81 protein-coding genes and 1 pseudogene (1 of these 82 cut by a window edge) are annotated in these 90,159 nt (G+C 71.0%); 30 read left to right on the top strand and 52 right to left on the bottom strand.

Annotation, left to right across the window (positions count from 1 at the left end; translation table 11 throughout):
* Nucleotides 1–249 precede the first annotated feature (249 nt).
* The 5 genes from ACPYN5_RS13235 to ACPYN5_RS13215 all read left to right on the top strand — a co-directional run bounded on the left by ACPYN5_RS13235 (nucleotide 250) and on the right by ACPYN5_RS13215 (nucleotide 5,987).
* Nucleotides 250–1,299 carry an amino acid ABC transporter permease gene (locus tag ACPYN5_RS13235; protein ID WP_424449449.1) on the top strand — a complete coding sequence of 350 codons (1,050 nt, stop codon included), beginning with the start codon at nucleotides 250–252 and terminating at the stop codon, nucleotides 1,297–1,299.
* Nucleotides 1,296–2,120: an amino acid ABC transporter ATP-binding protein gene (locus tag ACPYN5_RS13230; protein ID WP_424449448.1), complete on the top strand. Its 825-nt coding sequence runs from the start codon at nucleotides 1,296–1,298 to the stop codon at nucleotides 2,118–2,120. The genes ACPYN5_RS13235 and ACPYN5_RS13230 overlap by 4 nt, the downstream gene beginning before the upstream one ends.
* 50 nt (nucleotides 2,121–2,170) lie before the next feature.
* Nucleotides 2,171–3,163, top strand: coding sequence for an ABC transporter substrate-binding protein (locus ACPYN5_RS13225; protein ID WP_424449447.1), 993 nt, complete (start codon nucleotides 2,171–2,173; stop codon nucleotides 3,161–3,163).
* Nucleotides 3,164–3,192: 29 nt separating this feature from the next.
* A complete protein-coding gene (locus ACPYN5_RS13220) occupies nucleotides 3,193–4,269 on the top strand; it encodes a GNAT family N-acetyltransferase (RefSeq protein WP_424449446.1) in 1,077 nt (358 codons plus the stop codon).
* 110 nt (nucleotides 4,270–4,379) lie between these two features.
* On the top strand, nucleotides 4,380–5,987 hold the full coding sequence (locus ACPYN5_RS13215; RefSeq protein WP_424449445.1) for a molybdopterin-dependent oxidoreductase: 1,608 nt from the start codon (nucleotides 4,380–4,382) through the stop codon (nucleotides 5,985–5,987).
* Nucleotides 5,988–5,993: 6 nt separating this feature from the next.
* Here ACPYN5_RS13215 and ACPYN5_RS13210 read toward each other — a convergent pair whose 3' ends face one another.
* The 11 genes from ACPYN5_RS13210 to ACPYN5_RS13160 all read right to left on the bottom strand — a co-directional run bounded on the left by ACPYN5_RS13210 (nucleotide 5,994) and on the right by ACPYN5_RS13160 (nucleotide 20,345).
* On the bottom strand, nucleotides 5,994–7,670 hold the full coding sequence (locus ACPYN5_RS13210) for a dipeptide ABC transporter ATP-binding protein (RefSeq protein WP_424449444.1): 1,677 nt from the start codon (nucleotides 7,668–7,670) through the stop codon (nucleotides 5,994–5,996).
* The gene (locus tag ACPYN5_RS13205; RefSeq protein WP_424449443.1) at nucleotides 7,667–8,590 is read right to left on the bottom strand and encodes an ABC transporter permease; all 924 of its coding nucleotides are present in this window, start codon (nucleotides 8,588–8,590) and stop codon (nucleotides 7,667–7,669) included. The genes ACPYN5_RS13210 and ACPYN5_RS13205 overlap by 4 nt, the downstream gene beginning before the upstream one ends.
* 13 nt (nucleotides 8,591–8,603) lie before the next feature.
* Nucleotides 8,604–9,560: an ABC transporter permease gene (locus tag ACPYN5_RS13200; RefSeq protein WP_424449442.1), complete on the bottom strand. Its 957-nt coding sequence runs from the start codon at nucleotides 9,558–9,560 to the stop codon at nucleotides 8,604–8,606.
* A gap of 2 nt (nucleotides 9,561–9,562) precedes the next feature.
* On the bottom strand, nucleotides 9,563–11,179 hold the full coding sequence (locus tag ACPYN5_RS13195) for an ABC transporter substrate-binding protein (protein ID WP_424449441.1): 1,617 nt from the start codon (nucleotides 11,177–11,179) through the stop codon (nucleotides 9,563–9,565).
* Between the two features lie 101 nt (nucleotides 11,180–11,280).
* Nucleotides 11,281–13,170, bottom strand: coding sequence for an FAD/NAD(P)-binding protein (locus ACPYN5_RS13190; RefSeq protein WP_424449440.1), 1,890 nt, complete (start codon nucleotides 13,168–13,170; stop codon nucleotides 11,281–11,283).
* Nucleotides 13,167–14,486 (bottom strand): NtaA/DmoA family FMN-dependent monooxygenase, encoded by a 1,320-nt coding sequence (locus ACPYN5_RS13185; protein ID WP_424449439.1) that lies wholly within the window; start codon nucleotides 14,484–14,486, stop codon nucleotides 13,167–13,169. Before ACPYN5_RS13185 ends, ACPYN5_RS13190 begins: the two co-directional genes overlap by 4 nt.
* Nucleotides 14,483–15,685, bottom strand: coding sequence for an LLM class flavin-dependent oxidoreductase (locus ACPYN5_RS13180; RefSeq protein ID WP_424449438.1), 1,203 nt, complete (start codon nucleotides 15,683–15,685; stop codon nucleotides 14,483–14,485). Before ACPYN5_RS13180 ends, ACPYN5_RS13185 begins: the two co-directional genes overlap by 4 nt.
* A 92-nt stretch (nucleotides 15,686–15,777) precedes the next feature.
* The gene (locus tag ACPYN5_RS13175; protein ID WP_424449461.1) at nucleotides 15,778–16,341 is read right to left on the bottom strand and encodes a dihydrofolate reductase family protein; all 564 of its coding nucleotides are present in this window, start codon (nucleotides 16,339–16,341) and stop codon (nucleotides 15,778–15,780) included.
* A gap of 1,418 nt (nucleotides 16,342–17,759) precedes the next feature.
* Nucleotides 17,760–18,779, bottom strand: a complete 1,020-nt coding sequence (locus ACPYN5_RS13170) for an LLM class flavin-dependent oxidoreductase (protein ID WP_424449437.1) — start codon at nucleotides 18,777–18,779, stop codon at nucleotides 17,760–17,762.
* A gap of 82 nt (nucleotides 18,780–18,861) precedes the next feature.
* Entirely contained in the window at nucleotides 18,862–19,851 is a 990-nt protein-coding gene (locus tag ACPYN5_RS13165; protein WP_424449436.1) for a cation diffusion facilitator family transporter, read from the bottom strand.
* Nucleotides 19,848–20,345 carry a transporter substrate-binding domain-containing protein gene (locus tag ACPYN5_RS13160; RefSeq protein WP_424449435.1) on the bottom strand — a complete coding sequence of 166 codons (498 nt, stop codon included), beginning with the start codon at nucleotides 20,343–20,345 and terminating at the stop codon, nucleotides 19,848–19,850. The genes ACPYN5_RS13165 and ACPYN5_RS13160 overlap by 4 nt, the downstream gene beginning before the upstream one ends.
* 184 nt (nucleotides 20,346–20,529) lie before the next feature.
* Between ACPYN5_RS13160 and ACPYN5_RS13155 the strand changes: the two genes are divergently transcribed.
* Together ACPYN5_RS13155 and ACPYN5_RS13150 are read left to right on the top strand one after the other, a co-directional pair.
* Nucleotides 20,530–21,816, top strand: a complete 1,287-nt coding sequence (locus ACPYN5_RS13155) for an adenylosuccinate synthase (RefSeq protein WP_424449434.1) — start codon at nucleotides 20,530–20,532, stop codon at nucleotides 21,814–21,816.
* A gap of 1 nt (nucleotide 21,817) precedes the next feature.
* On the top strand, nucleotides 21,818–22,993 hold the full coding sequence (locus ACPYN5_RS13150) for a lactonase family protein (protein WP_424449433.1): 1,176 nt from the start codon (nucleotides 21,818–21,820) through the stop codon (nucleotides 22,991–22,993).
* 22 nt (nucleotides 22,994–23,015) lie between these two features.
* Here ACPYN5_RS13150 and ACPYN5_RS13145 read toward each other — a convergent pair whose 3' ends face one another.
* On the bottom strand, nucleotides 23,016–24,161 hold the full coding sequence (locus tag ACPYN5_RS13145) for an AI-2E family transporter (RefSeq protein WP_424449432.1): 1,146 nt from the start codon (nucleotides 24,159–24,161) through the stop codon (nucleotides 23,016–23,018).
* Nucleotides 24,162–24,252: 91 nt separating this feature from the next.
* On the opposite strand from ACPYN5_RS13145, the gene ACPYN5_RS13140 reads away from it, so the two are divergent.
* The 4 genes from ACPYN5_RS13140 (at nucleotide 24,253) to ACPYN5_RS13125 (ending at nucleotide 28,110) form a co-directional block, all read left to right on the top strand.
* Nucleotides 24,253–24,549 (top strand): chorismate mutase, encoded by a 297-nt coding sequence (locus tag ACPYN5_RS13140; protein WP_424449431.1) that lies wholly within the window; start codon nucleotides 24,253–24,255, stop codon nucleotides 24,547–24,549.
* Nucleotides 24,550–24,878: 329 nt separating this feature from the next.
* Nucleotides 24,879–26,204 carry a quaternary amine ABC transporter ATP-binding protein gene (locus ACPYN5_RS13135; protein WP_424449430.1) on the top strand — a complete coding sequence of 442 codons (1,326 nt, stop codon included), beginning with the start codon at nucleotides 24,879–24,881 and terminating at the stop codon, nucleotides 26,202–26,204.
* A complete protein-coding gene (locus ACPYN5_RS13130) occupies nucleotides 26,204–27,127 on the top strand; it encodes an ABC transporter permease (protein WP_424449429.1) in 924 nt (307 codons plus the stop codon). The genes ACPYN5_RS13135 and ACPYN5_RS13130 overlap by 1 nt, the downstream gene beginning before the upstream one ends.
* A 71-nt stretch (nucleotides 27,128–27,198) precedes the next feature.
* Nucleotides 27,199–28,110 (top strand): glycine betaine ABC transporter substrate-binding protein, encoded by a 912-nt coding sequence (locus ACPYN5_RS13125; protein WP_424449428.1) that lies wholly within the window; start codon nucleotides 27,199–27,201, stop codon nucleotides 28,108–28,110.
* A 96-nt stretch (nucleotides 28,111–28,206) separates the two neighbouring features.
* Here the strand turns inward: ACPYN5_RS13125 and ACPYN5_RS13120 are convergent, their stop codons facing one another.
* From ACPYN5_RS13120 to ACPYN5_RS13100, 5 genes are all read right to left on the bottom strand, one after another.
* Nucleotides 28,207–28,971 (bottom strand): efflux RND transporter periplasmic adaptor subunit, encoded by a 765-nt coding sequence (locus ACPYN5_RS13120; RefSeq protein WP_424449427.1) that lies wholly within the window; start codon nucleotides 28,969–28,971, stop codon nucleotides 28,207–28,209.
* Between the two features lie 27 nt (nucleotides 28,972–28,998).
* A complete protein-coding gene (locus tag ACPYN5_RS13115; protein ID WP_424449426.1) occupies nucleotides 28,999–29,844 on the bottom strand; it encodes an efflux RND transporter periplasmic adaptor subunit in 846 nt (281 codons plus the stop codon).
* A gap of 150 nt (nucleotides 29,845–29,994) precedes the next feature.
* Nucleotides 29,995–30,174, bottom strand: a complete 180-nt coding sequence (locus tag ACPYN5_RS13110; protein ID WP_424449425.1) for a hypothetical protein — start codon at nucleotides 30,172–30,174, stop codon at nucleotides 29,995–29,997.
* Between the two features lie 7 nt (nucleotides 30,175–30,181).
* A complete protein-coding gene (purL, locus tag ACPYN5_RS13105) occupies nucleotides 30,182–32,503 on the bottom strand; it encodes a phosphoribosylformylglycinamidine synthase subunit PurL (RefSeq protein WP_424449424.1) in 2,322 nt (773 codons plus the stop codon).
* 67 nt (nucleotides 32,504–32,570) lie between these two features.
* Nucleotides 32,571–34,379 (bottom strand): alkaline phosphatase family protein, encoded by a 1,809-nt coding sequence (locus tag ACPYN5_RS13100; protein WP_424449423.1) that lies wholly within the window; start codon nucleotides 34,377–34,379, stop codon nucleotides 32,571–32,573.
* A gap of 69 nt (nucleotides 34,380–34,448) precedes the next feature.
* Here ACPYN5_RS13100 and ACPYN5_RS13095 point away from each other — a divergent pair, with 69 nt between their 5' ends.
* Complete coding sequence (locus tag ACPYN5_RS13095) at nucleotides 34,449–35,096, top strand: hypothetical protein (RefSeq protein ID WP_424449422.1); 648 nt, start codon at nucleotides 34,449–34,451, stop codon at nucleotides 35,094–35,096.
* Here ACPYN5_RS13095 and ACPYN5_RS13090 read toward each other — a convergent pair.
* From ACPYN5_RS13090 to ACPYN5_RS13025, 14 genes and pseudogenes are all read right to left on the bottom strand, one after another.
* A complete protein-coding gene (locus tag ACPYN5_RS13090) occupies nucleotides 35,032–35,619 on the bottom strand; it encodes a DUF1349 domain-containing protein (RefSeq protein WP_424449421.1) in 588 nt (195 codons plus the stop codon). The genes ACPYN5_RS13095 and ACPYN5_RS13090 overlap by 65 nt on opposite strands.
* 54 nt (nucleotides 35,620–35,673) lie before the next feature.
* Nucleotides 35,674–36,066, bottom strand: a complete 393-nt coding sequence (locus ACPYN5_RS13085) for an ester cyclase (RefSeq protein WP_424449420.1) — start codon at nucleotides 36,064–36,066, stop codon at nucleotides 35,674–35,676.
* 53 nt (nucleotides 36,067–36,119) lie between these two features.
* Nucleotides 36,120–37,481: an ABC transporter substrate-binding protein gene (locus ACPYN5_RS13080; RefSeq protein ID WP_424449419.1), complete on the bottom strand. Its 1,362-nt coding sequence runs from the start codon at nucleotides 37,479–37,481 to the stop codon at nucleotides 36,120–36,122.
* Between the two features lie 37 nt (nucleotides 37,482–37,518).
* Nucleotides 37,519–38,472 (bottom strand): carbohydrate ABC transporter permease, encoded by a 954-nt coding sequence (locus ACPYN5_RS13075; protein ID WP_424449418.1) that lies wholly within the window; start codon nucleotides 38,470–38,472, stop codon nucleotides 37,519–37,521.
* Nucleotides 38,472–39,374, bottom strand: coding sequence for a carbohydrate ABC transporter permease (locus ACPYN5_RS13070; protein ID WP_424449460.1), 903 nt, complete (start codon nucleotides 39,372–39,374; stop codon nucleotides 38,472–38,474). Before ACPYN5_RS13070 ends, ACPYN5_RS13075 begins: the two co-directional genes overlap by 1 nt.
* 288 nt (nucleotides 39,375–39,662) lie before the next feature.
* Complete coding sequence (locus ACPYN5_RS13065) at nucleotides 39,663–40,079, bottom strand: VOC family protein (protein ID WP_424449459.1); 417 nt, start codon at nucleotides 40,077–40,079, stop codon at nucleotides 39,663–39,665.
* Nucleotides 40,080–40,193: 114 nt separating this feature from the next.
* Nucleotides 40,194–40,604: pseudogene (locus tag ACPYN5_RS13060) on the bottom strand (GNAT family N-acetyltransferase); the annotation flags it as partial.
* 23 nt (nucleotides 40,605–40,627) lie between these two features.
* Nucleotides 40,628–41,302 carry a response regulator gene (locus tag ACPYN5_RS13055; protein ID WP_424449417.1) on the bottom strand — a complete coding sequence of 225 codons (675 nt, stop codon included), beginning with the start codon at nucleotides 41,300–41,302 and terminating at the stop codon, nucleotides 40,628–40,630.
* On the bottom strand, nucleotides 41,299–43,818 hold the full coding sequence (locus ACPYN5_RS13050) for a sensor histidine kinase (protein WP_424449416.1): 2,520 nt from the start codon (nucleotides 43,816–43,818) through the stop codon (nucleotides 41,299–41,301). The genes ACPYN5_RS13055 and ACPYN5_RS13050 overlap by 4 nt, the downstream gene beginning before the upstream one ends.
* A 184-nt stretch (nucleotides 43,819–44,002) precedes the next feature.
* A complete protein-coding gene (gene kdpC, locus ACPYN5_RS13045) occupies nucleotides 44,003–44,611 on the bottom strand; it encodes a potassium-transporting ATPase subunit KdpC (RefSeq protein ID WP_424449415.1) in 609 nt (202 codons plus the stop codon).
* A gap of 20 nt (nucleotides 44,612–44,631) precedes the next feature.
* Entirely contained in the window at nucleotides 44,632–46,830 is a 2,199-nt protein-coding gene (gene kdpB, locus ACPYN5_RS13040; protein ID WP_424449414.1) for a potassium-transporting ATPase subunit KdpB, read from the bottom strand.
* Nucleotides 46,830–48,512: a potassium-transporting ATPase subunit KdpA gene (kdpA, locus tag ACPYN5_RS13035; protein WP_424449413.1), complete on the bottom strand. Its 1,683-nt coding sequence runs from the start codon at nucleotides 48,510–48,512 to the stop codon at nucleotides 46,830–46,832. The genes kdpB and kdpA overlap by 1 nt, the downstream gene beginning before the upstream one ends.
* A gap of 1 nt (nucleotide 48,513) precedes the next feature.
* Entirely contained in the window at nucleotides 48,514–48,600 is an 87-nt protein-coding gene (locus ACPYN5_RS13030) for a potassium-transporting ATPase subunit F (protein WP_424449458.1), read from the bottom strand.
* 343 nt (nucleotides 48,601–48,943) lie between these two features.
* Nucleotides 48,944–49,159: a hypothetical protein gene (locus tag ACPYN5_RS13025; RefSeq protein ID WP_424449412.1), complete on the bottom strand. Its 216-nt coding sequence runs from the start codon at nucleotides 49,157–49,159 to the stop codon at nucleotides 48,944–48,946.
* A 119-nt stretch (nucleotides 49,160–49,278) separates the two neighbouring features.
* Between ACPYN5_RS13025 and ACPYN5_RS13020 the strand changes: the two genes are divergently transcribed.
* The 5 genes from ACPYN5_RS13020 to ACPYN5_RS13000 all read left to right on the top strand — a co-directional run bounded on the left by ACPYN5_RS13020 (nucleotide 49,279) and on the right by ACPYN5_RS13000 (nucleotide 52,683).
* Complete coding sequence (locus tag ACPYN5_RS13020) at nucleotides 49,279–49,668, top strand: hypothetical protein (RefSeq protein WP_424449411.1); 390 nt, start codon at nucleotides 49,279–49,281, stop codon at nucleotides 49,666–49,668.
* 9 nt (nucleotides 49,669–49,677) lie between these two features.
* Nucleotides 49,678–50,013, top strand: a complete 336-nt coding sequence (locus ACPYN5_RS13015) for a TraR/DksA family transcriptional regulator (protein WP_424449410.1) — start codon at nucleotides 49,678–49,680, stop codon at nucleotides 50,011–50,013.
* Between the two features lie 175 nt (nucleotides 50,014–50,188).
* A complete protein-coding gene (locus ACPYN5_RS13010; protein ID WP_424449409.1) occupies nucleotides 50,189–50,554 on the top strand; it encodes an ArsR/SmtB family transcription factor in 366 nt (121 codons plus the stop codon).
* Between the two features lie 53 nt (nucleotides 50,555–50,607).
* Nucleotides 50,608–51,585, top strand: a complete 978-nt coding sequence (locus ACPYN5_RS13005; protein WP_424449408.1) for an SRPBCC family protein — start codon at nucleotides 50,608–50,610, stop codon at nucleotides 51,583–51,585.
* Between the two features lie 63 nt (nucleotides 51,586–51,648).
* On the top strand, nucleotides 51,649–52,683 hold the full coding sequence (locus ACPYN5_RS13000; protein WP_424449407.1) for a DUF1266 domain-containing protein: 1,035 nt from the start codon (nucleotides 51,649–51,651) through the stop codon (nucleotides 52,681–52,683).
* Nucleotides 52,684–52,730: 47 nt separating this feature from the next.
* Here the strand turns inward: ACPYN5_RS13000 and sufU are convergent, their stop codons facing one another.
* Together sufU and ACPYN5_RS12990 are read right to left on the bottom strand one after the other, a co-directional pair.
* A complete protein-coding gene (gene sufU, locus ACPYN5_RS12995; protein WP_424449406.1) occupies nucleotides 52,731–53,189 on the bottom strand; it encodes a Fe-S cluster assembly sulfur transfer protein SufU in 459 nt (152 codons plus the stop codon).
* Nucleotides 53,186–54,514: a SufS family cysteine desulfurase gene (locus ACPYN5_RS12990; RefSeq protein WP_424449405.1), complete on the bottom strand. Its 1,329-nt coding sequence runs from the start codon at nucleotides 54,512–54,514 to the stop codon at nucleotides 53,186–53,188. The genes sufU and ACPYN5_RS12990 overlap by 4 nt, the downstream gene beginning before the upstream one ends.
* 160 nt (nucleotides 54,515–54,674) lie before the next feature.
* Here ACPYN5_RS12990 and ACPYN5_RS12985 point away from each other — a divergent pair, with 160 nt between their 5' ends.
* Nucleotides 54,675–55,616, top strand: a complete 942-nt coding sequence (locus tag ACPYN5_RS12985; RefSeq protein WP_424449404.1) for a hypothetical protein — start codon at nucleotides 54,675–54,677, stop codon at nucleotides 55,614–55,616.
* Between the two features lie 118 nt (nucleotides 55,617–55,734).
* Here the strand turns inward: ACPYN5_RS12985 and ACPYN5_RS12980 are convergent, their stop codons facing one another.
* From ACPYN5_RS12980 to ACPYN5_RS12965, 4 genes are all read right to left on the bottom strand, one after another.
* A complete protein-coding gene (locus tag ACPYN5_RS12980; RefSeq protein WP_424449403.1) occupies nucleotides 55,735–57,798 on the bottom strand; it encodes an APC family permease in 2,064 nt (687 codons plus the stop codon).
* 186 nt (nucleotides 57,799–57,984) lie between these two features.
* Entirely contained in the window at nucleotides 57,985–58,974 is a 990-nt protein-coding gene (locus ACPYN5_RS12975) for a hypothetical protein (RefSeq protein WP_424449402.1), read from the bottom strand.
* Nucleotides 58,971–60,185, bottom strand: a complete 1,215-nt coding sequence (locus ACPYN5_RS12970) for an amidohydrolase (RefSeq protein WP_424449401.1) — start codon at nucleotides 60,183–60,185, stop codon at nucleotides 58,971–58,973. The genes ACPYN5_RS12975 and ACPYN5_RS12970 overlap by 4 nt, the downstream gene beginning before the upstream one ends.
* Nucleotides 60,186–60,294: 109 nt before the next feature.
* Nucleotides 60,295–61,386, bottom strand: coding sequence for a zinc-binding dehydrogenase (locus tag ACPYN5_RS12965; protein WP_424449400.1), 1,092 nt, complete (start codon nucleotides 61,384–61,386; stop codon nucleotides 60,295–60,297).
* Nucleotides 61,387–61,510: 124 nt separating this feature from the next.
* On the opposite strand from ACPYN5_RS12965, the gene ACPYN5_RS12960 reads away from it, so the two are divergent.
* On the top strand, nucleotides 61,511–62,161 hold the full coding sequence (locus ACPYN5_RS12960) for a TetR/AcrR family transcriptional regulator (RefSeq protein WP_424449399.1): 651 nt from the start codon (nucleotides 61,511–61,513) through the stop codon (nucleotides 62,159–62,161).
* Between the two features lie 3 nt (nucleotides 62,162–62,164).
* Here ACPYN5_RS12960 and ACPYN5_RS12955 read toward each other — a convergent pair whose 3' ends face one another.
* The gene (locus tag ACPYN5_RS12955) at nucleotides 62,165–63,175 is read right to left on the bottom strand and encodes a LacI family DNA-binding transcriptional regulator (RefSeq protein ID WP_424449398.1); all 1,011 of its coding nucleotides are present in this window, start codon (nucleotides 63,173–63,175) and stop codon (nucleotides 62,165–62,167) included.
* A 15-nt stretch (nucleotides 63,176–63,190) separates the two neighbouring features.
* The gene (locus tag ACPYN5_RS12950) at nucleotides 63,191–64,894 is read right to left on the bottom strand and encodes a glycoside hydrolase family 13 protein (RefSeq protein WP_424449397.1); all 1,704 of its coding nucleotides are present in this window, start codon (nucleotides 64,892–64,894) and stop codon (nucleotides 63,191–63,193) included.
* Nucleotides 64,895–64,972: 78 nt separating this feature from the next.
* On the opposite strand from ACPYN5_RS12950, the gene ACPYN5_RS12945 reads away from it, so the two are divergent.
* Nucleotides 64,973–65,491, top strand: a complete 519-nt coding sequence (locus ACPYN5_RS12945; protein WP_424449396.1) for an adenine phosphoribosyltransferase — start codon at nucleotides 64,973–64,975, stop codon at nucleotides 65,489–65,491.
* A gap of 30 nt (nucleotides 65,492–65,521) precedes the next feature.
* On the opposite strand, the gene hpxO is transcribed toward ACPYN5_RS12945, so the two are convergent.
* The 6 genes from hpxO to uraD form a co-directional block, all read right to left on the bottom strand.
* On the bottom strand, nucleotides 65,522–66,700 hold the full coding sequence (gene hpxO / locus ACPYN5_RS12940) for an FAD-dependent urate hydroxylase HpxO (RefSeq protein ID WP_424449395.1): 1,179 nt from the start codon (nucleotides 66,698–66,700) through the stop codon (nucleotides 65,522–65,524).
* Nucleotides 66,697–67,518: an ABC transporter ATP-binding protein gene (locus ACPYN5_RS12935; protein WP_424449394.1), complete on the bottom strand. Its 822-nt coding sequence runs from the start codon at nucleotides 67,516–67,518 to the stop codon at nucleotides 66,697–66,699. Before ACPYN5_RS12935 ends, hpxO begins: the two co-directional genes overlap by 4 nt.
* Before the next feature lie 11 nt (nucleotides 67,519–67,529).
* Nucleotides 67,530–68,441 (bottom strand): ABC transporter permease, encoded by a 912-nt coding sequence (locus ACPYN5_RS12930; RefSeq protein WP_424449393.1) that lies wholly within the window; start codon nucleotides 68,439–68,441, stop codon nucleotides 67,530–67,532.
* Nucleotides 68,442–68,459: 18 nt separating this feature from the next.
* Nucleotides 68,460–69,413: an ABC transporter substrate-binding protein gene (locus ACPYN5_RS12925; RefSeq protein ID WP_424449392.1), complete on the bottom strand. Its 954-nt coding sequence runs from the start codon at nucleotides 69,411–69,413 to the stop codon at nucleotides 68,460–68,462.
* A 132-nt stretch (nucleotides 69,414–69,545) separates the two neighbouring features.
* Entirely contained in the window at nucleotides 69,546–69,872 is a 327-nt protein-coding gene (gene uraH / locus ACPYN5_RS12920) for a hydroxyisourate hydrolase (protein ID WP_424449457.1), read from the bottom strand.
* Nucleotides 69,863–70,372: a 2-oxo-4-hydroxy-4-carboxy-5-ureidoimidazoline decarboxylase gene (uraD, locus tag ACPYN5_RS12915; RefSeq protein WP_424449391.1), complete on the bottom strand. Its 510-nt coding sequence runs from the start codon at nucleotides 70,370–70,372 to the stop codon at nucleotides 69,863–69,865. Before uraD ends, uraH begins: the two co-directional genes overlap by 10 nt.
* Nucleotides 70,373–70,424: 52 nt before the next feature.
* Between uraD and ACPYN5_RS12910 the strand changes: the two genes are divergently transcribed.
* The 8 genes from ACPYN5_RS12910 to ACPYN5_RS12875 all read left to right on the top strand — a co-directional run bounded on the left by ACPYN5_RS12910 (nucleotide 70,425) and on the right by ACPYN5_RS12875 (nucleotide 80,662).
* Nucleotides 70,425–71,078, top strand: coding sequence for a helix-turn-helix domain-containing protein (locus ACPYN5_RS12910; protein ID WP_424449390.1), 654 nt, complete (start codon nucleotides 70,425–70,427; stop codon nucleotides 71,076–71,078).
* Between the two features lie 107 nt (nucleotides 71,079–71,185).
* The gene (locus tag ACPYN5_RS12905; RefSeq protein ID WP_424449389.1) at nucleotides 71,186–72,754 is read left to right on the top strand and encodes an NCS1 family nucleobase:cation symporter-1; all 1,569 of its coding nucleotides are present in this window, start codon (nucleotides 71,186–71,188) and stop codon (nucleotides 72,752–72,754) included.
* A complete protein-coding gene (locus ACPYN5_RS12900) occupies nucleotides 72,751–73,461 on the top strand; it encodes an aspartate/glutamate racemase family protein (RefSeq protein WP_424449388.1) in 711 nt (236 codons plus the stop codon). Before ACPYN5_RS12905 ends, ACPYN5_RS12900 begins: the two co-directional genes overlap by 4 nt.
* A 162-nt stretch (nucleotides 73,462–73,623) precedes the next feature.
* Nucleotides 73,624–75,015: an allantoinase AllB gene (gene allB / locus ACPYN5_RS12895; RefSeq protein WP_424449387.1), complete on the top strand. Its 1,392-nt coding sequence runs from the start codon at nucleotides 73,624–73,626 to the stop codon at nucleotides 75,013–75,015.
* Nucleotides 75,012–76,646, top strand: a complete 1,635-nt coding sequence (locus tag ACPYN5_RS12890; protein WP_424449386.1) for an AtzH-like domain-containing protein — start codon at nucleotides 75,012–75,014, stop codon at nucleotides 76,644–76,646. Before allB ends, ACPYN5_RS12890 begins: the two co-directional genes overlap by 4 nt.
* On the top strand, nucleotides 76,643–77,881 hold the full coding sequence (locus ACPYN5_RS12885) for a pyridoxal-phosphate-dependent aminotransferase family protein (RefSeq protein ID WP_424449385.1): 1,239 nt from the start codon (nucleotides 76,643–76,645) through the stop codon (nucleotides 77,879–77,881). The genes ACPYN5_RS12890 and ACPYN5_RS12885 overlap by 4 nt, the downstream gene beginning before the upstream one ends.
* Before the next feature lie 3 nt (nucleotides 77,882–77,884).
* A complete protein-coding gene (locus tag ACPYN5_RS12880; protein ID WP_424449384.1) occupies nucleotides 77,885–79,216 on the top strand; it encodes a Zn-dependent hydrolase in 1,332 nt (443 codons plus the stop codon).
* 66 nt (nucleotides 79,217–79,282) lie between these two features.
* Nucleotides 79,283–80,662 (top strand): amidohydrolase family protein, encoded by a 1,380-nt coding sequence (locus tag ACPYN5_RS12875; RefSeq protein ID WP_424449383.1) that lies wholly within the window; start codon nucleotides 79,283–79,285, stop codon nucleotides 80,660–80,662.
* A gap of 149 nt (nucleotides 80,663–80,811) precedes the next feature.
* Here the strand turns inward: ACPYN5_RS12875 and ACPYN5_RS12870 are convergent, their stop codons facing one another.
* The 6 genes from ACPYN5_RS12870 to ACPYN5_RS12845 form a co-directional block, all read right to left on the bottom strand.
* Nucleotides 80,812–81,615, bottom strand: coding sequence for an ABC transporter permease (locus tag ACPYN5_RS12870; RefSeq protein WP_424449382.1), 804 nt, complete (start codon nucleotides 81,613–81,615; stop codon nucleotides 80,812–80,814).
* A complete protein-coding gene (locus ACPYN5_RS12865) occupies nucleotides 81,612–82,418 on the bottom strand; it encodes an ABC transporter permease (RefSeq protein WP_424449381.1) in 807 nt (268 codons plus the stop codon). Before ACPYN5_RS12865 ends, ACPYN5_RS12870 begins: the two co-directional genes overlap by 4 nt.
* Nucleotides 82,418–83,239 (bottom strand): ABC transporter ATP-binding protein, encoded by an 822-nt coding sequence (locus tag ACPYN5_RS12860; protein WP_424449380.1) that lies wholly within the window; start codon nucleotides 83,237–83,239, stop codon nucleotides 82,418–82,420. The genes ACPYN5_RS12865 and ACPYN5_RS12860 overlap by 1 nt, the downstream gene beginning before the upstream one ends.
* A 23-nt stretch (nucleotides 83,240–83,262) precedes the next feature.
* Nucleotides 83,263–84,372 (bottom strand): ABC transporter substrate-binding protein, encoded by a 1,110-nt coding sequence (locus ACPYN5_RS12855; protein ID WP_424449379.1) that lies wholly within the window; start codon nucleotides 84,370–84,372, stop codon nucleotides 83,263–83,265.
* A 152-nt stretch (nucleotides 84,373–84,524) separates the two neighbouring features.
* A complete protein-coding gene (locus tag ACPYN5_RS12850) occupies nucleotides 84,525–87,260 on the bottom strand; it encodes a molybdopterin-dependent oxidoreductase (protein WP_424449456.1) in 2,736 nt (911 codons plus the stop codon).
* Nucleotides 87,261–87,271: 11 nt separating this feature from the next.
* Nucleotides 87,272–88,120 carry an FAD binding domain-containing protein gene (locus tag ACPYN5_RS12845; protein WP_424449378.1) on the bottom strand — a complete coding sequence of 283 codons (849 nt, stop codon included), beginning with the start codon at nucleotides 88,118–88,120 and terminating at the stop codon, nucleotides 87,272–87,274.
* A gap of 148 nt (nucleotides 88,121–88,268) precedes the next feature.
* Between ACPYN5_RS12845 and ACPYN5_RS12840 the strand changes: the two genes are divergently transcribed.
* Nucleotides 88,269–89,387 carry an XdhC family protein gene (locus tag ACPYN5_RS12840; protein WP_424449377.1) on the top strand — a complete coding sequence of 373 codons (1,119 nt, stop codon included), beginning with the start codon at nucleotides 88,269–88,271 and terminating at the stop codon, nucleotides 89,385–89,387.
* Nucleotides 89,388–89,435: 48 nt separating this feature from the next.
* Nucleotides 89,436–90,014, top strand: a complete 579-nt coding sequence (locus tag ACPYN5_RS12835; RefSeq protein ID WP_424449376.1) for a nucleotidyltransferase family protein — start codon at nucleotides 89,436–89,438, stop codon at nucleotides 90,012–90,014.
* 39 nt (nucleotides 90,015–90,053) lie between these two features.
* Here ACPYN5_RS12835 and ACPYN5_RS12830 read toward each other — a convergent pair whose 3' ends face one another.
* Nucleotides 90,054–90,159: the final stretch of a 2-hydroxyacid dehydrogenase gene (locus ACPYN5_RS12830; RefSeq protein ID WP_424449375.1), read on the bottom strand. It continues 824 nt past the right edge of the window; only the last 106 of its 930 coding nucleotides appear in the window; its start codon lies off the right edge, out of view; it ends in the stop codon at nucleotides 90,054–90,056.

The raw sequence follows: 90,159 nt of genomic DNA, 5'->3' as shown, positions 1-90,159 counted from the left end.
CTACGCTCGGGAGTGCACCCATCGAATGGAAACCGACGACTCACAGATCGCCTGGACCTAACGAAGGGGGCGGCCCACCCGCTTTGCGCGGTGCCTGCGAGGCGTATGCGGGTCTGTGTTACGCCATATCTCCGTGCGTGTCGTCGTGTGAGGAGACGCCACGACACCGGACTCTCCGAGGGCCTACTGTCGTGCGATCTGCACCACCCGCAGCAGCCGCTGCATCCGTGACGTTCCGAGGAGATCCGCATGACCGACACCGTCTCGCGCGTCGACCACGCCGGCGGCGGCCCTGCGCCAGCCCTGCAGCGCGTCGACCTCGGCGACATCCCCGTCGTCCGCACTCGGCACTGGTTCCGGTGGGCCCTCGCGGCGATAGTGGTCTTCCTCGTGGCCCAGTTCCTGTGGTCGCTCGTGACGAACGAGAACTACGAGTGGGACTACTTCGCGCAGTACTTCTTCTCGGACCCCGTGCTGCAGGGTCTCGGCCTCACGCTCGTCTACACCGCGGTGTCGGCGACGATCGGATTCCTGCTCGGAACGGTGCTCGCCCTCGCGCGCCTCGCGAAGTCGCCGCTGCTGAACGCCGCCGCATGGAGCTTCATCTGGTTCTTCCGCTCCGTGCCCCTCGTCGTGCAGCTAGTGGTCTGGTACAACCTCGGTTACCTCTACCCGACCCTGGGTCTCGGCACCCCGTTCACGACCGATTTCTGGATCGTGGAGTTCCCCACGGTGCAGCTGATCAGCGCCTTCGCGGCCGGCGTCCTGGGCCTGAGCCTGCATCAGGCGGCCTACTCCGCAGAGATCATCCGCGGCGGACTGCTTTCGGTCGACCAGGGCCAGCTCGAGGCCGCCGCAGCGCTCGGCATCCCACCGCGCCGCCGCCTCGGCCGCATCGTGCTGCCGCAGGCCATGCGCTCCATCATCCCGAACGCGACCAACGAGGTGATCGGTCTCGTGAAAGGCACCTCGGTGCTCTTCGTGATCGCGATCCCGGAGCTCTTCTACGCGGTGCAGGTCATCTACAACCGCAACAGCCGCGTCATCCCGCTGCTGCTCGTCGCGGTGGTCTGGTACACGATCATCACAACGGTGCTGAGCATCCTGCAGTACTACATCGAACGTCACTACGCGCGCGGCTCGGTACGCGTGCTGCCCCCGACACCCCTGCAGCGAGCACGCCATTGGATCGCCGTGCAGTGGGCCCGGCTCGGCGACGACGCGCCCGCACCCCGCCGGCTCCCGCGAGCGGATGCCCCGCCGGTCGGTAACCGCCTTTCCCCCGGAGGAGAGTCATGACCGCCGCAACGAATGCCGCGACGGATGCCGCAACGGATGCCGCCACGGATGCCGCCACCCGTGGGCTCGTCGAGATCCACAACGTCCACAAGAGCTACGGCAGCGTCGAGGTCTTGGGTGGCATCGACCTGACGGTCGCGCCCGGCGAGGTCGTCGCGATCCTCGGTGCCAGCGGTTCGGGCAAGTCGACCCTGCTGCGCACCATCAACCACCTCGAGACCGTCGACCGCGGGTCGGTCACGGTCGACGGCGAGCTCATCGGTTACGAACGGCGGAACGGCAAGCTTTACGAGCTGCGCGAGAAGGCGGTGCTCGAACGCCGCACACAGATCGGGATCGTGTTCCAGAACTTCAACCTGTTCCCGCACCTCACCGCGCTCGAGAACGTCACCGAGGCGCCGATCGCCCTCGGCCGGCTGTCGAAGGACGACGCCCGCGAGCTCGCGCTCGGACTGCTCGACCGCGTCGGGCTCGGCGACAAGGCCGGTCACTATCCGCGCCAGCTCTCCGGCGGGCAGCAGCAGCGCGTCGCCATCGCACGCGCCCTGGCGCTCAAACCGAAGGTCATCCTCTTCGACGAGCCCACGAGCGCTCTCGACCCCGAGCTCGTCGGCGAGGTCCTCGACGTCATCCGCGACCTCGCACAGCTGGGCACGACGCTCATCATCGTGACCCACGAGGTCGGCTTCGCCCGCGAGGTCGCCGACCGCGTCGTCTTCCTCGACGGCGGCCGCATCATCGAGCAAGGTCCGCCCAGCGAGGTCCTCGTCGCGCCGAAGCATCCGCGCGTGCGGGAGTTCCTCGCCAAAGTGCTCGCCTGAGACTCCCGCTCGCACCGCTACCCCTCCACCTGAGACAAGGACACTCCAGCATGGCCATCAGCAAGAAGCAGGGCATCGCCGCCGGACTCGGCGTCGCGGCGATCGCCGCGGTCGTCGGCGGCATCGTCACCGCGGTCAACCTCAACCGCCCGGCCGAGGCCGAGGCCGCCGCGCCGGCACCCACCACCGCGAACGTCGCCACCGACGACATCCATTGGGTGCACCTCGACGAGCCCGTCGCCGAGGCGGTCGCGGCCCTTGAGGCGAGCGGCTTCACGCCGGTCGAGGAGGGCAAGCTCACGGTCGCCCACTCGGCCTACCTGCCGCCCCTCGGCTACATCCCCGAGGGCGAGACCGAGGCCGCCGGCACCGAGCCGAACATCGGCTCCCTGGTCGCCGAGGCTCTCGGGCTCGAGTACAACCCGGTGGTCGTCGCGTGGGCCGACTGGCCCCTCGGCATCCAGTCGGGCAAGTACGACCTCATCACCTCGAACGTCACCGTGACCGAGGAGCGCAAGGAGCTCTACGACTTCGCGAGCTACCGGGAGGACCTTCTCGGCTTCTACGTCCGGTCCGACAGCGACATCGACAAGATCGAAAAAGCTGACGACATCTCGGGCCTGAAGATCGTCGTGGGGTCGGGCACGAACCAGGAGCAGGTGCTCCTGGCGTGGAACGCCGAGCTCGAAGCCGCGGGCGAGGCGCCGGCCGAGCTGCAGTACTACGACGACAACGCCGCCGCCGTGCTCGCCCTCCAGTCGGGTCGGGTCGACGCCACCTTCGGACCGAACGCCACGTCGGCATGGTCGGCCCGCGAGACCGGCGACACGAAGCTGGTCGGCCTGGTTCCGGGCGGATGGCCGCAGACGGCGAACATCGCCGCCGCGACGGCCAAGGGCAACAACCTCATCGAGCCCGTCTCGATCGCGCTCAACGCCATCATCGAGGGCGGTCAATACGACGAGGTCCTCGAGACGTGGGGACTGGAGTCCGAGCGCATCGAGGAGAGCGCGATCAACCCGCCCGGACTGCCCGCATCCTGATCCGACCCGGCGAGAGGTAGCGTCACAGCGTGACATCGACCGCGACAGCGCTCACCATCCGGCTCGTCCGCACCGAGGAGTTCGCTCGGGCGGGCGAGCTGACCGCCCGCGCCTACCAGCACAGCTACGGCGACCTGTCCGAGGGGTACCTGGCTTCGCTGCGGGATGTCGCCGGCCGCGTCCGTGCCGGAGACGTCTGGGTCGCCGTCGATAGCGGGTCCGGGGGTTCCGGGACCGATGAGCTGCTCGGCTCCGTGTGGATCGCGCGACCCAACCGTCCGCTCGCCGGTGTCGCGCGCCCGGGTGAGACGGACTTCCGGCAGCTCGCCGTCGCACCCGAGGCCCGGGGACGCGGTGTCGGCGAAGCGCTCGCCCGCCATGTCATCGACCTGGCGCGAGAACGTGGCTCGCATCGCGTGGTCATGAACAGCGGGCCGGAGATGACAGCCGCCCACGCGCTGTACGCCAAGCTCGGCTTCCGCCGTCTCCCCGAACGCGAGGGCCGCGTCGAGGTGGAGCCCGGCCGCTTCATCGAGCTGCTCGCATTCGGATACGACCTCGAGCCGGCCGACGATGCCGTTGCGCCGGGGCACCTCGCGGTTCCCGCCGCGCGGCCCTGGCTGCTCGAGCACGTCGACTACGACGACCCGCGCGCCGTCGCCCTCCGCGCCGAGATGGATCGCGAGGTCGGCCCTCGGTACGCCGACCGCTTCGATGACGACGACCCGGAGGCGGCCGCGCGGTCCGCTCGCGCCTTCGCCGTCGACCCGGCGACGATCGTGGCGACGGTGCTCGTGACGGATGCCGTGGGCACGGCTGTCGGCCACGGCGCGCTGCGCGACCTCGCGCACGACAGCATCCGCGATCTCGAGATCAAGCGCGTCTTCGTGCATCCCCGGGCGCGCGGGCTCGGCGCCAGCCGGGCGCTGCTCGACGAACTCGAACGCATCGCCCGCGCCCGTGGCGCCGCCCGGGTCATCCTGCAGACGGGCGACCGTCAGCACGACGCCGTCGTGCTCTACGAACGGCTCGGTTACACGCCGATCCCGATCTACCAGCCCTACACCGAGTACGCCTTCTCACGCTGCTTCGCGAAGACCCTCTGAGCAGCTCGCCTCTCGGCTCAGCATCCCGGCCGGATTTCCATCCGTTGCGGCCTCGGCGACGAACACACTAGGCACGGTAGGAGTGATCTGCCGATCGAGAGGCGACAGCGATGGCGAAATCAACCGCACCAGCGAACCGGACGAAGACGCGTCGTTGGGTCTGGGGGCTGTGGAGCGCGCTCGCCGGCATCGTCAGCGCCGCCGCCTTCCTCGCCGTCGCCGAGCTGATCGCCCTGTTGGTCGCCCGCGAGAGCAGCCCGATCCTCGCGGTCGGGGCCTTCGTCATCGACATCGTGCCGCAGCCGCTCAAGGAGTTCGCCATCGCGACCTTCGGCTCGGCCGACAAGATCTTGCTGCTGGGCAGCCTCGGGCTCGCGGTCATCATCGCCGCTGCGATCGCCGGCATCCTGCAGTTCTTCGCGCGCCCCTTCGGCCTCATCGTCATCGGCCTCGCCGGCGTGCTGTCGACGGCCGCGATCATCACCCGCACCGGCGCGAGCCCGCTCGCGTTCGTGCCTCCCGTCGTCGGCACGCTCGTCGGGGCGTTCGTCCTGGTCTTCCTCATCACCCGGCTCCGACGGTGGGCCGGTGAACCGGGTGCCGCCGACGCCGACACCCCCGCCACCCCGGCGGCCGAGCAGCGCCGCGTCGGTCGCCGAGCGTTCCTCGTCGCGACCGGAAGCGTCGGCCTCGCGGCCGTCATCGCCGGTGTCGGCGCACGGTTGCTGAACGCGACGACCGCATCCGTCGACGCGCTTCGCCGTGAGCTGCGCATCCCGGAGCCGCGCTCGACCGTCACGATTCCGGACGGGGCCGAGCTCGACGTCGAGGGGATCTCGCCCCTCATCACCCCGAACGCCGACTTCTACCGCGTCGACACGGCGCTCACCGTCCCCTCGGTCGACCCCACCACGTGGCGCCTCGTCATCGACGGCATGGTCGATCAGCGCATCGAGCTGAGCTTCGACGACCTCGTCGGCATGGGTCTCGACGAGTACGCGGTCACCCTGACGTGCGTGTCCAACGAGGTCGGCGGCGGCCTGGTCGGCAATGCGATCTGGCAGGGCGTCCCGATCCGAGACATCCTGCGGATGGCGGGGCCGCAGTCGGGCGCGGACATGGTGCTGTCCACGAGCGTCGACGGGTACACGGCATCCACCCCGCTCGACGCGCTCACCGACGACGCACGCGACGCGATCTTCGCCGTCGCGATGAACGGCGAGCCGCTGCCGCTCGAGCACGGCTTCCCGGTGCGCATGGTCGTGCCCGGTCTGTACGGATACGTCTCCGCGACCAAGTGGGTCACCGAGCTCAAGGTCACGACGTTCGAGGCCGACGAGGCGTACTGGACGCCCCGCGGCTACGCGGCGGAGGCGCCCATCAAGTTCTCGTCGCGCATCGACACCCCGCGGACCGGCACCCCGGTCGCCGCCGGAACCGTCGCCGTCGCCGGAATGGCCTGGGCCCAGACGGTCGGCATCGACCGTGTCGAGGTGCGCATCGACGACGGCGACTGGCAGGCCGCGACGCTGTCGACCCCCATCAACGCCGACACGTGGGTGCAGTGGGTGCTCGAGTGGCAGGCCGAGGCGGGGACGCACTACGTCGAGGTGCGCGCCGTCAACAAGAACGGCGACACGCAGACCGAGGAGCGCGCGGCGATCGCGCCCGACGGATCGAGCGGCTGGCAGCGCGTCCTCGTCACCGTCAGCGCCTGACCTCGCTCATGCGATTGCCTCACGGGCGCGCCCGGGAATGGCGTCGATGAGGCGGCGCGTGTACTCCTCGCGTGGGCGCGTCAGCACGTCGCCGGTCGCGCCCTGCTCGACCACGCGGCCCTCCTGCATGACCGCGACGCGGTCGGAGATCTCGCGGACGACGGCGAGGTCGTGGCTGATGAACAGGTACGACACGTCGAGCTCGCGCTGCAGCTCGACGAGCAGGTCGAGGATCTGCGCCTGCACCGAGACGTCGAGCGCCGAGACCGCCTCGTCGAGCACGACGAGATCGGGACCGGTGGCGAGGGCCCGGGCGATCGCGACCCGCTGACGTTGCCCGCCCGACAGCTCGGCGGGTCGGCGGCGCGCGGTGTCGGCGGGCAACGCGACGCGATCGAGCAGGTCGCGGACGCGGGCAGCTCGCGCGGTCCGGTCACCGACGCCGAACGCGCGCAGCGGCTCGTCGACGACGTCCGCGATCGTGAAACGCGGGTCGAGCGACGCGTACGGGCTCTGGTAGACGAGCTGGAACCGGCGTCGAAGCGACCGCAGCTGCTCTCGCCCGGCGGCTACGAGATCGACCCCGTCGAACCGGATGCTGCCGGCCGTGGGCTGCTCGAGCCGCAGCGCGAGCCGCGCCGTCGTGCTCTTGCCCGACCCCGACTCGCCCACGACCGCGAGGGTCTCGCCCCGACCGACCGTGAACGACACGTCGTCGACCGCGACGAGTCGGCGGCGGCCGGGGAGCGCGAACTCCTTGCGCAGCCCGGCGACCTCGAGCAGCGGCGCGAGGGGCTCGTCGGCCCGCACTCTCGTCTCCCGCGGCTCTGTCGCCCGCGGATCCGCCGCCCGCGGATGCGTCGCCGCCCGAGGATGCGTCGTCGCCCGCAGCCCCGGCGCCGCCGCGATGAGCGCGCGGGTGTAGGGATGCTGCGGGTCTGCGAGCACGGCGCTCGCCGGTCCCTGCTCGACGATGCGTCCGCGCTGCATCACGATGATGCGGTCGGCGCGGTCGGCGGCCACGCCGAGGTCATGCGTGATGAGCAGCACTGCTGTGCCGAGGGTGTCGGTGAGCGTGCCGATGTGGTCGAGGATCTGCTTCTGCACCGTCACGTCGAGGGCGCTCGTCGGCTCATCGGCGATCACGAGCTGCGGCTCGGCCGCGAGCGCCGCGGCGATGAGCGCGCGCTGCCGCATCCCGCCCGAGAACTGGTGCGGGAACTGATGCGCCCGCGCCTCGGGCTCGGGGATGCCGGCGAGCCCGAGCAGCTCGACCGCCTGCCGGTCGGCGCCGCGGCGCGACGCGAGCCCGTGGATCACGAGCGGCTCGCCGACCTGCCGGCCCACGCGCTTCACCGGGTTCAGGCTCGTCCCCGGGTCCTGCGGGATGAGTCCGATCTTCCGACCGCGCACCTCGCGCCAGGCCCGGGACGACAGCCCGGTGAGGTCTTCGCCGTCGAGGCGGATGGTGCCGGCATCGACGTGGGCGTTGCGTGCCAGCAGATGGATGACGGCGTGCGCGGTCGTGCTCTTGCCCGACCCGGACTCGCCGACGATGGCGACGACCTCGCCGCGGTCGACTGAGAACGAGACATCCGTCACCGCGGTGCGCGTCTCGCCGTCGACCGTGTACGAGACGGCGAGACCGTCGACCTCGAGCAGCGGCGTGTGCGGGGCGGTCATCGGGTTCCTCCGTTGCGTTCGAGAGCGCGTGAGATGCGGCCACCCGAGAGCACGACCGCGACGATCACGAGCCCGGGAAGCGTCGTGAGCCACCAGGCCACCGCGAGGTAGTCGCGGCCACCCGACACGAGCGACCCCCACTCGGGCGTCGGCGGCGGTGCGCCGAATCCCAGGAACGACAGCGACGAGATCGCCAGCACCATGACGCCGAACTCGAGGGCGGCGAGGGCGACGACCGGTCCCGACGCGTTCGGCAGCACGTGGCGGGCGAGGATCGTGTACCACCGCACCCCCGAGACGCGGGCGGCCTCGACGTACACCGCCGTCGCGACCTGCAGCACCTCGGCGCGCATCACCCGCGAGAACGACGCGACGCTCGCGAGTCCGACCGCGACCGCGACGTTGATCGTCCCGAAGCCCAGCGCAGTGATCAACGCCAACGAGAGCAGCAGGCTCGGGATCGCGAGGAGCACGTCCATGAAGCGCATGATCGCGTCGTCGACGATGCCGCGCAGGAAACCCGCGAGCAGTCCGAACACCGAACCCACCGTGAGCCCGACGACGACGGCGACGCTCGTCGCGGCGAGCGACGTGGCCGAGCCGTGCACGACCCGCGCAAACAGGTCGCGCCCGAGGTTGTCGGTGCCGAAGAGGTGCTCGGCCGACGGCGGCTGCAGCCGGTCGCTCGCCACCCCCTCGATCGGATCCCACGAGGTGAACCAGGTCGGCGCGAGGGCCCACAGCCCGACCATGACGAGAACGGCGACGGCGAGCACCAGGGTGGGCTGTCGGAAGAACGAGCGGATGCGGCGCGCGGCGCGCCGGCGTTCGCTGCCGTCCCGGCCGGCCGTCGCGCCGTGGGACGGCCCGGGTCCGGCCGGCTCTGTGGCATGGGCGGGGGCGTCGATGATGATGGCCATGGGTTCCTCCGGCTCAGGCGGCGACGAACGCCGTGCGTGCAAGCGTGATGCGGCGGTCGATGAGCGGGTAGACGAGGTCGACGAGCAGGTTCGCGACGACGAAGACGAGGGCGGCGAACACGACGACGATCTGCACGACCGGCACGTCGCGGTTGTTCACGGCGGTGACCACCAGGCGGCCGATCCCGAGACGCGAGAAGACGGTCTCGGTCACGACGGCCCCCGACAGCAGCCCGCCCACGAGCACGCCGCCCATCGTGAGGGTCGGGATGACGGCGTTGCGCAGCGCGTGTCCGAACTGCACCCGGGCTTCGCCCGCGCCCTTCGCGCGGACGACCTCGATGTAGGGCTGAGCGAGGGTCGAGCGCAGGCTGCGCGAGAGCAGCTGTGCGATGAAAGCCCCCGAGGGGATCGCGATCGTCACGGCGGGCAGCACGAGACTGACGAATCCGTCGTCGCGCATCGCCGGGAACAGTCGCAGTTGGAACGAGAACGCCTGCAGCAGGAGCAGCCCGATCCAGAAGACGGGAACCGAGACCCCGATCGGCGGGAGCGAGAACAGCAGGTTCCGCAGCCACGGCGTGCGCGTGAGCGAGGCCGCCAGTGCCAGGACCACGCCGAAGACGACCGACAGGACGAACGCGAATCCCGTCAAGGCGAGCGTCGGAGGCAGCGCCTCGCCGAGCAGGTCGGTCGCCGCGCGGCCGGTCTGGGTCGAGGTGCCGAAGTCGCCGACGAGTGCCCGCCCGAGCGCCGTGAGGTACTGCTCCCACAGCGGCCGGTCGAGCCCGAGCTCGGCGCGCAGCCGCGCCACGAGCTCGGGGTCGACCGCCTCCTGGTCGGCGCCGCCCGCGAAGAGCGCCGCGGCGTCACCGGGCAGCAGGTACAGGACGAGGAACGAGATCGTGTAGGCCGCCCAGAGCACCACCAGCCCCTGCCCGACGCGGCGTGCGATGTATGTCAGCCACATGGCTACTCGGCGATCCAGGCGTCGTAGAAGTCGAGCCGGCTCGACGCCTCGAACGTCAGCCCCTGCACCTTCGAGGCGGCGGTGATGGTGGTCGAGAGCTCGTAGATCGGGATCGTGACGCCCTCGGTGACGAGCGCCCGCGCCGCCTCGTCGACGACGCCCTGACGCGTAGCGGCATCCGTGATCGCCGCCTGCTCGTCGAGCAGGTCGTCGACCGCGGTGCGCGTGGTGCGCCGGGTGTTGCCGGTCGGGTTGTCGGCCGTGAAGACCGTGCGAAGCACATCCGGGTCGGACCGCGTGAGGTTGCCGTAGACGAAGTCGTAGGTGCCGTCGGCGGACGCCGCCTGCGAGTCGGCGAAGCTGACGAACTTCAGCTGCAGGTCGACACCGACCTCGCGCAGCTGCTGCTGGACGAGCTCGAGCACCTCCTTGGGCGCCTGCCAGTACGTGACGAGGAAGCTGAGCTTCTCGCCGTCCTTCTCACGGATGCCGTCGGCGCCGAGGGTCCATCCGGCGTCGTCGAGCAGTGCGCCTGCGGCATCCGGGTCGTACTCGAGCACGTCGCTCAGGTCGGTGAAGTACGGCGTCGACGAGGCGAGCGGCGAGACGGCCGGCTTGTCGTCGGGTCCGAGCAGGGTCGCCGTGATCTCCTCGCGGTCGATGGCCTTCTGAATCGCCAGGCGCACGTCGGGGTCGGCGAGCTTGGGTGTCGACTGGTTGGCGTAGAGGTTGTAGACGACGCCCGGGTTCGCCCGGTTCTCGCTCCAGAACCCGTCGGTCTCGAAGAGCACGGCGTCGGTCGCCGAGATGCCGGTCGTGGCGTCGATCTGCCCCGACTGCAGGCTTCCGGTGCGGTTGCCGGCCTCGGGCACCACGACGAACTCGATGGAGTCGAGGTAGGCCTCGCCGGAGTGCTCGTTGGTCGCGGGCCCCCAGTCGTAGCCCTCGCGGCGCACGAGGGTCGCGCCCTGGTTGGGCGTGTAGCTCTCGACCGAGAAGGGTCCCGACCCGACGTAGTCGCCGAGGCAGCGGTCGGCCTGACTCACCGCTGCGGTCGCCGGGGAGAGGAGGCCGAGGCTGAACGTCGACGTGGCCTGCAGGAACTGCGCGCTCGGACGTGAGAAGGCGATCGTCACGGTGCGGTCGTCGACCACGTCGATGCTCGCGAGGTCGGCGAGGTAGGACGAACCGAGCGGGGCCTTCGCGCCGAGCGCCTGGATCGCCTCGAAGTTCGTCTTGACCGAGGCGGCGTCGATGGGTGCGCCGTCGGCGTAGGTCGCGCCGTTGCGAAGGGTGAACGTGAAGCTCGTCGCGTCGGCGTTCACCTCGTAGTCCTCGGCGAGCCAGGGGAGGATCTCACCGGTCTCGGCATCCTGCGTCGTGAGCGATGCGACGGTCTGGCGAGCGATCGCGATCGCGTCGTTGTTGGCGACCTGCTGCGGGTCGATGCACTGGCTGTCGACCGAGATCGCGAAGGTGAGAGTGCCGCCCGAGACGGGTTCGCCGGACGGCGCCGGAGCCGAGCCGCCGGTCGTGGAGCTGCACGAGGCGAGGAGGAGGGCCGCGCCGCCGGCGGCGACGCTCGCGAGAACGCGGGAACGGATACGGAGAAGAGGCATGCGTCCCAGGCTCGCGAGAACCGGCGTGACCGGCGCGCGGCCCCGTCATACAGCGGAAGACCTCGACGCTCCGGTTCACATTGCGTCACGCGGCGTCATCCTCAACCCAGGGCGGCGGCGTCGACGGACTCGAGGGCCAGCGCCGCAACGATCGCCCCGGCCGTGCGGTCGGTCTGACGCAGCGACAGCGCATTCGACCCCGGACGGGTGAACGCGCCGCCCTCGGGGAGCGAGGTGAACGGGCCGAGCGCGAACACGGATGCCGCAGGCTCGCCGTGCTCGGACAGCACGCGGCCGTCGGCGTCGGTGAGTACCCGCAGGTCCGAGCTCTGGTGTCGTGCCAGTTCGCGCAGCACCGGGTTGTCGCTCGACGCCGCCCCCGCCCCGGGCAGCCAGGCGTCGACAAGGCTCCGGGCGACGGTCTCGCCGGGTACGCGCGGGCTCGACGCGACGAAGCCGCGCTGAGGGTCGACGCGCACCTCGACCTCCGGCCCGAGGAAGCGGAGGATGCCGGCATCCGCGAGCGCGAGGAACTCCTCGAGGCGGTGCGCCGGCGGGCCGCTCGCGACGTAGCTGAAGAAGGTGTGCCATCGCACCGGCAGCGATTCGGTGCGCGAGCGCTCGTTCCACCGATCGGCCGGGATCTCGGCGAGGGCGAGGAACGACAGCAGCGCGGCCAGGAAGACGCCCTGCGCGGCACTGCGCTCCGGGGTGGTGCGCAGGTGTAGGTCGGTCACGATGTGCTCTCGCACGCGACGGTGCGCGTCGTCGCGATCGGCGAAGGTCGCGCCGGCGAACGGTCGGTCGAGCGATGCGACGTCGAACCGGTCGAGCGGGTCGGGGACCACCGCGGCGATCGCGTCGAGCAGGGCCGGGTCGTCCCAGGCGTGCGACTGCAGCAGCGCGCGGAACGTCGGCCAGTCGCCGTGCACCCGGTCGGGGTGTCCCGTGACGAGTTCGCGGTAGTGGCCGTGCAACAGCTCTCCGGCGATGAGCGGCCACACGTCCGCCTCGAAGTCGATGGAACCCGGACGGTCGAGCAGGGCGGCGATCGCCGACGGCGTCAGCACCTCGCGCTCGGGCGCCTCTCCCCGGAGCGTCGACGACACCTTCGAGCGATAGGGCACGCCGCGCCGCGACCCGAGGTGCAGTCGTGGTTCACGGCCCGAGGGGATGTACCTCAGCCGATCGCCGAGCTCGACGAACCGGCCGCCGCGTCCCTGCGTGAGGAGCACGACGAGATCGACGGCCGCGAGGCCCATCCCGCGCACGATCACGTCGTCGCCCGCGCCGAGCTGCGTGAGGTCGGCGTCGGCGGTGAAGGCCGGCGGCACGTACTGAAGCCGTTCGCGCCGAGCGGCGGCGATCAGCGCCGCCGTGGCGGCATCCGGCTCACGTCCGTTGTGCCCGAGGGCGTAGACGACCGCATCGGCCTCGAGCTCGACCCCGCTCGCAAGCGTCACGCGGTTCGCCTCGCTCACCCGCGTCACCGTGTCCGGACGCCACCGGACGGTGACGCCCGACGGGGCCTCGGCGACCGTGCGGCGGTAGAACCACTCGAGGTAGTAGCTGTGCAGGCGGCGGGTCGGAAAGCTGTCGCCGCGCAGTCCGCGCGCCTCCGCCGCGGCCACCTCGTCGTCGATCTCGATGCTCCGGCCGCCCGCGGCGAGCTCGCCGCTGCGCCACATCTCGGCCCATTCGATGAGCGAGGGCCCCGGACGTATCGGTCCCTCGATCGTGCAGCTGTCGTCGGTGAAGACGGTCACGTCGCGCGCCATCGAGTTGAGCTTCAGCAGCGGCGACTGCGCTCGCCGCCAGATGCGGCCGGCGCCGGGCGGGTGCGGGTCGATCAGCTCGACATGCAGACGCGGGGCACCCACCTCGCGCGCATCCGCCGATCCCGCCGCCTCGCCGAACCGCGCGACGATCCGCTCGAGGAGCATGACCGCACGCGGGCCGGCGCCGACGAAGACGAGCCGGTGGACGCTCACGCCGGTACGGAGGTGGGGACCACCGCCGGCAGTCCGAGCAGGTCGCGCAGCGTCGCTCCCTCGTCGTACGAGTCGCGGTACGACCCGCGCTCCTGCAGCAGCGGCACGACGCGGGTCGCGAACTCGTCGAGGCCGTGAGGGGTGAGGTGTCCCACGACCGTGAAGCCGTCGGTCGCCCGCTCCTGCACGTAGCGGTCGATCTCGGCAGCGATGTCCTCGGGCGTGCCGACGAAGGTGTGCTTGGCGGTCAGCCGGATGACGAGCTCCCGCACGCTCAGGCCCTCGGCCTGCGACAGCTCGCGGAGCGAAGCGATACGCGCCTGCACCGCGCGGTGCCGGTTCGCCCAGCCGCGCGCGGTCTCCGAGCCGGTGTCGGGTTCGACGTCGGGCAGCGGCCCGTCGGGGTCGTAGGCGCTGAGGTCGCGCCCCCACACCTGCTCGAGGTAGGTCAGCGCCTGCTCGGGGCGCACCTGCTGAAGTGCGATCTCACGGGAACGCTCGCGCGCCTCGGCATCCGTGTCGCCGATGACGAACGTCGCGGCCGGCAGGATCTTCAGCGAGTCCTCGTCGCGTCCCCACGCCGCGAGCCGCCCCTTGACGTCGTCGTAGAACACGCGGGCGGCGTCGAAGTCCTGGTGCAGCGAGAAGATCACCTCGGCGTGCTCGGCACCGAAGTCGCGTCCGTCGGCGGAATCGCCGGCCTGCACGATGACGGGGCGGCCCTGCGGCGACCTCGGCACATCGAACAGTGCGTCGACGTCGAACTGCGGACCGGTGTGACGGATGCCGCGCGGCAGCGTCTCGCTCTCATCCCACGAGTCCCACAGCTTCTTCGACAGCGCGACGAACTCCTTCGCTCGCTCGTACCGGTCGGCGTGGGCCAGGAACCCGCCGCGGCGGAAGTTCGCGCCGTGGAAGGCATCCGAACTCGTCACGGCGTTCCATCCCGCGCGGCCGCCGGAGAGGTGGTCGAGGGTCGCGAGCTGGCGGGCGAGCTCGTAGGGCTCGTTGAACGTCGTGCTGAGCGTCCCGACGAGACCGACGTGATCGGTCACCGCGCTCAGCGCAGCCAGGATCGCGAGGGTGTTCGGGCGACCCAGCACGTCGAGCTCGTGTACGCGACCCTTGTGCTCTCGCAGCCGCAGACCTTCGGCGAGGAACACGTAGTCGAAGAATCCGCGCTCGGCGGTGCGGGCGAAGTACTCGAAAGCGGCGAAGTCGATCTGGCTGCCCGACGTGGGATCGGTCCAGACCGTCGTGCTGTTGACGCCGGGGAAGTGGGCGGCCAGGTGGATCTGGCGGGGCGAACGGCTCACGGGGCGACCTTCTCTCGTGCCGGGGTGGAGCTCTGCGATGTGTCGGTGTACCGGCGGGCGTACCGGCTGTCGGGGCGGCTGAGTCCCAGCCGGCCGCGCAGGGTGGCGGCGTCGTCTTCGCGCAGCACGCGTGTCGCGCGCAGCAACGGGGCCAGCCGCTCGGCGATGGCCGCGACGTCATCCGGTTGGCGGGCGGGCCGCAGTCGCACCCCGTCGACACCGGTCTCGGCCAGAGCGCGAAGGTGCTCGGCCACCTCGGTGAGCGTCCCCGCCACGAGCGGGGCATCGGAGCGGAACTCCGACTCCGCGAGCTCGTCGAGCCGCGCGAGCGCGTCGCGCGCTTTCGCGGGCGTCTCCTCGATGAGCACGACGACGTCGGCGAACACCCGCAGCCCTTCGCTCGAGCGCCGCAGCTCGGCGGCTGCCCCGTCGAGTTCCGCGAGGATTCCGGTCGCTGCGGCCGCATCCTGAGGCGTGACGAACACGACGTCGGCGTGCTCGGCGGCGAGGCGGAACGGCACGGTCTGGTGCGCCAGCACGGCGATGATCGCGCGGCCCTGCGGTGAGCGGGGCACGATCGAGGCGCCGGTGATCGAGAAGAATTCGCCGGTGAAGTCGATGTTGTGGATCCGGTCGGCGTCGACGAAGCGGCCGCTCGCGGCATCCCGGATGATCGCGTCGTCCTGCCACGAATCCCACAGGCGGCCGAGGACGTCGGCGACGTCGCCCGCCTCGCGGAACCCGGTCTCGAGGTCGATCTCGTCGCGCCGTCCGAAGTTCGCACGCTCCGCGGCCGACCCGCCGACGACCAGGCGCACGCCCGCGCGACCGCGGCTGGCGACGTCGAGGGTCTGGATGCCGGTCGCGACGTGGAACGGCTCGGTGTGGGTCGTCGTGACGGTCGGGATCAGACCGATCCGGTGCGTGAGCGGCGCGAGAGCTGACGCCAGCAGCACCGCGTCGAGACGCCCGTGCAGTCGGTCTGGGTTCGGGGCGCCGGCATCCTCGAAACGATCGGCGAGGGCCAGGGCATCCTCGATCGTCGCGAACGTCACGCCCGCCCGATCGAGGACGCGCACCTGATCGGACCAGTGACGCGGGTTCGTGAATGCGTGCGGCGACAGGCCGGACGCCCGCCAGGCCGCGGGGTGCCAGCCGGCGCGCTCGAGGGCGACGGCGAGGTGGATGCGGTGTGACATGTGCCCACTGTCGACCTCGCCCGCCGTGGCGCCAAGGCCGCACGTCATCCGGCGACACCTGTCGTAACAGGAGTTCGCGTCGCGTGTTCAGGTCACCGGCTGCGGGGCCGGTATCGCGTCGCCACGGCGCCGGATCGGAACTCCGTCCGGTGCACCGCTTCGAGATCGAGCTGCCGCCGCACTCCCGCGAGCAGCGTCGGACCGCGGCCGGCGACGACAGGATGCACGAGGAACTCGTACTCGTCGATCAGGCCGAGTTCCGCCAGCGCAGTAGGCAGCGTCACGCCACCGACCCACAGCCCGGCGCCCGGCTCGGCCTTCAGCGCTCGAACCGTCGCCTCCAGGTTGCCCGAGATCGGTTCGGCGTTCCAGTCGGGATGCCGCAGGGTCGACGACACGACGTACTTCCGGGCGCTGTCGATGGCCTCTGCGAAACGGACGTCCGCGTCGTCCATCCACGCCGGCCACTCGCCCTCCGGAGGTCGTCGCCAGGCGGCCTCCATCATCTCGTACGTCACGCGGCCCAGCAGCAGCGCGTCGACGCCGGCCATCTGCGCCGTCCAGAAGTCCATCGACTCCTCATCCGGCGGCAGCCCCGCCTCATGGTGGCAGCAGCCGTCGAGGGTCACGTTGATCGAGTACCGGAGAGGTCTCATGTGCCGTCCCGCCCGCGGGGATGTCGCCGCCACGCCAGTCTGGTCGTCGCCGGCCGGATCCGCGAGAGGGCATCGCGCGTCGAGAGGTCCGCGCCTGCGCGTCGGCTCGGCTCGGGGAGAGCCTGCAGTACCGCGAAGAGGACCCGGCTCACCAGCAGAACGCCCCAGATCGCCTTCGGCAGACGACGCGTGCGTCGCCGCCAGGAACGCGAGTCCCGGACCGGCGACGGCGCCGTAGGCGATGAAGAGCGCGGGGAGCCCGACCGAGGTCGAGACCGCGACCTTCCGGTAGGCGTAGACGACGCCGGCCCACGGCTCGATGAGCAGCTGCGCGGCCATCATCGCGGCGACCACCCAACCGAGGTTGCCGAAGACCGGGAGCGCCAGCCGCGAGAGCACGAGCACGAGAGCCGCCGCGGCGAGCAGGATGAAGCAGTTCGCCTGGACCGTCGACAACCGCATCGCGTCGGCGCGGCCGCGCTCGGCGATGACGAACCGTGCGCCGACGACGCCGAACTGCTTCAGGGGCACGATGACCGACCTCATCACGGCCACCGAGAGCGCCATGGCCGCGCCGTCCGCGGGAGAGTGCGCGGTCGCCGTGGCGACGGCCGCCGTGAACGTGACCATGAACACCAGACCGTCGATCGACGCTGCCGCGCGCTCGCCGAGCGAGCGGACGACTGCCACGGGATGCGCACAAGCCGCGCGTCCGCCCGCGGCGAGCATCCGCCACGACATCATGTCGGCGCGGACCAGTTGAGACCCGCGGTACACCGTCCCCAGGATCGACGCGACGGACGTGACGGCGCCGACAGCCGCGACCGCGGGAACCGGCGCGACGCCGAGGACCACGACGGCCGCCGCGACCGCAGCTTTTACCACGGTGCCCGTGACCGCGGTGACCAGATTCGTGCCGTCGCGCTGCATCGCCTGGAACGCCCCGTTGAAGACGAATCCGATCGGGGTGAGGACGGTGGCGGGTATCGAGGCGATCCAGTAGACGGCGAAGAACGCGCCCGCGTCGGAACGGGAGATGGCCGGACTCATCGCGACGATCGCCACCGAGGCGAGCAGGAGGAGCGCGGCTGCGCCGATCGCCGCGGTCAGTTCCGCCTGCAGCGCTCGCTGCATCCCGCCCGTGCCCTCACCGACCCGCCCTCGCGCCGAAGCGAACGCGCGGATCGTGGTGACGACGAAACCGGAGGCCACGACGGTGACGATCGCCGCCGTCGAGCCGCCCAGGCCGATCGCCGCCTGCGCCTCGTCGGGGTAGGCGGTTCCCATGATCAGGAGGACGACGACGCTGCCGATCCCGGGCAGGAACATCGCGGATGCCGCCACCGCGGCGCGTCCGACGTAGTCGCGCCTCACGCGGATGGTCATGTCGGCGAACTCATCGAGTGAACCTCGAATGGTCAGGACTTCGCGGTCCAGCCGAGCGCGGGGCCGATGCTCGTCGCGAGCTCGCGCACGATGTGACGCTGGTCCTCGGCGCTGAACGAGAACGGCAATTCGAGAAGAAGCTCGTCGACCGCCGTGAACGCCGCGTCGCCGGCGATCGTGTCGACGATCTCGGCCGTGGAGCCGATCACATCGCGGGCGATGAGGGTGCGGCCGGGGCCCTGCGGCGCGAGGGTCCGGGGCGTGCGCGTCTCGACGTAGGCGGCGAAGCGCTCGCGCTGCTCGGGGGTCGCGTTGTCAGTCGGCAGGATGACGTGACCCTTGCCCACCGTCGCGGCGTCGCCGAGGGGATGCCTCGAGCGGAAGAGATCGATCTGCTGCCGCTGCACCTCGGAGAAGACCTCGGAGTCCTCCGCCGTCGAGATGTTGCTGACGAGCAGGTTCAGTCCTGCTCGCCCGGCCCACTCGGCCGACCGCAGCGACCCGCCGCCATACCAGAGGCGCGCGGCGAGTCCGGGGCTGTGCGGTTCGACGCGATCGGAGGAGAGCTCGGTGACCCCGCCGAGCCCGATCTCGCGCTCCCGATCGACGGCATCGCCGCGGATGAACCCGAGGATCCGTTCGATGCGGCCGTAGCTGACGTCGTCGTCGCGCCAGCGGTCGCCGAGGACCCGCTCGGCGACCTCCTCGGGAAGCCGGGGCGCCCCGACGCTGAGACCGGGCTGCAGGCGCCCACCCGAGAGCAGGTCGGCCGTCGCGAGGTCCTCGGCCAGCCGCAGCGGCGACTCGTAGACCGTCGGGATCACCGCGACGCCCAGATCGATGCGCGTCGTGCGCTGTGCCGCCGCCGCGAGGAACACCGCCGAAGACGGCACGCCGTACTGCAAGTGCCTCGTCCGGATCCAGCCGCCGTCGAGACCGAGCTCCTCGCCGTATGAGAAGAGCTGCAACGCCTCCTCGAGTCCGGTCGCCGGATCGTCCCGCCGGAACGGGACGATGTGGAGGAACCCCAGCTTGCGCAGTCGACCGGTCACACCATCACGCTAATCAGATGCATCCCGGCTGGCGGCGCGGCCGGTTCACACGCCGACACAGTTCCACGCGTCCTGCTCGTCCCTACCCCGGCGACTCCGCGACGGGCACGACGATCGGCAGCTCGCGAACCGGGACGAGCACGATGTCCTGCACCTTCCAGTCGAGCTCGACGCAGCCCTCGCGCGCCGCCTCCAGCTCGTCGAGGGTCGGCATCCGGCCGTCGCGCGGCACGATGAACGACTCGACGTGGAACACGTGCCCCTCGTCGCGGACCCGGCTGCCGACGGCAGCGACCCAGGGCAGGCCGACGAGATAGGCGTCGATCCGTCCGGCGAGCGGATGCGGTTCGGCGTCGTCGAAGGTCGTGGCCCGGGCATCCATGAGGTCGATGATCGCGGCCCGCAGATTCTTCAGCCCGTCGCGGAGGATGCCCGACGCGATGAAGAGCGCCGCCGCGGAGTCGAGCCACCACAGGCCGAGCCCGATGCCCGTGACGCCGACGATCGACCCGACCGCCGTCATCCAATCGGCCTTGTTCATGTCGGCGTCGGCGTAGAGCACCTTGTCGTGCAGCTCGCGGGCCAGCTTGATCTTCGCGTGCCCGAGCAGCACCGGCGGCACGGCCGTCAGCGCCATGACCCCGATCATGAGCCATCCGAGCCAGATCGATGCGCCGAACAGCTCGACCGTTCCGATCGTCGGGTGCTCGCCGCTCAGCAGCCCGATGCCCGACTCGACGATCAGGTAGGTGCCCATCGTCGACAGGGCGACAGCGGCGACGAGGTGCCCGACCCCGACCGAACGGTGGTAGCCGTACGGATGCTGCAGAGTCGGACGTCGCCGGTTGACGCGGATCGCGATGAGGAAGGCGAGCGGCGGGATGAACGACAGCAGGTCTTCGATCCAGGCGGCCTTCATCGCCTGCGAATTGCCGAGGACGAGGAAGACGAGGGTGACCGTCACGGCCAGGAACCCGATCGTGACCCACTCGAGTCGCACGGCCCGCCGCAGCACCTCGACCTGACGCTCCGGCAGCTCCGTCTGCCCGAACCGCACCCCCGACCCGGTCACAGCGCACCCGCCTTCGACCGCTCGGAGAGGAAGGTCTCGAGACGCGACAAGAAGGCGTTCTCGCCGAGCGGTACGAGCATGACGACCTTGAGCGTGCTGCCGTCCTTCGCGGTCACTTCCGCGTACGGCCGCGTCACCCCCGCCTTGTCGGTCCACGGGGTCTGGTCCGTCAGCCCACCCGCGATCAGGTCGAGCCCGCCGTTCTCCAGCTCGCGCACCAGCGCCTCCTCCGATCCGACGGTCCACTCGACGTCGGCGTCGAGCGAGTCCGCGAACGCGCGGATCGCGTCGGGTTCCGTGCCCTGCGGCTCGTCGCCGCTGACGTCGGCCCAGTCGCCGTTCGGCGAGATCCCCGCGCGGAGCGTGCCGCCCTCGACGGCGGCGAGCGTGCCGGACGGGTCGGTCGGAATGGTGAGTCCGCACCCCGACAGAGCCAGCGACGATGACAACAGCAGCAGTACCGCGCCGAGCGCTGCGGCGAGCCGGTGATGCATGAGACCCTCCTCCGTAGGCGTCTGACGTGTATGCCCACTCTGGCTGTCGTGCATCGGTCCGTGAAAGGGGCTTGCCCCCGGCGCTTCTCGACGGCACAGCACTGCGGCCCGCCCGCTCGGCGGATGCCGGGGCCGTGTCGATAGGATGGGGTGCAATCCCTCCTCGACAGAAAGGGAGATCCGCATGCCGGGAATCGTCATCGTCGGCGTCCAGTGGGGCGACGAGGGCAAGGGCAAGGCCACCGACCTGTTGGGCGACCGCACCGACTGGGTCGTGAAGTTCAACGGCGGCAACAACGCCGGGCACACCGTCGTCATCGGTGACGAGAAGTACGCCCTGCACCTGCTGCCCAGCGGCATCCTCTCGCCGGGCGTCAACGCCGTCATCGGCAACGGCGTGGTCGTCGACCTCGAGGTGCTCTTCGCCGAGCTGGAGGCGCTGTCGGCGCGCGGGCTCGACATCTCGCGCCTCAAGGTCAGCGCCAACGCGCACCTCATCACGCAGTACCACCGCACGCTCGACAAGGTCACCGAGCGCTTCCTCGGCAAGCGCCAGATCGGCACGACCGGCCGCGGCATCGGACCTGCCTACGCCGACAAGATCAACCGCGTCGGCATCCGCGTGCAGGACATCTTCGACGAGAACATCCTGCGCCAGAAGGTCGAGGGTGCCCTCGACCAGAAGAACCACCTGCTCGTGAAGGTCTTCAACCGGCGCGCGATCACCGCCGACGAGATCGTCGACGATCTGCTCTCGTACGCCGACCGCCTGCGTCCCATGGTCTCCGACACGGGCCTGCTGCTGAGCCAGGCGCTGGATGCCGGCGATGTCGTCGTCTTCGAAGGCGGCCAGGCCACGATGCTCGACGTCGACCACGGCACGTACCCCTTCGTCACCTCGTCGTCGGCGACAGCCGGCGGCGCCGCCACGGGATCGGGCGTCGGACCCAACCGCCTCGACCGCATCGTCGGCATCGTCAAGGCCTACACGACGCGCGTCGGCTCGGGCCCGTTCCCGACCGAGCTGTTCGACGAGAACGGCGACTTCCTCCGCTCGCGCGGGTTCGAGTTCGGCACGACGACCGGCCGCCCGCGACGCGTCGGCTGGTACGACGCGCCCATCACGCGCTACGCCACCCGTATCAACGGCATCACCGACCTGGTGCTCACCAAGCTCGACATCCTCACCGGCCTCGACCGCATCCCCGTGTGCGTCGCGTACGACGTCGACGGCGAGCGGTTCGACGAGGTGCCCGTGAACCAGTCGGACTTCCACCACGCCCAGCCGGTGCTGGAGTACTTCCCCGGCTGGAAGCAGGACATCTCGACCGCGCGCACCTTCGACGACCTCCCGGTCGAGGCGCAGGAGTACGTGCTGGCGCTGGAGAAGATGAGCGGCACGCGCATCTCGGTGATCGGCGTGGGCCCCGCCCGCGACGCGGTCATCGTCCGGCACGACCTCGTCGACTGACGTGCGGCTGCTGCTCGGCGGCTACACCGCCGACATGGGCGGCGAGGCGGCCGGCATCGGTCTGCTGCACGCCGGCGACCCCGACGGCTCCACCGCCGGCGGCCAGCTCGCGTTGCGCCCCGACGTGGTCGCCGCGTCATCGCCGTCGTGGGTGGCGCGGCATCCGACGCTCGATGTCGTCTACGCGGCCCTCGAGTTCCGCGGCGACGTGCAGGCCTACCGACGGACCGGACACGATGCCTGGACACCGCTCGGGCGAGCGGTCGCTGCCGGCGAGTCGGTGTGCCACGTCGCCGTCGCCCCCGACGGCGGGTCGCTCGTCGCCAGCTGCTGGAGCGACGGCCGCATCGTGCGCATGACGCTCGACGCCGCCGGCATCCCGTCGGCTCCGGCCATCGCGCCCGCTGCCGTCGATCCCTACGGGCCCGATGCTCCGCTCGAGCCCGCGGCGGGCGACATCGACCTCGCCGCTGCGGCCCGCGCGCTCCGCGAGGCCGCAGGTCCCGAGTACGCCCACCTCGTGCCGGGCTCCGAAGAGCCGACGCCGCGGCATTCCGACGCGGATCAGGATGCCGACGGGGTGCGGCCGTCGCGCTCGCACCAGGCGCGGTATCTCCCCGGCGGCTTGATCGCCACGACCGACATGGGTCTCGACCTCGTGCGGTTCTGGCGTGACACCCCGCGCGGGCTCCGGCTCGTGCAGCAGGTCGCACTGCCCCTGGGCAGCGGCCCGCGGCATACGCTCTGGCATCCGAGCGGTCACCTCTACGTGCTCACCGAGCTCTCGCGCGAGGTGTTCGTGCTCGGCGCCGACCGTGAGGGCACGTGGCGGATGCTGTCGGCGACCGGCCTCGTCGGAACCCTCGACGACGACACGGCCGCCGAGATCGCGATGACGCCGGACGGCGAGTCCGTCTACGCCGGCGTCCGCGGCAGCGACACTCTCGGGGTGCTCCGGGTCCGCGGTGCGGGCGACCGGCTCGAGCAGCTCGCCCTCGTCGACGCCGGCGTGGCGTGGCCGCGCCACCACGTCGTCGTCCGCGACACCCTGCTCGTGGCGGGGCAGCGATCGAACGACGTCGTCGCGATGACCCGCGATCCGCGTACCGGCGTTCCCGGGCGGGTGCGGCACCGTGTCGGCGCGCCCAGCCCCACCTGCCTGCTGCCCGTCGTCTGAGCGGCCACCGCCATCGCGGGAGTCAGTGCGGCAGCTTCTTCGCGTCCTGGCGCGGGATGATCACCTGGTTGACGATCAACAGGATCGACGCCGTGACGGGGATCGCGACGAGCGCCCCGAGCAGGCCCAGCAGCGTACCGCCGACGAGCGCGCCGATGACGACGAGCGATCCCGGCACCGACACGGTTCGGTTCATCACGCGGGGTGTCAGCAGGTATGCCTCGACCTGCATGTACACGAGGTAGGCGGCAGCGAAGATGATTGCCTGAACGGGGGCAGTCGGGTTCGTCAGTAGCGTGATGACCGAGGCGCCCACCCAGAAGATCACCGTTCCGACGAGCGGGATGAGGGTGATCGCGAAGGCGAGGACGGCGAGCAGCGCCGCGAACGGCACACCGAGGATCGTCAGGAGGATGAACGCGAAGACGGCGTTCATGAGCGCGAGCACGACCATGCCCGAGAGGTAGCCGCCGACCGACTCCGTGATCTGCCGGGTCATGTCGGCGACCGTGGCCCGAGAGCGGGCGGGTGACAGGCGCACGAGCGCGTTCTTCATGCGCGGGAGGGATGCCAGGAAGTACAGGCTCAGCACGAGCACGATGATCGAACCCGAGATGGCCGACACGACGTTGACGCCCACCTGCAGCAGGCCGCCACCGATCGCGGCGATGTTGGCGGGGTTCGTGACGAAGCTCTGCACCTCGTCGAGGACATCGCTCAGGCTGTCGCCGAACGATTCCTCGAGCCAGACCACGGCGTCGCTGTGGAGCAGGCTGTTGACGATGCCGGGGACGTCGCCCACGAACTCTTCGACCTGACGCACGACCGGCGGCAGCACGATCCAGAGCATGCCGGTGATGATGAGCGCCAGCGCGCCGAAGGTGATGAGGATGCCCCAGGCCCGACGGATGCCGCGTCGCACGAGGAAGCGGACGATCGGGTCGAGCGCGAGCGCCACGAACAGGGCGATGGCGACGTAGATGAGCACGGTGGAGAGGCTCGAGATCGCCAGGCCGAGCACGATGGCGGTCAGAGCGCCGGCGGTGAGGAAGAAGCCGGCGGCGAAGGGGCGCGCGAGCGCTCCCCACACCGGTTGGTCGCGCGTCGGAGCCGCCGCCGCGGCTGCCGGCGCCGCGGTCGCGGGGCTGCTCGAGCGGGGCTTGGTCATGGTCACACTCTAGGTGCCGGCCTGCACGGCCCGAACGCGGAACGCAGGTCGTGGGCCGAGCAGATAGGGTCGGCGGAGGGGAGGAGCCACCATGACCGACGCCACGACCGAACTCCACCGCCTGCGGGCGAGCATCGACAACATCGACGCCGCGCTCGTCTTCATGCTGGCCGAGCGATTCCGTTGCACGAAGCAGGTCGGCGAGCTCAAGGCGACCCACGGCATGCCCGCGTCCGACCCGGGTCGCGAAGAGCGTCAGATCGCGCGGCTGCGCCGACTCGCCGAAGAGGCGGACCTCGATCCCGAGTTCGCTCAGAAGTGGTTCGGCTTCGTCGTGGCCGAGGTCATCCGCCACCACCGCATCGCCGCGGAGGATGTCGCGGACTGACGCTCCGGCACGAGGGCAGCCGGCCCGGGATCGACCGAGCCGACGCGCGCGCGATACCGGAATGGCCGGTCGAAGGGCAAATCCTCCCTCGATTTGCGACCTTCCGTGAGACGTGAAACGTTGGATGAGGCCCGTTGCGGGCCACTACCCGACCAGTCCGCGGTCGCTGGTGGCAATCCTCGGGGGTGCCAGACCGGCGAGCGTATGGTCGGCGGCCCGTGCACGTGGATCCGACATCCGCGTGCCGAGGCGCGGTCGCGAGACGTGCGCCGGGAGGTCGCCACCCGGGCGTGACCGATGCAGCCCTGCACCGGCTGCCGAGGTGACCTGTGACCAGTCCGTCTTCTGTGGGGGATACCGCTTCCCCCGCCCTGGAAGCCAAGAATCTGTACAAGGTGTTCGGCCGCAACCCGAAGGGTGTCGTCGAGAGACTGCGGGCCGGCGCCCAGCGCGATGAGATCGCCGACGCCGGAACCGCCGCCGTCATCGACGCGTCGTTCGCCGTTCAGCCCGGCGAGATCTTCGTCATCATGGGCCTGTCGGGATCGGGCAAGTCCACGCTCATCCGCATGCTGAACGGGCTGCACGACGCCACCGCCGGCACCATCACGGTGAAGGGCGACTCGATCACCGACGTCGCGCCCGCGCGTCTGCGCAGCATCCGCCGCGAACGCATCGCGATGGTCTTCCAGCACTTCGCCCTGCTGCCCCACCGCACGGTCGCCGCGAACGTCGCCTACCCGCTGGAGTTGCGTGGCGTCGATAAGACCGAGCGCCTCGCGAAGGCCGAGGAGATCCTCTCGCTCGTCGGTCTCGAGGGCTGGGGCGACAAGCTCCCCTCGGCGCTGTCGGGCGGGATGCAGCAGCGCGTGGGCATCGCGCGTGCGCTCGCCGCCGACAGCGACATCCTGCTGATGGACGAGGCGTTCAGCGCGCTCGACCCGCTCATCCGCCGCGAGATGCAGGAACAGCTGCTCGAGCTGCAGCAGAAGCTGCAGAAGACGATCATCTTCATCACGCACGACCTCAACGAGGCGATGTTCCTCGGCGACCGCATCGCCGTCATGCGCGACGGCCGGATCGTGCAGATCGGCACGCCCGAAGACATCCTCACCGACCCCGCGAACGACTACGTCGAGCAGTTCGTGCAGGACGTCGACCGCGCCCGCGTGCTCACGGCCGCGAACGTCATGGAGCGTCCGCGTCCGGTCGTCGCCGAGTCGGCCGGACCCCGCGTCGCCCTCAAGCAGATGCGGGATGCCTTCATGTCGGCCGCCTACGTGGTGGGTCGCGACCGCAAGCTGCTCGGGGTCGTGACCGACCGCGACGCCGTCAAGCTCGTGCGCCGCGGCGAGTCGGCGCTGTCGTCGGTCATCAAGCCCGCGCCGCAGGCCGTCAGCAAGGACGAGGTGCTCATGAACCTCTTCGTCCCCTCGGTCGAGTCGCCGCTGCCGTTGGCCGTCACCGACGCGGAGGGGCGCCTCGTCGGCGTCATCCCCCGCATCACCCTTCTTGCGGCCCTCGGCCCCGGCCCCGGCGCGACGGAGGAGATCACGATCCCCCTCCAGCCCATGCCGCAGGCCGCGATCGACGAGGTTCTCGCGGAGGCGACCGCCGTCGACCGCGCCGCCGCCCAGAACGAGGAGGTGCGCTGATGGACGGTTTCCGCATCCCGCTCGGCCAGTGGGCCGAGGTCGCCGTCGACGCGATCCGCGACAACCTCTCCTGGCTGCTCGGTGCCGTCTCGGCGGCCGTCGGCTGGCTCGTCGGCTCGCTCGCCGACCTGCTGTTGAGCGCTCCGATCGTCGTCGTCATCGTCGTGGCGGCCCTGCTCGGCTGGTTCCTGCGCTCGTGGAAGTTCGCCGTCGGAACCGCCATCTCGTTCGCGATCATCCTCGGCGTCGGGCAGTGGGTGACGGCCATGCAGACGCTCGCGCTCGTGCTCATCGCGACGATCATCGCGGTCGTGATCGCCGTGCCGCTCGGCATCCTCGCCGCGCGCAGCGACCGGTTCAGCGCGGTCATCAAGCCCGTGCTCGACCTGATGCAGGCGATGCCCGGCTTCGTCTACCTGATCCCGGCGATCGTGTTCTTCAGCATCGGCTTCGTGCCGGGCCTCGTCGCCACCGTCATCTTCGCGCTGCCCCCGGGCGTGCGCCTCACCGAGCTCGGCATCCGCGGCGTCGATTCCGAGACCGTCGAGGCCGGTCATGCCTTCGGCGCGACGCCGGGGCAGATCCTGCGGGGCGTGCAGCTGCCGCTCGCTATGCCGACGATCATGACCGGGGTCAACCAGGTCATCATGCTCGCGCTCTCGATGGCCGTCATCGCCGGTATCGCCGGTGCTCCGGGTCTCGGCAAGGAGATCGTCCAGGCGATGTCGACGGTCAACATCGGCACGGGGGTGGAAGCGGGCTTGAGTGTCGTCATCCTCGCGATCTACCTCGACCGTCTGACCTCGGCCCTCGGCGACATGAAGGGCCAGCGAGGGTCGCTCCTCGGCGCGATCGGCCGTCGTCGCACCGCGGCGGCCGCCACGACCGCCGCCGAGAAGCGCGAGCTCACCCCGGCCGCCTGAGCGCGGCATCCGAACGTCTCCTCCCTGCACCCACCCATACGGAACGAACGAATACATACGGAAGGCACACGATGAACACGCGGAACCTCATGGGGATCATGGCGCTCGGCGCCGCGGCATCCCTCGCCCTCACCGGCTGCGCGAGCGGTAACCAGGCCGAAGGCGGCTCCGGGGACAGCGGCGACAGCAAGGGCACCATCACGCTCGGCTACCTCCCCTCGTGGACCGACGGCCTGAGCACGGCGTACCTGCTCGAGAACCAGCTCGAGAAGCTCGGGTACACCGTCGAGATGCAGGAGCTCACCGAGGCGGGCCCGCTCTACGCCGGTCTCGCGCAGGGCGACGTCGACATCTACCCGTCGGCCTGGCCCGAGCTCACCCACGCCTCGTACATGGAGCGCTACGGCGACCAGATCGACGACCTCGGCGCGTACTACGACAACGCCAAGCTCACGATCGCCGTGCCCGAGTACGTCGACATCACCTCGATCGAAGACCTCGCCGCCAACGCCGACCGCTTCGGCGGTCAGATCTACGGCATCGAGCCGGGAGCGGGGCTGACGAAGCAGACGCAGGAGTCGATGCTCCCCGAATACGGTCTCGACGGCACGTACGAGCTCGTGACCTCGTCGACCGCGGCGATGCTGACCGAGCTCGACACCGCGATCGCCGCCGAGCGCGACATCGTCGTGACCTCGTGGCGTCCGTTCTGGGCCAACGAGCAGTACGGCCTCAAGGACCTCGAGGACCCGCGCGGCGCGATGGGCGACGCGGAGGCGCTGCACTTCCTTTCCGTTGCCGGCTTCGCGGACGAGCATCCCGAGGTGGCCGAGCTGATCGGCAAGATCAAGCTCGACGACGAGCAGTACGCGTCGCTCGAGGACATGGTCGTGAACGAGTACGGCGAAGGCAAGGAAGCCGAGGCGATCACCGCCTGGCTCGACGAGTACGGCACGCAGGTCGACGGCCTGGTCACCGACTGACCCTGCACCCGTGCGGCCGGTGAGAATCGGCATCCGGCGTGAGAATCGGTGACACACCCCGAGTCTCACCGCCGGATGCGATTCTCGCCGGCCGTTTCAGGCGGGGGGAAGCTGCAGGGCGGCCTTCTCGGCGAGGCGATCCATCGCGGCATCCGACACGGCGATGAGCCCGTCGAGCTCGGCGCGCACGCGCTCGTACGCGGTGCGCCGTTCCGCCGGCGTGGCCGCGTCGTCGACGGCGACGTTGAGCAGCCGCTTGGCCGTGTCGAGGCGCCGTCGCTCCGTCTCGCTGAACGAATGGTCGCGCTGTCGGCGGGCGTCGCGTTCGGCGAGGTCGAAGGCGACCTCGGCGTCGGTCAGCGCCTCGCGGTACGCGGCCAGGTCGGCGGCGTCGACCCGGGCGTCGGGCGAGGCCGGGCGCAGGCCGTCCGCGACCTTCTTCGCTCGCAGGAAGCCCGCCGTCAGCGGTTGCCGGCCATCGCTCATCGCCGGGAACGCGATGAGCTTCGCGACGTCGAGCTCGTACTCCAGCCAGCGATGCGTGAGCTCGTCGTGCGCCGCGAACAGCCGTGTCAGACGGGTGCGGGTATCGGGGCCTTCATCATCGGCAGCGGATGCCGCATCAGCGGCGGATGCCGCGCCGGGTGCGGCAGACCCGGGCGCCGGGGCCGCCTTGCGTCCCGCGACGGCGATGGCTTTGGCCTCGGCCTTCGCGCGGATGATCTCGAGCCGCCGCTCGTGCCGGCGCTTCGACGATCGCTCGATCGCCTTGGCGGCGCCGCCCGCAGCCGGCCCGATGACGAAGATCAACCACCAGTAGCTGCCGGCGAACCGGAACAGGTCATCCCAGAACTCACCCACGGCGTCATCGTAGCGAGCACGCGCCCGCTAGCTTCCGTCCGGGTGCGTGCGCGAACTCTCGCCGTCTCGCTGGCCGCGGTCGCGCCGCATCCGGTTCCACATCTCGGTGGAGCGGGTGATCGCGCGCTGCGCGTTGTCGAGGAGGTCCTGCGCGACCTCGGCCCAGTCGTTCTGACGGTCGTCGGGCTCGGGAAGCTCTCGCGGCGTGCCCTGGCGTGCCGCCCGCTCGGCCGCATCGAAGGCGTGGGTCGCCCGGCGCACGGCCTCGCGGTAGGCGCTGTAGTCGGCCGGAGACATGCGCGCGTCCCGCGACGCGGGGCGCAGCCAAGACGCCTGCTGGTGCTCGCGCAGGAAGAGGTCGAGCGGAGGCCACCGGGCGTCGGACATCATCGGGAAACCGATCGCCTTCGCGGCATCGGTCTCGTACTCCATCCACCGCGCCAGGAGAGCGTCGTGTTCGGCCATCAGCCGGGCTAGCGGCATCCGGTCGATCTCCTTGCGCGAGGTCGGCATCATCGCGCGCGCCGCCTGCACGCCTGCCCGTCGCGCCTTCAGGTCGGCGACGGCCGCCCGTGCCTGCCGTTCCGCGATCTGCAGACGGCGCCGCGCCTCGGGAACCGCACCGGCTGTCGCTCTCGGCGTCGCCTTCTCGGCCTGCGCGCGCATCAACTCGGCACGCGCGACCTTGAGCTGGGCGCGGGACTGCGTCACGGCCTGCTGTGCGCGCCGCAGATCGAGCTGCGCGGCGTCGAGCTCGAGCCGTCGCTGCATCGGCCGACCGCGGCGCAGGCCGACCCAACCGAGGGCGCTCGCCCCGGCTCCCGCCGGCGCGATCCACCACCACTCGGTCACGAGGACGAGGATCGGATCCACCCCTTCAGCCTACGCACCTCGCCGCCCGGCGTCTCGGCCCCCGGCTGGGGATACACCTGTCGGACCGGCGGTGCTGGCGTGCGGTCGACGCCGCTGTGACATCACACCAGCACCGCCGGCCCTGCAGCTGTATCAGCCGTGTCAGCTGTATCAGCCGAACAGCAGTGCGAAGACCGTCGAGCCGCCGCCGACGAGGATGAGCGAGACGATCGCGACCCAGGCGGTCACGCGCATGCGACGAGAGCGACCGCGGGCGAACCCGGCGTACTCGTCGTCATCGCCCCGCGGCGTCAGGTCATCGCCTCGCGGCGTCAGGTCGCCGCCACTCATGAGGCCCTCACGAGGTGGGCACCTCGTCGACGATCTCGCCGAACGCGGCGGGCAGCGTCGCGCGCGATGTGGCGCGGATCTCGGCGACCGGCACCGAGAACAGGCCCTGGATGTCGAGGACCGACTCGACGCCCGCGGCGGCATCCGTCACGCCGATGCGGATGACGGGGTAGTCGCGGCCCTCGCAGAGACCGCGGAACTTCACGTCCTCCTCGCGCGGGACCGAGACGATCACGCGTCCGGTCGACTCGCTGAACAGCGCCGTGGCCACGTCGACTCCGTCGCGCTCGACGATCTCGCTGAGCCACACGCGGGCACCGACGCCGAATCGGGTCGTCGCCTCGGCGAGAGCCTGGCCGAGGCCGCCGGTCGAGAGGTCGTGTGCGCTGGAGATGAGTCCCTCTCGCGAGGCGGCCTGGATGAGGCCGGCCAGGCGCTTCTCGCCGGCGAGGTCGACCTTCGGGGGACGCCCGCCGAGGTGACCGTGCACGGTGTCGGCCCAGGCCGAGCCGTCGAGCTCCTCGGCGGTGGTGCCGAGCAGGTAGATGTTCTCGCCGGCATCCTGCCAGCCCGACGGGATGCGGCGGGCGACGTCGTCGACGATGCCGAGCACGCCGACGACCGGAGTCGGGAAGATCGGCTGGTCGCCGGTCTGGTTGTAGAACGAGACGTTGCCGCCCGTGACCGGCACGCCGAGCTCGAGGCACGCGTCGGAGAGGCCGTCGACCGCCTGGCCGAACTGCCACATGACCTCGGGGTTCTCAGGGCTGCCGAAGTTCAGGCAGTCGGTGACCGCGGTCGGCACGGCGCCCGTCACGGCGACGTTGCGGTACGCCTCGGCGAGGGCGAGCTGCGCGCCCGCGTACGGGTCGAGCTGGCAGTAGCGCCCGTTGCAGTCGGTCGCGATCGCGAAGCCGAGCCCCGACTCCTCGTCGACGCGGATCATGCCGGCGTCGTCGGGGAAGCTCAGCGCGGTGTTGCCGAGCACGTAGTAGTCGTACTGGTTCGTGATCCAGCTGGTGTCGGCGAGGTTCGGGCTCGCCACGAGCTGCAGGAACTGGTCGCGCAGCGTCTCCGCGTCGCTCGCGCGTGGGAGGGATGCCGCCGAGTCGGCCTGCAGGCCGTCGATCCAGGCCGGATAGGCGACCGGGCGGTCGTAGACCGGGCCGTCGACCGCGACAGTCGAGGGGTCGACGTCGACGATCTGCTCGCCGTGCCAGAAGATCTGCAGGCGGCCGTCACCGGTCACCTCGCCGAGGACGCTCGTCTCGACATCCCACTTGCCGACGACCGCGAGGAAGGCGTCGAGCTTCTCGGGGGCGACGATCGCCATCATGCGCTCCTGGCTCTCGCTCATGAGGATCTCCTCGGGCGTGAGCGAGGGGTCGCGCAGCAGCACGTTCTCGAGGTCGACGCGCATGCCCGATCCGCCGTTGGCGGCGAGCTCGCTCGTGGCGCACGAGATGCCGGCGGCGCCGAGGTCCTGGATCGCCTCGACGAGCTCGCCCGCGTACAGCTCGAGGCAGCACTCGATGAGCACCTTCTCGGCGAACGGGTCGCCGACCTGCACCGCGGGGCGCTTGGTGGGTCCGCCGTCGGCGAAGGTGTCGGAGGCGAGGATCGACGCGCCGCCGATGCCGTCGCCGCCGGTGCGCGCACCGAAGAGCACGACCTTGTTGCCGGCGCCGGTGGCGTTGGCGAGCTTGATGTCCTCGTGGCGCATGACGCCGACCGCGAGGGCGTTCACGAGCGGGTTGCCCTGGTAGACCGAGTCGAAGACCGTCTCGCCGCCGATGTTGGGCAGGCCCAGGCAGTTGCCGTAGAACGAGATGCCGCTGACGACGCCGTGCACGACGCGGGCGGTGTCGGGGTGATCGATCGCGCCGAAGCGCAGCTGATCCATGACGGCGACGGGACGCGCGCCCATCGAGATGATGTCGCGGACGATGCCGCCGACGCCGGTCGCGGCGCCCTGGAACGGCTCGATGTAGCTCGGGTGGTTGTGCGACTCGACCTTGAAGGTCACCGCCCAGCCCTCGCCCACGTCGACGACGCCGGCGTTCTGACCCATGCCCACCATGAGGCGGGTCTTCATCTCGTCGGAGACCTTCTGGCCGAAGCGCCGCAGGTAGTTCTTGCTCGACTTGTAGGAGCAGTGCTCGCTCCACATCACCGAGTACATCGCCAGCTCGCCCGAGGTGGGGCGGCGGCCGAGGATCTCGCGGATCTTCGCGTACTCGTCGGGCTTGAGGCCCAGGGCTCCGTAAGGCTGCTCACGCTCCGGAGTGGCGGTGGCGTTCTCGACGGTATCTGCGACAGGGGTGCTCACGCGGCTGGACTCCAGGACTCGGGATGCCGGACGCGATCAGTCTAGTTGGCGCGGCCGGCTCGCCCGCTCAGGAAGTCGGGGATGGGGTCGGCGTCCCGGTCGGGGTGGGAGTCGGGCTGGCCGAGGGTTCGTCGAAGGCGCCGAAGAGGCCCGTCCCGTGCTCGACCAGTGCGTCGTAGGCCGCGCCGTACGTCGAGGGCAGGGCGCTGCCGGGATCGAAGCGCGCCGCCAGCAGTCCGAGCAGTCCCCGCGCGGGCGGGGTGAGCGGCCGCTGGTGATGCTTCTCGTCGGCGGTCTTGCTCGCCCCCTTCTCGGGGTTCGGCGGGGTGTAGAGCGACTGGGGCTGCGGCCAGGTGTACGGCTGCCGCGGCGTCGTGAGGTTGACGGCGTTGAAGATCGGGTTGGCGGTCTCGTCGCGGACGTTGAGGGGCCGGAGCCCATGCAGACGGCACAGGGTGTTCGTGACGGAGCCGTGGTGCATCTCGTCGTGGATCACGGTTCCCGCCGCGGTGTACGCGCTCACCACGATGGCCGGCACCCGCAGGCCGAGGCGGTCGAACGCGAAGCCCATCTCGCCGGGGCCGCTCGCGTCGGGAGGCGCCGCGGCCGGCGGAGCCACGTGATCGAAGGTGCCGCCGTGCTCGTCGAAGGTGATGACGAGCGCGGTGTTCATCGCGTTCGAGCCGGATGCCGACGCGCTGGTGCGGATCGCGTCGTAGACGTCCTGCGCGAGCTTGTCGCCGGCGCGGACATCGCTGTCAGCGCTGTTGGCGATGCGGATGCGGCTGCCGTCGGGCAGCTCGAGTTCGCCGTCGTGAGTGGCACCCCACGGCGGATGCATGTCGTTGTGGTTGAACACCATCCGCGGCTCGATGAACGCGTAGTCGGGCAGGTTGCCGTTCGCGGCATCCTCGAAGAACTGCTCCATGACGCGGAAGTTCGACTTCCAGTACCGCTCGAGGACGGGTGCGTGCAGCATGCCGGTGAGTGAGACCAACTGCGTCGCGTCGTAGTAGACGCGCCACGACAGGCCGGCGTCTTCGAGGCGGTTGAAGATCGTCGGCGCGGCGGGGGCGTCGATCCACTTGTCGTAGTCGTCGCCGGTGTGGTTGACGACGTAACCGTGCGAGGTCGAGGCGTGGAAGAAGCTGCGGTTGCAGAAGGTCTGCGACGGCACGCCGGCGAACCACCGGTCGTAGACCGCGAACTCGCGGGCGAGCGTCGAGACCACCGGGAGCATCTCGGGGGAGAAGCCGCCCATCGCCGTCGAGTACTCATCCGAGGTGGGCTCGCGTTTCTTGGCGAGGCGGTAGTTGACGATGTAGTCGTGCACGAAGCCGTCGTTCCGCGGCGCACTCCCGGCGGCGGGAGCGTTGTACGGCGGCTGCAGACCGTTCCGGGCGATGTCGGCGTTGCCGGGCGGGTCGATCGTGCCGAACAGCTGGGTGTTGACGTGGGGGTAGGTCTCACCGGGATCCGGCTGCGGCTGCTGCATGACGTGGTCGGTCGCGCCGGAGTACACGTGCGCCGGCACGGACGTGCCGTCGGGAGCAGGATTGGCGTAGTCGCCCTGAAGGATGCCGTCGAACTCGGCCGCACTCTTCTCGTCGGCCGAATACAGGTGGCCGAGGAGGTTGTCGAAGCTCCGGTTCTCGAACATGAGCACCACGACGTGATCGAAACCGGCGACGCTCCGCGCGGCCAGCGGTGCGAACTCGGGCGGATGCGCCGTCATCGCCGCCGTCGCCGCAGCGCCCGCCGATCCGCCGATCGCGAGCCCGGCGGCCCCGAGGCCGGCTCGACGCAGGAAGTCGCGGCGCGAGGGCCGACGGCTCGCCCACGCGGCGTCCGTCTCGTCACGGTCGGCAGCGGCCACTCGAGCGCTCCTTCCGCGTTCGCTGATGCAGGCGATTGTAGGCCCGCCCGTACGCACTAATCTCGCAGCATGGACGACGGCCTGCGGTGGAACCGAGGAGCCCGCTACGGCGCGGCGGTCGTCGCGGCGATGTTCGCCACGTATCTCGCGGTGGCCTCGGACTTCTCGGCGATCGTGCAGGCCGAGATGTACGCGGGGACCATCACGAACGACATGCCGTACGTCGACGCGCTGCAGTTCGTGCTCGTCGTCCTCACCCTCGTCGCCTCCCTCGCCCTTCTGCCGACGTCGGGGATGCGCCGCGTGGGTGGTGTGACCCTCGCCTGCGTGACGCTGTTCCTCTGGGCGACGTTCGGGCTGCTTCGGGGCGCGGGCCGCCTCGCCCACCTCGACCCGCTGTGGGCGGTCGTGCTCGACCAGGGGTTCATCGCGCTGCTGGCCGGGGTCGGCGGGTGGGTGATCGCGCGGGAACGGCATCCGCTGTCGTGGCTCGTCGTGGTCGTCGCGCTGGTGCCGCCGGTCGTCGGACCGCGACTGGTCGAGGCGAATGTCACGAGCGGTGGCTACGCCCTGGCGATGCAGGGGATCGTCATCGTGGGCGGGCTGGCCGCGACGTGGGCCGCCGCCGGCATCGACCGGTGGGCGCGGCGCCTCAGTGCTCGGGATGCAGCGACGCGTCGGCCTCGACGCTCCGCCACGACACGAACCGAACGGTGAGTCCCGCCCGGGTCGGCGCGCAGCAGAACGGACCGGCGGCGACGACCGCCGCCGGGTCGAGCGGTGCCACGCGGACCAGCCGCCACTCGTCGTCGTCGACACGGGCGCGGATCGTGACAGCATCGCCCGACCGGCTCGCGCGCACCGTGACCAGACGTCCGGCCCAGCCCGCGACGGGGGAGAGCGACCAATCCGACACCCCCCGGGTCACGACCGCGCCCAGGCTGTCGGCACCGTCGCTGTGCTCGATGCCCGCCTTGATCCACGTCTCGTCGTCGACGCGCAGGAACACGCCGGCCTGATCGAACTGCGCCGCGAAGTCGAGGACGAACGCGACCTCGACCGCGGTGTCCGGCGGCATCGGTGCGAGCAGCGCGTGCTCGTCGTCGTGCACGAACCCGTACGACGTCACCCGCCAGGCATCGCTGCCCTCGCGCGCCGTCACGAGCAGCGCATCCCCCTCGCTCTCGGTGCGCGCCGGCTCGTTGGTCCACGTACCCGACGACCAGTCGATGTCGGTCATGTGCGTCCTCCTCGATCGCGTGAGCCTCCACGCTACGACACGGGCGGAACCGTCTCAGTCGCGCAGCTGAGCCACCAGCGATGCGTGGTCGGTGGTGCCGGCGAACTCCACGATGCGGCCCCGGGCCACGCGGAGGAACCCGAACTCCGCCACGTTGACGTGACGGCGAGTGGCCCGGATGCCTCGGAACGACCCGGTGTGCGTGCCGCTCGCGCGCACGTGCGCCGCGATGCGGTCGTCCTCCACGACGAGCTGGATGCGGCGCACCTGCCAATCGGGGAAGGCGTCGAGCAGCTCGATGACGTCGGTCATCCAGGCGTCGACACCGCCCGGCAGGTGCGCTCGCCGCACGTTCGGGTCGATGAACGAGCGGATGGCCTCGAGGTCGTGGCGATTGCAGGCCTCGAGGTAGTCGGCGTACCAGGCGTGCATCTCCCACGGCTCCATCCGCCCATTATCGGCGGACCGCGCCGGAGCGCGGCCCGCCGAGAGGGCGGGGATCAGCGGGCTGCGGTGGCGTTCTCGTAGGCGCGCATGGCCGCATCCTGTGCGTCCGCGAGCGCCTCCTCGGCGGTCTTGTCACCCAGGAGTGCCGCCGTCACCGCGTTGTTCAGCTCGTTCTGGATGTCCTGCCCCGCCGGGGAGGAGCCGAACGAGGTGCCGTAGTCGACGACGTCGTAGTAGGTGGCGACGACCTGGTCGAAGCCCTCGTCGCCCGACGGGGTGACCCACTTCTCGCGGATCTCCTGGTCAGGCTGCGGCGAGCCGGTGAACAGGCCCGTGTTGGCGCCGCCGTCGGCGGCGCGGGTCTCCGCACGCGCCTCACCGGCCGCGTTCCACGCTTCGCCGCTCGTCAGCTCCGACACCCAGGCGCACGCGGCGGCGGGGTTCTTCGCTCCCGCCGGGATGACGAACGCCTGCCCGCCCGACACCGAGAACGGCTCGCCGTCGCTGTCGCGGAACGGGACCGCCTCGATGTCGATCTGGTCGAGGTAGGGCGAGAGCACGTTCGGGTACCACTGGGCGTTGACCTGCGCGCCGACCTGGTCGGTGACGTACTGGTTCGCGTCGCCGAACGTGTCGAACGCATCGGTGAAGCTCTTCACCTGCGCGAAACCGCCCTGGGCCTCGTTGATCCGCTGCAGCAGCTCCATCCCCGCGAGGTTGCTCGGGTCGTCGAGAGTCGGCACGCCGTCGTCGTCGGTGAGCTGTCCGCCCGACCCGAGGATCCACAGGGCCGACTGTCCCGTCGACACCGGGTCGAGGCCGAGGCGCGTGGGAACGCCCCCGGACTCCTGGTACATCTTCTCGATGGCCGCCAGCAGGACGTCGGGCTGGGAGGTGTCGATCTCCTCGGCGGTCACGCCGGCGGCATCCATCACCCGCTTGTTCAGGATGATCGCGGGCGGCTGGTAGAACTGCGGCGCAGCCCAGACCTGGTCCTCGTACCGGACGTCGTCGACGACCGACTCGTACCAGCGGTCGTCGGCGTCGACGTCCTGTGCCTCGAAGCAGCTGTCGAGCGGCATGATGAGGCCCTGGGCCGCGTACTGGGTGACATAGCGGCGGTCCATCTGCACGACATCGGGCACGTCGCCGCTCGCGATGCGGGTCGTGAACTTCTGCGAGTCGAACGCTGTGGCATCCAGCTGCACGTCGACATCGGGCAGCTGCTCCGCGGCGTAGTCGAGTCGCGCGGTGCCGACGTCGTCGGCGTTCTCGAAGCCCCACGCGGCGAGGGATCCGGTCGGTGACGCGGTGAAGTCGGCATCGTCGGCGGTACCGGCGTCGTTGCTGCATCCCGCGAGCGCGACGACGGATGCCGCAGCCACCGCCGCCGTTCCGATCAGTCGATTGCGCATGTGTTCCTCCTGTCGTGGTCCCGCGCGAGCACGCGGGTCATCCTTTACGTCCCTGGGTGGCGACGCCCTCGATGAAGTAGCGCTGGCCGAAGGCGAAGAGGATGAGCATGGGCAGCGTGACGATGAGCGAGGCCACCATCACGTACTGGTAATCGCCCTGGCCGCCGGCCGTCGGGCTGTACTTGGTCATCGCGTAGGCGATCCCGAGCGGCGCGGTGAACTCGTCGACGGAACCCGCGTTGAGGTAGATGAGCGCCGCCTGCAGGTTGTTCCAGCTCGCCTGGAACTCGAAGAGGAACACGATGACGAACGAGGGCACCGACAGCGGCATGGCGATCCGCCAGAACAGCCCCCAGTAGCTCGCGCCGTCGATCCGCGCCGCTTCGAACAGCTCGCGCGGGAGGCCGAGGAAGAACTGGCGCTGCAAGAAGATGTAGAACGCTGAGCCGAAGAGATTCGCACCCCACAGCGGCACCCAGGTGCCGAGCAGCCCGGTCTCCTTCCAGATCAGGTAGACCGGGATCATCGTCACCGCCCCCGGCAGCATCATCGTGGCCAGGACGAGCCCGAAGAGCAGCTTGCGGCCGGGGAACGAGAAGTACGCGAAGCCGAAGGCGACGATCGAGCTCGAGATCGATACCGCCGTCGCCGCCAGGAGAGCGATCGCGACGCTGTTGAACATCCAGCTGAGGAGGGGCAGCTGGTTCCACACCTCGGCGTAGTTCTCCGGGAGGAACGTCTGCGGGATCAGGCGGTTGTCGAACACCTCGCCCCGCGGCTTGAAGCTCGCCGCGAGCAGCCACGCGAACGGGTAGAGGAACAGCAGGGCGAAGCCGGTCGAGATCGCCGCGAGCGTGACGCGCCCCGCCACGGTCTTGGGGGTGCCGATGCGTCGACGGCGACGGGATTTCTGCGCACTGGCCGGCGCCGCTGCCGCAGCGAGCTCGGGGGTGGGCCGGCTGACTCCCGGAGTCTGTTGCGAGATCGCCATCAGCGGTCTCCCTCGTAGTAGACGAAGCGGTTGCCGAACTTCACCTGGATGACCGTGACGGCCATGATGATGACGAACAGCAGCCACGCCATGGCGGCGGCGAAGCCGAAGTTGAACTGACGGAACGCCTGCTGGAAGAGGTAGATCGCGTAGAACAGCGAAGCCTCCGGCGAGGAGTTGCTCTGATCGCGCCAGAACAGCAGGTACGCCTGATCGAAGACCTGGAACGCCGCGATCGACAGCACGATGACGTTGAAGAACATCGCGCCCGAGATCATCGGCAGCGTGATCGAGAAGAACTTCCGCACGGGACCGGCGCCGTCGAGAGACGCCACCTCGTACAGCTCGACGGGGACGTTCTTCAATGCCGCCAGGAAGATGACCATCGTGCCGCTGACGGTCCACAGCGCCATGATCACGATGCTGGGCTTGACCCACGCGGGGTCGACGAGCCACTGCGGTCCCTGGATTCCGACGGCCGCGAGGCCTTCGTTGATCGCCCCCGAGTTGCCGTTGAGGAGCAGGAAGAAGACGGCCGCTGTCGCGACAGCCGGCGTCATCTTCGGCAGGTAGTACAGGGTGCGGAAGATGCCCGCACCGCGACCCATCCGGTTCAGCAGCAGCGCCAGCACCAGCGCGAAGATGATCTCGAGCGGCACCGCCATGACGGCGTAGAAGAGCGTGTTGGCGAGCGAGACCGCCACCCGCGGGTCTTCGAACAGGCGCGCGTAGTTGTCGAAGCCGATGGGCCGCGAGGAGTTGGTGGCGAGGTTGTAGCTGCTGAACGAGATGTAGAGGCTGTAGATCATCGCCCCGACCGTGAAGACGAGGAAGCCGATGATCCAGGGCGCCAAGAAGAGGTAGCCCGCCAGCGCTTCGCGCTTGTTGTACTTCTGCCGGATGCGGGGTCCGGACGCGGCGCCGCGGACTGTCGTCGGCCGCGCGCGGGCGGTGCTGGCTATGTCGTCCTCCGGGTGCCTCGATGCCGCAGGACCCTGGTGGATACCGTCCTGTGATGCCGAAGCTAGAAGAGGCGAGAACCGCTTCCCCAGTGGCTTGACAGGGAAGCGTCTCTCGGGCAGTGCTCAGCGGCGTTCAGCCGACGACGAGCCGGTATCCCATGCCGGACTCGGGGAGCGCGCGGCGCCGAGGGGAATCTCGGGCATCCTGACCGAGCGCACCTCTGGCGGTCATAAACCTTGCTCCGAACGGCAAGGAACCTCTGCGGCGACGACCTCGACCTTGAAACCCGCCGCGTTCTCGAGCCAGCCGGCGTAGTGTTGCGGGCCGCCGGCGTGCGGGTAGCGCTCCTGGTACAGCGGCGTCCAGCCCATGCAGGGGGCGTCGGCCATGATCGCGTCGACCTCGGCGGGCGAGCCGCCGCGGAAGGCCAGATGGTTCAGGCCCGGGCGTCGACGCTCGTGCTCGGTGCCGACCGTGTTCGGTGAGGTGGTGAGCGTCAGGTAGGCCCCGCCCGCCGCCCACGACTCGCCCTGCGGCCACGTGCTCTCGAGCTCGAACCCGACCCGCCGAAGCAGCCAGCCCCACTCCGACCGAGCGCTCTCGATGTCGCTGACCCAGAGCTCGACGTGATGGAAGCCTGCCACGGCCCCAGTCTCGCGCACGCTCGGCCACAGCTTCGCGACCATCTGCACGCGCGGGCCGAGGGCGTCGAGGCCCATGCGCTCCTCGGTCTCGACCAGGATGCGCTCGAAGCCCGTCGCCGGTTCGGTGACCGCGAAGCCGAGGCGCTCGTAGAACGGGGCGTTCCAGGGAACGTCGGCGAAGGTGCGGAGCGACATCCGGTCGTGGCCTCGTTCGCGGGCGTACGCCATCGCCGCCTCGACGAGCTTGCGGCCATACCCACGGCGACCGTGCGCGGGCGCCACCGACAGCTGCTCGAGGTGGGCATGGCCGTCGGCCTCGAGTACGTGGACGAACCCCGCGATCACACCGTCGCCGACGTCGGCGACGAGCAGGAAGCCCGGCTGCGCCGCGCGGTCGGCCCCGGCCGGCGCAGGCCACCACGCGGGCGGGTCGAGCAGGTCGCGCAGCAGCGCGTCGGCGTCATCCTCGATCCTTGCGAGCAGATCCAGCTCGTCCCCGCGCGGCGGGCGGATGTCGAGGGGCACGCCCCGATCGTAACGAGCGGCGTTCAGCCGACGACGAGCCGGTATCCCATGCCGGACTCCGTCAGCAGGTGCTCGGGATGGGCGGGGTCGGCCTCGAGCTTCTTCCGCAGCTGCGACACGTAGAGCCGCAGGTAGCCGGTGTCGTTGACCTGCTCGGTGCCCCACAGCTCCTTCAACAGGTCCTGGCGAGTGACGAGGGCGCCCGGGTTGCGCGCGAGGAAGTCGAGCATCCGCCATTCGGTCGGCGTGAGGTGCACGCGCTCGCCGCCCCGGGTCACGGTCTTCGCCGCCCGGTCGATCTCGACGTCGCCGAACCGCACGAGGGGAACGGATGCCGCGCCGCCCGCACGACGCGTCAGCGCGCGCAGTCGTGCCAGGAGCTCGTCGATCTGGAAGGGTTTGGTGACGTAGTCATCGGCCCCGGCGTCGAGCGCCGCCACCTTGTCGGCCGAGCCGGTGCGGCCCGACACCACGATGATCGGCACCTCGCTCCAGCCGCGCACGGCGTCGATCACGGCCACACCGTCGAGGCGCGGCATCCCGAGGTCGAGCACGATCACGTCGGGATGCTCGGATGCCGCCGCAGCGACCGCCCCCGCGCCGTCGGCGGCCGAGACGATGTCGTACCCGTGGGCCGCGAGGGTGATGCGCAGCGCCCGCACGAGCTGCGGATCGTCGTCGGCGAGAAGGACCTTCACCCCTCGATCCTGCCCTCTGGCGCCGTCGACGATGCCAAAGGCAGCTCGATCACCATGGTGAGGCCGCCGCCGGGGGTCTGCTCGGGCGCGAGCTGGCCCTGCATCCCCTCGGTGAAGCCCTTCGAGAGGGCGAGGCCCAGGCCGAGACCCGTGGTGTTGTCGGTGTCGCCGAGGCGCTGGAACGGCGTGAACACATCGTTGTGACGCTCGGGCGGGATGCCGGGACCGTGGTCGATCACGCGGATCTGCGCGCGCTCGCCGAGCGAGCTCGTGCTGATGCGCATCGGCGTGCCGGTGGGGCTGTGGCGGTGCGCGTTCGCGAGGACGTTGACGATCACCCGCTGCAGCAGCACCGGGTCGGCGATGACGGGACCCATCTCGTCGTCGAGAGCCAGCTCGACCGCGCCGGGTCCGAGACCCAGCTCGTCCACGGCGGCCAGCACCGCATCGGCGGCGTCCACCGGTCGCAGCGCGACCGCGAGGGCACCGGCCTCGATACGACTCACATCGAGCAGGTCGGTGACGAGCGAGGTCAGGGTGCCGAGGCTCTCGTCGGCTGTCGCGAGGAGTTCTTCCCGGTCGGCCTCGTCCAGGGCCGGACCCGCGGCGCGCAGTCCACCGAGCGCCGCGACGGCCGCGGCGAGGGGCCGCCGCAGATCGTGGCTCGCGGCCGAGAGGAGGGCGCTGCGCACACGGTCGGTCTCGGCCAGCACCGACGCCGAGCTCGCCGCCCGCTGCAGGTCGGCCTGCTCCAAGGCGGCGGCGAGCTGCGCGACGACGACATCCAGCAGGCGGCGCTCGGAGCCGTCGAGCTGCTCGGACTCGCTGCCGTGGAGCTCGAGCACGGCGTCGCGGCCCACCTCGACGCGCACATGGCGATCGTCGCGCACCGGCTCGCCGTCGGCGGCGATGACGGTTCCGTCCGCCCCGACCAGGCGGGCACCCGACATCCCGAACGCCTCGCGCGCCCGGGCTACCAGCGCCGGTATCGACCCGTCGCCGCGCAGGACGCTGCCCGCGACCGCCGCGAGCAGTTCGGCCTCGGCCGCGGCTCGCCGAGCCGCACGGGTGCCGCGGGCCGCGCGGTCGACGATGACGCTGACCAGCAGTGCGATGACGACGTACAGGATCAGCGCCCACGCGTGCAGCGGGTCGGAGACGGTCACGGTGTACAGCGGGGCGACGAAGAAGAAGTCGAGGGTCACTCCCGACATCACCGCCGCGAACACGGCCGGCCACAGCCCGCCGACGAGCGCCACCACGACGACGAGCAGCTGATACGCCAGCACGTCGCTCGTGATCGACTCCGGGCTCCGCAGCGCCACGAGAAGCCAGGTCAGCAGCGGGCCGCCCGTCAATGCCACGGCGAACCCGAGCACGCGCCGTCGCACGCTCAGCGCACCGCCGGCGATCCGGGGAAGGGTGAAGCGCCCGCCGGCGGCGGCGTGCGTCACGACATGCACGTCGATGTCGCCCGATTCGCGGATGACGGTCGCGCCGATGCCCGGGCCGCTGAGAGCCGCAGCCAGCCGGCCGCGGCGGCTGACACCGACGACGAGCTGCGACGCGTTGACCGAGCGGGCGAACTCGACGAGTGCGGCGGGGATGTCGTCGCCGACCACCTGGTGGTAGCTGCCGCCGAGCGACTCGACCAGTGCGCGCTGCGCCGCGAGTGCCGCCGGGTCGGCGGTGCGCAGCCCGTCCTGGCCCGAGACGTGGACCGCCAGCAGCTCGCCGCCCGCCGATCGCGCGACGATGCGCGCACCGCGCCGGATCAGGGTCTCGCCCTCGGGTCCGCCGGTCAATGCCACCACGACCCGTTCGCGCGCCTGCCAGGTGCCGCGGATGCCGTGCTCGGCGCGGTAGTCCCGCAGCGCGCTGTCGACCTCGTCGGCCAGCCACAGCAGCGCGAGTTCGCGCAGCGCCGTCAGGTTGCCGAGCCGGAAGTAGTTCGACAGCGCGGCATCGATCCGCTCGGCAGGGTAGACGAGCCCGGCGGCGAGACGGTCGCGGAGAGACGGCGGGGCGAGGTCGACGAGCTCGATCGGATCGGCCGAGCGCACCACGGCATCCGGCACCGTCTCGCGCTGCGCGACCCCCGTGATCTGCTCGACGACGTCGCCGAGCGACTCGATGTGCTGGACGTTGACGGTCGTGATCACGTCGATGCCGGCATCCCGGAGCTCTTCGACGTCCTGCCAGCGCTTGTCGTTGCGCGACCCGCCGACGTTGGTGTGGGCGAGCTCGTCGACCAGGGCGACCCGCGGGGCCCGGGCGAGGACGGCTTCGAGGTCCATCTCGTCGAGCGTGACGCCGCGGTGCTCGATGCGGCGCCGCGGGATCACGGGAAGTCCGGTCGTCAGTGCCGCGGTGGCGGCCCGCCCGTGGGTCTCGACCACCGCGATGACGACGTCGACGCCGGCATCCTGGAGGCGCCGGCCCTCCTCGAGCATCTCGTAGGTCTTCCCCACGCCCGGAGCGGCGCCCAGCAGCACCCGCAGCCTTCCCCGCTTCACGGCATCACCCTAGTTCTCCCGTCGCCCGATGCCGTGCGCCGCGGTGCAAGGGATCGTGCGCGACACCCCGCCGAGCTGCCCTCGGCATCGGCGTGCCGCCCCGCATCCCTTGCATCCGCGTCCAGACCGGATGCCGTCACCGTGCAAAGGCCGGATGCCGTCACCGTGCAAAGGCCGGATGCCGTCACCGTGCGAGACCGTCGAGGGCCAGATTCAGCTCGACGACGTTCACGCGCGGCTCGCCCAGGAAGCCCAGGTCGCGACCCGTCGTGTGGGCGGCGACGAGCTCGCGCACCTCGGTGTCCGACACGCCGCGCTCAGCGGCCACCCGGGCGACCTGCAGCTCGGCGTAGGCGGGCGAGATGTGCGGATCGAGCCCCGAGCCCGAGGCGGTCACGGCGTCAGCGGGCACATCGGCCGCGTCGACGCCCTCGCGGTCCGCGATGGCCTCGCGCCGCTCGGTGACCGCGTCGACGAGGTCGGCGTTGTTCGGGCCGAGGTTCGACCCGCTCGAAGCCGCGGCGTCGTACCCGTCGCCGGCGGCCGAGGGGCGGGACTGGAAGTACTGCGGCAAGGCCGCGCCGTCGGCATTCGTGAAGGACTGCCCGACCAGCGCGGAGCCGACGACCTCGCCTTCTCCGTTGCGGAGCAGCGATCCGCCGGCCTGCGCGGGCAGCGCGAGGCCGATCAGGGAGATGACGAGGGTGTATCCGACCCCGAGGACGAGGGTGAAGACGAGCATCGCGCGAACGGCGACGGCGGTGGTGCGCAGCGAGGCGCGGGCGGTGGACATGACAGGACTCCGATCGGGGCTCAGAAGCCCGGGATGAGGCTGACGACGAGGTCGATCAGTTTGATGCCGACGAAGGGGGCGATGACGCCGCCCAGCCCGTACACGACGAGGTTGCGGCTGAGGATCGACGATGCGCTCGCCGCGCGGTACTTCACGCCCCGGAGCGCGAGCGGGATGAGCACGATGATGACGATGGCGTTGAAGACGATCGCGCTCGTGACGGCGGATGCCGGCGACGACAGCTGCATGATGTTGAGCGCGGCGAGCCCCGGGAAGACGCCCATGAACATGGCGGGGATGATGGCGAAGTACTTCGCGATGTCGTTCGCGAGCGAGAACGTCGTGAGGGCGCCGCGCGTGATGAGCAGCTGCTTGCCGATGCGGACGATGTCGATGAGCTTCGTCGGATCCGAGTCGAGGTCGACCATGTTGCCGGCCTCTTTGGCCGCCGACGTGCCCGTGTTCATCGCGACCCCGACATCCGCCTGCGCGAGGGCTGGCGCGTCGTTCGTGCCGTCGCCGGTCATCGCGACGAGGTGACCGCCCTCCTGCTCCTTGCGGATGAGCGCGAGCTTGTCTTCGGGGGTCGCCTCGGCGAGGAAGCCGTCGACCCCCGCCTCCTTCGCGATCGCGGCGGCCGTCAGCGGATTGTCGCCCGTGATCATGACCGTCCGGATGCCCATCGAGCGCAGTTCCTCGAAGCGCTCGCGCAGCCCGTCCTTGACGACGTCCTTCAGGTGGATGACCCCGAGCAGCGTCCCCGCGCCGGATGGGTCGAGGGTCGCGACGGCCAGCGGCGTTCCGCCCGACTGCGCGATCGCGTCGGCGTGGTGCAGGAGTTCGGCGCGGGCTTCGGCCGAGACCGGACGCGCCGACGCGTCGAGCCAGGCGAGCACCGACCCCGAGGCGCCCTTGCGCACCTGGACGCCGTCGGGCAGGTCGACACCGCTCATCCGGGTCTGCGCCGTGAAGGCCACCGCCACCGCATCGCGCGGCAGCTCCGCGAGGATCCTCTGCTGGCCGGCGCCGACGTGCTGCGCGGCCGCGAGCTCGACGACCGACGTGCCCTCGGGCGTCGGGTCGGACAGCGACGAGAGGGATGCCGCGAGGGCGAGCTCGACGGCATCGACACCGGTCATCGCCACGAACTCCGACGCGCGACGGTTGCCGTAGGTGATGGTGCCGGTCTTGTCGAGCAGCAGCGTCGTCACATCGCCCGCGGCCTCGACCGCGCGGCCCGACATGGCCAGCACGTTGCGCTGCACGAGGCGGTCCATCCCCGCGATGCCGATTGCCGAGAGCAGGGCGCCGATCGTCGTGGGGATGAGGCAGACCAGCAGCGCGACGAGCACCGGGATGCTGACCGGCGAGGCGCTGTACGAGGCGATGGGATTCATCGCCAGCACCACCACGACGAAGACGATCGACAGGCTCGCCAGCAGGATGTTGAGGGCGATCTCGTTCGGCGTGCGCTGACGCGCGGCGCCCTCGACCAGCGCGATCATCCGGTCGACGAAGGTCTCGCCGGGCTTCGACGTGATCTTCACCACGATGCGGTCCGACAGCACCCGGGTGCCGCCGGTGACGGCGCTGCGGTCGCCGCCGGACTCGCGCACGACGGGGGCCGACTCGCCCGTGATGGCCGACTCGTCGACGGTCGCGATGCCGTTGACGATGTCGCCGTCGCCGGGGATCGGTTCGCCGGCCTCGACGATGACGACATCGCCGAGGCGCAGGTCGGCCGAGGCGACCTGCTCCGTCGCTGCGCCGCGGGCCGCGGCATCCGACCGCACGTCGTACGAGACGACGCGGCGGGCGGTCGTCGTCGTGCGGGTCTTGCGCAGCGCCTGCGCCTGCGCCTTGCCGCGGCCCTCGGCGACCGACTCCGCGACGTTCGCGAAGAAGACCGTGAGCCACAGCCAGACCGCGATGCCCCACGTGAAGCCCGCCGGCACGGCGGTGCCGCCCGAGGCCTGAGGCCCGCCGAGGAACGGCTCGGCGATCGCGATCGCGGTGGTCAGGGCGGCGCCGACCCACACGAGGAACATCACGGGGTTGCGCCACTGCGCCGCCGGATTGAGCTTGCGCACGGCTCCGGGAAGCGCGGCGACGAGCTGCTGGCCGCTGAAGGCCCGCCGATGGCGGGGCGCGTCGGATGCGCCGGGCGCGCCGGAAGGTTCAGCCGCTGCGGGTCGGGAATCGGTCAGGGAGGCAGACATCAGGAGAGTCCTTCGGCGAGAGGTCCGAGAGTGAGGACCGGGAAGTAGGTGAGCGCGGTGATGATGACGACCACGCCGGCGAGCAGGCCCGCGAACTGCGGGCGGTGCGTCGGGAGCGTGCCGACGCTGTCCGGCACCTTGTCCTGAGCGGCGAGCGACCCGGCCAGGGCGAGCACGAGCACGATGGGGATGAAGCGGCCGAGCAGCATCGCGACACCGAGGGCCGTGTTGAACCACGGGGTGTTGGCGGTGATGCCCGCGAAGGCGGATCCGTTGTTGTTGGCCGCTGAGGTGAACGCGTAGAGCACTTCACTCAGGCCGTGCACGCCGGGGTTCCAGATCGAGGTGCCTTCGACGTCCTCGCGGACGGCGGGGATCGCGAAGCTCAGCGCCGTGCCGGCCAGCACGAGCGTCGGGGTCACGAGGATGTAGAGGCTCGCGAGCTTGATCTCCCGCGGCCCGATCTTCTTGCCGAGGTACTCGGGGGTGCGCCCGATCAGCAGGCCGCCGACGAAGACGGCGAGGATCGCGAGCACCAGCATCCCGTACAGACCCGAGCCCACCCCGCCGGGCGCGATCTCGCCGAGCATCATGTTCAGCATCGGCAGCATCCCGCCGAGCGGTGTGTAGCTGTCGAGCATCGAGTTCACCGCGCCGGTGGAGGTGAGGGTCGACGTCGCGTTGAAGAGGGTCGACGCTCCGATGCCGAAGCGCGCCTCCTTGCCCTCCATCGCCGCACCGGCCAGCTGGGTGGCGGTGCCGCCGCCGGCGACCTCGGCCCACGTCCCCAGGGCGAGCGACGCGACGAACAGCCCCGCCATGACCGCCACGATCGTGTAGCCCTGGCGGTCGTCGCCGACGATGCGTCCGAACGCGCGCGGCATCGCAAAGGGGATGACGAGCATCAGCAGCACCTCGAACAGGTTCGTCCACGGGGTCGGGTTCTCGAACGGGTGCGCGGAGTTGGCGTTGAAGAACCCGCCGCCGTTCGTGCCGAGCAGCTTGATGGCCTCCTGGCTGGCGACCGGCCCGCCGGGGATCGACTGCGCCCCGCCGGCGATGGTCTGGACGTCGGTGAATCCCGCGACGTTCTGGATGACGCCGCCCGCGAGCAGCACGACGGCCGCGACGACCGACATCGGCAGCAGGATGCGGCCGAGGCCGCGGACCAGGTCGACCCAGAAGTTGCCGATGGTGCCGGAGCGACGGTAGGCGAAGCCGCGGACCAGGGCGATCGCGACGGCCATGCCGACCGCTGCCGAGACGAAGTTCTGCACGGCGAGACCTGCGAACTGCGCCGTGTAGCCGAGGGTGATGTCGGGGGAGTACGACTGCCAGTTCGTGTTGGCCACGAACGAGATGGCGGTGTTGAACGAGAGGTGCTCGCTCGGCGCGGGAAGGTCGAGGCTGTACGGCAGCAGCGGCTGGACGCGCTGCAGCGCGTAGACGATGACGACGCCGACGAGCGAGAACAGCAGGACGCCGCGGGCGTAGGCCTGCCAGGTCTGCTCGGCGCGCGGATCGACGCCGATCAGTCGATAGGCGCCGCGCTCGACCGCGAGGTCACGCGGTGAGGTGTAGGCCCGGGCGATGTAGTCGCCGACCGGACGGTAGAGGAGGACGAGGATGAGGGCGAGGGTCGCGATCTGAAGCGACGCGAACCCGATCTGCGCGGCATCCACGTCAGAACCGCTCGGGGCGCACGAGCGCGACGACGAGGTAGACGATGGCGCCGATCGCGAGCCCGGCCGCCAGGAGGGAGAAGAGCATCACAGCTTCTCGACCCCCCGGGCGACGAGGCCGACGACGGCGAAGAGCGCGAGGATCGCGGCGAGGTAGATGAGATCGAGCACGAGATCCGATGCAACACCCGACCGGATGCCGCATCCGCCGTCCTCACGGAATCCATACGCCCCCGCGGCCGGCCCTCACGCCACCCTCACGCTCGCGCCTCGCTCACGCTCACGCCTCGCGCTCGGCTGCCGGGGCTCGGCTGCGGGCGGCGATACACCTGTCGGACGACCGGTGCTGGTGTCGCCTCAAACGTGCGCCGAGGCGGCACCAGCCCCGCCGGTCCTGCAGATGTATCCCCAAGCCCGGCGCTGCAGCGGCATCAGGGGGCGAGGGGAGGAGTCTCGTCGTCGATGACGCCGATGCCGACGGCGTGGTGGCTCGGCTCCTCGTCCTTCTTCTCGGGTGCCTTGGGCTCTTCGCCCGGCTCCTTCGCGACGCTGGGCTCCTCGAGCTCCTCCGTCGAGGGGTTCTCGTCGGGTGCGTGCTGGGCGCCCTCGTCGGTGTGCTCGGCCTCGTTGTCGTGGTGATCGGTCATGTCGTTCTCCCTTCCGCCTCCAGACTGCGCCGATCCGGCCGGGGTGTCACCGGGTTGACGTAGCGACCAGCGTCACCGCTAGGAGCGTCAGAGCGCGCACATATCGGTAGGGTGCCGGCATGACTCCACGCGGCCGCTCTCGCCTGCTGAGGCTGGTGTTCGCCGTCGTCGCCGCGGCGCTGTGGATCGGATCCCTGATGATGGCGATTCCCGAGGGGATCAACGACGGACCCGTCGGTGCCTGTACCCACGGGTGGGACGACCGTGTGGATTTCGGAGCATCCGTTGCGCCCGAATCCGTCGGGGTAGAAGGCGCCTGGCAGCTCTTCCCCCTTGGCGTCGGATGCCGCTACACGGCCCCCACCGGGGAGTCGGTGTTCATCGCGCCCGGCGTCCTGGCATCCGTCCTCGGGGTGCATGCACTGGTCTTCACCGCCATCCTCGGTGCCGTCGTGGTTCGGGGCAGGTGGCCCGAGCCGCGTCGCCACGACCACTTCCTGCGGGCGTAGGGTCGCGGGATGGATCCGAAAGCGCGACTGCACGAGCGCAGGCGCGAGCTCACCGTGCAGCTCGACCGGCTCGATGCCGACGACGACAGCCTGCGCCACGACCGGGCCGATGCCACCGCCGACGACGAGCACGACCCCGAGGGCTCGACGCTGTCGGGGGAGTGGCAGCGCGTCGAAGCGCTGCGCCGCGCAGCACGAACCGAGCTCGCCCAGGTCGAGGCATCCCTCGCCCGCGTCGCCGACGGCACGTACGGCGTCTGCGAGAGCTGCGGTCGCGACATTCCGGTCGAGCGCCTCGAGGTGCGCCCTCACGCGACGATGTGCGTCGCCTGCGCTTCGCGCTGAGCCGAGCCGAGCCGCACCGAGCCGCACCGCACCGCGTGCACATCCGGCCGAACTTCGGAGAATCGCGCGAGATTCGGACGGATGCGGCACACCGGTCCGACTTTCGCGCCGATCTCCGAAGTCCGATCGACGAGGCCATTGACACCGCTCCTCCGCACCCCTAACGTACAACCAAATGGTTACACGAAACGTCCCCCGGCCGAGCGAGCGGAGCGAGCTGAGCGATGACGAGATCGACCGCCTCTTCCACGCGCTGGCGACCGCGACGCGGCGTGACATCCTGCGGCGCACGATCGAGCGGGAGCAGTCGGTGTCGGCGCTCGCGGCCGACTACGACATGTCGTTCGCCGCGGTGCAGAAGCACGTCGGCGTGCTCGAGTCCGCTGGCCTCATCGTCAAGCGGGCCGAGGGGCGCGAACGGCTCGTCCGCGCGGATCCGACCATGATCGCCCGCGCCCGCGCCCTGCTGTCGCGCTACGAAGATCTCTGGCGTGCGCGCATCGACCGACTCGACGCGCTCCTCGCCGAGCCCGAAGACTGACCCACCCACCTCCACCGCACCTCTCGCGCAATATCCGTTCGAAGGAGAATCCGATGCCCGTCACCGACATCACCACCGATGCCGAGAACCTCACGATGACGCTCGTGGCCGATGTGGCCGCACCCGTCGATCGGCTCTGGCGGGCGTTCACGCAGCCCGCGCAGCTCGAGCGCTTCTGGGGCCCTCCCGGCTGGCCGGCGACGTTCACCCGATTCGACTTCGAGCCCGGCGGTCGCGCCCAGTACGCCATGTCGAGCCCGCAGGGCGAGAAGTCCCGCGGCACGTGGGAGTTCATCGCGATCGACGAGGGTCGCAGCTTCGAGGTGCTCGACGCGTTCGCCGACGAGAACGGCGAGCCGATGGAGCAGTTCCCCGCCATGCGCATGGTGTTCTTGTTCGATGCGACCGACGCCGGCTCGCGCCTCACGAACGTGACCTACTTCAGCTCTGCCGAAGGGCTGGAGCAGGTCATCGCGATGGGCGCCATCGAGGGCTCGCGCCTGGCGATGTCGCAGCTCGACGCGGTCGTGCAGGATCTCCGCGACTACGCGCAGGGCCAGGGCACGCGCGTCGAGCTGCTCGATGACACCCACGTGCGCATCACGCGGTTCATCGACGGACCGCGCGACCTCGTGTGGCGTGCGCACCACGAGACCGAGCTGCTGAAGAAGTGGATGCTGGGCCCGGACGGCTGGTCGATGACGGTCGCCGAGCCCGCGACCGAGGTCGGCGGCAGCTACCGGTACGCCTGGGAGCAGGACGGCGCGCCCGAGACGGCATTCGGCTTCGAGGGTGAGCTCCTGCAGCTCGACGCGCCGCGGCGCGAGGTCACGACCGAGCGGATGACGGGCACCGAGGGCCCCGGAACCGTCAACGATCTGCAGCTCTACGAAGAGGACGGCGCGACGCTGCTGACGCTCCTCATCGAGTACCCCGACAAGGAGACGCGCGACACGATCCTCGCCACCGGCATGGCCGATGGCATGGAGGACTCCTACGCTCGCCTCGAAGCCGAGGTGCTGACCGCCTGAGGCACCTCGTAGGTCTCCAGCGAGGCGAGCCCGCGCGGCTCGCCTCGCTGCCAGGATGAAGTGGTGACCGAACCCGTGCTCGCGCTGCAGAACCATCCCGGCGACGTGGAGTTCCCCGTCCGCGCGAGGTGGCGGTACGCACGGATGCTGGAGGCGCGGCGCAAGACCGACCCTCGGGCCATGCGGAAGCGAGCGCTTCCCGTCACGGCCATCGCGGCGCCCTTCGGCACCCTGGGCTTCGTCCTGTCGTATGTGTGGGCCGGATCGGCGGATTTCGGGGTGAACCTCTTCGGGTTCTTCATCGGCATGTGCCTCGGCCTGCTGGTCGCATCGATCGTGCTCGCCATGCGCGACGCCCGCGCACCCCGCGATGCGCAACAGCGCTACCTCGCCCTCGCCGGGCGCACGCCGGTGACGGTCCGGCGGCAGCAGATTCTCGCGCTCGACGCGGCGAGCGATTTCGCGATGCGCGGCTGGAACTCCTCGCTCGCCTTCACGCCGACCTTCGCGGAGTTGCCGCAGGACCTTCGCGCGAAGCACCGCGACGGCGCCGACGGCTCGCCGTGGTTCGCGCTGCCGCTTCCGGGGATGCCGCAGCTGCGGGCCGCCCTCGACGAGCAGTTCAAGATCGTCTCGCGCTCGGACGCCGAACTGCTCGTCGCCGACACCCTGGCCCGCGGGCCGCTGTCGGCGCGCTTCGCCGAGGTCGCCCAGAGCGAGGCGGCCGAGCACATGATGTCGCGCATCGCCGCGCTCACCGATCTGCCGGTCTTCGACATCCACGACCTGGCCCGAGGCGATGACGACCGCGCGCCGCGGCTGCTGCTCGCCGCCGACATCGAGCGCGCCATCGGCGGCGTCCGCTACTCGTACGTGGCGGGCTATCTGACGGCCGACGAGGCGTGGGCTCTGCTCGAGCCGCTCGCGGCGCGCGCGTTCAGCGCGTACCGCGACCGCGACGACTACTGGCGCGAGGTCGTCATCGCGACGGCGTTCCGCACCGACTCGCTCGAAGCGGTGCAGCGTCAGCGCGAGACGCTCGCCGAGCTGCAGCGGTCGGACTGGCCCGCGGCATCCGCCGGCTGGCCGACGGCCTGAATCGCGCTCTGCGGCCGAGCTGCGGCCGAGCCGGGGCGAGCCGGGGTTCAGGCGCGCGCGAGGCCGTCTTCGAGAGCGACCCAGGCGAGCATCGCGCACTTCACGCGCGCCGAGAACTTCGACACCCCCGACAGAGCCGCGGCATCGCCGAAGGTCTCCTCCTCGAGGGGGATCGTGCCCCGTGAGCGCAACGCCTCACGGAACCCCTCGATGAGGGCGACCGCGTCACGCCGCGTCATCCCGTCGCCCTCGACCTCTTCGGCCACGAGCGAGGCGAGCATCGAAGCGGATGCCTGCGAGATCGAGCAGCCCGCGCCCTCCCACGACACGTCGGTGATCCGGTCGCCGTCGACAGCGACCCGCAGCGTGATCTCGTCGCCGCAGACCGGGTTCTTCTGGTGCGAGTCGGCGTGGGCGGAAGCGCCGACGTCGTGCAGCGGGTTGCCGACCGGGTGCTTCGAGTGGTCGAGGATCAGCTCCTGGTACAGCGAGTCGAGCCCGGTCATGCCTGTGCCCCTTCGGCCTCGTCGGTGACGCCGAAGAACCCGCGGATGCCGCGCACCGCGTCGAGGAACAGGTCGACGTCGTCCTCGGTGTTGTACAGCGCCGTCGAGGCGCGGACGGATGCCGTCATCCCGAACTGCCGATGGAGCGGCGCAGCGCAGTGGTGACCCACCCGCACGGCGATGCCCTGGGCGTCGAGGAACTGGCCCGCGTCGTGGGCGTGCACGCCGGCGACGTCGAACGACCACAGGCCGACCCGGTCGGCACCGGGCGCATCGCCGAGGAGGCGCACGCCGGGGATCTCGCGGAGCCCCGCGCCCATCCGCTCGGCCAGCGCCGCCTCGTGCGCGTGGATGTTGTCGGGCCCGACGTCCTGCAGGTAGCGGACGGCGGCAGCCAGCCCGATCGCGGGGCCGACGGCCTGCGTCCCGGCCTCGAACTTCTGCGGCGCGGGCAGGTACTCGGCGTGGTCGAGCGTGACGGTGGTGATCATCGATCCGCCGGTGAGGAACGGGGGCAGCGCGTCGAGCACCTCGGCCCGGCCGTACAGCCCGCCGATCGCGTAGGGCCCGAGCATCTTGTGGCCGCTGAAGACGGCGAGGTCGACGCCGAGTGCGGGCAGGTCCAGAGGCAGGTGCGGCGCCGACTGGCAGGCATCCAGCACCGTCGTCGCGCCGACCGCCTGCGCGAGGGCGACGATCTCGGCGACCGGGTTGACGATGCCCAGCACGTTCGAGACGTGCGTGAAGGCGACGATCCGCGTGCGCTCGCCGATGATGGATGCCGCGGCATCCAGGTCGAGCGTTCCGTCGGTGCGTGCGGGGATGTGACGGAGGACCGCGCCGGTCCGGGCGGCGAGTTCCTGCCACGGGATGAGGTTCGCGTGGTGCTCGATGGCGGTCGTGACGATCTCGTCACCCGGCGCGAGCGCGTACGGCGTCGAGGCGGGGGCGCCGCGGCCGAGGGTGGCGTTGCCGATCGCGTAGGCGATGAGATTGAGGCCCGCCGTCGCGCCGCTGGTCCAGACGAGCTGCTCGGGCTGAGCCCCGACGAAGCCGGCGACGGCGGCACGGGAGTCCTCGAACAGGTCGGTCGCCTCGGCCGCGAGGGTGTGGGCGCCGCGATGGACGGCCGAGTTCGCGTGCGTGAGGAAGTCCCGCTCGGCGTCGAGCACGGCGGTGGGCTTCTGGCTCGTCGCAGCGGAGTCGAGATAGACGAGCCGGTGCCCGTTGACCTGCTCCGAGAGGATCGGGAAGTCGGCGCGCAGGCTCACCGCGTCGAGCGGGCTGACGCGCGGCGAAGCGGCGGGAACGGCGGGAGCACTCACCCCTCTAGGCTACGCCCGCCCGCCGCGGCCGGCTCGGGCCGCCCGGGCTGGGCGGCGAGGACATACCGCCGTCACCAGAACGCACCGTGCGGGGTACGCGCTCGCCGAGACGGTACGCGCTCGCTGCGGACGAGCGCGGCGCGCTGGCACGATGAGGTGTATGAGTGACACGACTTCCGGTGAACTGCACGATGCGGCGCGTGACCGCGCGCGGCGCGACCAGCTGACCGCGCACGCCGACGCCGCGCGCCGCCTCGTGGCGCAGCGCGAGCGCGACCTCGCCGATCTGCAGCAGAAGCTGCGGGTCGAGACCGCCGACGTCCGTCGCCTCGAGCGCTTCTCGCCGGCACAGGTATGGGGTCTCCTCCGCGGCGACATCGACGACAAGCTCGCCGTCGAACGCGCGGAGCAGCAGGCCGCCGAGCATGCCGTCGACGGCGCGAGCGAGCGGCTCGCGCACGCCCGGGCCGACCTGGCACGGATCGATGACGAGATCGCCGCGCTCGGCGACGTGGATGCCGCCTACGCGGCCGCCCTCACTCGACGCGAGCACGAACTGCGGGCCGCCGATCCGGATGCCGCGGCCGAGCTCACGCGGCTCGACTCCGAGGCCGGCGTGCTCAGCGCCGAGGCACGGGAGATCGCCGAGGCGCGGTCGGCGCTCGAGCGGGCGCGGGAGGTTCTCGGCGCTGCGCAGCAGGCCCTCGACTCCGCGGGAGGCTGGTCGACCTACGACACCTTCTTCGGCGGTGGCATGGTCGCCGACTGGATGAAGCACGACCGCATCGGACGGTCCGCCCGCGCCTTCACGGTCGTGAACCGGGCGCTGGAGACTCTCGCCACCGAGCTCGCCGACATCGACGCGCCGCCCGTCGCGGGTGTGCAGATCTCGGAGTCGCTCGCCGTCTTCGACGTGCTGTTCGACAACGTGATCTCGGACTTCATGGTGCGTCAGCGCATCGCCGACGCCCAGGCCGCGGCATCCGACCTCGATCTGCGTCTCGATGGCCTCGGCGACTATCTCGCCAAACGAGCGGATGCCGTGGCCGCCCGCACCGCCGCTCTGCTCGCACACCGCGAGCGCCTCCTCCTCGGCACCTGACCGGCCCCGTTCGCCTCGCGCGCGAGCGCGGACCGTTCGCGCGAGAGGGCACCGTGGCGGGTGCGTTCTCGTGGCGAGGGTACGTTCTCGCGTCAGCCCGGCGCGCGACCCGGCCGGATCAGCGCTCGTCGGGCGACTCGGTGTGGGCCACCAGCCCGTAGGTGGCCGAGGCGCGGCCGGCGCGGTCATCGCCCGGCAGGGGGCGGGATCGCCGACCGTAGACGATCTCCGACGAGTCGAGCAGCCACGGCACGAGCGTGATCTGGACGCCGTGGACCATCATCAGCTGCTGCGCGATGCGGCGCGCGCGGCGGTTGTGGAGGAACGTCTCCCACCAGTGGCCGACGATGTACTGCGGCAGGTAGACCGTCACGACCGACGAGCCGTGCTTCTCGCGGTACTTGCGGATGAACGCGGCCAGGGGAGCTGCGTACTGCCGGTACGGCGACTCGATGATGACGAGCGGGATCGGCATCCCGTGCACTTCCCAATCGGTCTGCACTTCCTGCGCCGACTCCTTCGACACCGCCACGTGCACGGCGATGGTCTTGTCATGCTTGGCCGACAGGGCGTAGTCGATCGCCTTCGCGACCGGCTTCTGCAGGCGGCTGACGAGCACCAGAGCCACATCGCCCGATGACCCGAAGTGCACGTCGTCATCCATCGCGATCTCGTGCTCGACGTCGCGGTAGTAGCGGCTGACACCGACCATGAGGAACGCGAGGATCGGGATCGCGATGAACACCAGCCACGCGCCGTGGGTGAACTTCGTCACCGTGACGATGAGGAGCACCGCGACGGTGAAGGTCGCGCCGATGCCGTTCATCACGAGACCGCGGCGCGCCTCTGCCCGGTCGGCGGTGGCCGACGGATGCAGCAGCCGCAGCTCGCGGCGCCAGTGCTTGACCATCCCGACCTGGCCGAGCGAGAACGATACGAACACGCCGATGATGTAGAGCTGGATGAGCGTCGTGAGGTCGGCCTGGAACACGACCAGGACGAGGATCGCCGCCAGGCCCAGGATGATCATGCCGTTCGAGAAGACGAGCCGGTCGCCGCGGGTGTTGAGCGACTTCGGGGCGTAGCCGTCGCGGGCCAGTACCGCGCCGAGCAGGGGGAACCCGTTGAACGCGGTGTTCGCGGCCAGCAGCAGCACGCACGCGGTCGCCGCCTGGATGATGAAGAACGGGATCGAGCCCATACCGAAGGTGGCCGCAGCGATCTGCGCCATGAGGCTCGGCTGAGGTTGGTTGACGCAGTCGAAGCCGACCAGAGCACACGGGTCTTCGGCGTAGTGGACGCCGGCGATCAGTCCCAGTGCCGTGAGACCCGAGAACAGCAGGATGGCGATGGTGCCCATCATGACGAGGGTCGTCTGCGCGTTGGCGATCTTCGGGGCGCGGAAGGCGGGGACGCCGTTCGATACGGCCTCGACCCCGGTGAGCGCCGAGCATCCGCTCGAGAACGCACGGAGGACCAGCAGGATGAGCGCGACCTGGCTGAGGCTCTCGGCCTCCATCGCGTACTGCGCGCTCGAGGCGACCGGGGCATCGCCGGCCGCGACGCGGACGAGTCCTGTGACGATCATGACCGCGACCGAGCCGATGAAGATGTAGGTCGGCACGGCGAACGCCGACGACGCCTCCCGCACCCCGCGGAGGTTCACGACGATGATCAGCACGACGAACCCGACCGCCAGTTCGACCCGCAATGGGGCGAGACCGGGCAGCGCCGAGATAATGTTGTCGACACCGGATGCCACCGAGACGGCGACGGTCAGGATGTAGTCGACCAGCAGTGCCGCCGCCACGACGACACCGGCCTTCTCGCCGAGGTTCGTACGGGCGACCTCGTAGTCGCCGCCGCCCGACGGGTACGCCTTGATGAGCTGGCGATAGCTGAGCACCACGACCACGAGCAGCGCGACGACCGCCAGCGCCACCCACGGGCTGAACGCGAGCATCGCGGTGCCGCCGATCGCCAGGATCATCAGCAGTTCCTGCGGTGCGTAGGCCACCGATGACAGGGCGTCCGAGGCGAAGATCGGCAGTGCTCGCCGCTTGGGCAGGAGCTGGTCGTCGAGCTTCTCGGAGTCGAGCGGGTCGCCGATGAGGATGCGCTTCGCGATGGGCGTGGATTCCTCGCCCGGTTCGCGACTGTCAGTGGTCACGGCGGGCGACATTACGCCTGGCGCAGCATCCTGCGCAATCTCGCCGCGCCGGGCTGTGTCGTCCTGTCCCGTGCGCGGATGCAACGAATCGATCACGACGCGCCGAGAGCGGATGCCGCGCCGCGGCGTGTCCGTGACGATCCCTTGCATCGCGGCACGGCGACGGCGCCGCGCGAGGAGGCGCGTCGGGCGGCCGACTCAGCGACCGGCGCGGAAGGTGTACGTCACGGTGACCTTGCTGCCCTCGACGGTGACGGCGGCGCCGAAGCGGCGCTGACCGTCCTGGTAGAACGTGTTGCGGTCGGAGCCGAACACGAACGTCCCGCCCTGACCGGAGTCGGGACCGAGAGCGGCGATCTCGTCGGCCGACATGTCGAGCCCCACGCCGAAGTCGTCGGTCACGGGCACGTCGATGTCGGAGTCGTACGAGATGAAGGTCGGTGCCGGAACCTCGGCGCGCGGACGGTTGCCCTCGCTGAGGAACACGTCGTAGAGCCGGAAGCCCTCCCACACGTAGATGTCGTAGGCGTAGTTCTCGGCGTCGCCGTTCTGGAAGTCCTCGGTCGGGGGCGCGCCGAGAAGCTCGGTCAGCGCCGCGACGGCCGGCGCCGCGTCATCCGCCCATGCGTGGGTGAACGTGGTCGAGCCGCTCGCGTCGGTGATCGTGAACCCGTCCGCGGTCACCGCGACCCCCGCCGTCGCGGCCGGAGCGCTCGGGCTCGCGGACGGCTGCGGCGCGCCGGACTGCTGCGGGATCGACTGCGTCGCCGGTGCCGTCGGCACGGGCTCCGCCGCGGGCTCCTGCTGCTGCGCCTGCTGCATGAGGTAGATCACGAACACCACGACGACCGCCACCACCAGCAGGCCCGCGATGCTCGACAGGATGACGAGGGTCCGACGGTCGCCGCCGTCGTCACCGCCGCGGGCGTCGCGCTGGGGCCGAGGTTCGGGTCGCTCGTCGGCCCAGCCCGCCATGACCGGGGCCGTACGCGGCGCCTTCTCGCGCTTGGGTCCGGGCTCGCGGCTCATGCGGGGCTTCTTGGCACGAGGCTCGCGCGGCGGGCGCGGCTCACGGGGCTCGCGCGGCGCCTTCGGCTCGCGCGGCGCCTTCTCGCGCTTGGCGCGGTCGGGCTTGGCCGGCGGCTCGTACGGCTCGAAATCGGCGAAAGGGTCGTTGGGGTCGCTCATGCGAGGAACTCCTTGGCTGCCACGACGAGGTTCTCGACGCCGCGCTCGATCGTCGGGTGCATCACGGGCGCGAAGAACGGGGAGTGGTTGGTGGGGATGTCGCGCTCGACGGTGCCCGCCGCGACGGCATCCGCGAACTTCTGCGGGTCGACGCCGCCCCAGAACCAGAACACCAGCGGCACGCCGGCCTCGCGGGCGAACCACGAGACGTCCTCGCTGCCGGTGAACATGCCGGGGTCGACGACGCTGCCCTCGCCGAACTCGCGCACGAACGCGCTGGTCAGGCGCGCGGTCGCGGTGTGGTCGTTGATGGTGGGGGGCAGGGTGTGGTCGACGGTGATCGTGGGCTCGGTCTCAGCGCCCGACGCCGCGGCTTCGGCGCGCACGATCCGCTCCACCTTCGCCATCACGCGCTCGCGTGCGGCGTCGTCGGGATAGCGCAGGCTGAGCTCGAGCTTCGCCTCGGCCGGGATGATGTTGTTCTTCAGCCCGGCATGGATCGATCCGACCGTCACGACGGCCACATCGCGCGGGTCGACCTCGCGCGAGACGACCGTCTGCAGGCGCATGACGGTGGCGGCGGCCATGACGACGGGGTCGATCGTGGAGTGAGGACGCGATCCGTGACCGCCGCGGCCGTGCAGCACGACGCTCAGACCGTCGGATGCGGCCATCTGCGTACCGGGCCGGACGCCGATGACACCGGCCGGCAGGGGCGTGACGTGCTGGCCGAGCACGATGTCGGGCCGGGGGAACCGGTCGAGCACGCCGTCGGCGATCATGGCCTGCGAGCCGGCGCCGTACTCCTCGGCGGGCTGGAAGACGGCGACGATCGTCCCCGACCACTCCTCGCGCGTCGCGATGAGACGCTCGAGGGCGCCGAGCAGCGCCGTGACGTGCATGTCGTGACCGCAGGCGTGCATCACCGGAACGTCGGTGCCTGCCGGGTCGATCCCACGCGCGGTCGAGGCGTACTCGAGGCCGGTCTGCTCGGGAACGGGGAGGCCGTCCATGTCGGCGCGCAGCCACACGACGGGGCCGTCGCCGTTGCGAATCGCAGTCGCGACACCGGTGCGGCCGATGCCCTCCTCGTACTCGAGGCCGAGCTCGCTGAGCCGGGCTGCGATCACGGCTGCCGTCCGCGTCTCCTGGAACGACAGTTCCGGGTGACGGTGCAGGTCGGTGTAGAGCGCGTCGAGGTCCAAGGCCATGTCCCGAGCCTACGGGAGGGCGCCTGCACGGCGCCTGCGTCCGTCGGGGCTCCGGGAACGACCCCGGGCCCCCACCCGCAGGCGCCGCTCTGCTCCGGTCCGGGGGACCTCAGTCGCGGCCGAACGAGGTGATCACGACGCGGTTGATCCTGGGATCGCGCAGCGATGCGTACCCTTCCTCGACCTCGTCGATCGAGATGGTCTTCGACACGAGCTCGTCCAGCCGGTACCGCCCTTGGAGGTACAGCTCGGCGATCATCGGGATGTCGCGCTTCGGGTTCGTCGAGCCCATGTACACGCCTTCGATGCGCTTGCGGCCGCCGAGGAGTTCGAAGGAGGAGATGTCGATGTGGTTGGCGGGGTCGAGGACGCCGACGAGATACAGGCCGCCGCCCTGGGCGAGCATGTCGAAGCCCGATCGCGTCACGCCGGGGGCTCCGACGAAGTCGAAGACGTAGTCGGCCCCGCGGCCACCGGTGATCTCCTTCACCGCGACAACCGGATCGGTCGTCCTCGAGTTCACGGTGTGGGTGGCACCGAAGAGCCGGGCGTTCTCGAGCTTCTCGTCGGTGAGGTCGATCGCGATGATCTTCGACGCACCCGCGACGACGGCGCCGCTGATGGCGTTCGTGCCGACACCACCGCTGCCGATGATCGCGACGGTCTGGCCCGGTCGGACATCGGCGGTGTTCATCACCGCGCCGGCGCCCGTGACGACACCGCACCCGAGGAGCGCAGCCTGTGGGAAGGGGATCGCGTCCGGGACGACGGCGAGCTGGTTTTCGTGGATGAGGGCGAACTCGGCGAAGCCGCCGAGGCCCATGCCCTGGTTGAGCTCGGCGCCGTGGGCGTCGTGGATGCGTCCGGGGCGGACGGTGGCGTCGGGGTTCTCGCACAGCCCGACCTTTCCGGTCAGGCAGTTCGTGCACGCCCCGCAGAACTGCACGAGGCACCCGACGACGTGATCCCCGACGGCGACATCGCGGACCTGATCGCCGACGGCTGTGACGACCCCGGCGACCTCGTGTCCGAAGACGGCGGGGACGGCGTAGCCGAGGTTGGTGTTCGCCGCCAGCTCGTCGGAATGACAGAGACCGGAAGCCCTGACCTCGACGAGGACCTCGCGGCCGATCGGTTGGGCCAGCGTGACGTCCTCGGTGTGGAAGCCGCCGCCGAATTCGCGGACAACTGATGCCTTCATGTGAACTCCTGTGTTCTCGGGCTGATAGCTGGAGACCTCACGCACCCGCGGGTCCGAGGAGGCCGACCTCACGCTAGCCCTCCGATAGACACATGTCTATCGGAGGACCGGGCAGGATGAGGGCATGGACGTCACCGATCAGGAGGCGCGGCGTCGCGGTCTCGGCGCCACGGCGGATCACCGGGCTGCCCGCACGCGCGAGCGACTGACGGACGCGCTCGGCGATCTGCTGAGCTCCGAGCAGGATGTGTCGGTCTCGGCGGTGTGCGCTGCCGCGGGCGTCGGGCGCAGCACGTTCTACACGCACTTCGCCGACATCGGCGACATCGTCGTGCGGGTCGTGGACGGCATCTTCGACGACATCGGAAGGCGCGACGTTGCGCGCAGGTCGGAGCGCTCGATGGGTCGCAGACTGATCACCGAGACGGGCATCGCCGAGCTCCTGCGCGCTCTCCGGCTCCGACGGGAGTTCTTCGTCTACGCGCTGTCGGCGCCGGCGACCGAGCGCCTGCGCGAGCGTCTGATCGAGGATGCGGCCGTCGGTCTCGGCCAGAGCATCCGGGCCGAGCGGCCCGACGCGACCGCGGAGTTCATCGGCGCGGCGAGCAACTTCCTCGCCGGCGGGATCATCGGCATCCTGCAGGGCTGGGTCGTCGCCGACGCCGAGCCCGACGCCGAGGTCACCGCGAAGGCCATCATCGAGCTGCTTCCGGCCTGGCTCACCGCCGATGACGATGCCGCGAGAGCGGTCGCCCCGGGCGACGCCGCGGAGTGATGGTCATCCCGCAGCGGGAGGCGCGGTGCTCGACCGTTCGACGAGCGCGAAGTCGAGGTCGACCGGCGGTTCGGATGCCGCACCGCGCAGCGCCGCGATCATGGCTGCGGCCACACGCTCGCCCTGCCTGCCCGGGAACTGGTCGACCGTGGTGAGCCCGAAGAACGCCCCGAGGTCGTGGCCGTCGACCCCGACGATCGACACGTCCTCGGGCACGCGCAGCCCGAGCTCGCGGGCCGCGAGCATCGCGCCGATGGCCATCTCGTCCGATGCGGCGAAGATCGCGGTGGGCCGTTCATCCGGGTCCTCGAGCAGCCGGGTCGCCGCCTCGTGACCTCCCGCCATCGTGAAGTCGGCCGCGGCGAACCGGTCGCCGCGCGGCGCGAGACCGGCGTCGGCGAGGGCCGCTTCGAAGCCGCGGCGGCGCTGCGAGGGGATGTGGAAGTCTCCCTCGAACTGCGGGCGCAGTCCGATGTGGGCGATGTCGCGATGACCGAGGCCGAGGAGGTGCTCGGTCGCGGTGCGGGCCACCTCGATCTCGTCGACGGTGAGGGATCGCAGGCCGGCCAGCTGCCCGCCCATGGCGATGACCGGCAGGCCGAGGTCGCCGAGCTGTGCGATCTCGTCGTGGGCGAGGGCCATCGAGACGACGATGACCCCGTCGACGCGCTGACGCCGCAGCGAGGTCGCGAACACCCGGCTGCGCTCGTCGGCCTCGGCGGTGAGCGCGTAGAGCGCGACGTCGTAATCGTCGCGCTGGAGCGTCGCCGCGATGCCGGTGAGCACGCGTGAGAAGAACCAGCGGTCGAGCATCGGCACGAGCACCCCGATGTTGCGGGTGCGTCCCGAGGCCAGGCTCGACGCCGCCGACGAGACGACGTAGCCGAGGTCGGATGCCGCCCGCAGCACGCGCTCGCGCGTCGTGGGCGACACCGGACCCCGGCCGCTGAGGGTGCGGGAGACGGTCGCCGTCGAGACCTCCGCGCGTCGCGCGACGTCGTCGATGCCGACCATCCCCCGCCCCTCTCGTCAGTTCGCGCGGATCCAGACCGCCGCGTCGACGGGCAGTCGGGCTCCGTCGCCGAGGTCGGCGACGCTCGAGACCAGGATCTCACCGGCGGGCAGCGCGACCGCACTCGTGCCGGTGTTGGCGACGACCAGGACGTCGCCGTTGCGGAACGCCACGACGTCGTCGCCCAGCTGCAGGTCGACCCACTCGAGCGAACCGGCGCCGAGGTCGTGACGGCGCCGCGCCGCGAGCAGCTCGCGGTACAGCGTCAGCGTCGAGGCCTGGTCGCCCTCCTGGACCGAGCGCGCGAGGACGTTCCACTCCTCGGGCTGCGGCAGCCACGAGGCTCCGGTCGGGCTGAAGCCGTAGGCGGGCGCGTCGGCCTGCCACGGGATCGGCACACGGCATCCGTCGCGGCCGTAGCGCTCGCCGCCGGTGAGGAACCAGGTCGGGTCCTGTCGTGCGTCGTCGGGCAGGTGCACGACCTCGGGAAGACCGAGCTCCTCGCCCTGGTAGAGGTACGCCGACCCGGGCAGCGCCAGCATCAGGGTCGTCGCGGCCCGGGCGCGGGCGAGGCCCACGACGGCGTCCGGCTGGCCGGGGGAGTCGGGTCCGAGCCCGTAACCCTGCGGGTTCTCCGCCGTCAGCGCCAGGCGTGAGGCGTGGCGAACGACGTCGTGGTTCGACAGCACCCAGGTGGCGGGCGCACCGACGGCGGGGAAGGCCCGCAGCGACTCCGAGATCACCTCGGTGAGGTGGTCGGCGTCCCACTCGGTCTGCAGGTAGGGGAAGTTGAACGCCTGGTGCATCTCGTCCTGGCGGACCCACAGCGCCGTGTCGTCGACGGTGGGCAGCCAGGCCTCCGCGCACAGCGCGCGATCGCCCTCGTACTCGGCGAGGATGCGGTTCCAGCGGCGGTAGATGTCGTGCACGCCCTCCTGGCCCCAATAGGGAACGTCCACACTGTCGCCGCCCATCGACCCGGCGTCCTCGGCCGGCACGAAGTCGGGGAGACCGTCGGACTTCACGAGCCCGTGGGCGACATCGACGCGGAATCCGTCGACGCCGCGGTCGAGCCAGAATCGCAGGATGCGCTCGAACTCGTCGCCCACCTCGGGGTTGGCCCAGTCGAAGTCGGGCTGCGTCGAGTCGAACAGGTGCAGGTACCACTGGCCGGGTGAACCGTCGGCGTTCGTCGTGCGCGTCCAGGCCGGGCCGCCGAAGACCGACTCCCAGTTGTTGGGCGCCTCGTCGCCGTTCTCGCCCTTGCCGTCGCGGAAGATGTAGCGAGCGCGCTCGGCACTGCCGGGCTCAGCAGTCAGCGCCCGCTGGAACCACGCGTGCTGATCGGACGAGTGGTTCGGCACGAGGTCGACGATGACGCGGATGCCGCGGGCGTGCGCCTCGTCGAGCATCGTGTCGAAGTCGGCGAGGGTGCCGAACAGTGGGTCGACGTCGCAGTAGTCCGCGACGTCGTAGCCGGCGTCCTTCTGCGGTGACCGGAAGAAGGGGCTCAGCCACACGGCGTCAACACCGAGGTCGGCGAGGTCGCGCAGGCGGGAGGTGATGCCGGCGAGGTCTCCGATGCCGTCACCCGATGCGTCGGCGAACGAGCGGGGATAGATCTGATAGATGACGGCGGTTCGCCACCACTCGGCGCCGGGCCGGGAGGTCCCGATCGCCGCGAGGGTGGATGTCGCCGTGTCCACGGTGGAGGAGGTCATGGCGCTCACTCTAGTGCAAGCGCTTGCAGTGCGAGCCCCGCCGCCGCCGGCTCGGCGACGGGGGCCTAGTGTTGTTCGGTGACCTCCGATCCTCTCGAGCACGCCGAGTCGCTCATCGCGCTCATCCCGGACTTCCCCGAACCGGGCATCCTCTTCCGCGACATCTCGCCGCTGCTCGCCGACGCGACCGCGCTGCGCACCGTCATCGACGCGATCATCGCGCCCTTCGCCCGCGAGTTCGACGTCGTCGCCGGTGTCGAGGCGAGAGGCTTCCTCATCGCGGGCGCCGTCGCCGCCGCGAGCGGCGTCGGCATGGTGCCGATCCGCAAGGCCGGCAAGCTTCCGCGTCCCGCGGCATCCGTCTCGTACGACCTCGAGTACGGTCAGGCCACGATCGAGATGGCCGACGACCTGCCGCGCGGCACCCGTGTGCTGCTCGTCGACGACGTGCTCGCCACGGGCGGCACGCTGCGCGCGGCTCAGCGGCTGCTCGAGGGGCTGGGTCACCGCACGGTCGGGACCGCCGTGCTGATGGAGCTCACCGACCTGGGCGGACAGGACGTCTGCGGTCCGGTGCACACCATCTTCCGCGTCTGATCCGCGTCCGCCGATCCGCGTCGGCGCCCCTCAGAGCACGCCCGCGCCGAGGTTGATCGGGCTGCCCGCGATGTTGCCCACGATGCCGCGGATGATGCCGGCGCCGTCCGTGCCGCGGAGGCTGCGGTACCAGGCCTCGGTCACCTGCGGGTCGAATCCGTGGGTCTCGACGGCCCGGGCGCGAGCCCGCAGCACGAGGTCTCCGGCCCGTTCGACGCGCGAGGCGGCATACCGCCGCAGTGTGTCTTCGATCGACACGGTGTCGGTCGCGACCGCGATCGCGAGCGCGAAGGCGTCTTCGAGGGCCGAGCACGCGCCCTGACCGATGTCGGGCGTGGTGTTGTGCGCCGCGTCGCCGAGGATCGCGACGCGCCCGCGGGTCCAGGTGTCGAAGGGGTCGATGTCCCAGATCTCGACGCGGTTCAGCGACCCCTCGCGCTCGATCGCCTCGAGCAACGCCCGGGTGCCCGGGGCCCAGTGATCGAATGCCTCCCGCAGCTCGGCGAGGGGGTCGCCCCCATCCCCGGCGGGGCGGGGGACGTCGAACCAGAAATAGAACCGCCCGTCCGCGATCGGCATGACCGCCGCCCGCTTGCCCTCGGCCACGTAGGTCGTCCACTGGTCGTCCGGCCCGATGCGCGCGTCTGCGGTCACCAGCCCGTTGTAGTTCGTGTATCCCGCGTACGTCCGCTCGATCCGGGGCGCCTCGGCGCCGGTGATGTAGTCGCGGGTGAACGACCGGGCGCCGTCGGCGCCGATCAGCATGTCGGCGGTGTCGGTCGTGCCGTCGGCGAAGGTCGCGGTGACGGTCTCGCCGTCGTCCGAGATCCCGACGAGCTGTATGCCCAGCCGGATCCGGTCGGCGCCGAAACGGTCCATGAGCAGGCTCTGCAGGTCGGCCCGGGCGACGGGGTACGCGCGCTGGCCGGTCTGCTGCTCGACCGGGGCGAGGGAGAACCGGCACAGCTCCTCGCCCGTGATGCCGTCGCGGTACGCCATGTGATCGAGCGCGCCGCCCAGCGCCGCCACCTCGGGGCCCAGCCCGAGCCAGTTCAGCACCTTGACGCCGTTCGACCACAGCGACAGCGCGGCGCCGACGGGGCGGTTCTCCCGCATCCGGTCGTAGACGACGACGTCGTGCCCGAGCCGTTGCAGAGCGATCGCGGCACTGGTCCCGCCGATGCCGGCGCCGATCACGATGACCCTCACGCAGCCGTCACCTGCTCGTGGACGAGGTCGGAGATCACACGCTTGTACTCGGTGAAGGCCGGAGAGAGGGTGTCGCGCTGTCCGGGCAGGTCGATCTCGACGATGCGGCTGATGTGGCCGGGGACGCCGTGCGATGCGCCGCCGGTCATGACCACGACCCGGTCGGCGAGGAAGACCGCTTCTTCGATCGAGTGCGTGATGAACACCACCGTCGTCCGCGTCTCGAGGTGGATGCGTTTGAGCTCGGCCTGCAAGTCGGAGCGGGTCAGCGCGTCGAGCGCGCCGAAGGGCTCGTCCATGAGCAGGACCCGGGGTTCGTTCGCCAGCACGCGGGCGATCGCGACGCGCTGCTGCATCCCGCCCGAGAGCTGTCCCGGGTACTTCGCCGCGAAGCGGGTGAGCCCGACCGCGCCGATGAACCGGTCGACGAGCTCGTTCACCCGCGCGCGCGGCAGGCGGCGGCGCCGCGGGCCGTAGGCGATGTTCTCGCGGACGGTGAGCCACGGGAACAGCCCGTAGTCCTGGAACACCACTCCCCGGTCGGGGCCGGGTTGGGTCACGGGCGCGCCCCCGACGGTGACGGATCCGCTGCTGGCGTCCTCGAACCCGGCGAGGATGCGCAGCACCGTGCTCTTGCCGCAGCCGGACGCGCCGACGATCGCGACGAACTCGCCCGAGGCGATGCTCAGGTCGACGCCGGCGACCGCCTGGGTTCCGGCCCACTCGGGCCCGTACCTCTTGCCGAGATCGACGATCTCGACGGCGGCCGAAGCGTCTGCGGCAGCGGCGTCCGCTGCGGGGGAGGTGATGTCGGTCATCGTCGCTCCAGTCACTTGATGAGGGGCCGGCCGCGCGTCGCGAGGCGGAAGACCCAGACGAGGATGCGGTCGGAGAGGAAGCCGGCGGCGCCGATGGTCACCATGCCCACCACGACCATGTCGGTGCGGACGACGTCGCGGGCCAGGATGATGGCCGACCCGAGGCCCACGTTCACGCCCACCGACTCCCCGAGCACGAGAACGACCCAGGCGATGCCGAGACCGACGCGCAGGCCGTTCATGATGGCGGGAGCCGAGGCGGGCACGACCACCTGGGTCAGGATCTCGCCGCGCCGCGCGCCGAGCATCCGGCCGGCCTCGACCAGGCGCTGCGGCACCTCCTTCGCACCGCTGATGGCGCCGAGGACGATCGGGAAGAAGGCCGAGAGCGCGATGAGGAAGATCGTCGCCTGGTCGCCCCAGCCGATGAGCAACCCGACCAGCGGCACCCAGGCGGTCGCCGGAATCGGACGGAAGAGGTTGATGAACGGGTCGAACAAGCCGTCCATCGTGTACGAGCGGCCCATCACGATGCCGAGAGGGATCGCGATGGCCGCAGCGATCCCGAAGCCGACGAGCACGCGCAACGCCGAGGTCCCCAGGTCGACCCAGAGGTCCGTCGAGAAGGCGTCGTCGTTCACGCCGCCGAAGCCGTAGTCCCACAGCGACGTCACGACCTCGGCCGGCGTCGGCAGGAACGCCATCCGGATGCCGACGAACGGGATCTCCCACTCCTGGTCGCGGCCGACCTGCCAGAGGACGAGGAACAGGAACGGCACCGGAAGCCCGAGGAGGAACCGGTAGAGCGCCGCCCGCTGGTTGGGTCGCCGCGCGGGCGGGCGGCGCCGCACGGGCGCGCCCTCGGGCGCTCCGGTGGCGCCGGATGCGTCCCCGGAGCGGCCGGACGTGGCGGTGTCGGTCATGGCGCGTCTCCCCGCGGGTCAGTCGGCGAAGGTCGTGTCGACGATGTCGTCGGCGGTGGGCGTCGAGGTGATGAGGCCGATCGAGGTCATGGCCTCGGCGAGGGCCTCGAGCTGGCCCACGTACTCCTCCGACAGGTCCGACCGCAGCCAGAAGTTCTCGAGCGCCGAGGTGAAGACCTCCTCGTCGCCGCCGAACTCCTCGACCATGCCGGGCAGCCACTCCTCGATGTTGTCGGCCATGTAGGCGGTCGTGGCCGCGTGGGTGTCGACGACGCGCTGCACCAGCTCGGGGTTCTCCTCGATCAGCTCGCCGGTCGTGACGAGGCCGATGTTCACGCGCCCGATCGCGGTGGAGTACGGATCGACCACCTCCGTGCCGCCGTTCGCCTTCGCGATCGAGACGCCGATCTCGACGCCCATGAAGGCGGCGATGTCACCGCTCGCGAAGGCCGATGCCATCTCGGGGACCGGGATCGGCGTCAGCTCGAAGTCTTCGGGGGTCATGCCGGCGTCCTCGATGAGCAGCCGCAGCGCGACCTCCTGGGCGGAGCCCTGGACGATGCCGATCTGCGAGCCCTCGAGCTCGGCGAGCGAGGTCTCGCCGTTGCCGATGAAGCCCGAGCCGCCGTCCGCGGCGCTCGCGACGATCCTCAGGTCGCGGTCCTGCGAGATCGAGGAGATGGTCGGGGTGACGCCGGTGATCGCGAAGTCGATGCTTCCCGACACGAGGGCATCGGAGAGGGCGGGAGTGGTGTCGAGCGTGACGACCTCGAACTCGACGCCGTCGACGGCGTGATCGGCGTAGAGGAACGGCTGGTAGAAGTGCGGCTGGCCGCGCAGCGTGCCGATCTTGACGGTCTCGACTTCGTCGCCTCCCGCGGCGTCGGCGCCGCCGGAGCTGCAGCCGGTGAGGACGAGGGCGGCGAGGGATGCGACGGCCACGAGGGCGACGCGGGGCGAACGAGCGCGCATGAAGGTTCCGATCGGAAGAGGGCGACGGTGCGGGGGACTGTCGTCATTCAACGGTTCTCGATCGCTCGCGAGGTGAAGGCCGTGTAACGACTTTGTTAAGCCACTGCTTAAAGCCGTGCTCGGCCCGTCCGGTCAGCTGCCGCGATAGGTGGAGTATCCGAACGGGCTCAGCAGTAGCGGCACGTGCAGATGCGTGTCGTCGACGACCGAGAAGGAGACGGTCACTCGCGGATAGAACGTCGGGGTGCCGGTGCGCGCGAAGTGCTCGCCCGTGCCGAACGTCAGCGCGTAGGTGCCGGGTTCGAGGCGGTCGGGTCCGAGGGAGAGCCGGCCGTCCGCGTCGGTGACCCCGGTCGCCACGACGACGCCGCGGTCGTCGACGAGGTCGACCGGCACGTCCGACGCGGGCGCGCCGGCAGCGGCATCCAGGACGTGGGTCGTGAGGTGGGTCACGCGGATCCCTCCTCGGTGACGGTCTGTGCGAGGCGCAGCAGGGCGATCTCGGCGAGCTGGCCGAGCGCCTCGGCGGTCTCGGTGCGGTCGTCGTTGCCGAGGCGACGCTCGAGCTCGGCACGCATCTCACCCGGAGTGCGGCCCGCCGCCCGGATGAGGAACACCCGGTCGAACCGATCCTCGTACCGCTGGTTGCCGGCGGCGATGGCGGCGGCGTCGTCGGCGGATGCGGACCGCATGGCGCCCTGCTCGGATCGCGACGCGTCGCCCTCCGCGCCGGGCTCGTCGACGCGTGCGCCGATGCGGGGATGATGCGCGAGCGCGGTGTCGAGGTCGGTGGCGTCCCAGCCGGTCGCGGCCTCCCGGGCCGCGGCGACGAGGTCTGCCACATCGCGATACGGGCGGCCCGCGACCAGGGTGTCGACCCAGTGCGGGATGGGAGCCCAGACGGCGACGACGCGCCGGGCCTCGTCCGCGCTCAGGGCGTGGAACTCGTCGAGATGCATGCGCGTCACCGTACTGACGCCGCGTTTCTGCCGCGTTACATATCATCGTGCCGTGGACCCGCAGCGCGCCGAGACCGACCTGCCCGTCTCGATCGGGCGCCGCCTCCGGGCTCTGCGCACCCGGACGGGACGCTCACTGGCATCGGTGGCGCAGGAGATGGGCATCTCCGCGAGCGCCCTCTCGCAGATCGAGACGGGGGCGATGCAGCCCTCGGTCCACCGGCTGGTGGAGCTGGTCGGCGTGCTCGGTGCTCCGGTGTCGGTGATCTTCGACGACCATGCCGTGGCCGCGGTGCCCGATCCGGAGGCCCCGGGTGAGCTCGACGAACCCGTCCCCGGCGTGTTCATCGCTCGCGCGGGCACCGAGACCACCGCACACCTCGGCGAGGGCGTCACCTACCGCCGCCTCACCCCCGTCCCGATCGCCGGGGTCGAGCATTTCGAGTCGACCTACCCGCCGGGCGCGAGCTCGAGCGCCGACGGGGGCCTCCTCGTGCACGCCGGTTACGAGAGCGGGCGCGTCGTGACCGGCACGCTCACCTTCGAGTTCGCCGACGGCGAGGTCGAGCTCGGACCGGGCGAGTCGCTGTCGTTCGCGGCATCCCGTCCGCACCGCGTGGCCAACCGCACCGAGAGCGTCGCGGTCGCGACCTGGCTCACCGTCGTGGGCGCCTCGGGTCCGACGGGCGGGCCGACCGCGGGCTGAACCGGCAGCGGCTCCGACCTTCACATCGTCGTTACATCGGCGAAACCCGCGGGGAGACGTTAACCCATAGCTTCACTTCCAGATCCCTTCTGGAAGGTTCCGACGCCATGACCGCACCCCCGAACATCCTCCCCACCGACACCACGGCGCACGTCCCGGGCTACGATCCCCGGCTGGCGAACGACGACCTGGCGCCGCTGCGCAAGCAGAAGTGGACCTGGTACAACATCTTCGCCTTCTGGATGTCGGACGTGCACTCCGTCGGCGGGTACGTCACGGCCGGGTCGCTCTTCGCCCTCGGGATCGCCGCCTGGCAGGTGCTCGTCGCCCTCGTCGTCGGCATCGTGATCGTGCAGGTGTTCGCGAACCTCGTCGCCAAGCCCAGCCAGAAGACGGGAGTGCCCTACCCGGTCGTCAACCGCGCGATCTTCGGCGTGCGCGGTGCGAACATCCCCGCGATCATCCGCGGGGTCATCGCGATCGCCTGGTACGGCGTGCAGACCTTCCTCGCGGCCCAGTCGCTCAACATCGTCTTCCTCAAGTTCATCCCCGCGTCCGCCGCGCTGCTCGACGTGAGCTTCCTGGGTCTGTCGGCCCTCGGGTGGATCTCGTTCGCGATCCTGTGGGTGGCGCAGGTCGCGCTGTTCTGGAACGGCATGGAGGTCATTCGCCGCTTCATCGACTTCGCCGGACCCGCCGTCTACGTCGTGATGATCGTGCTCGCGATCTACCTCGTCAGCCAGGCCGGCTGGGAGAACATCGACCTCAACCTCTCCGACCCGGCGGCCGCGCCCCACGACTTCTGGGGAACCGTCGGGCTGATGGCGATGGCCGTCGGCATCGTCGTGGCCTACTTCGCCGGCCCCATGCTGAACTTCGGCGACTTCGCCCGCTACGGCCGGTCCTTCCGGGAGGTCAAGAAGGGCAATTTCTGGGGTCTGCCGGTCAACTTCCTGTTCTTCTCGATCCTGACCGTCCTCACCGCCGCGGCCACTCTTCCGGTCTTCGGCGAGCTGATCCTCGACCCCATCCACACGGTCGAGGCGATCGACACGCCCTTCGCCATCCTGCTGGGCGGTCTCACCTTCGTCACGGCCACGGTCGGAATCAACATCGTGGCGAACTTCATCGCGCCGGCGTTCGACTTCTCCAACGTCGCCCCGCACAAGATCTCGTGGCGCATGGGAGGCATGATCGCGGCGGTCGGCTCGGTGTTCCTCATGCCCTGGAACTGGTACTCGGATGCCACGGCCATCCACTACTCGCTCGGCATCCTGGCCGCGCTCATCGGGCCGCTGTTCGGACTGCTCGTCGCCGGGTACTACATCGCCGCCAAGCAGCGCATCAAGACCGACGACATGTTCACGATGTCGGAGACGGGCGCCTACTGGTACCGCAACGGCTACAACCCCAACGCGATCAAGACGCTGCTCGTGGCGGGCATCCCGACGATCGTCATCGCGATCCTGCCCAAGACCTTCGCGGATGCCGGCCTGTTCGACATCTCGTGGATCGGCAACTTCACCTGGTTCATCGGGTGCGCCCTGGGCTTCGTCGCCTTCGTCCTCTTCGAGCGGCGCGACCCGCAGGTGCCGACCTTCGCGGGCGAGACCGAGGGCATCTCGGACGGGACCCAGCCCGAGCCGGCCGTCGGCGCGGGGGAGCCCGCCGCGTGAGGATCACGCTGATCAACCCGAACACCTCCCGGGCGATGACGGCGAAGATCGCCGCCGCCGCCCGGGAGGTCGCCGGGCCCGGCGTCGAGATCGCCGCCGTGTGCCCCGAGACCGGGCCGGCGGCGATCGAGAGCCACGTCGACGAGGCCTTCGCGGCGGTCGCCATCGTGCGGCTCATCGAGGCCGACCTCGCCGCGGGCGGCAGCGACGCGTACGTCATCGCCTGCTTCGGAGACCCCGGTCTCGACGCTGCCCGCGAGCTCGTCGACGTGCCGGTCATCGGCATCGCGGAGGCGGCCATGCACGTCGCGACGCTGTCGGGTCGGCACTTCGCCGTCGTCACGACCCTGAGCCGGACCCTGGGCCGGGCGCGCGACCTGTTGGCGCGCTACGGGATGGGTGACGCCTGCGTCTCGCTCGTGGGGTCGGGCATCCCCGTGCTCGAGCTCGAGGACACGGCGTCGGAATCGTTCGAACGGATCGCCGATCTCGCAGCGACCGAGGTCGCCGCCGGCGCCGACGTGATCGTCCTCGGCTGCGCGGGCATGACCGACCTGTGCCATGCGCTCACGGCGCGGGTGGGCGTCCCGGTCGTCGACGGCGTCGGCGCGGCGGTCGGCCTCGCGGCCACGATGGTGCGGATGCGGGTGGGCACCAGCAAGCGGGACGAATACGCTCCGCCGCCGCGCGCCTCCGTCTCGGCCTGAGACGCCGGCGTCGAGGCTGTTCGCCCTGCATCCGGCTGGGCCCGACGGTGTCACACGAGCGTTACACGGGAGAAACCCCCTGGACGGTGTTAAGTCATAGCTTGATACTTGTCCTTGTGCATCGCTCGCGGTGCCGCCCACCACCCTGAGCCGGGAGTACTCGTGACCGCATCCCCTCCGACCCGTTTCGTCGTGCGCGCCCGTCGCGTCTTCGACGGGTCCGGCTTCGTCCCGGCGGCGGTCGTCGTCGATGACGGGCGCATCACCGACGTCCTTCCTCTCGGCGCATCCGTAGCCGGGGCCGCCGAGGCGCTCGTCGCGGACGATGCCGTGCTGCTGCCGGGACTGGTCGACTCGCACGTGCACGTCAACGAGCCGGGGCGCACGGAGTGGGAGGGCTTCGGCTCGGCGACCCGTGCCGCGGCGGCGGGCGGGGTCACGACGATCGTCGACATGCCGTTGAACTCGCTGCCGCCCACCACGACCGTCGATGCGCTCGAGATCAAGCGCCGTGCCGCCGCGGCATCCGCCCGCATCGATGTTGCTTTCTGGGGAGGCGCCGTCCCGGAGAACCTGGGGAACCTGGGGCCGCTGCACGACGCGGGCGTCTCCGGGTTCAAGTGCTTCCTCGCGCCCTCGGGCGTCGACGAGTTCGGCCACCTCGACCGCGCGCAGCTGCGCCGCGCCATGGACGAGATCGCCGCGCTGGGGTCGCGGCTGATCGTCCACGCCGAAGACCCCGAGCTGCTCGGACCCGGCGGCGCGCTCGGCCGGGGCTACGACGCGTTCCTCGCGTCGCGTCCGGCCTCGAGCGAGGCGTCGGCGATCGAGGCCGTGATCGAGGCCGCGCGTGCGGCGGGGGCGCGGGCGCACATCCTGCACCTGAGCGACGCGCGATCGTTGCCGGCCATCCGCGCCGCTCGTGCGGCGGGGGTCGACCTGACCGTCGAGACCTGCCCGCACTACCTGACCATCGTCGCCGAGGAGATCCCCGACGGCGCCTCGGAGTTCAAGTGCTGCCCGCCGATCCGCGAAGCCTCGAACCGCGACCTGCTGTGGGAGGGCGTCGTCGACGGCACGATCGATGGGATCGTGAGCGACCACTCACCCTCCACCGTCGACCTCAAGCGAGCGGGGGACGGCGACTTCGGCCTCGCGTGGGGCGGCATCTCGGGGCTTCAGGTCGGACTCGCGGCGGTGTGGACCGAGGCGCGGGAGCGCGGCATCCCGCTCGAGACGATCCTGCCGCTGTTCACGACGGGCCCGGCGGCGATCGCCGGACTGGCGGGTCTCGGCCGGATCGCGCCCGGCGCACCCGCCCACCTCGCCGTCTTCGCGCCCGATGACGTCCTCCGCGTCGACGCGAAGGAGCTGCGTCACCGCAACCCCATCTCCGCCTACGACGGCCGTGTCCTCACCGGCCGTGTCCGCCGCACCTGGCTGCGGGGCGAGGTCGTGTTCGAAGCCGATTCGGACGCGGCGCCCGTGGCACCGCGCGGGCGGCTCCTCTCGCGCACGGACGCGCTCGTCGCCGCCGGAGAGGACGCCTCGTGACCGGGCCCACCGAAGTGCCGCCCACCGGGACGCCGCCCACCGAGGTGCTCCCGGCCGAGCTGGCGGCGGCGTTCACCGACTACGAGCGCGCGATCGTCGAGAACGACCTCGCCGCGCTCGACGCCGCCTTCGCACCCGGTCCTGGGACGCTGCGCGGCGACGGCGCCGGGCTGCTCGTCGGGCACGACACGATCAGCGCCTTCCGTGGCGCTCGCGGCGGGGTCGCGGCCCGGATGATCGAGACGATCGAGTACCGGCCGCTCGCACCGGACGTCGCACTCATCGTGTCGGTCTCGCGGTACGCCGCCGGGGGGAGCGGCCTGCAGACGCAGGTCTGGCAGCGCATCGATGGTCGCTGGCTCATCACCGCGGCCCACGTGACCCCGCGCCCGCAGGCGTTCGACCGATCGATCTGGCGCACCGTCGGCGACCCGCTGTATCAGGGAGCCTGGGAGGGCCCGCTGGCGGGGCTGACCGTCGCGGTGAAAGACCTGTTCGCGGTCAAGGGGTACCGGATCGGGGCGGGCAACCCGGCATTCCTCGACTCCGCGCGCGCCGAGACGACGACGGCGCCGGCGGTGAGCGACCTGCTCCGCGGCGGCGCGTCGCTGCGCGGCATCGCCCGCACCGACGAGTTCGCCTACTCGGTCGCCGGCGACAACGCGCACTACGGCACCCCGCCCAACGCCGCGCTCCCGGGAGCGCTGCCGGGCGGATCCTCCAGCGGGCCGGCCTCCGCCGTCGCCGCCGGGCACGCCGACATCGCCCTGGCGACCGACACCGCGGGGTCGGTGCGGGTTCCCGCCTCGTACCAAGGCCTGTGGGGCCTGCGGACGACGCACGACCTGGTGCCCCGGCAGGGCATGCTGCCCCTCGCGCAGAGCTTCGACACCGTCGGCTGGCTCACGCGCGACGGCGAGACGCTGCAGCGCGTCGCCGAGTGGTGCCTGAGCTACGACGGGTCGGAATCGACCGAGAACGTGCTCGGCGAATCGTCGCACGATCTGCCGTGGCGCTTCGTCGTGCCCGACGAGATCGTGGATGCCGCGGCGCCCGAGACCCGCGCGGCTTTCGAGGCCCTGCTCGAGCGCCTCGCCGCATCCCGCGAACCCGCCCGTACCGAGCATGCCGCGATCGGCGACCTCGACGACTACCTCGACCCGTTCCGCACCGTGCAGGCCGCTGAGGCCTGGCGCAACAACGGCGAGTGGCTGAGGCAGCACCCCGGCGCGACCGGGGCCGCCGTGGCCGAGCGCTTCCGCATCGCAGCCGACGTCACGGCCGACGACGAGACCTGGGCGCGCGCCGCGCTCGTGCCCCGGGCCGAGCGGTTGAGCGCTCTCGTCGAGGAGGCGGTGCTGCTGATGCCGACCGCGCCGGGAGCCGCGCCGCCGCGCACCGCTCACGGCGAAGCGGTCGACACCCTGCGACGCGCCACCCTGCGCATGACCACGCCGGCCGCCGTCGCGGGCCTGCCGGCGATCTCGGTGCCGCTGCTGACCGTGCCGTCGCCGCTCGGACAGGCGCCGGTGGGCGTGAGTCTCGTCTCCCGCGCCGGCACCGACCTCGCCCTCGTGCGCCTCGCACGTCGCCTCTTCTCGCTCCTCGACCCCCGGAGGGACAACCGATGACGAACCCGACCGTTCACATCCCCGGACCGATCGACCCGCCCGCCCGCCTGCTGATGGGCCCGGGTCCGATCTCGGCCTACCCCAGCGTGCTGACCGCGATGTCGGCCGCCCTCGTCGGTCAGTACGACCCGTTCATGACGCAGACGATGGCCGAGACCCAGGAGCTCTACCGCGCGGTGTGGAACACCCGCAACGACGCCACGATGCTGATCGACGGCACGAGCCGCGCGGGCATCGAGGCGGCCATCGTCTCGCTCGTGCGCCCCGGCGACCGCGTGCTCGTCCCCGTCTTCGGACGGTTCGGTCACCTCCTCGCCGAGATCGCCGAACGAGCCCTCGCCGAGGTCCACACGATCGAGACCGAGTGGGGCCAGGTCTTCACGCCCGGTGCGATCGAAGAGGCCGTCGTGCGCGTCAAGCCGACGCTGCTCGCGCTCGTGCAGGGCGACACGTCGACGACCATGAACCAGCCGCTCGACGAGATCGGCGCGATCTGCGCGAAGCACGGGGTGCTGTTCTACTCCGACGCCACCGCCTCCCTCGGCGGCAACGAGTTCGACGCCGACGACTGGGGACTGGATGCCGCCACCGCGGGCCTGCAGAAGTGTCTGGGCGGTCCGAGCGGGTCGGCGCCGATCACCCTGAGCGAGCGCGCCGTCGAGATCGTGCGCTCCCGGGCGCGTATCGAGGCCGGCATCCGTGAGCCCGGCGATCCCGTCGCGGCCGACTTCGTGCGATCGAACTATTTCGACCTCGGCATGATCCTCGACTACTGGGGGCCGCGCCGGCTGAACCACCACACCGAGGCGACGTCGATGCTCTACGGAGCCCGCGAATGCGCCCGCGTGCTGCTCATCGAGGGTCGTGACGAGGTCATCGCGCGGCACCGTCTGGCCGGGGCCGCCATGCTCGCCGGCGTGCAGGCGCTCGGACTCACCGTCTTCGGTGACATCGCCCACAAGATGAACAACGTCGTCGCCGTCGAGATCCCCGCGGGGGTGCCCGGCGACGAGGCGCGTGCCGCTCTGCTCGCGGACTTCGGCATCGAGATCGGAACCTCGTTCGGGCCGCTCCACGGGCGGGTGTGGCGAATCGGGACGATGGGGTACAACGCGCGGCAGGACGCCGTGCTGACGACCCTCGCGGCACTCGAGGCAGTGCTCCGGCGCTACGGCGCGGCGGTGCCGCTCGGCGGCGGGGTCGAAGCGGCGGCGGACGTCTACCGGGGACGCTGAGCCGTGGCATCCGCTCTGCTCACCGTCTCTCCCGACCGTATCGCCGAAGCGGCGCGTCGGGTGATGTCGCGCTGCGACGAGCTGGCGCGCATCAGCGCCGCCCCCGACCGCATCGAGCGGGTATATCTCTCGCCCGAGCACGCACGCGTCAACCGCTTGGCGGCCGAATGGATGCGCGAGGCCGGGATGTCGACTCGGCAGGATGCCGCGGGCAACCAGCTGGGCCGCCTCGACACCGCGGGCGACGACGCCGCGCTCATGATCGGCTCGCACCTCGACACGGTGTCGGACGCGGGGCGCTACGACGGCATCGCCGGTGTCCTGATGGGCATCGAGGTCGTCCGGCTGCTGCGCGAGCCCGTCGCCGACGGAGCCTCGTGGCGCTCGCCGCTGCCGTTCGCGCTCGAGGTCGCCGCCTTCTGGGACGAGGAGGGCACGCGATTCGGCAAGGCCCTTCTCGGGTCGTCGGCCGTCGGCGGCGTGTGGGACGAGGACTGGTGGCAGCTCTCCGATGCGGAGGGCACGACGCTCTCCCAGGCGTTCCGCGAGTTCGGGCTCGACCCCGGCCGGATCGGCGAGGCGGCCCGGCGTTCCGACGAGCTCGTCGGGTATCTCGAGGCCCACATCGAGCAGGGCCCCGAGCTGCACCGCCGCGGGGAGTCGCTGGCCGTGGTGTCGTCGATCGCGTCGGCGCGACGGTTCCTGCTGTCGGTCGAGGGCGAGGCCCGGCACGCTGGGGGAACCCCGTACGACATGCGACGCGATGCCCTCCTCGGCGCCTCCGAGGCGGCGCTCGCCGTCGAGAGGGTGTGCCGAGCCGAGCACCACATCATCGGAACCGTCGGCCAGTTCCAGGCGTACCCCGGCGGGGTGAACATCGTGCCGGGCGAGGTGCAGTTCTCGCTCGATCTCCGCGGCGAGTTCGACGGGGAGCGAGACCGGGTCTGGCGCCGGCTCTCCGCGGAGCTCGACGAGATCATGGGCCGCCGGGGACTGCGCTGGCAGCACCGCGAGATCCACAACGCCGCAGCGGTCGCGTGCGCACCGCTGCTGCAGGACGTCGTGCGCGAGGGCATCCGGGCGACCGGTGCGTCCGGCGCCACCGGCGCCACCGGCTCAACCGACGATGAGCCGCCCGTGATCTTCAGCCGGGCGGGGCATGACAGTATGGCGCTCGGCGGGCTCACCGACATCGGGATGCTGTTCCTCCGCAACCCCGACGGCATCAGCCACCACCCCGACGAGGACGTCTCGACCGCCGACGTGGCCCGCGGCATCCGGGCGCTTGCCGAGTCGGTGCTGCACCTGGCCGCCGATCGCCGCGCGGCCGCCTGACGCGCTCCGCACCCGGCGCAATACCCCTGACCCGAGGGCGAAACATGGGCTCGGTAGCGTGCGGGTATGCGCCTGCTCGTCACCCACGCCCGCCTCATCACGGTGCCCGCCGGCACCGACGACCCCGGCTACATCGATGAGGGATGGCTGCTGGTCGGCGACGATGGACGCATAGCCGGTATCGGCGCCGGCGACCCGCCCGCGGGCACCACCGCCGACGAGACCCTCGATGCGGACGGCTCGTTCGTCGCACCCGGTTTCGTCTCGAGCCACTCGCACCTGTTCACCTCGGGCCTGCGCGGGCTCGGCGTCGGCGAGACGCTGTACGGCTGGTGCGACGCGATGCTCGGCACGACCGCGCACATGACCGCCGACGACGTCTACTGGTCGACCCTCCACGGCGCCCTCGACTTCCTCTCGAACGGTGTGACGACGGCCTACAACTTCACCGACCCGCAACAGGCCTGGGAATCGATGGTCGACGGCAAGCGCATAGGCGACGCCCGGATGCGCGAGATCGACTACCACACGCGTCAGGCCGACGGCACGCGCGACGCCGGCATCCGGTTCGTCGACGCGATCGGCATGGATGTCACCGTCGGTTCCGACGACGAGATCTTCGCGAGGTTCGCCGCATCGGTGGCTCACACGCAAGCGATGGATCCCGACTTCGCGCTCGGCGCCTCGATCATGGGCCAGGTGCAGTGGTCGCCCCGCGCCGAAGCGGCGTGGCTCGAGGTCGAGGCGATGCGCCGCTACGGCGTGACGAACCAGGCGCACTTCCTCGAGTCTCCCGAGGCGGTCGACCACCAGCGGTCGAAGTTCGCGCAGTACCGGGATGCCGGTGCGCTCGGCCTCGGCCTCGTGTTCGGCCACTTCATCCAGACGACCCCCGAGATCATCGACGAGGCCGTTGCGGGCGGCGCCGCGATGTCGTGGCAGCCGGCCTCGAACGGCCGCCTCGCGTCCGGGATCGCCCACGTGCCCGAGATGCTGGCGAAGGGCATGAAGGTCGGCATCGGCCTCGACGACCAGGCCTGCACCGACGTGTCGGACCCGTGGCAGAACATGCGCATGGGCATCTACCAGCAGCGTGCCCGCCTGCAGGATCCGCTCGCGATGATGCCCGAACAGGTGCTGCGGCTCCACACGCTCGGAGCCGCCGAGATCATGGGTGTCGCCGATCGGGTCGGCTCGCTCGAGGTCGGCAAGCTCGCCGACTTCGTCGTCGTCGACCCCCGCCGGCCCGACGTGGGGCCGCTGTGGCACCCGGTGCGCAGCTACGTGCTCGCGATGAGTCCGCGCAACCTCTCCCGCGTGTACGTCGGCGGCGTGCTCGTCGACGACCGCGGCGCGTCGACCAACCCCCTCGCCGCCGAGGCATCCGCGCGCCTGCACGAGTCCCTCGCCGCCGTCGCCGCCCGTCGCCCCTCGCACCCCCACTGACCCGCCCCCGCCCCACGCCCACCCCGGACCCGCGAGACGACATGCGGGCGCCGAGACGCTGGGTTCAAGCCACCGTCTCGGGGCGCAAGTGTCGTCTCGCGGATCGGGGACCGCCCGGGGGACCGCCCCGGGGATCGGACCGCCCGGGGTCAGGCGACCGAGGTCGTCATGCCCATGCGGGTCAGGACGAGGGTCTCCGCGATCTGCACGAGGTTGTAGAGCACCAGGGTGAGCAGGGTGATGATCGCGACCGACGCCCACAGGTCGTCGAAGCGGGCGGTCGCCGTGAACTTCACGATCATGCCGCCGATGCCCTGTCCCGTCGAGAGCCATTCGGCCAGCAGCGCGCCGGTGACGGCTCCCGGAACCGATACCCGCGCGGCGGCGAAGAGCGAGGGCAGGGCCCCGGGCACACTCACCTTGCGCAGCTGCGCGAGCCGCCCGCCGCCGTAGACGTGCACGAGGTCGAGGCTCTCCCGGGTCGCCCGGCTCAGCCCGAACAGGATCGAGGCGAGGGCGGGGAAGAGCACGACGATCGAGCCGATGACGGCGACGGATGCCGCGGTGCCGCGGCCCGTGATCAGGATGATGACGGGAGCGATGGCCACGAGCGGAACCGATCGCAGCAGCAGGGCGAGCGGCATGACGCCGGCTTCGATGGCCTTCGACAGCGAGAACGCCACGGCGAGCAGGAGCGCCACGAGCATGCCGACCCCGAAGCCGAGGGCGGCATCCTGCACCGTCTGACCGATGAGCGGCCACAGGCCGGCTCGGTTCTCGGCGGCGTCGTCGGCGGCGAAGAGGAACTCCCACACGTCCGCGGGGCCTTTCGCGACGTAGGTCGAGATGCCCGTCAGGTTGACCACGGCCCACCACAGCGCGAGCACGATCAGCACCGTGGCGAGGGCGTTGAGCACGGAACGGCCGAGCGACCGGCGGAGCGCGGCGATCATGCCGCCGACCTTCCCGAGACCCAGGGTGTCACGAGACGCGAGACCAGTCCGAGTGCCGCGTATCCGATGAGGGCGACGACGGCCGACAGCAGGAACACCGCCCAGACCCGGGGCGAGTCGAGGTCTCCCTGCAGCTTGATGAGCGTGATCCCCACGCCGCGGTCGATGGCGCCCATGTACTCGCCGAGGATGGCCCCCAGGAACGCGCTCGGCACCGCGATCTGCAGCCCGTTCAGGATCGCCGGCGCGGCCGCGATCAGCCGCACCTTGCGCAGTTGCATCCACCGCGACCCACCGTAGACGCGCACGACGTCCAGCGAAGCCTTGTCGGCGGCCTTGAAGCCCAGCAGCGCCCCGACGACGGTGGTGAAGAAGACGGCCAGCGCGGCGAGGAAGATCGCCGTGGCGCTCGGGTCGCCGGCGCGCTTGGCGCCGCCGAGCACGACGATCGCGATGCCGCCGACCGCGACGACGGGCAGGCAGTAGCTGACGACCGCGATCTGGGTGACGACCACCTCGAGCCGGGGGAGCAGCAGCACCGTCGACGCCAGCAGCAGCGCGATGACGTTGCCCCACGCGTAGCCGATCATCGCCTCGCCGATCGTCACCCGGAAGACGGTCCAGTACGGCGCGAGACCGTCGCGGACGATGGTCTCGAACACGGTGAACGGCGACGGCACGGGTGTGAAGGTCGTGCCCGGAGGCGGTGAGAACGCGGTGACCGACAGCAGCCACCAGGCTGCGATCAGCACGACCGCGCCGATGACGCCCGCGAGCCAGGTCGGCAGTCCGGCGCGGCGCATCACGACTCCGCGTCGGCGCGGCCGTCGGCCCCGAACAGCAGCTCGGAGGCGCGGTCGACCAGCGCGTGGAACTCGGGGGTCCGCATCATCTCGGGTGTCCGGGGCCGCGGCAGGTCGACCTCGATGATCTCCACCACCCGGCCCGGGCGCGGCGACATGACGGCCACCCGGTCGGACAGGAAGATCGCCTCGGAGATGCCGTGCGTGACCAGCAACGTGGTCGCGGGCTTCTCGGTCCAGATCCGCAGGAGTTCGAGGTTGAGGTTCTGGCGCGTCATGTCGTCGAGCGCGCCGAAGGGCTCGTCGAGCAGCAGCACCGACGGCTTGAGGGCCAGGGCACGCGCGATGGACACGCGTTGGCGCATGCCGCCGGAGAGCTGCGCGGGCTTCGCCTTCTCGAAGCCGGTGAGCCCGACGAGCGCGATGAGCTCGTCGATGTAGGCCTTGTCGGGCGTGCGGCCCGCGATCTCGAAAGGCAGCCGGATGTTGGCCAGCACGCTGCGCCAGGGGAGCAGCGCGTGGTCCTGGAAGGCGATGCCCAACTCGGAGTCCCGCCGCAGCTCGTGCGGCGTCTTGCCGTCGACGCGAACCTCGCCGGACGTCGGGCTCTCGAGGTCGGCGAGGATGCGCAGGATCGTGGACTTGCCGCATCCCGAGGGGCCCAGCAGCGCCAGGAACGAGCCCTTGTCGGTGTGGAGGTGGGTGTCCTGCAGCGCCGTCACCGTCCGGCCGCGGCCGGTGGCGAAGGTCTTGCTGAGGCCGTCGATCAGGATGCCGGTGCCGCGAGCGGTACCGGCATCCCGGGTGTCGTTGAGTGTCATGCGATCGGGTGGGGCGTCCGGACCTACGGGAGGTAGTCCAGGAGCTCCGGGTTCTCGTCGTAGATCTCGTCGATGATGGTGGTGTCGAACAGGTCGTCGACCGACACGTCCCAGCCGGCGGCGGCGAGCGAGTCGACCGTCTGCTGCTTCAGCTCATCCGAGATGGTGAACAGGCCGTTGGCCTCGGTCTCCTCGGTGGAGATCAGCAGGTTCTGGGCGGCGATGCCGGCCGTCGTCTTCTCGGGGTCGAGGGCGCCGAACACGGCCTCGAGGCCCTCCTCCGACTCCTCCGCGGCCTGGTTGTAGTACTTCTGCACCAGCGTGACCGTGTCGTCCACGGGCTGCTGGAACACCTCGGTCCACCCCTTGATCTCGGCGATGAGGAACTCCTTGAGCAGCTCCTCGTTCTCGGCGAGGTACTGGTCGGTGACCGTGAACGTCTCGGCGACGTACGGCACGCCGTTCTCGGCGTACGACAGATTGGTGGTCTCGTAGCCGGCGAGCTCGACGGTCAGCGCCTCGTTGGTGAGGTAGGCCATGAAGCCGTCGACCTGGCCGTCCATGAGCGGTGTGGGGTCGAAATCGACGGGAACGACGGTGACCTCGCTCGGGTCGATGTCGTTGGCGTTGAGCAGCGCGGCGAAGACCGAGGCGTTGGAGTCCTGCACGCCGATCGTCTTGCCGATGAGGTCCTGCGGGGTGGCGATGTTTCCGCCGTCGGCCAGCGAGAGGATCGTGAACGGGTTCTTCTGGAAGGTCGCGCCGATGATCTTCAGCGGAGCGTTCTCTTCGGCGACGGCCGCGCCGACCGAGGCGGCGTCCGACAGGGCGACCTGGACGGTGCCCGACAGCAGCTTCGCCACACCGGTGTCGGGACCGGAGATGCCGATGACCTCGTCGAAGCCGGCCTCGTCGTAGTAACCGTTCTCGTAGGCGTAGAACTCGCCGGCGAACTCCTCGTTCTTGATCCAGGAGTACTGGACGCTGATCTCGCCGAACGACGCTGAGTCGTCGGAGCCGGAGGCTCCGGGTTCGGCGGCGGTGGACGAGCAGGCAGAGAGGGCGAGCGCGGCGACGGCGGCGGTGGCCAGGGACGCTGCGAGGCGGTGCTTCCGGATGCGCGGAGCGGGCATCGGTTCTCCTTCGGGTGTGCGGGTGCAGGAACGCAGCGCGGTGACGGATGCCGCTGCGGGGAGGTGCTGGCTTGAAGCTATTGCTTGAATATTTCGTTCACCGTCGCGCTCGTGTTTCGATGCTGTGACGGCTTGTGAGCCCAAGCGGTGCGTCAGAGGTTCCGCCGGGCGAGCCGCCACACCCGGTCGCGGCTGAAGGGCTGCTCGTAGGGGCGGTCGCCGATGGCGCGGGCGATCGCGTTGCCGATCGCGGGCGCGACGGGGTTGTACGGCGACTCGCTCATCGATTTCGCCCCGAACGGCCCGAGCGCGTCGTCGGTCTCGGCGAAGTAGACCTCGGTGTCGGGAATGTCAGCCGACTGCGGCACGCGGTAGGTGCGGAACACGGGGTTCATCACCCGGCCGCCGTCGTCGATCATCACCTCTTCGTACAGCGCGCTGCCGATGCCCTGGGCGACGCCGCCCTCGACCTGTCCGCGGCACTGCGCCGGATTGAGGACGACGCCCGCATCGGCCGCCTGGATCGACTGCAGGATGCGCACCGACCCGGTCTCGGGGTCCACCGCCACGCGGACCGCGTGCACGTTGAACGCGAGAGAGCGTTGTTCCCCGAGCTCGCTGCCGTCGGCGGTCAGCCCGTGTTCGTCACGATGCGCGGGGTCGGCGGCCGCGATCAGCTCGGCCGCGCCGACGATGCGGGCGGGAGTGCGTACCGAGCCGTCGGGCTGCAGCACCGCGTCGACGGCGGCGGTGCCGGTGACGGATGCGGCGGCGCGCCGCATCCGCTCGGCCAAGGTGATGCACGCCGCGTGCAGCGCCTTGCCGGCCACCGTGATGCCCGCCGAGGCGAAGGCGCCGGTGTCGTGACGGACGGCATCGGTGTCGGCGCTGCGCACCTCGAGGCGATCGGCGCCCAGCACCGACGAGGCGATCTGCCGGTGCACCGTGCTCGTGCCGTTGCCGAACTCGACCGTCCCCGTGCGCAGCAGGTACGAACCGTCGGGCCGCAGCGTCGCCGTCGTATGGGCGATGTGCCCGAACGGGGCCATCGTCGCGATCATGGCGGCGGCCATACCCTCGCCGACCAGCCAACCCTCGGGTGCGGCGACGCCGTTGCCGCGTCGCAGAGCCGATTCCGCCAGGTCGAGGCACTGGTCGAACCCGTAGCTGCCCCAGACGAGGTCGTGTTCGTGTGTGGCATCGGCCGGACCGACCGCGTTGCGCCGGCGCAGCTCGAACGGGTCGATGCCGAGCTTCTCGGCGAGCATGTCCATCGCCGACTCGACGCCCAGGATGACCTGGCCCAGCCCGTACCCGCGGAAGGCGCCGGAGGGCACGTTGTTCGTGTAGACCGCCTCGGCGTCGAGTCGCACCGCCTCGCAGCGGTAGAGCGCGACCGATTCGGCCAGCGAGTGGAACATCACTCCGCGCGAGTGGTTGCCGTAGGCGCCGGTGTCGCTGAGGAGGTCGACGGTCATTGCCGTGAGGCGGCCGTCGGCGTCGGCGCCGAGGGTGACCGACACCCGCATCGGATGCCGCACGGAGGCCCGCTGGAACTGTTCCGTGCGCGAGAACTCGTACGCGACCGGACGCCCCGTGCGCAGCACCGCGAGGGCCACGAGGTCCTCGGTGAAGATCTCCTGCTTGCCGCCGAAGCCGCCACCGACGCGTGCCGTGAACACCCGCACGCGCTGGGCGGGCAGGTCGAAGATGCGTGCGATCTCGTCGCGGGCGAGGAAGGGCACCTGCGTCGAGGAGCGGATGACGAGGCGGCCCTCGTCATCGAGCCATCCGACAGACCCGTGCGTCTCGAGCTGCGCGTGCGAGACGCGCTGCGTCGACCAGGTGCCGCTGACGACGGCGGCGCTCGAAGCCAGCGCCGCGCCCGTGTCCCCCGTCTCGCGGTGCAGGCTCGCGATCACGTTGCGGCCGGCGTCGTCGACCCGGTCGGCTGGGGTGCGGTCGGGATGCAGCAGCGGCGCTCCCGCCGTCCGCGCCTCCTCGGGGTCGAACACCGCGGGGAGCACCTCGTAGTCGACGCGCACCAGACGCCGGGCGGCATCCGCGGCCTCCGCGGTCTCGGCGACGACCGCGACGACGCGCTGTCCGACGTGACGCACGACCTCATCGAGCATGAGGGTGTCGTCCGGATCGTCCTCGCGGTGCTCGTGACGACCCGTCGAGTACCGGATGCGGGGAACGTCGGCGGGCGTGAAGACCGCGACGACGCCGGGCACGGCTCGCGCGGCATCCGTGTCGATCGCGACGATGCGGGCGTGCGCGTGAGGAGAGCCGACGACGCGGAGCACGAGGGGCGCACCGGCCGGCGTCTCGGCGAGATCGAAGGTGAACGGCTCGCGACCCTGCACCACCCGCCGCGCGGGCTCGGGCGAGACCGAACGCCCCACGCCGCGCGGGGTCGGGGCCGTCGCCGGCGTGCCTGTTTCGCGTACCGGCCCGAGCACCGACGCGCGCACGGCTTCGCGGATCGGGCGGTAGCCGGTGCACCGGCACAGATTGCCCTTGAGCCGGCGGTCGAGGTCGTCGAGATCGTCGGCGCCGAGGGTCGAGGCCGTCACGCTCAGACCCGGCGAGCAGAAGCCGCACTGGAAGCCGAAGTGCTCGATCAGAGCTTCCTGCACGGGGTGCAGCTCGTCGCCCGGAGCAAGACCCGCCGCGGTCGTGACGGAGCGGCCGTCGAGGCGCGCGGCCGGAATGAGGCACGAGTGCACGGGGTCACCGTCGAGAAGCACCGAGCACGCGCCGCAGTCGCCCGCATCGCAGCCCTTCTTGACCTCCAGGTGCCCCGTCTCGCGCAGGAGCGTCCGGAGGCACTGCCCCGCGCGGGGGTCGGCCTCGACGGCCGCTCCGTCGACGGCGAACCTCACGGCGCCGGTCGTCATGCGGACGGCATCCGGTCGAGGCCGCGGCGCAGGTCGTCGGCGGCGCGACGGGCGAGCACCCCGCTGACACCGCGGCGCCAGTCGGCAGCGCCGAGCGGATCGCTGTAATAGCCCGGTGCCGACTCGACGGCGGTCACGAGCGCCGCGTCGGACGGGATCCCGTCGAACCGCAGGACGACGGGGCGGCGCACCGACGCCGTGATCGTGAAGGTCGACGAGCCGTCGGCATCGAGGCGCCCGGTGACCACGGCGCCCGAGCGGCCGAGTTCGGCGAGGGCGATCTTGTGCAGCACGGCGCGCGAGCGCAGCGCAGCGGCGGGGAGCTCGATCGCGCGCAGCACGTCGCCCGGCCCGAGGCAGGTCGCCCCGTCGTCGACGACGAGTTCGGCCACCGGCATCCGGGTCTGCGTACCGTCGGCACGCCAGATCACGGCGATCCCGTCGAGCGCGACGCACAGGCTGACCATCGCGCCGGCGGCGAACGCCCGGCACAGGTTGCCGCCGACCGTGGCGGTGTTCCAGATCTTGAAGCTCGCGAGCAGCGCGTTCGCGGCAGCCGGCACGAGGTCGAGCGTCGCCCAGTCAACCGGGGCCCGCAGGTCGAGCCGGCCCGCGGCGAACGCGACGAGGCGCGCGATCGTGCACGTCGCGGCGATCCGCAGCCCGGCCCCGTCGACCTCGAGCTCGGGCCAACCCATCGTCGTGAGGTCGACGAAGCCGGTCGTGCCCGGCTGCGGCTCGGACATCAGCCAGGTGCCGCCGGCGAGGAACCGCTCGCCCGGCGCGAGTGCGAGGTCGTCGCGCGTGCGGGCCGCGCGGAACCCGGTGACGGTCGTGAGGTCCATCGGCGCTCCTCTCGGCTCGGGCGTCGGATGAGTGAATCAGTCGCGCATTTCGACGGTGTTTCACGCCGCCGCAACGAGCCGCAACGAACCGGCAACACGCGGCGCCTAACGTGCCGAGGAGTCCCGTCCCCCGGTCGAAGGAGGTCCGATGCGCGAGATCCTCGCTGTCGCCCGTGACGAGCTCGCCGCTGGTCGCGCCGTCGCCGTGGCCACCGTGGTCGCGGCATCCGGCAGTTCGCCGCGCGAGATCGGCGCCTCGATGCTCGTCACCGCGGACGGTCGCGCCTTCGGCAACGTGTCGGCGGGATGCGTCGACGGCGCGGTCTACGAGCGGTGCGCCGAGGCGCTCGCCGGAGCCGGCGCGACCGTCGACCGCTTCGGCATCGCCGATGACGACGCCGTCGCCGTCGGGCTGTCGTGCGGGGGGACCATCGAGGTGCTCGTGCGCGCGATCGCGCCCGGTTCGTCCGCGTCGGTGACGCTCAACCTCCTCGCGGCTCGCGAGCGGGACCGCGTCGCCACCGTGCTGCGCGTGCGCATCGCGGGCGGCGAGCCCGGAGACACCCGGCTCGCGGCCGGCGCGCTCGGGCACACGGAGCTCGGGCACATGGAGCTCGTCGATGTCGCGCCTGACGGGGCGTCCGCACCGCCGGGGTGGGTCGATCTGCGGTTCGGCGCGCCGCCCCGGCTCATCGTCGTCGGTGCGGTCGAGGTCGCCGTGGCCCTGACCGCCCTCGGCACGGCCGCGGGATTCCATGTCGTCGTCGTCGACCCCCGCGACGTGTTCGCCCGCACCGACCGATTTCCCGGGGCGGAGGTCGTCGTGGACCAGCCCGGCCGGTACCTCGGTCGCGCGAACCTCGACGCGCATTCCTCCGTCTGCGTGCTCACCCACGACCCGAAGTTCGACGTCCCGGCGCTCGCCGCCGCGCTCGCGTCGCCCGCGGGGTACGTCGGCGCCATGGGCAGCCGCTCGACCTGCGCCGACCGCATCCGGCGGCTGGCCGATCAGGGAGTCCCGCCCGCGGCGCTCGCCCGCCTGCGTTCGCCGATCGGCCTCGACCTCGGCGGCTCGAGCGCGCCCGAGGTCGCCCTGTCGGTCCTCGCCGAGATCGTGGCGGCCCGCCACGGCGGCACGGGGCGGCCGCTGCGGGCGGCGTCGGGGCCCATCCACCGAGCCGGCGCGACCGAGACGTCGCCGGCCCTCGCGAGCGCGTCGAGCAGCGCGGAGCCGGTCGGGTGCGGCGTCGAGCACCTGCTCGGGTGACCGCCCGCATGACGGCGGGGACGAGCGTATGACTGCGGGGACGCGCGTATGACGGCGGGGCCGCCCGCTGCTCCCGTGGGCATCGTGCTCGCCGCGGGCGCGGGCACCCGCTACGGCGGGCCCAAGGCGCTCGCGGTCGACGCGAGCGGCGAGCCGTGGCTGCACCGCGTGGTCGCCGCTCTGACCACGGCCGGCTGCGCACCGGTGATCGTCATGCTGGGGGCCGCGCCCGCGGCATCCGTTCCCGAGGGGGTGCGATCGCATGTCGTCGCCGACTGGGAGACGGGGTTGTCGGCATCGGTACGAGCCGCGCTGACGACAGCAGCGGTCGAGACGGAGGCCGACCTCGCGGTGCTCGTGCCGGTCGACGTCCCCGACATCACCGCCGCCGTCATCCAGCGCGTCCTGCGCACGGCGGACGGCGATCGAGCCGCGCGTGTTCGAGCGGTCTTCGCGGGTCGGCCCGGACATCCCGTCGTCCTGGGGCGCGCACACTGGGATGCCGCCGCTGCTGCGGCATCCGGCGACGAGGGCGCGGGGCCGTATCTCTCGCGTTCGGGTGCTGTCGGCGTCGAGTGCTCCGACCTGTGGCACGGCCGCGATGTCGATCGCGCACCGGGCGCGTAACGGCTGCCCCCAGGGCCCGACTATTCAGGGCTGGCGGATTCAGGGCTCGACGATGTTCAGGGGCTCCTCACCCGCGGCGAGGCGCTCGATCTGCGTGCGGACGAGCTTCGCGATCCGCGGGCGCATGGCATCGGCCGCTCCGCCC

It is taken from the genome of Microbacterium arborescens (assembly GCF_049707515.1).
Taxonomy (GTDB): domain Bacteria; phylum Actinomycetota; class Actinomycetes; order Actinomycetales; family Microbacteriaceae; genus Microbacterium; species Microbacterium arborescens_B.
This window is presented reverse-complemented; position numbering and strand designations above follow the sequence as displayed.

Bases quoted from the DNA above. Each gene is read 5' to 3' on its own strand.
- ACPYN5_RS13225 (WP_424449447.1), top strand. From the start codon at position 2,171: ATGGCCATCAGCAAGAAGCAGGGCATCGCCGCCGGACTCGGCGTCGCG.
- ACPYN5_RS12960 (WP_424449399.1), top strand. From the start codon at position 61,511: ATGGACGTCACCGATCAGGAGGCGCGGCGTCGCGGTCTCGGCGCCACG.
- ACPYN5_RS13230 (WP_424449448.1), top strand. From the start codon at position 1,296: ATGACCGCCGCAACGAATGCCGCGACGGATGCCGCAACGGATGCCGCC.
- ACPYN5_RS12845 (WP_424449378.1), bottom strand. From the start codon at position 88,120: ATGGACCTCACGACCGTCACCGGGTTCCGCGCGGCCCGCACGCGCGAC.
- ACPYN5_RS12950 (WP_424449397.1), bottom strand. From the start codon at position 64,894: ATGACCTCCTCCACCGTGGACACGGCGACATCCACCCTCGCGGCGATC.
- ACPYN5_RS13075 (WP_424449418.1), bottom strand. From the start codon at position 38,472: ATGGCGATCTCGCAACAGACTCCGGGAGTCAGCCGGCCCACCCCCGAG.
- ACPYN5_RS12905 (WP_424449389.1), top strand. From the start codon at position 71,186: ATGACCGCACCCCCGAACATCCTCCCCACCGACACCACGGCGCACGTC.
- ACPYN5_RS13180 (WP_424449438.1), bottom strand. From the start codon at position 15,685: ATGTCACACCGCATCCACCTCGCCGTCGCCCTCGAGCGCGCCGGCTGG.
- ACPYN5_RS12865 (WP_424449381.1), bottom strand. From the start codon at position 82,418: ATGCGCCGCGCCGGACTGCCGACCTGGCTCGCGGGCGTCATCGGCGCG.
- ACPYN5_RS12965 (WP_424449400.1), bottom strand. From the start codon at position 61,386: ATGAAGGCATCAGTTGTCCGCGAATTCGGCGGCGGCTTCCACACCGAG.
- ACPYN5_RS13095 (WP_424449422.1), top strand. From the start codon at position 34,449: ATGGACGACGGCCTGCGGTGGAACCGAGGAGCCCGCTACGGCGCGGCG.
- ACPYN5_RS13090 (WP_424449421.1), bottom strand. From the start codon at position 35,619: ATGACCGACATCGACTGGTCGTCGGGTACGTGGACCAACGAGCCGGCG.
- ACPYN5_RS13215 (WP_424449445.1), top strand. From the start codon at position 4,380: ATGGCGAAATCAACCGCACCAGCGAACCGGACGAAGACGCGTCGTTGG.
- ACPYN5_RS13125 (WP_424449428.1), top strand. From the start codon at position 27,199: ATGAACACGCGGAACCTCATGGGGATCATGGCGCTCGGCGCCGCGGCA.
- ACPYN5_RS13110 (WP_424449425.1), bottom strand. From the start codon at position 30,174: ATGAGTGGCGGCGACCTGACGCCGCGAGGCGATGACCTGACGCCGCGG.
- ACPYN5_RS12985 (WP_424449404.1), top strand. From the start codon at position 54,675: ATGAGTGACACGACTTCCGGTGAACTGCACGATGCGGCGCGTGACCGC.
- ACPYN5_RS12925 (WP_424449392.1), bottom strand. From the start codon at position 69,413: ATGCGCGCTCGTTCGCCCCGCGTCGCCCTCGTGGCCGTCGCATCCCTC.
- kdpB (WP_424449414.1), bottom strand. From the start codon at position 46,830: ATGTCTGCCTCCCTGACCGATTCCCGACCCGCAGCGGCTGAACCTTCC.
- ACPYN5_RS12980 (WP_424449403.1), bottom strand. From the start codon at position 57,798: ATGTCGCCCGCCGTGACCACTGACAGTCGCGAACCGGGCGAGGAATCC.
- ACPYN5_RS12835 (WP_424449376.1), top strand. From the start codon at position 89,436: ATGACGGCGGGGCCGCCCGCTGCTCCCGTGGGCATCGTGCTCGCCGCG.
- ACPYN5_RS13200 (WP_424449442.1), bottom strand. From the start codon at position 9,560: ATGTGGCTGACATACATCGCACGCCGCGTCGGGCAGGGGCTGGTGGTG.
- ACPYN5_RS13130 (WP_424449429.1), top strand. From the start codon at position 26,204: ATGGACGGTTTCCGCATCCCGCTCGGCCAGTGGGCCGAGGTCGCCGTC.
- ACPYN5_RS13140 (WP_424449431.1), top strand. From the start codon at position 24,253: ATGACCGACGCCACGACCGAACTCCACCGCCTGCGGGCGAGCATCGAC.
- ACPYN5_RS13195 (WP_424449441.1), bottom strand. From the start codon at position 11,179: ATGCCTCTTCTCCGTATCCGTTCCCGCGTTCTCGCGAGCGTCGCCGCC.
- ACPYN5_RS13155 (WP_424449434.1), top strand. From the start codon at position 20,530: ATGCCGGGAATCGTCATCGTCGGCGTCCAGTGGGGCGACGAGGGCAAG.
- ACPYN5_RS12930 (WP_424449393.1), bottom strand. From the start codon at position 68,441: ATGACCGACACCGCCACGTCCGGCCGCTCCGGGGACGCATCCGGCGCC.
- ACPYN5_RS12935 (WP_424449394.1), bottom strand. From the start codon at position 67,518: ATGACCGACATCACCTCCCCCGCAGCGGACGCCGCTGCCGCAGACGCT.
- ACPYN5_RS12870 (WP_424449382.1), bottom strand. From the start codon at position 81,615: ATGATCGCCGCGCTCCGCCGGTCGCTCGGCCGTTCCGTGCTCAACGCC.
- ACPYN5_RS13020 (WP_424449411.1), top strand. From the start codon at position 49,279: ATGACTCCACGCGGCCGCTCTCGCCTGCTGAGGCTGGTGTTCGCCGTC.
- ACPYN5_RS13160 (WP_424449435.1), bottom strand. From the start codon at position 20,345: ATGCATCACCGGCTCGCCGCAGCGCTCGGCGCGGTACTGCTGCTGTTG.
- ACPYN5_RS12840 (WP_424449377.1), top strand. From the start codon at position 88,269: ATGCGCGAGATCCTCGCTGTCGCCCGTGACGAGCTCGCCGCTGGTCGC.
- ACPYN5_RS12855 (WP_424449379.1), bottom strand. From the start codon at position 84,372: ATGCCCGCTCCGCGCATCCGGAAGCACCGCCTCGCAGCGTCCCTGGCC.
- ACPYN5_RS13010 (WP_424449409.1), top strand. From the start codon at position 50,189: ATGGTTACACGAAACGTCCCCCGGCCGAGCGAGCGGAGCGAGCTGAGC.
- ACPYN5_RS13085 (WP_424449420.1), bottom strand. From the start codon at position 36,066: ATGGAGCCGTGGGAGATGCACGCCTGGTACGCCGACTACCTCGAGGCC.
- ACPYN5_RS13145 (WP_424449432.1), bottom strand. From the start codon at position 24,161: ATGACCAAGCCCCGCTCGAGCAGCCCCGCGACCGCGGCGCCGGCAGCC.
- ACPYN5_RS12975 (WP_424449402.1), bottom strand. From the start codon at position 58,974: ATGAGCGACCCCAACGACCCTTTCGCCGATTTCGAGCCGTACGAGCCG.
- ACPYN5_RS13080 (WP_424449419.1), bottom strand. From the start codon at position 37,481: ATGCGCAATCGACTGATCGGAACGGCGGCGGTGGCTGCGGCATCCGTC.
- ACPYN5_RS13235 (WP_424449449.1), top strand. From the start codon at position 250: ATGACCGACACCGTCTCGCGCGTCGACCACGCCGGCGGCGGCCCTGCG.
- kdpC (WP_424449415.1), bottom strand. From the start codon at position 44,611: ATGTCCACCGCCCGCGCCTCGCTGCGCACCACCGCCGTCGCCGTTCGC.
- ACPYN5_RS13030 (WP_424449458.1), bottom strand. From the start codon at position 48,600: ATGCTCTTCTCCCTCCTGGCGGCCGGGCTCGCGATCGGCGCCATCGTC.
- ACPYN5_RS12970 (WP_424449401.1), bottom strand. From the start codon at position 60,185: ATGGCCTTGGACCTCGACGCGCTCTACACCGACCTGCACCGTCACCCG.
- ACPYN5_RS13205 (WP_424449443.1), bottom strand. From the start codon at position 8,590: ATGGCCATCATCATCGACGCCCCCGCCCATGCCACAGAGCCGGCCGGA.
- ACPYN5_RS13210 (WP_424449444.1), bottom strand. From the start codon at position 7,670: ATGACCGCCCCGCACACGCCGCTGCTCGAGGTCGACGGTCTCGCCGTC.
- ACPYN5_RS13015 (WP_424449410.1), top strand. From the start codon at position 49,678: ATGGATCCGAAAGCGCGACTGCACGAGCGCAGGCGCGAGCTCACCGTG.
- ACPYN5_RS12885 (WP_424449385.1), top strand. From the start codon at position 76,643: ATGACGAACCCGACCGTTCACATCCCCGGACCGATCGACCCGCCCGCC.
- ACPYN5_RS12860 (WP_424449380.1), bottom strand. From the start codon at position 83,239: ATGACACTCAACGACACCCGGGATGCCGGTACCGCTCGCGGCACCGGC.
- ACPYN5_RS13175 (WP_424449461.1), bottom strand. From the start codon at position 16,341: ATGAGACCTCTCCGGTACTCGATCAACGTGACCCTCGACGGCTGCTGC.
- ACPYN5_RS13005 (WP_424449408.1), top strand. From the start codon at position 50,608: ATGCCCGTCACCGACATCACCACCGATGCCGAGAACCTCACGATGACG.
- ACPYN5_RS12955 (WP_424449398.1), bottom strand. From the start codon at position 63,175: ATGGTCGGCATCGACGACGTCGCGCGACGCGCGGAGGTCTCGACGGCG.
- ACPYN5_RS13025 (WP_424449412.1), bottom strand. From the start codon at position 49,159: ATGACCGATCACCACGACAACGAGGCCGAGCACACCGACGAGGGCGCC.
- uraD (WP_424449391.1), bottom strand. From the start codon at position 70,372: ATGCATCTCGACGAGTTCCACGCCCTGAGCGCGGACGAGGCCCGGCGC.
- ACPYN5_RS12875 (WP_424449383.1), top strand. From the start codon at position 79,283: ATGCGCCTGCTCGTCACCCACGCCCGCCTCATCACGGTGCCCGCCGGC.
- sufU (WP_424449406.1), bottom strand. From the start codon at position 53,189: ATGACCGGGCTCGACTCGCTGTACCAGGAGCTGATCCTCGACCACTCG.